Source organism: Pseudoalteromonas sp. NFXS39, assembly GCF_040148775.1.
GTDB lineage: Bacteria > Pseudomonadota > Gammaproteobacteria > Enterobacterales > Alteromonadaceae > Pseudoalteromonas > Pseudoalteromonas apostichopi.
Map to the genome: position 1 here is coordinate 115,343 of NZ_JAGDEC010000009.1, position 93,408 is coordinate 208,750.

74 protein-coding genes and 1 pseudogene (1 of these 75 running past the window's edge) are annotated in these 93,408 nt (G+C 41.8%); 35 read left to right on the forward strand and 40 right to left on the reverse strand.

Annotated features, from left to right (window positions below; translation table 11 throughout):
• Positions 1–897 carry the 3' portion of a zinc-dependent metalloprotease gene (locus tag J3455_RS16445; protein ID WP_349562050.1) on the forward strand. The gene continues 1,614 nt to the left of window position 1, outside the view, so the window shows 897 of its 2,511 coding nt (coding positions 1,615–2,511); the start codon falls outside the window, past its left edge; its stop codon occupies positions 895–897.
• 51 nt (positions 898–948) lie between these two features.
• Here the strand turns inward: J3455_RS16445 and J3455_RS16450 are convergent, their stop codons facing one another.
• The 3 genes from J3455_RS16450 to J3455_RS16460 all read right to left on the reverse strand — a co-directional run bounded on the left by J3455_RS16450 (position 949) and on the right by J3455_RS16460 (position 2,940).
• Positions 949–1,431, reverse strand: a complete 483-nt coding sequence (locus J3455_RS16450) for a pilin (protein WP_250661442.1) — start codon at positions 1,429–1,431, stop codon at positions 949–951.
• The gene (locus J3455_RS16455; protein ID WP_297330282.1) at positions 1,428–2,249 is read right to left on the reverse strand and encodes a hypothetical protein; all 822 of its coding nucleotides are present in this window, start codon (positions 2,247–2,249) and stop codon (positions 1,428–1,430) included. Before J3455_RS16455 ends, J3455_RS16450 begins: the two co-directional genes overlap by 4 nt.
• A 76-nt stretch (positions 2,250–2,325) precedes the next feature.
• A complete protein-coding gene (locus tag J3455_RS16460) occupies positions 2,326–2,940 on the reverse strand; it encodes a PQ-loop domain-containing transporter (RefSeq protein ID WP_130050202.1) in 615 nt (204 codons plus the stop codon).
• A gap of 271 nt (positions 2,941–3,211) precedes the next feature.
• Between J3455_RS16460 and J3455_RS16465 the strand changes: the two genes are divergently transcribed.
• Positions 3,212–4,348: a tetratricopeptide repeat protein gene (locus tag J3455_RS16465; protein WP_130050201.1), complete on the forward strand. Its 1,137-nt coding sequence runs from the start codon at positions 3,212–3,214 to the stop codon at positions 4,346–4,348.
• Position 4,349: 1 nt separating this feature from the next.
• Here J3455_RS16465 and J3455_RS16470 read toward each other — a convergent pair whose 3' ends face one another.
• The 5 genes from J3455_RS16470 to J3455_RS16490 all read right to left on the reverse strand — a co-directional run bounded on the left by J3455_RS16470 (position 4,350) and on the right by J3455_RS16490 (position 10,557).
• Positions 4,350–7,172 (reverse strand): TolB family protein, encoded by a 2,823-nt coding sequence (locus tag J3455_RS16470; protein WP_349562051.1) that lies wholly within the window; start codon positions 7,170–7,172, stop codon positions 4,350–4,352.
• 85 nt (positions 7,173–7,257) lie between these two features.
• On the reverse strand, positions 7,258–7,500 hold the full coding sequence (locus J3455_RS16475) for a hypothetical protein (protein WP_130050199.1): 243 nt from the start codon (positions 7,498–7,500) through the stop codon (positions 7,258–7,260).
• Between the two features lie 78 nt (positions 7,501–7,578).
• Positions 7,579–9,111 (reverse strand): PH domain-containing protein, encoded by a 1,533-nt coding sequence (locus J3455_RS16480; RefSeq protein WP_349562052.1) that lies wholly within the window; start codon positions 9,109–9,111, stop codon positions 7,579–7,581.
• Entirely contained in the window at positions 9,104–9,637 is a 534-nt protein-coding gene (locus tag J3455_RS16485; RefSeq protein ID WP_286260154.1) for a PH domain-containing protein, read from the reverse strand. The genes J3455_RS16480 and J3455_RS16485 overlap by 8 nt, the downstream gene beginning before the upstream one ends.
• A gap of 68 nt (positions 9,638–9,705) precedes the next feature.
• On the reverse strand, positions 9,706–10,557 hold the full coding sequence (locus tag J3455_RS16490) for a D-hexose-6-phosphate mutarotase (RefSeq protein WP_250661449.1): 852 nt from the start codon (positions 10,555–10,557) through the stop codon (positions 9,706–9,708).
• Between the two features lie 328 nt (positions 10,558–10,885).
• Between J3455_RS16490 and J3455_RS16495 the strand changes: the two genes are divergently transcribed.
• The 6 genes and pseudogenes from J3455_RS16495 to J3455_RS16520 all read left to right on the forward strand — a co-directional run bounded on the left by J3455_RS16495 (position 10,886) and on the right by J3455_RS16520 (position 15,878).
• Entirely contained in the window at positions 10,886–11,371 is a 486-nt protein-coding gene (locus J3455_RS16495; protein ID WP_130050195.1) for a MarR family winged helix-turn-helix transcriptional regulator, read from the forward strand.
• Positions 11,372–11,476: 105 nt separating this feature from the next.
• Positions 11,477–12,796: a porin gene (locus tag J3455_RS16500; protein WP_130050194.1), complete on the forward strand. Its 1,320-nt coding sequence runs from the start codon at positions 11,477–11,479 to the stop codon at positions 12,794–12,796.
• Between the two features lie 511 nt (positions 12,797–13,307).
• Positions 13,308–13,697: pseudogene (locus J3455_RS16505) on the forward strand (YbaN family protein); the annotation flags it as partial.
• 196 nt (positions 13,698–13,893) lie between these two features.
• Entirely contained in the window at positions 13,894–14,526 is a 633-nt protein-coding gene (locus J3455_RS16510) for a PepSY-associated TM helix domain-containing protein (protein ID WP_250661450.1), read from the forward strand.
• Positions 14,526–15,026, forward strand: coding sequence for a DUF2271 domain-containing protein (locus J3455_RS16515; protein WP_167658269.1), 501 nt, complete (start codon positions 14,526–14,528; stop codon positions 15,024–15,026). The genes J3455_RS16510 and J3455_RS16515 overlap by 1 nt, the downstream gene beginning before the upstream one ends.
• Positions 15,027–15,035: 9 nt before the next feature.
• The gene (locus J3455_RS16520) at positions 15,036–15,878 is read left to right on the forward strand and encodes a DUF4198 domain-containing protein (RefSeq protein ID WP_130050191.1); all 843 of its coding nucleotides are present in this window, start codon (positions 15,036–15,038) and stop codon (positions 15,876–15,878) included.
• Between the two features lie 26 nt (positions 15,879–15,904).
• Here the strand turns inward: J3455_RS16520 and J3455_RS16525 are convergent, their stop codons facing one another.
• Positions 15,905–16,441 carry a hypothetical protein gene (locus tag J3455_RS16525; RefSeq protein WP_349562053.1) on the reverse strand — a complete coding sequence of 179 codons (537 nt, stop codon included), beginning with the start codon at positions 16,439–16,441 and terminating at the stop codon, positions 15,905–15,907.
• Positions 16,442–16,569: 128 nt separating this feature from the next.
• Here J3455_RS16525 and J3455_RS16530 point away from each other — a divergent pair, with 128 nt between their 5' ends.
• Genes J3455_RS16530 through J3455_RS16540 form a run of 3 tightly spaced genes read left to right on the forward strand, consistent with a single transcriptional unit; the run spans position 16,570 to position 18,864 of the window.
• The gene (locus J3455_RS16530) at positions 16,570–16,995 is read left to right on the forward strand and encodes a DoxX family protein (protein ID WP_349562054.1); all 426 of its coding nucleotides are present in this window, start codon (positions 16,570–16,572) and stop codon (positions 16,993–16,995) included.
• A 60-nt stretch (positions 16,996–17,055) separates the two neighbouring features.
• Positions 17,056–17,922, forward strand: a complete 867-nt coding sequence (locus tag J3455_RS16535; RefSeq protein WP_130050189.1) for a pirin family protein — start codon at positions 17,056–17,058, stop codon at positions 17,920–17,922.
• Positions 17,923–17,976: 54 nt separating this feature from the next.
• Entirely contained in the window at positions 17,977–18,864 is an 888-nt protein-coding gene (locus tag J3455_RS16540) for a LysR family transcriptional regulator (RefSeq protein WP_349562055.1), read from the forward strand.
• Here the strand turns inward: J3455_RS16540 and J3455_RS16545 are convergent.
• The 4 genes from J3455_RS16545 to J3455_RS16560 all read right to left on the reverse strand — a co-directional run bounded on the left by J3455_RS16545 (position 18,859) and on the right by J3455_RS16560 (position 22,154).
• Positions 18,859–19,734 (reverse strand): SMP-30/gluconolactonase/LRE family protein, encoded by an 876-nt coding sequence (locus tag J3455_RS16545; RefSeq protein WP_239976684.1) that lies wholly within the window; start codon positions 19,732–19,734, stop codon positions 18,859–18,861. The genes J3455_RS16540 and J3455_RS16545 overlap by 6 nt on opposite strands.
• Before the next feature lie 36 nt (positions 19,735–19,770).
• Complete coding sequence (locus tag J3455_RS16550) at positions 19,771–20,478, reverse strand: sulfite exporter TauE/SafE family protein (RefSeq protein ID WP_130050187.1); 708 nt, start codon at positions 20,476–20,478, stop codon at positions 19,771–19,773.
• A 127-nt stretch (positions 20,479–20,605) separates the two neighbouring features.
• Positions 20,606–21,385, reverse strand: a complete 780-nt coding sequence (locus tag J3455_RS16555) for an SDR family NAD(P)-dependent oxidoreductase (protein ID WP_167658272.1) — start codon at positions 21,383–21,385, stop codon at positions 20,606–20,608.
• Positions 21,386–21,431: 46 nt separating this feature from the next.
• The gene (locus J3455_RS16560) at positions 21,432–22,154 is read right to left on the reverse strand and encodes a FadR/GntR family transcriptional regulator (RefSeq protein WP_054552285.1); all 723 of its coding nucleotides are present in this window, start codon (positions 22,152–22,154) and stop codon (positions 21,432–21,434) included.
• A 261-nt stretch (positions 22,155–22,415) separates the two neighbouring features.
• Here J3455_RS16560 and J3455_RS16565 point away from each other — a divergent pair, with 261 nt between their 5' ends.
• The gene (locus tag J3455_RS16565; RefSeq protein WP_349562056.1) at positions 22,416–24,044 is read left to right on the forward strand and encodes a sodium:solute symporter; all 1,629 of its coding nucleotides are present in this window, start codon (positions 22,416–22,418) and stop codon (positions 24,042–24,044) included.
• Positions 24,045–24,098: 54 nt separating this feature from the next.
• Here J3455_RS16565 and J3455_RS16570 read toward each other — a convergent pair whose 3' ends face one another.
• The gene (locus J3455_RS16570) at positions 24,099–25,127 is read right to left on the reverse strand and encodes a glycoside hydrolase family 43 protein (protein WP_349562057.1); all 1,029 of its coding nucleotides are present in this window, start codon (positions 25,125–25,127) and stop codon (positions 24,099–24,101) included.
• A gap of 103 nt (positions 25,128–25,230) precedes the next feature.
• On the opposite strand from J3455_RS16570, the gene J3455_RS16575 reads away from it, so the two are divergent.
• On the forward strand, positions 25,231–26,235 hold the full coding sequence (locus tag J3455_RS16575; protein WP_434784472.1) for an arabinan endo-1,5-alpha-L-arabinosidase: 1,005 nt from the start codon (positions 25,231–25,233) through the stop codon (positions 26,233–26,235).
• A gap of 82 nt (positions 26,236–26,317) precedes the next feature.
• Here the strand turns inward: J3455_RS16575 and J3455_RS16580 are convergent, their stop codons facing one another.
• The 4 genes from J3455_RS16580 to J3455_RS16595 form a co-directional block, all read right to left on the reverse strand.
• On the reverse strand, positions 26,318–26,743 hold the full coding sequence (locus tag J3455_RS16580) for an FKBP-type peptidyl-prolyl cis-trans isomerase (protein ID WP_349562058.1): 426 nt from the start codon (positions 26,741–26,743) through the stop codon (positions 26,318–26,320).
• A gap of 10 nt (positions 26,744–26,753) precedes the next feature.
• The gene (locus tag J3455_RS16585) at positions 26,754–29,198 is read right to left on the reverse strand and encodes a beta-L-arabinofuranosidase domain-containing protein (RefSeq protein ID WP_349562059.1); all 2,445 of its coding nucleotides are present in this window, start codon (positions 29,196–29,198) and stop codon (positions 26,754–26,756) included.
• A 77-nt stretch (positions 29,199–29,275) separates the two neighbouring features.
• Complete coding sequence (locus J3455_RS16590; protein ID WP_130050180.1) at positions 29,276–30,613, reverse strand: MFS transporter; 1,338 nt, start codon at positions 30,611–30,613, stop codon at positions 29,276–29,278.
• Between the two features lie 270 nt (positions 30,614–30,883).
• Positions 30,884–33,700 carry a TonB-dependent receptor gene (locus J3455_RS16595; protein WP_130050179.1) on the reverse strand — a complete coding sequence of 939 codons (2,817 nt, stop codon included), beginning with the start codon at positions 33,698–33,700 and terminating at the stop codon, positions 30,884–30,886.
• Between the two features lie 598 nt (positions 33,701–34,298).
• On the opposite strand from J3455_RS16595, the gene J3455_RS16600 reads away from it, so the two are divergent.
• From J3455_RS16600 to J3455_RS16620, 5 genes are all read left to right on the forward strand, one after another.
• Positions 34,299–35,261: a glycoside hydrolase family 43 protein gene (locus J3455_RS16600; protein ID WP_167658278.1), complete on the forward strand. Its 963-nt coding sequence runs from the start codon at positions 34,299–34,301 to the stop codon at positions 35,259–35,261.
• 354 nt (positions 35,262–35,615) lie between these two features.
• Positions 35,616–39,041: a LamG-like jellyroll fold domain-containing protein gene (locus J3455_RS16605; protein WP_349562060.1), complete on the forward strand. Its 3,426-nt coding sequence runs from the start codon at positions 35,616–35,618 to the stop codon at positions 39,039–39,041.
• 52 nt (positions 39,042–39,093) lie between these two features.
• The gene (locus tag J3455_RS16610) at positions 39,094–39,591 is read left to right on the forward strand and encodes a hypothetical protein (protein WP_233786772.1); all 498 of its coding nucleotides are present in this window, start codon (positions 39,094–39,096) and stop codon (positions 39,589–39,591) included.
• Between the two features lie 408 nt (positions 39,592–39,999).
• On the forward strand, positions 40,000–40,434 hold the full coding sequence (locus tag J3455_RS16615) for a DUF4019 domain-containing protein (RefSeq protein ID WP_130050177.1): 435 nt from the start codon (positions 40,000–40,002) through the stop codon (positions 40,432–40,434).
• Between the two features lie 173 nt (positions 40,435–40,607).
• The gene (locus J3455_RS16620; RefSeq protein WP_297330614.1) at positions 40,608–41,003 is read left to right on the forward strand and encodes a DUF4019 domain-containing protein; all 396 of its coding nucleotides are present in this window, start codon (positions 40,608–40,610) and stop codon (positions 41,001–41,003) included.
• A gap of 258 nt (positions 41,004–41,261) precedes the next feature.
• Here the strand turns inward: J3455_RS16620 and J3455_RS16625 are convergent, their stop codons facing one another.
• From J3455_RS16625 to J3455_RS16650, 6 genes are all read right to left on the reverse strand, one after another.
• Positions 41,262–43,208 carry a family 43 glycosylhydrolase gene (locus J3455_RS16625; protein WP_233786773.1) on the reverse strand — a complete coding sequence of 649 codons (1,947 nt, stop codon included), beginning with the start codon at positions 43,206–43,208 and terminating at the stop codon, positions 41,262–41,264.
• A 12-nt stretch (positions 43,209–43,220) separates the two neighbouring features.
• Positions 43,221–44,432 carry an aldose epimerase family protein gene (locus tag J3455_RS16630; protein WP_349562061.1) on the reverse strand — a complete coding sequence of 404 codons (1,212 nt, stop codon included), beginning with the start codon at positions 44,430–44,432 and terminating at the stop codon, positions 43,221–43,223.
• A 71-nt stretch (positions 44,433–44,503) separates the two neighbouring features.
• Positions 44,504–45,088, reverse strand: coding sequence for an HAD family hydrolase (locus tag J3455_RS16635; RefSeq protein ID WP_130050173.1), 585 nt, complete (start codon positions 45,086–45,088; stop codon positions 44,504–44,506).
• Positions 45,089–45,224: 136 nt separating this feature from the next.
• The gene (araA, locus tag J3455_RS16640; RefSeq protein WP_349562062.1) at positions 45,225–46,724 is read right to left on the reverse strand and encodes an L-arabinose isomerase; all 1,500 of its coding nucleotides are present in this window, start codon (positions 46,722–46,724) and stop codon (positions 45,225–45,227) included.
• A 23-nt stretch (positions 46,725–46,747) separates the two neighbouring features.
• Positions 46,748–47,443, reverse strand: a complete 696-nt coding sequence (locus J3455_RS16645) for an L-ribulose-5-phosphate 4-epimerase (protein WP_054552270.1) — start codon at positions 47,441–47,443, stop codon at positions 46,748–46,750.
• Positions 47,440–49,092 carry a ribulokinase gene (locus tag J3455_RS16650; protein ID WP_297330934.1) on the reverse strand — a complete coding sequence of 551 codons (1,653 nt, stop codon included), beginning with the start codon at positions 49,090–49,092 and terminating at the stop codon, positions 47,440–47,442. The genes J3455_RS16645 and J3455_RS16650 overlap by 4 nt, the downstream gene beginning before the upstream one ends.
• A gap of 231 nt (positions 49,093–49,323) precedes the next feature.
• Between J3455_RS16650 and tal the strand changes: the two genes are divergently transcribed.
• Positions 49,324–50,277: a transaldolase gene (tal, locus tag J3455_RS16655; protein WP_250661462.1), complete on the forward strand. Its 954-nt coding sequence runs from the start codon at positions 49,324–49,326 to the stop codon at positions 50,275–50,277.
• Positions 50,278–50,398: 121 nt separating this feature from the next.
• Here the strand turns inward: tal and tkt are convergent, their stop codons facing one another.
• From tkt to J3455_RS16670, 3 genes are all read right to left on the reverse strand, one after another.
• Positions 50,399–52,399, reverse strand: coding sequence for a transketolase (tkt, locus tag J3455_RS16660; protein WP_178926412.1), 2,001 nt, complete (start codon positions 52,397–52,399; stop codon positions 50,399–50,401).
• 118 nt (positions 52,400–52,517) lie between these two features.
• The gene (locus tag J3455_RS16665) at positions 52,518–53,663 is read right to left on the reverse strand and encodes an acetyltransferase domain-containing protein (protein WP_349562063.1); all 1,146 of its coding nucleotides are present in this window, start codon (positions 53,661–53,663) and stop codon (positions 52,518–52,520) included.
• On the reverse strand, positions 53,653–55,737 hold the full coding sequence (locus J3455_RS16670; RefSeq protein WP_256855073.1) for a TonB-dependent siderophore receptor: 2,085 nt from the start codon (positions 55,735–55,737) through the stop codon (positions 53,653–53,655). Before J3455_RS16670 ends, J3455_RS16665 begins: the two co-directional genes overlap by 11 nt.
• A gap of 181 nt (positions 55,738–55,918) precedes the next feature.
• On the opposite strand from J3455_RS16670, the gene J3455_RS16675 reads away from it, so the two are divergent.
• Both J3455_RS16675 and J3455_RS16680 read left to right on the forward strand, forming a co-directional pair.
• The gene (locus J3455_RS16675) at positions 55,919–56,383 is read left to right on the forward strand and encodes an energy transducer TonB family protein (RefSeq protein WP_130050166.1); all 465 of its coding nucleotides are present in this window, start codon (positions 55,919–55,921) and stop codon (positions 56,381–56,383) included.
• A gap of 85 nt (positions 56,384–56,468) precedes the next feature.
• The gene (locus tag J3455_RS16680; protein WP_175580416.1) at positions 56,469–56,714 is read left to right on the forward strand and encodes a DUF3297 family protein; all 246 of its coding nucleotides are present in this window, start codon (positions 56,469–56,471) and stop codon (positions 56,712–56,714) included.
• A 60-nt stretch (positions 56,715–56,774) separates the two neighbouring features.
• Here J3455_RS16680 and J3455_RS16685 read toward each other — a convergent pair whose 3' ends face one another.
• From J3455_RS16685 to J3455_RS16695, 3 genes are read right to left on the reverse strand one after another with little or no spacing between them, the layout of a single operon-like run.
• A complete protein-coding gene (locus J3455_RS16685; RefSeq protein ID WP_130050164.1) occupies positions 56,775–57,176 on the reverse strand; it encodes a MerC domain-containing protein in 402 nt (133 codons plus the stop codon).
• A gap of 45 nt (positions 57,177–57,221) precedes the next feature.
• Complete coding sequence (locus J3455_RS16690; RefSeq protein WP_130050163.1) at positions 57,222–57,689, reverse strand: Fur family transcriptional regulator; 468 nt, start codon at positions 57,687–57,689, stop codon at positions 57,222–57,224.
• A complete protein-coding gene (locus J3455_RS16695; protein WP_130050162.1) occupies positions 57,686–58,189 on the reverse strand; it encodes a ZrgA family zinc uptake protein in 504 nt (167 codons plus the stop codon). The genes J3455_RS16690 and J3455_RS16695 overlap by 4 nt, the downstream gene beginning before the upstream one ends.
• Before the next feature lie 139 nt (positions 58,190–58,328).
• On the opposite strand from J3455_RS16695, the gene J3455_RS16700 reads away from it, so the two are divergent.
• The 3 genes from J3455_RS16700 (at position 58,329) to J3455_RS16710 (ending at position 65,541) form a co-directional block, all read left to right on the forward strand.
• Entirely contained in the window at positions 58,329–60,749 is a 2,421-nt protein-coding gene (locus J3455_RS16700) for a TonB-dependent receptor (protein WP_349562064.1), read from the forward strand.
• A gap of 28 nt (positions 60,750–60,777) precedes the next feature.
• A complete protein-coding gene (locus J3455_RS16705; RefSeq protein WP_349562065.1) occupies positions 60,778–62,169 on the forward strand; it encodes a 5-methyltetrahydrofolate--homocysteine methyltransferase in 1,392 nt (463 codons plus the stop codon).
• A 156-nt stretch (positions 62,170–62,325) separates the two neighbouring features.
• Positions 62,326–65,541, forward strand: a complete 3,216-nt coding sequence (locus tag J3455_RS16710) for a S41 family peptidase (RefSeq protein ID WP_349562066.1) — start codon at positions 62,326–62,328, stop codon at positions 65,539–65,541.
• A 59-nt stretch (positions 65,542–65,600) separates the two neighbouring features.
• On the opposite strand, the gene J3455_RS16715 is transcribed toward J3455_RS16710, so the two are convergent.
• The 6 genes from J3455_RS16715 to J3455_RS16740 form a co-directional block, all read right to left on the reverse strand.
• The gene (locus J3455_RS16715; protein ID WP_349562067.1) at positions 65,601–66,902 is read right to left on the reverse strand and encodes a DEAD/DEAH box helicase; all 1,302 of its coding nucleotides are present in this window, start codon (positions 66,900–66,902) and stop codon (positions 65,601–65,603) included.
• A gap of 169 nt (positions 66,903–67,071) precedes the next feature.
• Positions 67,072–68,256, reverse strand: coding sequence for an alpha/beta hydrolase (locus tag J3455_RS16720; protein WP_349562068.1), 1,185 nt, complete (start codon positions 68,254–68,256; stop codon positions 67,072–67,074).
• A gap of 112 nt (positions 68,257–68,368) precedes the next feature.
• Entirely contained in the window at positions 68,369–69,955 is a 1,587-nt protein-coding gene (locus tag J3455_RS16725; protein ID WP_349562069.1) for an N-acyl-D-amino-acid deacylase family protein, read from the reverse strand.
• A 129-nt stretch (positions 69,956–70,084) separates the two neighbouring features.
• Complete coding sequence (gene glmS, locus J3455_RS16730; protein ID WP_349562070.1) at positions 70,085–71,905, reverse strand: glutamine--fructose-6-phosphate transaminase (isomerizing); 1,821 nt, start codon at positions 71,903–71,905, stop codon at positions 70,085–70,087.
• A gap of 95 nt (positions 71,906–72,000) precedes the next feature.
• Positions 72,001–72,771 (reverse strand): DeoR/GlpR family DNA-binding transcription regulator, encoded by a 771-nt coding sequence (locus J3455_RS16735; RefSeq protein ID WP_054552250.1) that lies wholly within the window; start codon positions 72,769–72,771, stop codon positions 72,001–72,003.
• 120 nt (positions 72,772–72,891) lie between these two features.
• Entirely contained in the window at positions 72,892–74,925 is a 2,034-nt protein-coding gene (locus J3455_RS16740) for a winged helix-turn-helix domain-containing protein (protein WP_349562071.1), read from the reverse strand.
• A 284-nt stretch (positions 74,926–75,209) separates the two neighbouring features.
• Here J3455_RS16740 and J3455_RS16745 point away from each other — a divergent pair, with 284 nt between their 5' ends.
• From J3455_RS16745 to J3455_RS16765, 5 genes are all read left to right on the forward strand, one after another.
• Positions 75,210–76,436, forward strand: a complete 1,227-nt coding sequence (locus J3455_RS16745) for an efflux RND transporter periplasmic adaptor subunit (protein WP_240701297.1) — start codon at positions 75,210–75,212, stop codon at positions 76,434–76,436.
• 4 nt (positions 76,437–76,440) lie between these two features.
• Positions 76,441–77,169, forward strand: coding sequence for an ABC transporter ATP-binding protein (locus tag J3455_RS16750; protein ID WP_130050151.1), 729 nt, complete (start codon positions 76,441–76,443; stop codon positions 77,167–77,169).
• Positions 77,163–79,553 carry an ABC transporter permease gene (locus tag J3455_RS16755; RefSeq protein ID WP_349562072.1) on the forward strand — a complete coding sequence of 797 codons (2,391 nt, stop codon included), beginning with the start codon at positions 77,163–77,165 and terminating at the stop codon, positions 79,551–79,553. The genes J3455_RS16750 and J3455_RS16755 overlap by 7 nt, the downstream gene beginning before the upstream one ends.
• Positions 79,554–79,571: 18 nt before the next feature.
• Positions 79,572–79,928 (forward strand): alpha/beta hydrolase family protein, encoded by a 357-nt coding sequence (locus tag J3455_RS16760; RefSeq protein WP_349562080.1) that lies wholly within the window; start codon positions 79,572–79,574, stop codon positions 79,926–79,928.
• A gap of 77 nt (positions 79,929–80,005) precedes the next feature.
• The gene (locus J3455_RS16765; protein WP_349562073.1) at positions 80,006–80,533 is read left to right on the forward strand and encodes a sugar O-acetyltransferase; all 528 of its coding nucleotides are present in this window, start codon (positions 80,006–80,008) and stop codon (positions 80,531–80,533) included.
• A gap of 82 nt (positions 80,534–80,615) precedes the next feature.
• Here the strand turns inward: J3455_RS16765 and J3455_RS16770 are convergent, their stop codons facing one another.
• Positions 80,616–81,896, reverse strand: coding sequence for an acyltransferase family protein (locus J3455_RS16770; protein ID WP_349562074.1), 1,281 nt, complete (start codon positions 81,894–81,896; stop codon positions 80,616–80,618).
• A gap of 181 nt (positions 81,897–82,077) precedes the next feature.
• Between J3455_RS16770 and J3455_RS16775 the strand changes: the two genes are divergently transcribed.
• Positions 82,078–82,941, forward strand: coding sequence for a LytR/AlgR family response regulator transcription factor (locus J3455_RS16775; protein ID WP_349562081.1), 864 nt, complete (start codon positions 82,078–82,080; stop codon positions 82,939–82,941).
• A 114-nt stretch (positions 82,942–83,055) separates the two neighbouring features.
• On the opposite strand, the gene J3455_RS16780 is transcribed toward J3455_RS16775, so the two are convergent.
• Genes J3455_RS16780 through J3455_RS16790 form a run of 3 tightly spaced genes read right to left on the reverse strand, consistent with a single transcriptional unit; the run spans position 83,056 to position 87,420 of the window.
• Positions 83,056–85,452: an ABC transporter permease gene (locus J3455_RS16780; protein WP_349562075.1), complete on the reverse strand. Its 2,397-nt coding sequence runs from the start codon at positions 85,450–85,452 to the stop codon at positions 83,056–83,058.
• Between the two features lies 1 nt (position 85,453).
• Positions 85,454–86,155 carry an ABC transporter ATP-binding protein gene (locus J3455_RS16785; RefSeq protein WP_062566384.1) on the reverse strand — a complete coding sequence of 234 codons (702 nt, stop codon included), beginning with the start codon at positions 86,153–86,155 and terminating at the stop codon, positions 85,454–85,456.
• An 11-nt stretch (positions 86,156–86,166) separates the two neighbouring features.
• A complete protein-coding gene (locus tag J3455_RS16790; protein WP_130050145.1) occupies positions 86,167–87,420 on the reverse strand; it encodes an efflux RND transporter periplasmic adaptor subunit in 1,254 nt (417 codons plus the stop codon).
• A 230-nt stretch (positions 87,421–87,650) separates the two neighbouring features.
• Here J3455_RS16790 and J3455_RS16795 point away from each other — a divergent pair, with 230 nt between their 5' ends.
• From J3455_RS16795 to J3455_RS16815, 5 genes are all read left to right on the forward strand, one after another.
• Positions 87,651–89,054 (forward strand): sigma-54-dependent transcriptional regulator, encoded by a 1,404-nt coding sequence (locus J3455_RS16795; protein ID WP_349562076.1) that lies wholly within the window; start codon positions 87,651–87,653, stop codon positions 89,052–89,054.
• Positions 89,055–89,057: 3 nt separating this feature from the next.
• Positions 89,058–90,362, forward strand: coding sequence for a sensor histidine kinase (locus tag J3455_RS16800; RefSeq protein ID WP_349562077.1), 1,305 nt, complete (start codon positions 89,058–89,060; stop codon positions 90,360–90,362).
• A gap of 85 nt (positions 90,363–90,447) precedes the next feature.
• Positions 90,448–90,987 (forward strand): hypothetical protein, encoded by a 540-nt coding sequence (locus J3455_RS16805; RefSeq protein ID WP_178926430.1) that lies wholly within the window; start codon positions 90,448–90,450, stop codon positions 90,985–90,987.
• 118 nt (positions 90,988–91,105) lie between these two features.
• On the forward strand, positions 91,106–92,383 hold the full coding sequence (locus J3455_RS16810; protein WP_349562078.1) for a LysM peptidoglycan-binding domain-containing protein: 1,278 nt from the start codon (positions 91,106–91,108) through the stop codon (positions 92,381–92,383).
• Between the two features lie 91 nt (positions 92,384–92,474).
• Complete coding sequence (locus J3455_RS16815; protein WP_178926431.1) at positions 92,475–93,191, forward strand: hypothetical protein; 717 nt, start codon at positions 92,475–92,477, stop codon at positions 93,189–93,191.
• Positions 93,192–93,408 lie beyond the last annotated feature (217 nt).

Genomic DNA, 93,408 nt, shown 5'->3' on the forward strand with positions numbered 1-93,408 from the left:
GAGCAGCAGCGTCTTGAAAAAATTCTCGCTCGCTCATCAGAGCATGCTTTAGCTTTTGGTAATGATGCTGATGATATGCGTGCCCCAGGCCGCCATATCGACCCACGTGTAATGATTGGTGATATGTCATCTAATCCTGCCGCTTATGCTGATGATCGCATGGAGCTTATCAATAAGTTATTTACTGAGCTTAAAGACAAAGCCACTGTTAATGGTGAGTCATACCAACAGCTTGTTACCTCCGCGAACATTTTATTTAGAAGCTACAGAACACAAGCCGGCGTAGTATCTCGTCAAATTGGTGGTGTTTATGTAGAACGTAATGTGGTGGGCGATGACAAAAATGGCGCACCATTTACGCCAGTGCCACTTGAGCGCCAGCAACATGCAATGCAAGTGTTAGCCGACAAAGTATTCTCGCCTAATGTACTTGCTAACATGCAACCGCTTTATAACTACCTGCTACAGCAACGTCGTGGTTTTAATCATTACGGTAAAAATGAAGACCCTAAACCACATGGCATGATTTTAGGCATGCAAAAGCTGGTACTGGCTCAGTTATTACACCCGGCTGTAATGCTGCGAATTTCAGACAGTGCAATGTATGGCAACGAGTACTCACTTAATCAATTTATGAATGACTTAACGACAAGCATTTTTGTAGATAGCAAAAAAGCAAATACTCTAAGTCACAATCTACAAGTTGAATATGTGAATCAGCTAATCGCGATTGCTGGTTTAGGTAAAGCGAGTAAGCACGACAACCTAGCCAAAGCTGCCGCGCTTTATCAGTTAAATCAAATTGCTGATATGAGCGTGCCATGGGGTGCAGACACCGCAGCAAAAGCGCATAAGCAATATATCGATCGCTTAATTAGTAAAGCCCTCGAAGCATAAGTAAAAAAACACAAAAAAGGCTGCCAATTGGCAGCCTTTTGTTTTTAAAAGTTAGCGCCGATCAATGCACGACGAAGGTAATATATCTTTTGGCACGGTCGTTTTATTCTCACCAACCGCTTGCATACCAGTTACAGGTTTATCGAATCCGCAAAGCCAAGCGATAGGGCTTGTAGGGCTTCCGACAACAACGGCAGGACGAAAAGTCAATACTGTATTTTGCAAAGGCATAGATACCTTATTGCCCAAGCTAATATGAATCGCTCCGCCTTCAACAGAGATCCCGGTAACCCGATTACCAATTAAAAACTTACTTGCAGGGACACCTGCTTGCTCATTGTTTTTTGGAAAGCGGCCGTGCTCCAAGTAAAAAGCTGTAACATCTTCTCGAATTGTTGAAGCCATTGCTAAGGGATCAACGAGTTCACTACGCTGAATATATTGACTGTATTGTGGTAATGCAACCGAAGCTAAAATACCAATGATGGCGACTACAATCATTAACTCAATCAACGTAAATCCTTTATTTTTCATACTATCTCTCCTATCAAGAATAGAGGCTCATATGCTCCCATTAAGAAATTGGCAATTAATATAACCAATAAAATACTAAATATAGTGATGAGTCTGTTAATGTGGGCTGTGATATCGCCTCGTAAGCTTTCAAGCTTATTGGTCACAAGGAGCTCTAGCTCTTCGGTAATATCCAAGCCATTACTTTGGCATGCTTTTAAATGAGATAACTCACGATTATCTTTCTGTAATGTTCCGTATAGTGGGAACTCAATTAGAGCGACTAAAGCATCATAATTTTGCCTAATTTTATTGGGGATTATTAACCCAAACTGGGCTGATGAAGCACTCAGTAAAGACAGGTTTGCAAACTGTCGAAGCCCATTTATAGTCAATAAAATGATCACCAAGAATAAGCCGAGCGCAATGCTTGCTATCAGCCAGAACCTGGCTAAATTAGCCATATGTTCTATTACTTGCACATCAAATTGACCAAATACATCAGAGAGTGAAGGAATAACGAATTGCTGGTAAATAAAGTTAACGAGGATAAAAACTGAGAAAAGTACACACAAATAAAGCAACTTGGTTTTATAGTCGAAAGTGTGCTCTTTGAGTGTTGATGATAACTTTACATAATTTAACGCTAACCTTTGCAGCTGTTCACCTTCTGCAGCTTTAAGTTCTTTTGCGATTTTAGTGGCTAATGGGCTGCTCTTTTGTCCGTCATTATAAATTTCTAAGTGCTGCGGTGCACTAAGCGCTTCTTGTTGTACTTTGTTTAAGCCACTTATTGGCGACATTAATCGACATAAATAGCCTAATTGAATCCAATTCATATCTTATCCTTTCAATAGCGATAAGATAATCGTGCCATAAAGCGAAGAGTTAATAAATAGTTCGTTTATTAATCAATCAAGCCATTGCTGGGCGCGATTTATAATACTGAATACAACCTAATTGAGCGGCATTAGTTAGTAAAATCATTACAAAGGTCAGTATGTGAGACACGCTCGGTGTGGCCATTGAAAGCTCGGCAGCGAGGCCGCAGCTACCTGCAACAAATTGCAGACTAAAATAACGAGCACTTAAATTACTAATATTACCGCTTTTGATGGTTTTATAAGTTTGCGGCATAACACGAATAGAGCTCATCACTAAACCCACATAGGTTAGCCAGTTCAGCACCGTTGCTGTTTCATAATGAGGGTTAAGCAACAAACTAAAAGGCACGACCGACATGGCTAATAACCCGGCTAGTTGCATACGTTGCTTTCGCGCAGCATTGTAACGAACAAAGTAATAAAGAATCACACCACTTAGCATGCCTGTTACAACAAACGGCATGGCCATGTAAAAACGCTGGAAATACAGGTTAAAGGTGATGAAATACAAGCTTTGCGCGACACCAAAGCTCATCATTAACAGCGAAACGCCCGACACACTGCGATTTTTACGGATCTTATTTAAAAGCGGATAAAAGCTAAACGCCAAAATAAAGCATGAAATAATCGGCAAAAAGTGCGCCAAAACAGACCTCTCTCGTTACAATTTAGTTAATAAGTTAGCAGTTTATAAATCGCCCATAAAATCAAGGTAAACATTTGTTTTTTAAGCAATTTAAAAGAGTGCGGCATTGTAATGAGAGAATATTAGAATGCAATTAAGAATAAAAAATAAACAACAGTCTATTGGCAAGATATCCATACAGGCTGTTTAGAACTGATGACACTAATTACTAACTTGAATAATCAAAGTTAACTGGGTAAATTGATTAAATAGCACTCAATAGGGTAAAGCCATGAAGTCAGTTTTATATGCACTTGTTTTGAGTGCCTTTTTAGTTGGATGTAAGAGTACGAAACAACCTACGCCACCGCCTAGTGTGGGCAGCTTACTCAACGCCGCACATTTTACTCAAGTTGAACTAAGCGACCCTGAGCTATTTACACTCCCTGCGGATGAGCAAAAACGTTTTCTTGATTATTTTACCAAACGTCAAGGTGGTGATTTTAGAGATGACCAAATCCTTTATCACTATTTAGAAAAGAAGCTCACCAATTTTAATTACTTTAGTGCCACACTCAATGCCCAGCAGACTCTTCAAGGTCATCAAGGTAACTGTATTAGCTTGGCAATTTTGACCCATGCATATGCTCAACTAGCAGGACTTCAAACGGGCTTTCAAGCGGTCTCAAGTGAGCCTGTTTATAGCAAACAAAATAACATAGTGTATGTGTCAGGGCACTTTCGCACCAAAGTCTACGCCCCTTTAAATGAGGACGATAATTACTTGGTGCCGCCAGGTACTGTCATTGATTACTTTCCTGCTCGCGGCAGTTTTTACTCTGGCCGAGCTGAGTTAAAAGACTTAATTAGCCGTTATTACAGCAACTTGGCTGCAAAAGCATTGGCCTTGCAACAATTCGATTTAAGCTACAGCTATATATTAAAAGCCAATGAATACACCCCAAATGCTGCATCACTTTATAATTTAGCTGCCGTATTACATCGCCAATCGGGTGATTTAGCTGGAGCAAAACATATTTATCAAACAGCAATGCAGTATGGCTTTAGCGATACGAATTTACTACATAATTACGCAGTTCTGGCCGAGCAACTTAATGATCAGGTTTTGGCAGAGCAACTCAATTCACAGTTAGCGATGCTTGAACAAGATCCATTCGAGTTACTGGCAACGGCAATTAACGCCCGTAACAATGGTAAGCTTTACAAGGCAAAACAACAGCTCGAAGACGCGATTGCATTAGCCCCTTATTTATCTGAACCCTATATAGAGTTAGCGATTATTAGTTATCAGCAAGGAAATGAACAAAGCAGTAAGGAATGGCTAGAAAAAGCCATTGAGATAGAAAATAAAGACGAAAAGCTAGCGCTATACCACGCCAAGCTTTTCGCCTTAAAAGACCAACACTAGGCTATAACGAGTAATAGAAGCTTAGCCAAGCCCGTAAATCATTTTCAAAGTCGTCGCCTTCTACCCGGGCGACGCCAAAATCAAGGTTTACATCGTTCAAACCTGCAGGCCCCATACCAAAGCTAAAGTCTCCTCGCCATTTTAGCCCGTAACTTTGTGCATAAACTCGGTTATCGACTTGATGCTGTTGGTAGTAAAGCCAAGGTAATGAATCTTTGTAACTAATACCCCCGCCATAGCCTTTATAGCGGTTACCTAATTGACTAATAAACGGCAGCTCAGGGGCAACAACAAAGCCGCTTTGCGTGTCTTTATTAATTAAGTTTGACTCATATCCTCCAAGCGTAAGGTTACTGTCATCGCGATATTGCTGAGCAAAATTAACATAAACAGGAATATCAAAGGCATAACCGCTCAATACTGTGGCAAAGTTATAGCCCTGCCAATTATTCGAGTCAGCATCACCGGATAGCCACTCGGCACTTACAGACTGAGCAAAACCATATCGTTGTCTGTCATGTTGCCATTTTTGTTCAAGTCCAAACTTTAACCATTGATCATCACCTTTACTAAAATCACTGTAGTTATAGCTCAAACTCGGTGTAATACTGAGCTGCTGAAACTGCAACGGGTAGCTCATGGCAAAATGTGCCCCTGTATTACTTATGTTCAGCGACGTTTGTGAATGGTACTGTTTTGCTGATTCGAGGTCGTAATCAAATAGCAGCGCTTTAAATTTTAAATCAAACGCAGAATACTTAGCGGCCGCGAACATCCCTTCTAGTGCTTTGTCATGTAAATCAGCACTATAGCCGGCTTGTAAATCGAGCTGTTTCAAGAAATCACTACTTTTCAGGCCAAGGGTAAGAAGCGATGATGAAGCCGAATAATACTGAGATGCCAACGAAAAGGTTGGTTTTTGCTGCCATATATCATAATTGATTGGCTCAGTTGGGCTTTGCGGGTAGATTTTCGCCTCAGGTAATACTTCGCTCGTTACCTGTCCTCGCGGTGGCGCTGCACTTTTAGCAAATTCAACAACCTCTAATCCTTGTGGTTGATCAGCAAAATGCTTGATATTCGGCCCTTGTGCAGTGATCGATAAATACAAAAGTTCACCATTATGCATTGCCATTGGGTGCGCAACAGCTTCTTGGCCTTGTGTTAATTGGCGTAGTGAATTGCTATTAAGATCATAATGATACAAATCGAGAGCTTTATTTTTACCCGCGACAAAATAAATCCCTTTGCCATCTGCTTGCCAATTAGGTTGTGACACATATTGATAGCCTGCGGGCATAGGCACAGCGAGTGATTGCTGAGAGCTCACATCTTGTATATACAACTGCCAATTGGCATTCAATGTCGCTTTTAAATAAGCAAGTTGAGTTTTATTAGGGCTTAGTAATGGGTAGTCATAAACCGTTTCTAGGCTTTTCTCAAATAAAGGCGTAGCGACACCCGTATTGAGGTCAAGGCGCACTAGCTCAGAGAAGCCATGCTTAGTTTGCTCAGCATAAACAGTTTGCCCGTTATCACTGATACTAAAGCGGCGAAGCCCTGCATGATGCGTTAATGCGCTCACTTTTCCTGTGTCGATATCATAGCGGTATAGATCAGAAATACCTTGAATGGAGCCTTTAGCAACGGTTGTTGTGGCTGTGAAAAACAGTGTATTTTCATCTAACCACTGCGGGTTTTTTATACCCTGCCTATTAATTTGGTGAAGCACGTGTTTTTGCTTACGCTTAAAAACACTGGGGGCTTGATCAGCAATATCGACGGGATCATCATCAAGTAACGCTTGTTGCTGCTTTGCAAAATCATCGGCAGCCTGTTGATTGTCACCAGTACTGTAAATAACTAAACGCGTTTCACCATCTTTGTTTCGCTCAACGATGGCAAGCTTACTGTTATCTAAACTTAAAACAGGGTTCGAAGCATATAATTCAAGCTCTAACCAAAGCTTGCTTGTAAGTGCTTGCTCACTTACTTCTTTAGCCATTGCTTTATAGGTATACTCGGCAATAAAACGACGATAGAGACGCTCAGGAGAATTACCAAATACACCGCTGAAGGCTTCATTAAAATCACGCGATTTAACTGCTTGCATACGCGTCCAAACTGCATCAAGGGTTTGCGGTGAATGATTCTCTTCAAGCCAAGCAAGAAAGCGAGAGCCTATTAAATAAGCCATTGAGCCAGCTAAAAAACCCCCTTCGGTACTATTTAACTGGCTATATCGGGGCAATGCACCCTGCTGTGTAAATTCAACTAGTATTGCCTCTGATAGATTATCGTATAAACGGCCTCGGCCTGTCATTTTCGACTCAAGTAAGGTTGCATATCCTTCTGCAGCCCAGCGCGGCATGTCACTTTCGATTAAATCATAAATATCCCAACTATCGCGAATAGCTTGGCGCAAATCGCTACGAGTCGGTTGAGCAAGGTGCACTAAATGAATATATTCGTGCAAAATCAATAACTGCTGCCAGCTATCGGTGTTAGAAATCACGGTGTCAGATTGCGGAGGCGTTGTAAACAAGGCCATTAAAGGCTTATTCGTCACCGGCAAAGCGAACCCATTAGAAGCATTAAACGGGTCGAAAACCAGCACATCGACCACTTCATCAAGGGCACGGTTTTGCTGCTTTAATACCTTATCGCGAACAATTTCAAGCTCTGTAGCAGCAGAGCGTGCCCATTGTTGATTCTCAGTACTAAAATGCACGTTAAAGTGTTCAGTATGAATAGTTTGCCAAGTCTCTTGGCTTGAGGCATGGCCAGCGGCAAGTAACGCCACTGATAACAGAGCTTTTTTCATCACAATCCTTGATTAGCAAGTTGCTTAATTTAAGAATTAGTATGCGATGCTTTTTTAAAAGGCTGAAGTTAAAAAGTGTAAGAAATTACTCGATTTTAATCGGGCGAACCAAGTCTAACAATTGATAAATAATAAAAATAGTCACGGCAAACATCAGGCTGCTTCTTAATGCACCGATCCCCGCGATGACTAAAGCTGCGGTTACAAGTAACGCTATTACTGTAACAGCGACACTCACACACAAGCCTTTACACTCTTGCTGAGAACGTGCATAACACAGTAAGGCAACAACACCTGAAATAGCTAAAATAGGTAGAAAATAAATCATTGAGCACCGTAGTTATTAACGTTGCGTTAGTATACCTCAATAACAATACGAATCAACGGTATTGATAATTATTTTCATTTAGAACCAATTACGCTCGACACCTTCGATTTCATATAGCGCAAAATCAGTAAACCGCTCAGCCAACTCAGCTTTTAAGTAAGGCATTGATACTGAACCAGAAGCCAGTTGTATATACAAGCTCTTAAGCTGCGATCTTCGCATTAAGTAAGTACTAGTTGTTGTGACGCTTTGCGCTTTGTAGATTTCAAAAACACGATATTGAACACCCAACATGCCCGTTTTAAATACAGCGAAGAAACGACCGTCGTGTTGATACATTGCCATACCGGCTTTTTGATAACTTAAAAACACACCGAGCATCAAAGTTAGTCCAACCGCAACACTCCAAAGCATCGTAGCAGCATCAAATAAGTTATTGAGAATTAGTGCTGAAAGTATGGTTGGCAACATAACATATAAAAGCGTATTTTTATAAAGTAAAGCCCGCTCAGGCTTAATAAAGTTAAGCGCCGTTAAATCAACAAACCAAGGAAATAACCAACGACACACAACTTGTATTTGCTCTTTAGTTAATACCGGCATTACTAAAGTTTGTTTACTTTTATGTGCGGCAACCCCTGCGGCCATACCGCCACTACTCACTTGCGGGCAAATTAAGGTAAAGCGATTAAGTAGCCGAGCAATAATATTTTGTTTAATTTGCACACTTTGAATTTTCGAAACACTTATCGAGAGTTGCTGACGCTCAAATAAACCCGCTACACGCTTAAATTTATCATCCTGAAAATAGAGCTGAAAATTAAAAAAGCGCACTAAAGCCATAACAACAGACAGTAAAATGGCACACAAAACAATTGTGATAACCATTATTAACACGGCTATTGCAGCAGCACTACCAACAAAGGCAGCTTGCTCATTCAGTATGGCCTCTAGGCGATTTATAATGGTTTTTTCGAGATACTCAAAAATCACATTCATAAATGGGGCAAGTGCAGCCAATGCTAAAATTGCCATGTTCGACATCAAACCAAATTTAGCAATTTCACCATTGCTGATCGTTAAGCTTTGCTGCTTGTCTGTTGCTTCACTCTGCTCAATAGGCTGCAGATCTTCTTGTTGTAACTGAGCTTTAAATGCCATGACTTGTTCGCGCACTTGCTCGGCATAGCTAAGCTTTACTCCCGGGATCACAGCTTCTTGAGCACTACTCCCAGCTGCATCAAAAATACAATTAACTAAATTAACCGGCTGAAAATAAAAAGGCTCAGCAATATTTACGTTTTGCACTCGAGCAAACTTTAAGGTTAATCGCTCTTTTTTAAACACCCCTTTATTTAGCAGTATTTCGTTGTCATCAGTAATTCGGTATTTAAAATTACGGTAATAAGCAAAGGCATACAGCACTAAAACTACAGAGGCTGCGGCAACTGCTATTTGCCCCCAAAACAGCTTTTGCTCAACTTGCGTGACAAATAACACTAAAATTGGCAGTAAGTTAAGTAAGCCATCTTTTATAAAGCGCAGTGCAAAATGAACAATAAAATACAGTAGTGCCCATGGCGACACGCGTTGCCATTGTTGATTATTCATCGGCAAGCTCATTATCTTGAGTTGTTGTATTATCACCATAACTTTGCACGAACTGTCGGACATCATTACATTGTTCGTCAGTTAAACCACTGATATGTAAATCAGCACTCATGCCACCAGCACTGTAGAGTCTAAGTGTTGCCAAGCCTAACTTTCGTTCAATTGGACCGCGATGAATTTCGGTGTGTTGCACGCGAGAAATAGGTAATAAGGTGATTTGTTGCCAAATTAAACCTCGCTTAAAAGCGATATCGTGCTCTCTTACTGCAACTCCTTTGGCGCGTATACTGTAGAGGTTGTAAACCATTGATAGGATTACCAGCAATGGCAAAGCCAGCAGCCAAGGTGTAGCAATAGCTTCGCTAACGGCTGGATTAAAATGCCTTACAGCTATAATCACAGCCATGAGAGGCACATAAAATAGCAACCAATTTAGTTGTACATGCCATATCGCATTATCTGCAAGTGGTTGGAATTGAATAGTTTGATGCTTTGGGAGGGTTTCTATTTGTTGATTACTAAACACGGTAATTCCTTGTAAAGGCCAGCGGTGCCGGCCTTACGTGCTAACACTGAGTTGTTATATGTTATAAATTATACCCAGCGTAGTTTTGTTGCAAGTGTGTGGCTTGCTCCAGGTGCAAGTTCAACACTGTCATCAAGGACATTAGCCGCTTCTAAACACAGCATTACGTGGTATTCGTCATCAGCAAAATTAGAAAGGCGTTTTGATTTATCAATCCAAGGATTCCAAAGCACACACGATGTTGAGTTTTCGCGTCCCACTTCAATAATGCCATCAGGCGTGATGATACGCTGAGTATCTTTCGCTTCGGTGTAAACCATGTCTGTTTCACGAGCGAACGACACTAATTCATTCTGCTCAAATGGACCTTCAGCAAATTCAATGTATTTCGCACCTTGCAAACCATCTACTTTTGTTTCTTCAATTGCAGGTGTTGGGAAATACGTGTGCAGTGCTTGAGTAAACTGTACAGTTTGATTATCTAAGTTAGTGGTTGTTAAACGCAGTTCTAAACTAGAGGTTAATATAAACTCAGCTAACAACTTAGTTTTGTAAGGCCAATACTTTTCATCAACTTGCGTCATCGGCAGCGACAAACTGATATAAATAGAATCGTCTTGCTCTTTCACTTCTTCTGCGCGCCACAAACTTGTGCGAGCAACACCATGAGCAGGCCACCCTTCATTTTGGCTTACTCCGAACCATGGCCAACAAATCGGAATACCACCTCGCACACCTTTGCCTTCTTGGTAATCTTCTAGTTCAGAGACCCATAATAATGGCTTTTTATCGGTTGGCGTGAACTCAGTGATCTGCGCACCTTGCAGAAAAATAGTTGCGCTACAAAACTCACTAGCAACTTTAATAAATTCAAGCCCGGTTTCACTTTGCTCAATCGTAACTGATGGCGATAACTTCATAATTCATCCCATTTAATGAAAGAAAAATCCACCATACCCAATGCAGTGGCTATTAGTAAATAATATTTAGTTATTTGTATGAATTGTTTTACTACAAAGTGATGATGTCACCTCGAGTAGCATTTTAAGTATTAACAACAATTACTCCATCTAATTTTTAAACTTTACCTTTTAATTTCTACTCTAATTAATCACCAAACACGATAATAAGCATTATCGCCGAAAATTATAAGCTACATAGTTATTATTTATTTGAACTCAATTTATTAGATGTGTAATATTTCGCGATTGCGGTTGCCTCATGCCGCCTTTTTTAAGAGACAGAAACATGCAAAAGTATGACGAGTTATTAGTGTCGCTGCGTAAAGTGATCAGAGCCATCGACCTTCATTCAAAACAGCTCAACAAAACCTCAGGCCTAACCGGCCCACAATTACTTATCATGAATGAGGTTGCACAAACCGATGGTATTACCGCCAGCCGCATCGCACAAAATGTAAACTTAAGCCCTGCTACGGTTACCAATATATTAGATCGTATAGAAAACCGTAATCTGATCACTCGTGTGCGTAGCCAATTAGACAAGCGTAGAGTTAGTTTGCATCTAACAGAAGCTGGAGAACAGCTACTAGAGCAAGCACCTCAGCCATTGCAAGAGCACTTCATCGAAAAGTTCTCAGCACTAGAAGAGTGGGAGCAAAGTTTACTACTATCATCAATGCAACGCATTGCTGCAATGATGGATGCGGATCAACTCGATGCTTCACCGCTGCTTGAGGTTGGCGCAATCACCAAGACATTAGAAGCACAGTAAAAATTAAAACTGATTGATTAATATTAATTTTCTGTGTCTAGGCTTGGGTTCAGCCTGAATATCAACTATTCTTAACAGTACCCATTCCAACACTAGCGAAAATTCATGCTTAAACTATCAAAGTTAGCCCTTGCTATAGCCTTGGGCACAACTTCAAGTCTTAGTCAGGCATCTGAAATTGATGACCTTCAAGAACAACTGCAATTACTGAAACAGCAAATGCAGCAACTGCAAAGCAAACTTGATGCTGCCGAAGCAAAATCGCAGCAACAAGCCGAGAAACAAGCGCAAATTGATGCACAAGTAGCAAAACAACAAAAGCAACTTGAGCAGCAAACAGCGGCCGTAGAAGCACCTAAAAAAGAATCTGGCATTAAAGTCGGTGGGGCTGTACGTACCAACTTCAGCCATACGTCGTATAACGATGGCAATAAAAACCGCGGTGGTGACTTCGATTTTGACATCTTCAGGCTAAATTTTGCAGGCGATGTCGGTGATGTGCAGCTTAACGCTGAGATCCGTTTTTTCGATTACATGACCGCAGTTAAGTATGCCTATGCAGCCTATGACTTTGCCGAAGACTGGCAGGTGCAGGCAGGTATTACCAAAGTGCCTTTTGGTAACTGGCCTTATAACTCACACAACTACTTCTTTGGCACCACTTATTATATTGGTCTTGAAGATGACCATGACCTGGGTGTGCTATTCAAACGCAAAATTGCTGACAACTGGCAAATTGACCTTGGCTTTTTCAAAAATGATGAACTAGGTGGCGTTGACGGCTATGTGGACGACAGAAGCGACCGTTACTCATACGACGTAGTGGGTTTCCGCTCTGCAGGTGAAGGTGTATACGCCGAACCAACCAATGCGATTGGTGAGTACAACACCTTCTCTGGTCGTTATGGTTATCACTTTGAGCATGATGGCGGCACCACCGAGCTAGGTGTTTCAGCCTTATCTGGCGGCTTACATGATGGTGAAGATAAAGCTGGCGACTACTACGCTTGGGCTGTGCACTTAAACAGCACAATTGGTCCATGGAATTTCCAACTTCAGCATGGTGAATATAACTACGATATCGACAACGTCGACCGTATGGCCGTGGGTGCTTATGCGTTTTACGATAGTATTGCCGCAGAAGCGACCATGACTAATGCTAATATCGCTTACAGCCTTCCTGTAGAATGGGGTCCGGTAACAAACCTACAGTTTTACAATGACTACGGCATTATTTATGACAAGTCAGACAACAGCGAAGATACATGGATGAATGTAACCGGTGTATCTGTTGCTGCAGGCGGCTTATTCACTTACTTTGATTTTGTACAAGCGAAAAACCAACCATTCGTTGGTGGTTCAATTGCTGGCGACAGCGATGAGACTGAAACCCGCTTCAATATCAATATAGGTTATTATTTCTAATAGTAATATACCCGCTTAATTTAGCGAGCTATTTAGAGGCAAGGAGATGTTCTCCTTGCCTTTCTTTACTTTACTCAAAAACTCACAATAATTTCACGATCTTCTTAGCTTGAGTAATAACTAGCTTAATTTATACCTTACTCCTTGATAGCCACTATGCTCATATTTCAGGTCCGTTCTGTACCTTTGCAAGCACGTTTTTCTGGCTATACAAATGTAAATCATTATTATATTTCGCCATTCTAAACATGGTTTATTGACAAAAGCTGTATGTAATTGAAGGATCGCAATTTTCTGCAGCTACATTAGGCAAAGAAGTTGAAGCTGAGCTAAAGTTAAATAATCAATGTGGTGCAAGCTACCTTGCTAAAGCCAGTGTGTACAAAAAGGGCTGTCAACTAAGTCATCTTATTGATAGCCTTGAGCTCTGTGAACAGCAACAAGCCACTTTGATAGAGGGTGCCGAGCAAGCACTGCAACGATTTAAGTTTTATCAGGCCCAACTTTATTGATGAATGTGAAAGCGGCGTTTACCGCCTATAAAAATGGCTGCTATCAATTACTCGGGTTATTGATGGTGGGTTTAGGTATCATAGGTATTGCATTACCTGTGATGCCTACAACTATCTTTTTTATACTAGCATTGGCGTGCTTTAGCCGCTCATCACCTAAGCTCTCTGCCTGGCTGCTACACCATCCAAAGTACGGCCAGCCTTTAAGGTTTTGGCAAGAATATAAGGTCGTTCCTACTCGCGCTAAGTTCTTAGCTGGTTTTGGTATGGCTATCGGGTATTTCTTTTTACTACAAAGTGCCGCGCCAATTTGGGTTATGTATTTGGTGGCGGTGATTGAATTAAGCGTTTTAGCCTATTTAATTAACCGCCCATCAGCGCCAAATAAACCAACCCTAATTCAAGTTAATATAACCACACACACCCGCTTAATGTTGCTTGCTTGTTTTCTCAGCTCGCAACTTGCGGTAATGGCTTATCTTGCTATTCATTTCTAACGCAAAGAAATGTAAAGAACGTAAACTTGCTTGTTATCACTAATGCAAATCATTATCATATGCGTATAACAAACAAATACACCTAATTATGTTTTCTTTAAATAAACGCAGCTTTTATAGTGTAAGCCGCGCCTTACATATATACCTTTCAACTGCCCTATTCTTTTTACTTATTATATTTTGTGTCAGCGGCATTATTCTGAATCACGTTAGTTGGCTCGAAAATGATAAACATAATGGTCAGAACCAACTACTTGTTTCTGCAAAGTTATTCGAAAAAGCACAAGCTAATCTCGACACGTTACCGAGCCTATACCCTGAAATAGAACAGTACATGCAGCAGCAATTTTCACTTAGTAATGTAAAAAGTATTGAGTGGGAAAAAGAAGATGCTTTGGTGATGCTCGACTATCCGCTGCCAGCAGGCTTTGCTTACGCCGAAATCGATTTTCAAACGGGCGAGCTCAATATTGATTATCAAACCGGCGGCTTTATGAGTCTGATTGGCGACCTACACAAAGGCCGCCATACAGGTAAAGCATGGAGCTGGGTCATTGATATCTCGGCTGTTTTGATGATTCTGTTTGCCATCACCGGATTAATTATTCTCTTTCAAAACCGTAAAAAACGGGCCGCAGGCCTTTGGTTAACGCTTCTTGGTGTTGCCACGCCTTTGGTCATTTATCTAGTTTGGGTGCCTCAACTTAAAGGAGTATCTTAATGAAACAAGCCCACTTAATCGCAGCTCTACTAATTGGCTGTTTATTCAGCCCACTGAGCTTTGCAAAAGATCCCAATCTAACCATTGAGTTCACTTTACCTGAGCTAGATGTTTCTCCATATCATCGCCCTTACGTGGCGCTATGGCTAGAAACACCTGAACGTAAACACGTTACCACTATTGCACTTTGGGTCGAAAAAGCTGAATGGTTTAAAGACTTACGTCAGTGGTGGCGAAAAGCAGGTCGTAGCAACGACAGCTTTGATGGTGTAACAGGTGCAACAAAACGCCCAGGCACTTACACCATTGAGTGGCAAGGTAAAGATTTAAAAGGTAATCCAGTTAAACCTGGTAGCTACCTGCTTAATGTTGAAGTTGTACGTGAGGAAGGTGGCCGAGATTACACCCGCGTTGAAATCGACTTAACGAAAGACGGCAAAGTCACAATTAAAGGCGAAAAAGAGTTCGCGACTAGCTTTGTTACCATTACCAGTAATTAAGGACAAACAATGAAATTAAAATTATTAAAAACGGCGCTGATTGGCGCAGTAACCTTCACAGCACTTGCCTCTGGCTATGCACAAGCACACGCCCGTTGGTTAATGCCATCTCACACTTCTTTATCTGGTGAGAAAACTCACTATGTGATGATCGATGCCAGTATTTCGAATGAGTTGTTTAGCCCAGATAAAGCATACCGCCCGAAAGAAAAAGGCGCAGAGTATGACGACAACTTATTAATTGCCCTTGCTCCAAATGGTAAGCCGGTTAAAGAAACGATCCGCGCATACTACTTAAAACGCAAAAACTCAGCGGCAGTGAGTTTATCTCAAGACGGTACTTACCATATTGCTATGCAGCAAAAACCAATGCTAATGACTTTCTATAAAGACAAAGATGGCAACCGTGGCCGTGTGTTCGCAGGTAAAAAAGAAGCAGACCTACCAGCAGGCGCAACCGATGTACGCACTGTAAAATCAATCGCAACGGTTGATACTTTTGTAAGCCGTAATGGTACTTCTAAGCCAACATTGCTTGGTCAAGGTTTAGAAATTTCAGGCCCAACTCACCCGAACGATCTATTTGCTGGTGAAGAAGCTAAGTTCCAATTATTAATGGATGGCAAACCAGCCGCTGACGTTGAGCTTGCTATTGTTCGTGGTAGTGCACGCTACCGTAATGAGCGTGACGAAGTGAAAGTAACAACCGATAAAAAAGGCTTCTTTACTGTGACATTCGCTCATGCCGATATGTATCTGATTGAAGCATCTGTTGATCAAAAACCAACAGAGGCCGATATCGATAATGTACGCTACTCATTATTCACAACGCTTGAAGTGGCGCCTGAGTAATTTGCTAATTAGGCCTTAAAATTGGCCTAATTCGACTTTCGAGGAAGGCGGTAGTCAACAGTGTGATCGCAGCTACCGTCTTTCTCGCAATCATTAACCCCATCACCATCGACATCCCAGCTTGGCTGCATGCCTTTTAATGTACTTTTTACGACGCTAATATCGGCAGTAAATTCACTTTGCTCATCACGGCGCGCGGCATTGCGCATCAAAAAGACCCGAATCACATAATCGCCATCATCAGAGATTTTAATCTCAGCATGATCACCTTTTACCGGGCCAACAAACAAAGCAGTTGGGTTGCCTTTTGGTAAAATATTAAAGTAGTTGCTTGAATTTGATGGAGCAAAATCAACCGTTAAGGTAGTGCCTTTATTAAGGTTAATTTGATATTCCAGCATCTCATAACCTTTAATTGTGTCTTTAACTTGCCAGCTTTGCTGCACCGCAATATCTGAAGCTAGCAACTCATAATGACGACTATTTGGTAAATATTGTTCAGCAAACACCAAGCTACTTGTAGCCACCGAAAAACAAAACCCTATCAATAACAACAACTTCATATTCAAGCTCTTTTTGGATTCTTTTTTAGAGAATGATAAATGCTGATTTTACAATTTTTAATTCTTTTAAAGTGAACTTATAGTTACTCCATCGCAGACACACTGCTTAACGAAACAGGATACCTACTATGAAACTTTTTACTTTAATCTCAGCTCAACCACACTTACAAAATATTAGCACTTTATTGGCACGTATTGGTTTATCGGCCATCTTTTTACTAACCGGCTTTAGCAAAATAGAGTTTTTCGATGCTACAGCGCAATATATGAGTAGTGTCGGTTTACCAGAGTTCTTACTGCCGTTTGTGATTGCCTTTGAAATTGTTGGCGGATTATTTATTTTACTAGGCTTTTTAACACAACTAACCGCTGTCGCTTTTGCTGGTTTCAGCCTAGTTAGTGCTTTGTTATTCCACTTTCAACTTGATGATAAAATGCAATTTTTAATGTTCTACAAAAACATTGCAATGGCAGGCGGCTTTTTAGCATTAGCCAGTGTTGGTGCAGGCAAAATCAGCCTAGATCAACTAGTGTTAAAACGTAGTCAGGCTTAACATTTATCCCAGCCAATAACCTAGGTTGTTGGCTGAATTTGTTTTTAAGAGGGCGCGAATATGGCAACGTTATTAACAGCAACCAGCCATGATATTGGTGGGCTCGATGTAAAACGCATCTTGCCTCATTTTGACAAAAAAATGGTTGGCCCATTTATCTTTTTTGACCACATGGGACCAAATCACTTTCCTCGCGGTGAGGGCATAAATGTGAAGCCTCACCCTCATATTGGCCTATCAACGCTCACTTATTTATTTACGGGCAGTATTTACCATCGCGATTCGCTAGGTAATAGCCTGCAAATAGAACCCGGCGATGTTAACTGGATGACCGCAGGTCGCGGGATAGTGCACTCAGAAAGAGAAAGCCTTGAAGTGCGGGCGAGCGAGCACGACATCAATGGTCTGCAATGCTGGGTTGCTTTACCTGAGAGTATAACCGAAATAGCACCGCGTTTTGAACATATCAAAAAACAGCAATTGCCTGAGAAAATCGAAAAAGGCGTGCTGATGAGACTCATTGTCGGTGATGCCTATGGCTTAAGCTCCCCTGTGAAAAGCTACTCACCGATGTTTTATGTCGATACGGTAGCAGAGCAAGGTAGCCATATAACTAAACCGCATCCTCATCATGAAACCGCAGTGTATGTTATTTATGGTGAAATTAGTGTGGGTGATACGCGCTATACCCAAGGCGACTTTGTACTACTTGATGACAGCGAACACGAAATAACGACTCTGGTGCACAGCCGCTTTATTTTACTCGGTGGCAGTAAATTCAATAAAGTCCCGTATTTACACTGGAATTTTGTTGCTTACAGCAAAGAGCGCATCGAGCAAGCAAAACAAGATTGGCAAGCACAGCGTTTTGCTAAAATCCCCGGTGATGAGCTTGAGTATATTGAGTTGCCCTCACCTAAAAAGTAAACTTTTTCAGTATTTACAGGTACTATTAGGTAGTTAAGTAAGCAAAGGAACATCATGCTAAGAATTACGTTAGAACAGTGGCGCATGTTTCGTGCTGTTGTCGAATTTGGGGGCTTTAACCAAGCCTCACAAGGCATTAATAAAAGCCAATCAAGTATTCATAATGCTGTTGGCAAAATTGAATCTGCACTCAATGTAAAATTATTCAGCATTCAAGGCCGTAAAACCGTACTCACTGAAGCTGGTGAAATGATGCTACGCCGTGCCAATTACTTACTTGATGAAGCCGCAAAAGTTGAGGCAATAGGCCAGACGTTAGGTGAAGGCATCGAAAGCAAATTACGAATTGCTGTTGATGCTATTTTCCCACAGCAATTGCTTTATAAAGTGCTTAACGATACCTCGTCACAATACCCGCAACTGCGTATTGAACTCCATGAGTCTGTGCTGATGGGGGGGAATGAACTGCTCGAAAACGATCAGGTTGATATTGCTATTACCGGCTTTCCAATTGCGGCAAACTTTCACGAAGAATTATGTGATATTGAGTTTATTGCCGTTGCACACCCAGATCACCCTTTGCATGCAATAGAACGTGAAATAACCCTCGAAGATTTAAAATCACACCGCCAAATTGTTGTCCGCGATTCAGCCAATAAACACAAGCAAGATGGTGGATGGTTAGGTGCCGATCAGCGCTGGACGGTAACTCATTTGCGCACTTCTATTGATATGATCAGTAATGGACTTGGCTTTGCGTGGTTGCCAAAAATAGCAATAGAAAAACACCTTGCGGCGAGGCAAATGAAAGCACTTAATTTAACCCATAACAGTAGTCGCAGCGCTAAGTTACACTTGCTCTTTAAAGATGGTGATAAGCTTGGTCCAGCAGCACGCGCTTTCCTTGGAGAATTGCGTTACCAAGTGATGGAGAACCTATAGTTTCAGGGGCGTTTCAGCAATGCCTTTAACGCCCGGCTCGAGAATAAACACGCCACCACTGTGCGGGTAATCAGCGAGAACTGAGTCCTCCAGACCCACTGCAGCGGTAGTCACAGCTAAATGCATTAGCTCCTCGCCAACAAATGCGACACTCGTAACACGCGGTGCGGGCAAGCGAATAAACTGCACCTGCTCGCCGCTTGGTGAAAAACGATAAACGCCATAGCCATTCCAAGCGGCAACCCATAAATGGTCTTCGTTATCAACGGTCATGCCATCTGGAAAGCCCATACTTTCACTAAAGCGAATAAACTCTTGTTTATCAGAAAGCTCGCCCTGCTTATTCAGAACAAAACGATAGATAGTTTGTTTATCTGAGTCAGTAGAATATAGAAAATAGCCATTTTTACTCACCGCAGGGCCATTGCTGATGGTGTAGTTATGATCAACAGAAATCGGAGCTTGCCCATGTCCAAAACGATATAACTTACCACTATTGGTTTGCTCTTGAGAGTCCATAGAGCCAAAAAAACCAAAGCCTTGGCGAGACGTTTTGCCATCGTTTAAACGATTTTTTGAGGGTTCATGGTCTATTGAATAAAGTAGTTCGCGGCTGAAATTTTCACTACAAAGTTTATAAATACCTTTGGCAAAGCCTGCAACTAGTTCACCCTGCTCGGTTTCCATAACCCAGCAAATAGGTTCTGGCATGGTAAACTGGCTAACTCGCATTGATTGGCAATCTAAGCGAAACAAGCGCTGCCCTAAAATATCTACCCAAAATAAGCAGTTATGTGCTTTTGCAAAATAGGCCCCTTCGCCTAATTGGCACTGGCTAGAAATAATCATTTTGATGGTGTCATCGAGCATTGGCTTCACTACACGAACAGCTGAACTATTCTCATTCTATCTATGTATGAAAATAAGTGCTAGGCCAGATAACCCCGCAACGAGTAAGATTATGCCGCGAATGGCCTTCTCGTTGAGGTTATTGTTAATCACAAACGACAAGCCCCAGCCAATTAAAATTGCTGGCAAACAAAAAAAGAATAGCTTTACATCAGTCATATCGGCGGAACCTGTAAGCATCAATACGATAATGCCAAACAGGTTTATAAACACGAAAAATGCACTCAAGTTAGCTTTAATTTTTTCTTTATCTTCAGCTTGGTAGAGTAGCCCCATTGGTGCACCTCCTGCAGAAGTTGTGGTACCCAAAAAGCCCGACGACATTGATGCTAGTAAACTAGTAATTGTTGAGATTTTCGGTTTCATACCTATGATAGACAAAGCCACCACCACCAAAATACTCACCCCTAGCAGAAGCTGATACTGCTTCGCATTGACATACCACATCACGACAGCAGCTAAAATGACACCTATAGCACCGCCAATAATAGATATACCAGTTTGCTTCATGTCTATCGCGCCACGGTGCTTAATCATTAATACCGACGTTAAAAACAGCGCATTCAAAATCATTGGCCCAGGCACCAGATCTGGCATTAGCCAGTAAAGCACAGGCACACATAACATTCCTAAACCAAAGCCAATAACACTTTGTAGGCAAGCACCAATAATCAGAATTAAATAAACAAGTACAAAGTCGGTCAAACTTTATTACCACCTTCCTAAGTATGAGCTCTGCTGAGCTTAAATCGTATATTTTATTATTATAGTATCATTTTAATTATGTAAAATTTTTATTTCACGCTAGTCATTTTGTTATCGTTTCGCAATATTATGTCCAACCCGCATCCACTATCAATGATTGTGCAGTCATCATACAGCTGTCATCTGCGGCCAAAAATAGCGCGGCATTCACTACATGGTCTGGTTGAATAGTTTCGTTAATACACTGACTTAAACGAACATCTTCAATCATTTCTGGGGTTAGCCAATGCGTAATCTGGCGCTCTGTCATCACCCAACCTGGTACCAGTGAGTTCACACGAATATTATCTTTACCATATGAAGCAGCTAATGAACGGGTTAAACCTTCAATACCCGCTTTTGCAGTTGTGTAGGCTGGCATGCCGGTCTGCTTAATACGCCAGCTTACCGACCCCATATTGATAATGCTACCACCGCCTAAACGCTGCATCTGCTCAACCACTGCTTGAGATGAAAAGAAACACGGGCGTAAGTTAACGGCAAACTTGTCTTCCCAATATTTCACATCCATATTCTCTGCAGCATGACGAGTGTCATCGGCTGCGTTATTAATTAACACACCAATATCACCTTGCTGCTGGCGAGTTTGCTCAATGGCCGCTTTTAAAGCTTCAACATCACGTATATCACAATGGATAAATTGTGGGTCAAATTCATATTTACCAGCTAATTTTGCGCACAACGCATCGCTTTGCTCAGTTGCAATATCAACAAAGGTGACTTTCGCGCCCTGCTCGCAGAACCGCCTTACCATTACTTCACCAATTCCCGATGCACCGCCAGTAATAAACACACTCTTACCAGCAAGGCTTGGGTAAACTGTTTTTAGCTCGTTTGAATTTGGCATGATAACCTTATGTTTTAAAAGTCATTACAACGTAAAGAAGCGATACTTATTGAGCCGCTTCTTTATCAGCGATTTCTTTTTCAATAAACGCCATTGCTTCATCAATCATGTACGTCATCATGTTTTTAGCACGCTCAGGATCGCCGCTCGCAATTGCGTTATACACTTTAAAGTGCTCCTCAGCGATGGCCTTTTTATTGCCTTTAGCTGGCGTAGTATGCTGAATACTCACGTGCAGCGCTGTGCGAATAAAATCACGTAATTGGTAGAAAAAACGGTTACCACTGGCATGTAAAATTGCCGTGTGAAATGCAAGATCAGGCTCATGCATCACGCCTTCAGGCTCTTCTGCCGCAGCTTGCATTTTATCTAGTGCCATTTTAATTTCTGCAATTGCCGCTTGGTCGCCTTTTCTTGCTGCAAGTGCTGCTGCTTGAGGTTCGATAGCCAAGCGCACTTGTAAGAATTCTTTAAGTACGTAAAGTGAAGGGCTGCTTTCTAGTAACCATTTTAATACGCTTGTGTCGTATAAGTTCCAGTTCTCCGCCGATTCAACACGAATACCTTGTCGTGGACGAGAAGAAATCAGTCCTTTTGCAGCAAGCATTTTCACTGCTTCACGGACAGCTGTGCGGCTAATACCATACACTTCACATAGTTGTGCTTCAGTTGGTAGCCCCGTTTCAGTGTTATAATCACCAACAATAATTGCTTTACCGAGCTCATTGGTAACTTGTTGTGATAAGTTTAAATTTTCTAAACGCGCCATGTGTGTTCCTCAAAAGATCTGAGTAATATGATACATCTATAAAGCTATTCCGTCATCCTGCAAATAATCTATTAAAATCAATAGCAAACAAAAAACAACCTAATACAAGTGTCTAAAATTCACACAGTATAGTCACCATTTAGAACACAGACTGTCACCTTATTTTAACAAATCTCTTTCACTCAGCCTATTTATAATATAATATTTTTATTCAACAATTATAAAGCTAAACTCTCTTTTCAAAATTAGGTGGAACACACGATGGTCGAACTAAGTACCTTAGACTGGGCAGTGCTAGCAGGATTTTTTGTCCTGTTACTTGGCGTTGTCGTGATGTCTATGCGACAAAAAGAAGAAGACACCGCTGATTACTTTTTAGCGGGTCGTAATGCAAGTTGGTTAGTGATAGGTGCCTCTATTTTCGCATCAAACATTGGCTCAGAACATTTAGTGGGTCTTTCAGGTTCAGGTGCACAATCGGGTATGGCACTAGCTCACTGGGAGATGCAATCGTGGATCATTCTACTACTCGGTTGGATTTTCGTGCCTTTCTATTGGAGTAGTAAAGTCTACACCATGCCTGAATTCTTAGAGCGCCGCTTTAACTCTAAATCACGTACTTTCTTATCTGTAATCTCATTGATTAGTTATGTATTAACCAAGGTCGCAGTAACGGTTTATGCCGGCGGTATCGCATTTAAAACAATCTTAGGTATTGAGAGTATTTGGGGTATCGATTTCTTCTGGATCTCAGCCATTGGCCTTGTAGTGATAACAGGTATTTATACGGTGCTTGGTGGTATGAAAGCCATTATGTGGACCTCTGTGTTGCAAACTCCGGTGCTCATTATTGGCTCCTTAGTCATACTCGTTGTTGGTCTAGATAAAGTAGGTGGCTGGGCAGAAGTTGAGCGTATCAACGATGCTAATATGCATCTTATTCGTAGTGCTTCAGATGCTGAGTTCCCTTGGCCTGGCATTGTATTTGGTTCATTCATTATTGGTTTTTGGTATTGGTGTACCGACCAATACATCGTACAACGTGTTTTATCTGCAAAAGGCATTAAAGAAGCACGTCGCGGTACCATGTTCGCCGGTTACTTAAAGCTACTTCCTGTATTTATCTTCTTAGTGCCGGGCATGATTGCATACGCATTGAATGTTAAAGGTATTATTAGCTATGACAGTGCTGACCAAGCATTCCCAACTCTCGTTGCTGAGCTATTACCAGCTGGTGTTAAGGGGATTGTAATTGGTGGTTTAGTAGCAGCCCTTATGAGTTCTTTAGCATCATTATTTAATTCGTCAGCGACCTTGTTCACGATTGATTTCTATAAAAAATTCAAACCTGAATCGAGTGAAAAGCATCTTCTTAAAGTAGGCCGTATTGCCACTATCGTTATTGTTATATTAGGCTTGCTGTGGATACCCGTCATGAGTTTAATAGCCGATGTGCTTTATGAATACTTGCAAAGTGTGCAGTCTCTTATTGCACCGGGAATTGCAGCAGTATTCTTACTAGGTTTATGCAGTAAACGCATCACTCCAACTGCTGGTTTTGTGGGTTTAGTATCAGGTTTTGCGCTTGGTATGATCCGCTTAGTGTTGCTGCCATTTAAAGATGATTTAACAGGTTCATCATTTGCGTGGATCACCACGATGAACTGGTTATATTACTGTATTCTGCTATTTGTCGTGGTCGTTGCGATTATGATTGTGGTGAGTATTTTCACCAAGCAAGCAGACGAAGAACAATTGAAAGGTCTTACTTTCTCAAGCCTAGATAAAGCAACGATGAAAGAAGTAGCTGCCGGCTTAGATAAGTGGGATTACATTCATACCGCGGGTATTATTGGTATTACTGCCTTTATTTACTACCGCTTCTGGTAATCGTTCGTTCCCAAAGTTGTAGGGCGCCAATTGGCGCCCTTTTTTTAAAAGTTGTTAATCGGCGAGTTCTGGTGAGAACACTGGAAAACCGTTTTTATCCCACGTAATAATGCGTGCTCGCGCATGGCGATTTGGATCTGTAAGCGGTGTGCCTTTCAGCTCTTTATAATCACGACTGTGATAAATCATTAAATCGGTTACACCATCTTCAGCTTTTACAAAACTGTTGTGCCCAGGGCCAAAACGACCAAGCTCAGCATTGGTGGTGAACACCGGCTCAGCCTTCTTATGCCAACTTGCAGGATCAAGTAAATCAGCATTCACATCTGCCCATAGCAAGCCCATCGCATATCGATGATCGGTGGCACTGGCTGAATAAGTAACAAATATTTTATCGCCATGGGTAATAACTGCGGCACCTTCGTTCACCTTATAGCCTTGCACTTCCCAATCAAGGGTTGGCTCTGTAATCGTGATAATAGGCTCTTTAATTGATGTTGGAGAGTCCATTTCAGCTAACCATAAAGCTGAGTTATAAGTTGCAGGCTGGTTCTGCTGCGCCCAAATCATATAACGCTTACCCTTGTGCGTGAAACTTGTGGCATCAAGCGAAAAACTATCAAGGTGGCTGGTTACTTGCCCCATTTCTTGCCACTCACCTTGCATCGGGTTAGCACTGTCGTTTTTAAGCGCATACATACGAATACTGAACGGCTTTTCGATATCACCTGCGGCGAAGTAGATATACCAACTGCCATCAATCTGATGTAGCTCAGGGGCCCAAATATTGACACTCATTGGGCCTTTATCGCGCTTTTGCCAAATAACTTTCGGCTCTGCTAATTTTAAATCGTTTAAACGACAAGCTTGGCGCAGCTCAATTTCATCAAATTTCGGCGAACTACCAATAAACGTGTAACAACCACTTTTATCATCACGAACTAACCATGGATCAGCACGTTTGAGTACAATGGGGTTATCAATTGGCGTTAAAGTCTTGCTACTATTAGCATCAGCAAAGGCTGACAATGACGAGGCGCTTAACGCACTAACAAGCGTTAGCCGAGATATTTTTTTGAGCATAATGTGTCCTGTATTTCGTCTCGATTTTATTGTTAATATTGTATTACATATTATATAGTAGCTGAATGAACACAAGAGTTAAAACAACAAAAGGTATTCAAGCATGAGACTCGTAAGTAACGTGACACAAGCGATGAAGTGGCTTTCAACAGGGCTACTTTTTTCTGCCGCAGCCGTATCTGCAAAGCAAGTTGAAGTACACGATCCGGTCATGGCCAAAGAAGGCGACACGTATTATGTATTTAGCACAGGCCCTGGCATTACCTATTATGAATCGAAAGATTTAACCAACTGGAAACTCACAGGTCGCGTTTTTAAAGATGAGCCAAGTTGGGCAAAGCGTGTTTCCCCTAATTTCGGGGGCCACTTATGGGCACCCGATGTGTACGAGAAAAATGGTAAATTTTACCTTTATTATTCAGTCTCTGCATTTGGCAAAAACACCTCTGCAATTGGTGTAACGGTTAACGAAACCCTTGACCCAGCCTCACCTGATTACAAGTGGATTGACTACGGTATTGTGGTTGAATCAGTACCAGAGCGTGACGATTGGAACGCTATCGACCCTGCGATTATCGTAGATGACAAGGGTACACCGTGGATGAGCTTCGGTTCGTTTTGGGGGGGCTTAAAGCTAGTACAACTTGATGATGACATGGTTCGCTTAGCAAAGCCTGAAAAATGGCACCACATTGCGAGTCGTCCAAACACGGAGCATGGTCCGATTGAAGCACCTTATATCTTTAAAAAGAACGGCTATTACTACCTATTTGTATCATTTGATAAGTGCTGCCAAGGTGTAAAAAGTACTTACAATGTTCGCGTAGGTCGCAGCAAAAATGTTGAAGGCCCATATTTAGATAAGCAAGGTCGCTCAATGATTGATGGTGGTGGTAGCTTAGTTATTGAAGGTAACAAAGATTGGGCAGCCCTTGGTCACAATGCTGCATATACCTTTGATGGTAAAGACTATTTAGTATTACACGCCTACGAAACAGCAGATAATGGCGTGCAAAAGCTACGTATTTTACCTATGAGTTGGAAAAACGATTGGCCTGTTGTTAACCCAGCCGACCTAAATAAGCTTACAACCAAGCTTAAAAAGTAATTATTCAAACGTAAAAAACCTGCAAAATTGCAGGTTTTTTATTTACTTAAGTGACCTAGTTTGAGGTTCCAAGAAGGTACTATTAATTAAAATCAAGCAAAGTAATATCAACTAGCATGGGGCTTTGACAGCCTTGCTGATGCTTCTTTTCAATAAACGAACTATACACATCACGTGCAAGGTGCGCAGGTATTAAAATCTCAAAGTGACTGCCTTTATTCATTAATTGCAGCGCCTCTTGTAAGCCCACTATCGCCTCTGCAATTTCGTACTCTACAGCAGCACCTTGCTTGCGAGTATCGAATAACACCCGACCATTTTTAAGTGTAACCCGTTGATGCACAACCACTGTGGCATCCCAACTAGGTTTATCCCCCTGACCTTGCTCAATTATTCGATAACCAAGCCCTGTGGGTGTGTGATAAAAACTGTGTTGCTCAGCGTTGTTATCTATAAGCGACGGTAAGATTTGCTCTTTAGCCGTCGCAAACACATTGTTGCTTAACATAGCCAACTCTTTATTGTGTGTTGATTAAACGAATACCATAGATACCACCAGCAACAGAGTCTTTGTCGGCAGCAAAACGTAAGGTAAGCGTTTTCGACTTTTTCATTGCCTCTGTTAATGGGTAATCAATGGTGTAGAACTCATCAGTTGGCTTGCCTACGGGCAAACTGACTGCAGCTAATTGCTCACCATTTAAATTAATAGAGAAATGACGGTCCACATCGCCAATAAAATAGCGAACACGCAAAGCAACCGCTTTTTGTTCTGGGTTACTAAGCTGATACTCAAACCAACCTGTCGCATCGCGCCAGTGATGACCATTATTGACACCTGCACGGGTTCCTTCACCTTTAAAGTCGTGTTCAACTTCAGGTTGTTGCTCACCCGGCGTAATTTGATCAACGGTTAATAAACGAAGTTGCTCTTTCGCTTGTTCAACAGCTTTTGCATTGGCAACAAATTGCGTGAACTGAGCTTTGCTTTGCTGCGGCCAATACACTTGATAACGACTATCGTGTAAGCGGAAGAACGGAATTAGCTCAGTACTTTTGGTGTTATCGATACCTTGTTTAGCAATCGCCACATTTTTATCGGCGATAAATGCAAGCTCTTGGCTCGGTTTACGAGTGAGATCGGCAATAAATTTTTCTGGCTCACTCAGCATGATTGGTAGAGCTTCTGGCGGACAAGTTGGCCCTGCAGCGATGTGGCCCATGCGGCTATTGTCAGCAACAAAGTTAAGCTTTTCATTTGCAAAAGCGTGTACTTTAGTAGCCATTACAACAGGTCCGTACATCACAGAATAATAATGTTGACCATCAGGTAGCTGCTCAGTATAAAGCTTAGGGCTAAGTTCAAAAGCAAGCTTATCACCGCTTTGCCATGCATGGCTGATACTGTAATAACCGTCATTTTCGGTTGCGCTTACAGCCTGTCCATTTAAAGTAAAGCTCAGCTCACCCTGTTGCCAAGACGGTTTACGAATATGAATTACCGACTCAGAGCTTTGCTCTTCAGACAAGCGATTCACAGTAAGTGAGACCTTGTTATCATCTGGGAATTGGCTGTCTTGCGTGATCTGTAAACCCTGCTGCTGCCAATTTAACGTGCTTGGAATAAACAAGTTTACCCATAACTCTTTACCGATATTGCTATAAATCAGCTCACCATATTTGCTGTGATTTTCAATACCTGAGCCTACGCAACACCACATAGAATCTTGCACTGACGAATACATGCGGTAATGCCCAGGGCGCATTGAGGTAAAGTAAACAAGACCACCATGCTCTGGGTGTTGTGACGATAAAATATGGTTATATGTGGCGCGCTCATAATAGTCTAAATAGCGCGTATCACCGGTTTTTAAGAACAATAATTTACTCAGTTTCATCATGTTGTAAGTGTTGCAGGTTTCTGGGCCTTCAACATCTTCAACCATGGGCGTGAAGTCAGTTTTATCATGAAAATGCTCACGTACCGAGTTACCGCCAATAGATACTGAGCGCTCTTGGCTTACTGTTTTCCAGAAAAAGTCAGCACCTTGCTGCCATGCTTTATCATCGCTGGCATTAGCCACTTTCAACATACCAATAATTTTTGGTATTTGTGTATTGGCATGCAGGCCAGTTAACTTATCTTCTTTATGTAACAACGGTTCAATAATGATGTTATGAGAGAACTGTCGGGCTAGTTTTAAGTAGCGCTCATCGTCACTGATAAAATACATATCAGCAAAAACATCATTTAAGCCACCATGCTCTGAATACAGCATTTGTTGAACTTGCTCATCAGTTAGCTTAGCAGTGGTCGCTAAGAACCATTCGCCTAACTTAAATAGCATTTGTTTGGCTTTATCACAGCCTGCCACGTCGTATGCATCACGCAAGCCATGGAAAATTTTATCGATGTTATAAAGTGGTACCCAGCGGTCGTTTAAGCTGAATAAGTCGGCTTTGATTTCACCTCTTTCAATCTGCTGCCACATTTCATCGCCATTTGGGATACCGCCTAAGTAACCACCTGTGGCTTGTTGAGCGCGATCCAGCTCACTCAGCATATAATCTAAACGCTGCTTTAATTCTTCATCACCTGTGGCAGCCCACGCAAGGCTCAAGGCAGAAAGATAATGACCGCCAATATGACCATCAAGGCCTGTACTTTCCCAGTTGCCATAGTTTGGCGCTTTTGGCTCAAGGCCTGCTTCACGCAGATAAGGAGCAAGCAGCTGATCAGGATGAAGTGCTAATAAATAACGCACATTAGTTTGTTGTGCATGTAAAAACGGGCTGGCACTTAAACTTATTTGCTTGAGGGCAAATAAATGTTGTTCGCTGGTATGTTCAGCATGCTCAACAGAAGCAGCTTGTTTACTGTCAGTTGGCATTTCACTGCAACCGCTCACAGTTAATATTGCAGCGCAAACGCTTGCCAAATAGCTAACTTTGAATGTGTTCATACTGTTGTCTCCCAGCGAATTGTTATTTTAAAGAGCAAAGCGCACACACTTTTTAAGTGTGTGCGTTTAAAGAGTAGTTATTTTGGTAGGCGTTTATGAATAACCATATCCGTATAGTACTCATCGGTAATTTTGTATTTTTTCAAGATCAGACCTAGCAAGGCGTGGAATACACCAGGAATGATAGTTAGCATCAGTGCTAAGCCCATTAGGGTAAATTCGGTTTGCTCAACGTTAGGCTTGTACTCAAAAAATGCCAGTAATAAACCACCCGCTAAGCCAGCTAAACCGCCCCCTGCTTTTTGGCAGAATGAAATACCACCAAACGATAGACCCGATGCACGGACGCCGTCTTTAATTTCACCGTAATCTACGGCTTCAGCAATAGCAGACCAGAACACAGGTGCATGTAAATCAACCACAAATGACAAGATGATATAAAGCACAAACGCCATCATTACATCGCCCGGTTGCACCACAAAGTACATTAGCAATGAGATGAATAGCACGGCAATTTGTGATTGACGGAATAGCTTCATTTTACAGTAACGCTGGGTGATCCACGTACTTGCCACCATTGAGACAATAGATGCTGCAATACCCGCACTCGTAAAGGCCCCCGCTAAATCTGGTACACCTAAATAATACGTTGCGTAATACATAGCAACACTGCCACGGATCGCATAGCCAAGCGTACCAAGCACACATGCTGCACACAGTAGTAACCATTGGTCATTTTTAATAAGTACTTTTAATTGCGTAAGTACACCTTCGGTTTGTGGCTCATGAGTAATACGTTCGCGAGTAGTAAAGAAGCAAAACAAAAATAGTGCTACGGCACATGCCGATACCAATGCCATTGCCAGTTTATAACCATACGACAAGCTGCCATCACCCCAATATGAGGCAAGTAGCGGCACTGAAAATACGATTATTACATTAGCAATTTTAGCGAAGAACATACGGTAGCCGTTGGCTGACAAACGTTCTTTAGGATCAGCGGTTAATACACCAATGTAAGAAATATAAGGAATGGCAACACCGGTAAACATCAAGGTTGCAAACAGGTAAGTGGCATAAGCCCAAGCCAACTTCATGTTGTAGTCGAAATCAGGCGTAGTAAATAACAGTACGACCGACAAACCATATGGCACAGATAAAAATAAGAACCAGTGACGGAACTGACCCCAACGAGTTTTCACTTTGTCGGTGATCACTCCCATTAATGGATCGGTAAAGGCATCAACAAAACGCGCCACTAAAAACAACACCCCCATATCAACCGGATCAAGCCCGTAGATATCGGTGTAAAAGAAAGACATAAAATAGAATAACGCTGCAACCATGACATTCACTGCCATGTCACCGGCACCAAAGCCGACCTTTTCTACAACGGATAACTTTTGAGATTCCATACAACAACACCCTAATTGGTCAATAATGAGTCGCAACTCACTATTTCAAGCAATGTCGAAAACCATCAACATTGCGCATCAAATAAATTTACAGCCTTAGATATTACACAGCTTGGCCATAGCGTTCGTTATTTTTGTAAATTTAATGCTAATCTAATTAATAGTATTATCATACTTATTAAATCACAACTCTTTTCGACCGATAGTTTGGTTTATAAAAACCAATAAAAAACCCCAGCAAAGCCGGGGTTTTGGGTCTATTTTAGAAATTTAGAAAGAATAACGTGCGCCAAGTGCAAACGTTCGTGAGTAGATACCATTACCAAAGTTAAATAGGTTGTCGTTACCTTCACCATAGTAGTTTTGATATACGTCATCTAGGATGTTCGTTGCATCAAAAGTAACCACTAAATCATCATTCACATTGTAGCTAAATTGGAAGTCTAAGCTTTGCTCAGGACGACTCCAAAACTGAATTGGATTAGCAAAGATTGCCGCTTCGTTACCTGTGTAGAACTCAGAACGCCACACATAAGATAAACGCATGTCGAATGAATCACGCTCGTAGATACCTACGATGCTGTACGATTCATCAGAAACACCGGCCATTTGCGAATCAACATAACCAGAGATTTCACCTAGCTCATTGAATTCAGGTGTATCCTGTTCTGAATCAAGCATCGTGTAGCTTGCTTGCACACCAAAACCGTTTAAGTAATCTGGTAAATTTTCAGGGAAGTAAACTAAACCAATTTCTAAACCAGACAACTCACCGTTTGAAGCATTCACTGGTGCGCTTAATACATATGGACGTGTTACGCCGTCATCACCTTCGCGCACAACTTGCTTACGACCCGCAACAACTAAGCCTTCAATTTCACGTTTAAAATAAGCAGCATAAAGTGAGCTTGTATCTGCGAAGTACCACTCAAGTGATACGTCATAGTTCTTTGATTCTGTAGGTTTAAGCTCTGGGTTACCACCATTACCTGTACCGTATGTTGCACCTTCTGTTAGAGGATCGTACCAGTATTGCAGCGCGTTTAAGTCAGCAAAGTTAGGCATACGTAATGTTTCTGTGTACGCAACACGACCCACTACATCATCTGTGATGTTCCAGTTAAGCACAAAGCTTGGTAGTAATGCGCTGCTATCAGCACTTGCTGAGCTTTCTTCAAAAACGTTTGAGTTCATTCCGCCAGATTCAGCGACAAAGTCCATATCTTGCTCGTAGCTTACATAACGTAAGCCAAATTCACCGCTAATATCTTCCGTTAAGAAGAAGTTAGTTGTTGCATAAAGCGCGTATGAATTTTCTTCGATATCAAATGTTTTGTATACGTCCTCAGCTTCAATGCCATAAACACTACGAACAGCATCGCCGTTATCTAGCATGTATCCACCATCAGCAGTTATAAAGCTGTTGAATACGTCAGCGCGGCCATCGAAATAATCATCAACCTGGAATACAACGCCTGTACCATCGCCGGATGCACCCGCAGCTGCTAGCTGTTCAATAAAACTTGCTAAAGAAGTGTTAGCAATGCCAGCATCTTGACCACGTGTGTATTCTTGCGCTGTACGTTTTTCGTAACGACCACCAAACTTCACTTTATCGAAGATAGCGCCGCCAATAAGATATTCTGCATCAAATGTGAAGGTTAGTGCATCACCGGCATTACCGCCGCCATTGTCATAAATAGTGCCGGCATTCCAGTTTTCGATAGCAGCCATATCTGCTTCGTTTACCGCTGTATTTGGGTTATCCCAAAACGCGATACCTGGTACACCGTCTTTATCGTTAAAGTCAACGTCTAAGCCATAAGCTCTACGGTCAAAGCGCATTGCAAAAAAATCTGTTTCGTACTCACTGTCTTGGTAAACAACTTCAGTGTTGATGGTGAGATAATCGCTTGCTTGCCACTCGGCTCCTAGAGCATATAAGTAGCTATCTGTTTTACCGTATGAAAAATCGCCACTTTGGAAGCCACCTGCTCCAATTGCTTGCTTTTCTTTAATTACGTTAGTGCCATCAAACACGGTTGGCGTTTCAATAAAGCCGTTGCCGTTTTCAAAAGTATTTGAGAACCACATCGCATTTTGCGATTCGTTTTCGTAACCTGTATAGAAACCTTCTGCTGTAATTTCGAGGGTTTCATCTGGTGCCCACTGTAAAGATACAGACGCCGCAGGACGTTTACGAAGACCTGTGTATGAAGCACCAAAAATTGCATCACGCGCTAGTAAATATTCAGTTGGCTCACCATTTACATCTAAAGTAGAACCTGATGCAGTAGGTAGGCCTAACTCAGTACCTTGAGTCCAAAATTCATTCGGTATACGTGAATACGGCGAATAATTAGCCTGCGGTTTATCAGTAAAGAATGGAAATGCAGCGCCCGCAGTCATAGAATCATCGCGGTAATGTGTTTCAGCGTATGAAATATTAACTAACGCACCAAACTCACCAGCACCGTCGATTTCCCAACGGTTAGAGAGTAATGCACTAATATTTGGATCAACTTCATCGGGTTGATCAGAGTAAATCGCACGTGCCGCTAAAACAACTTTTTCACCTTCGAAGTTGAAAGGACGGTGAGTTTTAATATCAATCGCACCTGCGATACCACGTTCGATTTGATCCGCCGAACGGGTTTTATAAACTGTTACGCCTGAAAGTAAACTTGCAGGAATGTCTTGCAGTGCCACATCACGACCCGCACCTGTAAAGATAGCACGACCATTAACTGTGGTATTAACATCAGTAAGACCACGGATTGAAACCGCGCTTACTTCACCAGCACCACGGCCCGTTGTTTGTACACCTGTTACACGTTGTAGTGCTTCAACTACGTTGTTATCAGGGAATTTGCCAATATCTTCAGCAACAATTGCATCCACGATTTGAACGCTTGCACGTTTTTCATCTAGCGCTTTGTTTAAACTGCCGCGAATACCTGATACTTGAATGACTTCCATCTCATCGACGTTATTATCAGGAGTTTTTGGTGTTTCCTCCTGCGCAAAAGCAAATTGACAGGTAAATGCCATAACTACAGCACTGGCTATGTGTGTTCTTTTAAACATAAGCGGTGTTCTCCAAATTATAGTTATATCGGTCCGCTGAACTTTCCCCATTCAGTTACCGAAGAGTGACCACTGCATTGTGCATCGTGTGTTGTCAAAACGGTGCGCGAGTGTGTCTATATTTTTTATGTTAATACATTGCTGCCTGAACTTTAATCATATTGTATGATTATTTAACAGTCAACTCAAAAAGCCAAATTAAAATAACTGTCATTATGTTTACAAAAAACGTTGCAATTATAACATGTTACAAACTCAAAGCGTGCTGCGTTTTTGTTTTGGGAATTTATTAAGGCCCATTATTATCAGTAGCTTAGCGTTTACTGGTTTGCTTATTTAATTTGTCTTTCACTCATCTAGAGCAACAAAAAAGGGCTAACAAGTTATTTACTCGGCGTATTTTGGTGCTACTATGATTAAAATACAATAATACAATATAGAGCTATTTTTTGCTGCACTTTTGCTGATTTGTTTTGATGTAAACAATCAGTTACTCAGTATAATCAGGCGTACACTGTGTATTATCTGGTCACTTAGAGCGAGCCTTAAGTACAAAAGCAGCAGTTCGAACAACAATTATTAATCACAGAGGACACTCATGAAGAAATTGAAAGCGTTAGCGCTGCCATTGCTTTTTTCGAGCAGCTTAACCGTTGCACAAAACCCATTATTCACCGATGTATTTACTGCAGATCCTGCAGCACTTGTTCATAACGACACCGTATACCTTTATACAGGTCATGATGAAGCACCTAATAATGACGTATTTTTTGAAATGCATGACTGGTTAGCCTTTTCATCAACAGATATGGTTAACTGGAAAAAACACGGTCCAATCATGAAAGCAACAGACTTTAAATGGGCAAAAGGTGAAGCATGGGCTTCACATATGATTGAGCGTGATGGCACTTTCTACTTCTTTACAACTGTTCGCCACAACGATACAAAACCAGGTTTTGCAATTGGTGTTGCTACTTCTAAATCACCAACGGGTCCATTTAAAGACGCGATTGGTCACGCGCTTGTTACTGATGACATGACCAAGCACACACCAAATGATTGGGACGACATTGACCCAGCTATTTTCACTGAAGAAAACGGTGATACTTACATGTTCTTTGGTAACTTAATGCCAAAATACGTAAAGCTAAGCGACGACTTACTGTCTCTAGATGGTGAAATTAAAACGCTAGACTTGCCTAACTTTACCGAAGCATTATGGGTTCATAAGAAAAACGACAACTACTATGTATCTTACGCATGTGAGTTCCCTGAGAAGATCTGTTATGCCATGAGTAAAAGCATTCATGGGCCATGGGAATATAAAGGTATCTTGAATGAGATCGCAGGTAACAGCGAAACCAACCACCAATCAATCATCGAATACAAAGGTAAAGACTACTTTATTTACCATACTGGCGCTGTACCACCGATTGATGGCAAACCAAGTGGCGGGCGTTTTCGCCGCTCAGTGGCGATTGAACCGCTATATTACAATGAAGATGGCACACTTAAACGTATTATCATGACCACTGAAGGTCTAAGTAAACAAGACAACTAATCTCAAAAAGGGCTCTTTAAGAGCCCTTTTTAGTGGTCAAATGTAATACAAATAAACATATTTATCTGAAACCCCTCACTTTAAGCTAAGCAAAAAACTTCTCCGAAAAGAGCAAAAACAGCGAAAAAACGCCAAAATTGACAGCTTGAAAAAATTAAAACCCCGCTGCACACATTGTAAACACTGACACTTCGTGTTTACATATCAATTACCTTTGCAAAAGTATTTGCACATTTTAAATCGTACTATAAAATTACAATACTACGTTCTTATTAGTTTGATATAGGCACGCGGCAATTTTATTGACAACAATCGAATAAAAAAATGAATCCCAGTTTCAAGAGGACACATAAAATGAAATTAAATAAATTAGCCATGGTCATAGCCTGCTCTTTGGCTGTTACAGGTTGTGGCAAAGAAGATGGTACTAAGTTTGACACAGCACCAGCGGTTGCCGACCCACAAAGTGCAAAACCGACAGTAAGCAGCAGTGTTGAATACACTGAATCAGGTAGCGTAATGGTTACCAATGTAAGCGTGCACGATCCTTCTGTCGTTAAAGTTGACGACACTTATTATATTTTTGGTTCACACCTTGCTGCCGCTAAATCAACTGATCTCTTGAACTGGGAAATGATTTCGAGTCTTTCAGCTAACGAAGCTGTTAATGAAAGTCCGCTATTTGATTACAACTACACAGCTGAAATTGCCGAAGGCATCGAATGGACAGACGGTTTCACTGGAAACTGGGCTGCTGATGTTATTCAGGCACCAAATGGCAAGTTTTGGTTCTACTATAACCACTGTGCACAAGACAACCCAGATACACCGGATGTTGTTGATGAAGTGTGCTGGAATCGCTCTTACCTTGGTTTAGCTGAAGCGGACAATATTGAAGGCCCGTATAAAAACAAAGGCATTTTCTTACGCAGCGGTTATCGCTCAGAAGCAGAATTTACAGCATACCCACTTGATAACGGCCAAACAACATGGAACGGTGACGTTGATCCTAATGCCATTGATCCTGCTGCCTTCTACGATGCTGACGGCAAACTTTGGATGGTTTACGGCTCTTACTCTGGCGGTATTTTCGTGCTAGCAATGGACGAAGAAACGGGTATGCCAGAAGCAGGCCAAGGGTATGGTAAAAAGCTAGTAGGCGGTGACTTCCGCGCAATGGAAGGGGCATTTGTAATGTACAGCCCAGAAAGTGAATACTACTACCTATTCTTCTCAGTTGCAGGGTTTGATCTTAACGGTGGTTACAACATCCGTGTTGCTCGCTCTAAAACACCTGATGGCCCTTACTTAGATAACGCAGGTAATGACATTGCAGCTATAGGCGGCCTTGAGGTCGGCGAAAAACTAATGGGCGGCTTTGAGTACACGCAAGAACTTGGCGAAACAGCACCAGCGTGGGGCTACCAATCACCAGGCCATAACTCTGCTTACTATGATGAAGCGACAGGTCGTCATATCTTAGTAACGCATACACGTTTCCCACAAACGTCTACTGAGTTCCCTGAAAATACTGCAGCGCACCAAGTTCGTGTACATGAAATGTTTATTAACTCATTAGGTTGGCCAATGGCTTCACCGCAACGTTATGTGCCGCTTGAAGGCGACAACATGGTTGTTGCTGATGAACTTTATGGTTACTACAAATTTATCAACCATGGTAACGATGTAAACACAGATGCTATTCGTTCAATGCATATTGCATTAAACGAAGATCACTCAGTAACCGGTGATGACCCAGGTATCTGGTACATGATTGATGACTCAAATATTAAACTTGAGTTAGATTCTGGTACTTACTTTGGCGTAGCTAAATGGCAATGGGATGATGCAACTAAAGCGATGGCGGTCACTGTATCGGCCACATCAAGCGAAGGTGCTACCATTTGGGCAAGTAAACGTGATGAAATCACAGATACTGCTAACGTACTGGGTACTGTTCAAGAAGCGCTTGATATTAAAACGGAATTATCAATTGCAGACGAAGGCTATTCATTACCAACAAAAGGTAAAGATGGTGCTGCAATTAACTGGGAAAGTAGTGATGAATACTACATCACCAGTGAAGGCTCTGTATTTATTCCAACACCAGACCGCGGCGATAAAGCGGTTACTTTAACGGCTAATATCTCTTTAAATGGCGAGAGCACAACCAAGACTTTTAATGTAAACCTTGAGGCGCGCCCTGAGTTTAAAAATGCGATTGCACACTATGCGTTTGAAGATTCGTTAAGTGATGGCTTAGGTAACCTTGATGATGCTGGTGTAACAGATAACAACCTGTTAAATGTGGGTGCTGGTACAGCTGCATACGCAGAAGGTCAAACAGGTAAAGCCTTTAACTTTGATGGTGCAACCGGCGTACGCTTACCTGATGAAATCATTAACTCTGACAGTTTTACCGTTTCTTTTTGGTCAAAACCAGACACACTCACTCCTTACACACCACTATTCTTTGCAGCAGAAAATGCCAATCGTTGGATTAGCTACATACCTGGTGGAGCTGCTCATTTTACCGAAAACCCATTAATTTGGAGTTTTTATCTTGGTGATAATGGTGAAGAGCTATGGAATCAAATAGTTCATACGCAAAAAGCAACTCAAAGCGAATGGACTCATGTGGCCATTAGCTATGATGAAGGGATTATGAACTATTACTCGGATGGGGTCTTAGTTGGCTCTATGCCTCGCCCAGATATGTTCAGCCATGAATCTAGTAACTTTGCTCTGGGTGTGAACTACGGCTGGGATTTACCTTTCCAAGGTCAAATTGATGAATTAATTGTATATGACTATGCCCTTAATAGTTTTAATATTAATGCTGCAGCAATGACAAACCAAACCAACCCAGATAACTTCCCTGCATTCATTAAGAGTGCACTTGATTTAGGTGACTTATCTGCAGTACGTGAAAGCTTTGAGTTACCACGTGTAGGTCCATTCGTGTCTGGTATTAGCTGGACGTCAAACAACGAAGAGTACTTAAAACCTGTTAATGGCACTGCTGTTGTGACACAACCTAGCGCGTCTGCTGGCGACCAAGTTGTGACATTAACTGCAACCATTAAGTACAAAGACTTTACTGATACGAAGTCATTCGATGTAACCTTAAAATCACTTGCGCCTGCTGAATACAGCTTTGAAGGTGACCTAAGTGCATTAAACGGCGCATACGCGGCAGGTAAATCAACCGGTGGTTTCATCAATAATACAGGCGGTAGCGTGAGCTATGTTGACGGTATTATTGGCCAAGCAGTATTCCTTGAAGGTTCAGGTGTTCGTCTACCGGATAACCTAATCACTACCAATGACTACTCTGTATCTATGTGGCTTAAACCTGAAAGCTTCACAGATTACACATCCGTATTTTTTGCCGGAGCAAGTGCTAACGCTTGGTTAAGTTATGTGCCATCTATGGCTGGTACAGGCCTAACTCGTTTATGGGCAAATAACGGGGCCTTCTTCGATAATGCAGAACTAGATAGCCGTATTCCTGCAAAAGAGTGGACTCACGTTGCATTCACTGTTGATGGTACCAACGGTGACGTGTTGAAGATGTATGTTAACGGTGAACTACAGCTAGAAACCGGTGGCTTCCCGCGCGTATTCACGGTTCCTGGTGAAACAAATGAGTTTGCACTCGGTGTTAACTACTGGGATACACCTTATAACGGTGCTATCGATGAACTGAAAATTTTCAACGGTGCGATTAGTGCTGAAGAAATAAAAGCACTCTACGATGCAGCTGCTGCACAAGAGTAACAAAGTGAGGTGAGCTGCCTCACCTCAACTATTTGTTGTCTGGAAAGGCCGGGTGAAAACCCGGCTTTTTTCTAAAGCTTTAGTACCCCTTGCCGATACGTACATATCATTCACTTTCATCGCTATCATTATGGCTATTAACTCATTAGCAAGTGCGTTAACTATCTCAAACGCAGATACAGCAAGCGGTAATACCAACCCAAAAGTAGGCTACAAACTCAGCAACCTAGAGATAAATAAACTCTCTGGTCGTGAAACAGAGCCCGCTCAAAAAGAAGAAATAACTAGCGAACTCCCTGCTCATATTCGCAAAATGGTTGAACAGCTAGAAAAGCTTAAAGAGCAACTTGAACTTGCCAAAGAGCAATTAGCCAAACTGCAAGCACTTAAAAACCAAGAAGATGAAGCTGTAAAAGTGCAAGTTGAAACGCAGACCAAAATGGTCATGGAAATTCAAACGCAAATAATGACTCTTAGCCAATCAATTAGCGACGCGCTAAAAGAAGCAGGTATTAGCGACCCAGGAGTGCTAATGAGTGTGTTGGTTTGATGGAAGCTGTAAGTTTTGAGCTATAAGCTTTACTCTTGTCGCTTTCCCCTCGCTTATTTCTCCCATAAAACCCAAAAAAAGGGTCAAAAACCCAGTAACTATGCGGGCTCTGAAATATCGAGCACGCAAATACGAAACTTCCTTAGCAGTAAAAATAAGAGTTATTTATGGTCATTGTCGTTACATTTAGCAGCTGTTAACACGACTTTTTTTGCTCAACAAATCAACAGTATAAACTTAATAATTTAATCTACATCGCCACTTTGAGGACTCAGTTGCAAAGATCGTTCAAATAAAAAACAACACTTAAATCTCACCAAAACACCTTTACTAACACTTTTTTAGTATAGAAATTAACCAACTCATTCGTATTATGAATTCACCCTATGAACGAAGTGAGGGCGTCTTATGCGTCAAATTTTATTACTTTCTGTAAATGGATTTACGCTACAAAAACTATTTTTACTGACATCATTATTGGTTTGTTTATTTGCCAATGCTGAAGAGGAAAACCCTATTGCAACTGCCAGAGCATGGTTAAACTTGGTTGATTCGGGTGAGTACCACGAGAGCTGGCAGCAAGCTGATCAGGTCTTTCAAAGCACCACGCCCAAAGCTCGCTGGCAAACGGCCTTAAATCAAATACGCGTTCCTTTAGGCCGAGTTATGTCTCGCACCTATTTTGGCACAGCAAAATATGACTCATTACCCGGTCTGCCAAATGGTGAGTATTTAGTGGTCAAGTTTCAAACCGAGTTCATGAATAAAGAAGCTGTGATTGAAACGCTAAGTCTTAGTAAAGCTGCTGACGGCTGGCATCCGCTGGGTTACTTGATCAATTAGTTTAAAACAGTACAAAGCACCTTGAGCTATGTGCTGTAAGATTTATCGGCAGTCAAAATGCTTATCTGCGGGAAAATAAACCGCACAATTGATGAATAGTATTTATTGTTCGTCGCCGTAACATAAAAACACTTCAAGACGAATTCAATAAACAACAAGTAAATGGAATTGCTATGAGAAAAACGCTCTTATTGATCACTTTTTTAAGCTGCTTTTGTGCAAACGCTGAAGAACTCGAGGTTATAAATCGCGCTAAAAGCTGGCTCGTATTAATTGATAATGGTCAGTATCAGCAAAGCTGGCAGCAAACAGACTCATTGTTTAAACAAGCAATGCCGCAAAGTAACTGGAGTAACGTGTTAAAACAAGTTCGTGTCCCACTTGGCAAAGTGATTTTACGTAAGAATTTAAGCCTGATGAAGTACGATTCTTTACCCGGAACACCTGATGGCGAATACGTGATCATTCAATTTCAAAGCCAGTTCATGAATAAAGAGCAAGCGGTTGAAACAATTAGCCTAAGTAAAAATAGTGGCCAGTGGCAACCTTTGGGTTATTTTATTAATTAAAAGATTTGCAGAGGCTTAGATGGGGTATGTTGGGTTTCGCTTCGCTCAAACCAACCTACCCGAAGAATGAGCAAGGCAAGTAGTGTGGTAGGCGTCACGCTTGCTTGGCGCGTCATGAAATCAACACCCATCAAGCAGACAAACATATCACCAACATACAACATCGCTCGGCTAAAACTGACAGCTGAAGGCTGACAGCCACAAAAAAGCCACTCATAAATGAAGTGGCTTTGGTTGAGTCGATTTTTTACTTATAACTTAATTTGGTTCACGCAGATGGAACACTTGGCACTTGTTACCTAAATCAGGTTGTTGTGCGAAGTTAGTGTTTTCAGCTAAACCACAGTTACTTAAACCAAGCGCTTGTTTTGTGTAGCGGTTGATTAGCATCACGCCACCGCCTTCTACCGGAGCAATACGCCACTGTGCTGTTTTCGCCGTACAAGAAGCCATTTCTACGTTGGCACCAGGTACTAAGGCGTTATCAGCTACCGCAGCACAGAACTCGCTGTCAGCGCTTTGTTTAAGGCTCACATAACCTGTATCTGTTGGTGTGAAGAACCATTGTTGTGCATCTTTATGCGTATAGGCTTGTTGCTCAACATTGGTACCCACTTTATCCGTACCGGCCACACTAAGTGCTTTACCGCTTTGTTGGCTTAATACTACAACACTACCCATAGGGCGTAATTGCCAGTCGCCACACGCTGTTGCGTCGCTTTGCTGTAAAACTGCTTGGTTTTGTGCAGCAGAACAGCCCGCAACCGCTAATGGCTTGCCTGTGTAACGGTTAGTAATAGATACATTACCATCTGTGCTTGGTGCTACTTTCCATTGCTGGCAGAAGTTATTGCGCCATGCTGCAGATTGCACTTTAGCGTTATCGGCATCATTACAGCTTTCAAGCTCTAAAAACTTGCTATCTTCACGGTTAGCTAAACGAACAAAACCATCTGTTGTTGCATCAATAACCCATTGACCATTGGTGCTCGCACACTGACGTTGCACAGCACGTGCATCTTGTGGATCAGCTGCAATATCTAAACATAAGCCGCTTGTTGCATTCACTAATTGGTAGCGCTGACCTTGCACTCGTGTTACCAGTGGACCGTATTCACCTGATGGCGGTGCTACTTCAACGCCTGGTGTTAATGGTTTACCAAAGCTTGGCGTGCCATCGTCATTCCAAGTAAATTTTTGTGCGCGTAATGAGCGAGTCGCACTACAACCGTGCTCTACCGAATCATTACCGTGATAAACTAACCAATCTTCTGTGCCGTCTGGCGATGTGAAAAAGCCGTTGTGGCCAGGGCCAAACACTTCTTCTGTACGCTCAAATACTGGCTTGTCGTATTTTTTCCAGCTGCTCGCTTTAAGCGGATCGTCACCAACAAGCTCAAGCATACCTAGTTTGTAATCTGGCGTATTACAGAAGCTTGCTGAGTACGTCATAAACGTACGGCCATTGTGCTGTAAAATTTCAGCGCCTTCAGTTACTTTACGACCACTGATTTCCCAATCTAGCTCAGGACGCGTGATCACCGTATGCGGTGAGTTCTCTTTCAGTGTCCATGGGTTTTCCATTTCAGCAATAATGTTTAATTGCTGATCGCCTTGCCATTGTGAGTAGATCACATATAGCTTGTCTTTATACGTTAGGTAGTTACCGTCGATGTTCCATACGTTAGGCATTAATGCGCCCTTGTATTCATATGGGCCCATAGGATCATCACCAGCACTTTCTAATACATTTAAGTGTTGGTTATCTAGAGTACCATCAGTACCAGCTGTGTACATCATGTACCAACGGTAACCGTTTGGCCCTTTTAGACGATGGAATTCAAACGCCCAGAAGTTACAACAACGCTCAGGGTTTGAATCAGACCAAACATTGACTGGGGTTGCATCAGCAAGGCCAGCTAGTGTTGGTGATTTACGCATCACTAACTCAGATGTCCATGTTGTTGTGGTCAGGTAATAGTTACCATCCCAGTACTCAAGCCATGGATCGGCGCCATTTGGAAAAAGTGGATTGGTAAAAATACCATTATCTTGGATTGGTGCTTTTGCTGCGGCTGCGACATCTGCTTTGGCTGTGTTGTCTTCAGCCGTAGTCTGACAGCCCGTCAGAGCACCAAACGACAAGGCAAATAGGCTAGCTAAACCAGCCTTTTGCATTGCGCTTTTAAGCTTTGTTGTTTTCACGATTGTGTTCCTTTATTTTGTACCAAATTCGTACACGATGCGTGTTGAATACACTTCACCCGGTAATAATTTTGTGCTTGGGAACGTTGGCTGATTTGGTGCATCAGGGAAATGCTGTGGTTCTAAACAAAAACCACTTCTAAAATTATGCACTAAGCCAGACGCTTGCACAGTACTACCGTCTAAGAAGTTACCTGAATAAAACTGTACTGCAGGCTCTTCTGTGTAAACTGTTAACGTACGGCCAGAGTTTGCTTCGTAAACCGTAGCAGCTTCAATAAGCTCATTGCTTGGCGTGTCTTTAAGCACAAAGTTATGGTCATAACCTTTACCAAGTTTCAGTTGTTCGTTGCTTGCTTTGATATCTTGACCGATTGCTTTAGCTGTACGGAAGTCAAACGGTGTGCCAGCCACATCCATCAACTCACCAGTTGGGATCAAGCCGCCATCCACAGGAGTAATTGCTTTTGCGTTAATTTGCATTTGGTGATCAAGAATGTCGCCTTTACCCGCTAGGTTAAAGTAGCTGTGTTGCGTCATATTGATGATGGTAGGCTTGCTTGTTGTAGCAATAAACTGCATATCTAACGTGTTGTTGTTCGTTAGCGTGTAAGTTACTTCAGTCGTCACTTCACCCGGGTAACCTTGGTCGCCATCAGGGCTCACTAAGCTTAAGGTAACACCAGCACTGTTTTGCGTCGTGAACGGTGTCATGTTCCACACTTTTTTATCGAAACCTTGCACACCACCGTGTAAGTGGTTGTCACCATCGTTGGTTGCTAATTGGTATTCAGTGCCATTTAACGTGAATTTACCGTTTGCGATACGGTTACCAAAACGACCGATGATTGCACCGTAGTAAGTTGTCGCTTTTGTGTACGCTTCTAGGTTATCTAAACCGAGAACAATATTACCCATTTCTCCTTTTGCATCAGGTGTTTCAATACGCGTGATAATGCCGCCGTAGTTGATTACATCAACACTAATACCATTGCTGTTAGTCAGCGTTACTTGATTAACTGGCGTTTGATCAGCGAGTACGCCATAGGCCGTCATTGATGCTGAAGGGGAAGTAGTCATATTGTCTCCTTGATGAGCACAAGCTGGTGTAAGGGCAATCCCACATGTCACCAACAATGCATAAAGCCCGCGCGACTTTTTCGTGTTCGAACTGGCTGTTTGATGAGTTGTTTTTAAACCTTGGAAAACACATTGCAATGACATATGAATAACCTTTTTGTAATTGTATTTATAGTTTTATAATACAAATAAGGGTACCATTGCAAATTTAATCGCTAAAGTTGGATTTTTCCGTCTTTCACCATGATGCAATCCATTCCCGCACTTTTGGCAGCTTGATAGCCAATTTGCGTGTCTTCAAACACCACACACAGGCTTGGCTCAACACCTAATTGCTCTGCCACTTTTAAGAATGTTTCAGGGTTTGGCTTGCCTTTACTTACATCACTGGCAGTCACTAACGCTCCAATTTTATTTATTAAATTGGTATCAGTTAAATGATCAATTGCATGTTCGCGGTCAGCACCTGTGCCCACACCCATCGGTAATACACCATGGTACTTTTCAAGTACTGCGACGGTTTCGTCAATCACTAGCGGTTGGTGCTGTAAATCAACCCAAAATTGGTGTTTATCTTTTGCCACAACTAGAGGGTCATGATCTAAGCCAAATTTTTCATTAAGCATTTCAATTGTTTTAACGGTCGGAATGCCACCTAAGCTGTACATGTAGTCGTAATCGAATGGATAGCCATAGGCTTCGCAAGCTTTCTGCCATGCCTGTAAGTGACTGCCCATTGAGTCAATTAAGGTGCCATCCATATCAAAAATAATGCCTTGGTAGGCGCTTAAATCGATCATATCTACTCCTAAAAAGTTTCGCTTCACAATAGCATAAGCCAGCGAAGAGCGTGGCTCATCACTGGCTTAATCGACAACAAAATTTGGGGTGAACGTGCTCACACACAGCACGTTCTAGTACATAAAGTACTAATTCTTACAGGCCACGTTTTAGCATGTAGTAAGCTGCGTTATGACGAAGCTCTGTTTTGAAACCACGGATCGTCGTATCGTTATCGATGATCATCGTTTCAACGCCAGCCATTTCAGCAAAATCGACAATCATATCGGTTGTTACTGCTTGGCTGTATGCAGTGTGGTGTGCACCACCGGCGTGGATCCATGCAGCTGATGCTACAGATAGATTTGGTTTTGGTTCCCAAAGCGCTGAAGCAACCGGTAAGTGAGGTAAATCAGCTGGCGGAGCCACTGTATCTACTTCGTTAATTAGAATACGGAAACGGTTACCCATATCAATTGGTGATACGTTAATTGCTGCACCCGGTTTTGCAGTAAACAATAAACGACCTACATCACATTTCACACCGATCGTGTGCTGGTGAACTTCAAGGCGTGGTTTTTGCGCTGCAATTGAAGGACACACTTCTAACATGTGCGCGCCAAGTACTTGGTCAGTCTCACCCATGTTGTAAGTGTAATCTTCCATGAATGAACAACCGCCGTCACGGCCTTCACCCATTACTTTCATGATGCGAACCATAGCAGCTGTTTTCCAGTCACCCTCACCACCGTAACCATAGCCTTTCGACATTAGGCGCTGTGTAGCAAGACCCGGAAGACCAGAAAGACCTGATAAGTCTTCAAAACAGTTTGTGAATGCTTTAAAGCCGCCTTTCTCTAAGAAGCGCTCCATACCAAGCTCTAAACGCGCTTCGTTGCGTAGCATTTTCACTGCGTAATCGTCTTGTAGCGTTTCGTCAGCAATTACGTAGTCTTGCTTATAAAGCTCTAACTGTGCATCAATTTCTTCTTCAGTGATGGTATCAACCACTTTTACAAGCTCAGCGACACCAAACGCGTGTACTTCATAACCAAATGTAATTTGTGCTGAAACTTTGTTACCTTCAGTCACCGCAACTTGACGCATGTTGTCGCCAAAACGCGCAACTTTAAGTGTTTGGCTTTCTGCCCAACCTTTCGCCGCACGACACCAGTCATCTAACTGCTGTTGTACATCAGCACGTTGCCAGTGACCCGCAACAACTTTACGCTCTTTACGCATGACAGTACCGATGAAACCGAACTCACGGTCACCGTGTGCACTTTGGTGCGTATTCATGTAATTCATGTTGATGTCAGACCAAGGAAGGGCTGCATTGAACTGAGTATGAAGGTGTAACCAAGGCTTACGTAATTCGCTTAGGCCAGCAATCCACATTTTCGCAGGTGAGAAAGTGTGCATCCATAATACTAAACCAACACAGTTAGGATCCGTATTTGCCGCCTGGCAAACAGCATGAATTTCTTCAGGTGACTTAACTGTAGGCTTACATACCAAGTTTACCGGTAGATTCGCTTCGCTGTTTAAGCCCGCTACAATTGCGTCGCTGTCTTTGGCAACCGTTTCTAACACCTTAGGACCATAAAGATGTTGTGAGCCGGTAACAAACCAGACTTCTTTCGTCATCGTCGTCATGTTAATAATCCTCTAAATTCTTGCTATTTGCTCTGACCGTAATACGCGTTTTTACCGTGCTTACGTAGATAATGTTTATCCATCACTGCTTTTTTAAGTTCAGCTGCGTGTGGATCTAAAGTGCGTGTTAAATACGCCATGCGTGCAATCTCTTCGAGTAGCGCTGCATGGTATACAGACTGAGCGGCATCTTTACCCCACGTGAAAGGCGCATGACCCGCAACAATCACCATAGGTGCAGCTTTCGGATCACGGTCTTGATACGCATCAGTAATTTGAATACCGGTTTCTAATTCATAATCGCCATTCACTTGCTCATCGGTTAGCTCACGAGTACAGGTGATGTCACCGTGTACATAGTCAGCGTGAGTTGTGCCAAGGCAAGGAATGCTTTGTTTTGCTTGCGCCCATGCAGTTGCATAGGTCGAATGGGTGTGTGTTACACCGCCAATTGCATCGAAGTGACGGTATAAATGAACATGCGTTTTAGTGTCAGAAGACGGACGCATAGAGCCTTCAACAATGTTGTTTTCAAGGTCGACGATCACCATGTCGTCGGCCTTCATTTGGTCGTACGATACACCACTTGGTTTAATCGCAATCACGCCTTTGTCTCGGTCGATTTGCGATACGTTACCAAAGGTATAAATTACTAAGCCACGACGTTGCAGCTCCATGTTCGCTTCATAGACTTCACGTTTTAGTTCAGTAAAACTCATGCCTTGTCTCCGTTTACATAGCTTGCAAGTGCTTGGTAGTTAGCATAAAGCTCGTCATACACAGCAACGCGCTCAGGGTTTGGTAAGTACTGATGACATACTGACGACGCCATCACTTTTTGAGCATCTGCCACTGTTGCGTGCTCACCCGCAGCAACCGCAGCCATAATTGCCGCACCTAATGCACAACTTTGCTCACTTTCTAAAACGTCGATTGGGCAGTTCCAAACATCAGCACACGTTTGCATTACGTAGTCTGATTTTTTAGAAATACCGCCGATAACAACTACTGACTCGATTGGCACGCCCTCGCTACGAAAGCGCTCAGTGATAGCACGTGCGCCAAAGGCTGTTGCTTCAACAAGCGCTTTGAAGAATTTAGGTGCATCAGTGCCCATTTTTAAGCCTGTTAATGCCATGGCAACGCTTTGGTCAGCATCTGGCGTACGACGACCATTTACCCAATCAAGCGCAGTTACGTCGCTGCTTGATACAGGCAGTGCTGCCGCCGCTTTTGATAAATCAACTAAGATTGAGTCTTCTAGCTTGTTAACTAACGCTTGCTCAGCGTCAGATAGATTTGTAAGTTGGCGAGTTGGCCAAAGTACTAAGTTCTTGAACCATGCGTATAAATCACCAAATGCAGATTGACCAGCTTCTAAGCCAATTAACCCTGGGATCACCGAGCCATCAACTTGACCACAAATACCCTTAACGCAAGTATCACCTAGCTGCTCTTGAGACGTTACTGTGATGTCACACGTTGAGGTACCCATTACTTTGGTTAGCACACCAGGGCGAACATTGGCTGCTACTGCCCCCATGTGACAATCAAATGCACCGTAACCAACAACGATACCTTGTGGTAAACCAAGCTTCTCGGCCCACTCAGCAGTTAAGTTGCCAGCAACTTGGTCGCTTGGCTCTGTAGTTGCATTTAACGTATCAACAACACCATCTAATAGTGGATCGATATTGCTGAAGAAACTGTTTGGTGGGAAACCGCCCCACTGCTCGTTCCACATTTGTTTGTGGCCCGTTGCACAACGACCTAACTTTAATGCTTCAGGGTGTGTTGTACCGCACATTAGCGCGGTCATCCAATCGCAGTGCTCAACCCATGAATAAGTGGCTGCTTTAACACTGCTATCAACGCGGAAAATATGTAATGCTTTGGCCCAGTACCACTCAGAAGAGTAGATACCGCCCATGTGTGAAAGGTAGTTCACATCGTTGTTAGTTGCAGCTGCTGTGATTTCATTTGCTTCTTTAATAGACGTATGGTCTTTCCACAAAATGAACATTGCATTTGGGTTTTCTGCAAATTCTTCAGTTAATGCCAGTGGTGTACCTTGGCTATTAATTGCTACAGGTGTTGAGCCAGTCGTATCAAAGCTCATACCCACTACTTTGTCTGCAGTACCTGCTGGAACTTGTGACCAAAGACCATTTACTACTTCTACAAGGCTATCGATATAGTCTTGTGGATGCTGACGAAACTGATCTTTACTTGGGTCACAATATAAACCTTGTGCCCAGCGCGGGTAGTTTACTAAATGGCTGGCAAGTTCTTCACCAGTCGCAACATCAACGAGTAATGCTCTTACCGAGTCCGACCCGTAGTCTAATCCCAACGTATAACGAGACATAATTACCTTTCACTAATTGCTTACTAACATTGTTAGTCATTATCTTTATTTGTATGATAATATCAACAATACCGGATTGTAAAGGTATTATAAAAATATTATTAACAGGATTATTTGCTGCTGGCGGGCGATTTATTGCGCAGTTCCTCTGGAAGATTAGATTGTTTTTTCAGCACAAATAATAGATTAAAGCCACTACATTAACTTTTGTATGATAAGAATGGGATAACTATGTCTAGTCAATTAGAACAACTTAAAGCAGTGACAACCGTTGTTGCTGACACGGGTGATTTTGAAGCAATCAACGAATATAAACCGCAAGATGCAACAACAAACCCATCACTCATCTTAAACGCGATTCAAATTGAGAAATATCGCCCACTCGCTGCAGAAGCCGTATCATGGGCAAAAGCACAAAGCAGTGACGCAGCTGAAGTTGTAACAAAAGCAGCTGACAAACTAGCGGTATTAATTGGCTCTAAATTAATGGAGCAAGTGCCAGGTTTAGTTTCAACAGAAGTTGATGCGCGTTTATCATTTGATACTCAGGCAACCATTGATAAAGCACTTGAGCTTGTTGCTCTTTATAAAGAGCAAGGCATCGACACATCGCGCGTGTTAATTAAAATTGCTTCAACATGGGAAGGTATTCAAGCGGCTAAAGTACTTGAAGCAAAAGGTATTCGTTGTAACCTAACGCTGGTATTTGCATTTGCTCAAGCACGTGCTTGTGCCGAGGTGGGCGCTTACCTAATTTCACCATTCGTTGGCCGTATTCTTGATTGGTACAAAGCACAAGATGCAAGCGCTGATTTCGACGGTGCTAACGATCCGGGCGTTAAGTCAGTAACGCATATCTACAACTACTTCAAAAAGCACGGCTACGACACGATTGTTATGGGCGCGAGCTTCCGTAACATCGGTGAAATCCAACAATTAGCAGGTTGTGACCGTTTAACTATCAGCCCTAAGCTACTTGCTGAACTAGCTGCAACTGACGCACCATTAACTCAAAAACTATTACCAGCAACAGAAAAAACAGAAGCGCCAGCAGCAATGACTGAGCAGGCTTTCCGCTGGGAAATGAATGAAGATGCCATGGCAACTGAAAAACTAAGCCAAGGTATTCGTCAGTTCGCAATTGACCAAGAGAAACTAGAGTCAATCTTAAGCGAATTAGTTTAAACAGACGATTTGAATAGAAAAAAGCCCGCAAACCTAGGTTTGCGGGCTTTTTTATTACCTGCACATCATTACAAATGCAGGCTTATCGTGTTGCGATTACGATAATTTTTCGCAAGCCCCATTATTCAGCAAGTAATGCGTTTGCTTTTGCAACTAGGTTTGCCACTGTGAAACCAAAGTGCTCAAGCAATACTGCACCAGGCGCTGACTCACCAAATGTATCCATGCCTAGTACATCACCATCTTGGCCAACATACTTAAACCAGAAGTCACGGTGCGCAGCTTCAACAGCAATCTTTGGTGTACCAGTTGGTAGCACGCTTTGACGGTATGCTTTGTCTTGGCTGTCAAACTGATTCGTTGATGGCATAGATACCACGCGAACTTGCTTGCCTTGTGCTGTTAATTCAGCAGCGGCATTCACAGCTAGTTCAACCTCAGAACCCGTTGCAATAAGAATAAGCTCTGCAGCTTGTTCGCTATCAACAAGTACATAACCCCCTTTTGCAATGTCAGCAACTTGCTGTGCATCACGAGCCATTGCTTTTGTACCCTGACGGCTGAAGATCAGTGAACTTGGACCGGTTTCTTTTAATAACGCTTGGCGCCAAGCTACCGCTGTTTCAGTTTCATCACATGGACGCCATGCAGTCATATTTGGTGTCATGCGAAGGTTAGCAATTTGCTCGATTGGTTGGTGAGTTGGACCATCTTCACCTTGACCGATTGAGTCATGGGTATACACAAAAATGCTCTGTGCTTTCATTAATGCTGCCATGCGTACTGCATTTCGTGCGTATTCCATAAACATTAAGAAGGTTGCGCCAAATGGGATAAAGCCACCATGTAATGCAATACCATTCATGATTGCGCTCATACCAAACTCACGTACGCCATAGAATACGTAGTTACCATCAGCTGCATCTTGTAAGCCTTTTGCTTCTGGCCATAAGGTCAAGTTAGAACCTGCAAGGTCAGCAGAGCCACCCATTAGTTCAGGAAGCTGGTTAGCAAAGAAAGTGATCGCATTTTGTGATGCTTTACGTGTCGCAATGTTTTGCATGTCAGCTTGGCATTTAGCAATGTACTCATCAGCTAATTCAGCAAAGTTAGCTGGTAATGCTTTTTCCAAGACACGACGAGTATATTCTTTTGCAAGTTCAGGATGTGCTTTGCTATAAGCTGCAAACTTTTGCTGCCATGCACCTTCAAGCTCTTGTCCTTTCGCTTGATTATTCCACTCGTTATAAACCTCTTGTGGAACTTCAAATGCTGGGTGTGGCCAGTTTAGCTGTTCACGTACTGCGGCAATTTCGTCGTGACCAAGTGGTGCGCCGTGACAGTCGTGGCTACCTGATTTATTTGGCGAGCCAAAACCTATCACTGTTTTACAACAGATTAGTGTTGGTTGCGTGGTGTTGCTTTGTGCCGCTTCGATTGCACCCGCAATCGCATGCATATCGTGGCCATCAACATCACGAATAACTTGCCAACCGTAAGATTCAAAACGTGCAGGTGTATCGTCAGTGAACCAACCTTCTACTTCACCATCGATAGAGATGCCATTGTCATCCCAGAATGCGATTAGCTTGCCAAGACCTAATGTACCTGCCAGCGAACATGCTTCGTGCGAGATACCTTCCATTAAACAACCATCACCCATAAAGCAGTAAGTGAAGTGATCAACAATATCAAACTGTGGCTTATTAAATTGCGCTGCTAAGGTTTTTTCAGCGATGGCCATACCAACCGCGTTAGCAATACCTGAACCTAATGGACCTGTAGTTGTTTCAACACCTGGTGTGTAACCATATTCTGGGTGACCCGGTGTTTTAGAATGAAGCTGACGGAATTGCTTAATATCTTCGATGCTTACGTCGTAACCGCTTAGGTGTAACAATGCATATTGAAGCATTGAACCATGGCCATTTGATAACACAAAACGGTCACGGTTAGACCAGTCTGGGTTTAATGGGTTATGGCGGTGAAAGTTTTGCCACAATACCGCTGCAATATCAGCCATACCCATAGGCGCACCTGGGTGGCCAGAGTTAGCTTGTTGAACGGCATCGACAGCAAGTATGCGAATAGCATTTGCAGATTGAGAACTAGGCAGAGTCATCTAATTAGCTTCCTGTTAATATTATAATATAATTAATATCGCAAAAACTCACCCAAATAGCAACTTAATAAACCGCCAGCCCCCGTACTAGGAGAGCTAGCTGTCTATTTATTGTTAGTTATAAATACTTTAACCAAGGCTTATTAGCCTTACGTTTATATTCACTAAACTTCTTGGTTGGCCAATAAAGCCCTATTGCCAACAGTAAAGTAATAAACCAAATACCGGATATATCACTTACTCCCAAATACTGTCCTTGATTTGCACCCCATATCAACATACCAATTTGATACATAATTAAAAGCACATAGAGGTGTAAAATATAAAAGAACATAGGCACAGATCCATATACACGTAGTGTATTGGTAAAGCGATTAAGCGGCCTTTCAAAGAACCATAAACCAACAAACATGCCTGCTAAAGTGATAAGCAAGAAGCTTAGTGATGGAGGGTACTTAGTCACGTTAAACACCGACATCATAGTTTCTGTTGTGGTGCTAAACGTTTGCCAAGGCAGGGTTTCACCATAAATATTAAAACCACGCAGCACAGCAAATAATCCCACACATAACAGCGCTAACATCAGCAATGCTCGTTTACGCGAATCCGCCGTTTGAGTGTGCGCATATAAAGGACCTGCACAGTAACCCAATAAAATAACGCCAATCCAAGGCAGCACTGGGTAGCTAATTTTTACGTCGATTAAACCACCTTGAGATAGATAGCCTCGGTCATGCAAAATCGTCCATAGCGAATATCCAAACTCATCAGGGGCAAAGCTGATTGGGGTCAGTAAGTTATGACCAAATACAATAACTAAGCCAAGTACCAGCAATAGATTACGTGGCAGCTTAATCAATAATGCTAACACCAGCATACAAAGGCCAATCGCCCACATCACTTGTAGCCAAATGGTGTGGTAGTAACCCATCCACGAAAAACAAATGAGGGTTACTTCTAGCGCGATTAAAAATAGCCCTCGCTTTATTAAAAAACTTCGTGCAGAGCGCGCTACACCACTTGCTGGGTGACTATAAAGCCACGCCGATAAACCGGTTAAAAAGATAAAGGTCGGCGCACAAAAGTGGGCAGCAAAGCGACTCCAAAAAAGCCCCGGCGATGTCGTATCAACCACCATAGGGTCAGCCACCTGCATGTGCAAGAAAAAGCGCTCTCGCACATGATCAAGTAACATCAGCAAAATAACGACACCACGCATGATGTCGATACTGTGAATACGGCTTTTAACGTGCTCAGAAGTCATAACTCACGCCAAGTTTAAATTGCGTAGGAGCGCCCGGGTAGGCCCACAATGCATTGTATGAGCTTGCGATGTACTCTTCATCAAACACATTATCAACATTTAATGATACCGTTGTACGTTCAGTCGCTCGCCATTTAGCAAATAAACCAACGGTTTGATAGCTCGGCAGACGAAAAGTCAAATCAGCAGGGTCGCCTAAACGGTCAGACACATATTGGTAATGACCACCAATCTTTATTTCTTGTGCAAATACACTTAAGTCATGGTTTAAACCAATTGAAAGGTTATTTTTTGGTACGTTAACAAGTGGGCTGCCTTTCGGAATTGGTACTAACCAGTCAACATTTAAACTGTCTGTTGCTGTCTCGGCATCTACATAGGCATAAGACAGGTTGTACTCGGTATTGTCACCCAATGAACCCGTTAAATCTAACTCAAAACCTGTACTATTTGCTTTACCTACTGGCGTTGAATAACCCACATTGACTGGGTCTGCCACCAGCATATTGCTCTTGCTTGCATCAAAGTAAGCAAGCGTGCCGCTGATATTGGCATAGCTAAATTTAACACCGACTTCAAACGAGTCGCTTTCTTCAAAACCGAATGGCTTACCTTCTGCGTCGGTGCCGCTAAGTGGTAAAAAGCCTTCTGAGTAGCTTGAGTAAAAGTTAATATCGTCATTAAGAGCGTAAACCACACCCAAACGTGGGCTAATGCGATTTTCTTTACTGTTAGAAGCAACACCTGACTTAGTTTCAAAGATGTCTTGCTCAATTTCATCAAAACGCAGACCTAGCATCACTTTTAGGTTATCGGTTAAATCAAGCTGGTCTTGCAAATAGATACCATAAGCATTTTGCTCTTCTTTATTCTCGTATTGCATGCCCATTTCAGGGCCTTTGCCAGTGCTGTAATCTGGCTCATAGATATCAATAGTGTAGGTACCATTACCACCACGATAGCGATATAACCCCGTGCGTAATTCATAATCATACGCATCAGCACCAACGAGTACATGGTTCGTAATACCTGCAAAATCAAAATGACCACTTAATTCAAAGCGTACAGAGGTATCTTCAGACTCATAATCACGGTAACGATGTTGACGAGTTAACGTTCTACCATCATCAAACAAAGATTGGCGAGATGGCGATAGTTCAGCATCAGATGATTCTCCTGTCAGGGTTGCTGAACGATAGTTAGCCCCTGCTAGTAATGACCACTGACTATTAAAATCATAATTATAATTAATCTGATGGCCTCTAGAGTGAACTTTAGTTGGCGCATCATTTGGGTTACCTAAAAAGCGTGACTCAGGAACGGTATCAAAATCATCATTAAGTACCACAATACCGCGATCATACATTTGCTGTTGGTCAACATATTCAAATTCATAAGTAAGCGATGACTTGTCGTTAATCTGGTAATAAAGAGAAGGCGTAATGACGAATTTGTCGTGATGTACATAGTCTCTAAAGCTGTCGCTATCTTGCCATGCACCGTTGATTCTAAATGCTAAATCATCGGTCAGACCATTGGTGTAATCACCTTGAATACGCTTGTGGTCATCACTGCCAAATTCGGCTTGAAGTTGGCCTTGCTGATAAAACTGCGGTTTTTTAGTGATGATGTTAATTGTACCACCCGGCTCTGAGCGACCATAGAGTGCTGAGCCAGGCCCTTTTAACACTTCAATATATTCAATGTTTGATACATCACGCGGACCTGCAAAACCGCGACCACCACTAAAGCCGTTAACTAAATAGCCAGATGGCATATTTTCGTTACCCGACAAGCCACGAATAGAGTAGCTGTCCCATAACGCACCGCCATTATTTTTACGACTAATACTGGCAGAAAAATCGAGTGCATCGCGAAACTTAGTGATACCGTTATCAGTCATCATGTCTTTACTTAATGTGGTGATCGATTGCGGTAAATCTTTTGTTGGAATATCACCACGAAACGCTTGTTTATGCTCGATAGTGATCGTTTCCATATCGCTGTTATCAGCTGCATGTGTATTTGCTGCAAATGCCGCAGCTAAGGCTAAACTAAGAGTTGAGTACTTCATAAGGTCTAATTGTAGAGATTAAGGGAAAACGTTTTGTTATAAAATAACACAAACAACCAAGCTGATATAGTATAACAAATCATTTAGTACCGAATTTTTACTATCTTTTTATTGTTTACATAATACAAGTTCATCATTAGTATTAATAAATGACCAAAAAACAAACAAGTTAAGGAAAACTATGTATAAATCACTTTTAGCATTAACGCTTACATGCGCATCAATCAGCTCATTCGCAAACCCTGACTTATCACGTAAATTTCCATTTGTTGATATTCAAGCCCAGGTACTCGATACCACTACGGATAAGCCTAGCTGGCAACGACTCCCACCAATGTCTCATGTACAATACCCGACAGGGCTGTTGAATCGACAAGGCAGTGGCTGCGCAATTGTCAACTTTCAGGTAACACCACAAGGCGATGTGAAAAATCTAAATATAGAAAATTCAGCACCTAAGCGCTTTAGTAAAGATGTTAGAAAGGCAGCAAGACAAATAGTGAGAGACTGGCATTGGCCAGAGCGTAAGGGCGAACAAGTGATTGAGTTAACCATGCGTTTTGACTACTGCTTAACACACGACTTCGACAAAAAGAGTGAAGCCGTTGCCATGTGCGTCGAACATTCAGAACAAGCCTGCGAGTAAACAATAAATTTGCCATGCAGATACTTGAGCCAATGCCAGCTATTGCCTACAATGGCGCACAATTTATTCAATGCAGATCGCAACTATGACTGATACACAAAAACCAGAATTACCAAACCAACTTTCTATCAACCCACGTAGTAAATTTTATGTGGAAGAAGTTTTCGAACATGAAATTGGTGTAAAACTTAACGGCAAAGAGCGTTTTGACGTTGAAGAATATAATATCAGCGAAGGCTGGATCAAAGTCGCTTCTCCAAAAGCGCTTGATCGCCGTGGCCAACCTTTACTATTAAAAGTAAAAGGCTCTGTAGAAGTCTTCTACAAGTAATTCAGTTATTACTGAATGAGCTTGTTGGCCAATCAATGCTTGGCCAACAAGTTTATATCTCTACGAACTAAGGCACTCATTCCCTCGTTTTTTTCCGCACAAGCGAAAGTTAAACCAATGCCCAATGACGACAAATAGCGAGCCCAATAAAGTAAGTATTTTTTCTCCCGCCTCACCAATAATATTTTCGCCAAGCAGCACTGCCGCAGACAACAACACCAGCCCTGCACCGCCTAGCATCAATAATCGGTAACGCTTATGTTTTTTACAGCCTAAAAACAGTGCTAATAAGCTACTTGGCAGTACCGCAACCAACATCCAAAAATGAAACTGTTCGTTACCTAAACCCAATGCTGCAGCACTTGGTAATAAAACCAATAACACAGGCACAGCTAAGCAGTGAATAGCACACATAGCTGATAACCCTATGGCAAATTTGTCCATCTTTTCTTGTAATTTCACTGAATAATTCCTATAAAATTGAACACATGAATTATTAAAAACGCATCAAGCAATTTTTGCTTGGCACTCATTGCATACACCCATCATTTCAAATTGCTTTGTTTGTGAGGTAAAACCTGCATCATCAAAATGAGGGAAAAGCTTTGCAACATCACTCTGTGAAACCGCTAAAGTCTCTACTTTTTGGCAATGACGGCAAATCAAAAACAAAGAAATCTCACGCTTAAAAACCTCACTGTCGGTACCGTAAGCGATATATTTGTTAGCACTATTAAGCCTGCGAACAAGGTTTACCGATTCTAAAAAGCTCAAGATTCGATAAACAGACATGACAGATACACTCGAGCTTGTGCGCAGCTTATAACAACTGGCCAACTCGTAGGCCGATAGCGGTACGTCTGTGGTTAGTAATATTTGCAGTATTTGCTTGCGCTGAATGGTGAATTTTCTGCCATGTTCAAGGCAAACCTGCTTTGCTTTATTAAGTGTGCTGGTTAATCGCTGTTTATTCATAGCGGCCACTCAATATAAGGTTTTGTTGCTGTAAGCTCGGCTATCCCTTGCGCTTGCTCTGTAATCCACTGCGCTTCAATAACAGATATCGCTTCAGCCCATGCAAACAAAGTAACAGTGACTTTAGAGACCGGTTTATCACAACTAAACGAGTATTCAACTTCAAGGTCTTGATGTGAATGATGAGAATGATGCTCAAATGGGTTTTCAAAATTTGCATGAATAAGCTTACATTCGCCGTTAAATGTCACTAACTGCTCTGAATTTGCTAACTGGGCTAATGTTTGTTTGATAATTTGCTTTTGCTCAGCGGTTTCAGGCTGATGCTCAAAGCCAAAAATATCTCCAGCCGGCAAAATTAACTTAACTTGCCACTTACCTTGGTCATGAACCACAAAAAGCACTCCCTCACCATGTGAATGATGATGGTGTTGATGCCCTTGAGCTGAAAAAATACATCCAACCATCAAGCATATCACTACCAATTTTGCTGCTTTCATAACCACAATCACTCCATTTACCTCTCTTTAAGCATACTGTTACAAAAAAGAATAAAACTCATTCGTCGATTCATACTTGATACATTATAACAATTAAAGCACAATTGATACATTATAACATACCAAAGAGTGATGCATAATGAATAACATCTCAAGAGTCGCTGTCGTCATAGCAGCATTATTACCAGCCAGTGTATTGGCGCAATCAATCAAAGGCGTTGTTTTAAATAACCAAGGTAAAGCAGTTGCTAATGCAACAGTTGACCTTGAAGGCTCAGATCAAAAAGTAACAACTAATGACAAAGGTGAGTTTGAAATCAGCGGCTTAAATAACGGCTTAAAAGAGCTGCATATTTCAGCCCCAGGTTACGCTCACTTGCACCGAGATATCACACTTGCCAATGACCAAGACCACACTACAACTTTTAATCTAAAACGTTCACCCATTGAAGTTATTGATATTGAAGCAACACCGATTCATATGTCGGCAATGGAATCTGCTTCACCAGTTAGTGTGTTATCTGGCGAGCAATTAAGGCGCCAACAAGCATCAACGCTTGGTGATAGCCTTGAAAAACTACCCGGCGTTAACACAAACTTCCATGCCAAGGTTGCCAGTACCCCTGTGATCCGTGGTTTAAGCGGCCCACGTGTTTTAATAACGCAAAATGGCCTAGATGTGAGTGATGTGTCACGTGTTGGTCCTGATCACTCAGTTGCATCTGAAGCATCAACGGCGCAGCAAATTGAAGTTTTACGTGGCCCAGCAACTCTTTTTTATGGCAGCGGCGCAATTGGTGGTGTCGTCAACGTGGTTGATAGCAGAGTGCCAACTGACAGCACTACACGTGGCGAGTGGAACCTAGAACATAACTCTGTAGATGAGCAAAAAATTGCTTCGTTTAATGCTACTACAGGAACAGAGTCGTTTGCCTTTTATGCTGATGCATTCTGGCGTGAATCAGACGATTACGAAGTACCTGTAGCTGCCGATATTGACGACACCGAGCGCAGCTCAAAGTACGTAGTAGAAAACAGTAATGAAGACTCAGATGGCTTTACTGTAGGCACTAGCTACTTATTTGAGCAAGGTTACGTTGGCGTTGCGGTTGAGCAGTTTAACCGCCAATACGGTATTCCTGGCCATACACATGGTGAAGAAGAGCATGAAGAACATGACCACGAAGAGGTGCACAGCGAAGAAGAAGCCGTTTTTGCAGACCTCGAGCAAACCAAAATCCAGCTACTTGGTGAATACAATATCGACAGTGAATGGCTAAGCAAAATTAACTTACGTGCTGGCCACACAGACTACGAACACGCTGAAATCGAACACGGTGCAGTAGGCACAACCTTCAAAAACGAAACCAATGAGCTTCGCGTTGACATTCTGCATAGCCAATTTGATGAGTGGAATGGTGGCGTTAGCTTTCATTACAAAAAAAGTGATGTTGAAGCACAAGGCTCTGAAGCCTTCACCCCCCCTTCTGTTACTGAAAGTATTGCCTTTGCAATTATGGAAGAAAAGCATTTTGGTGATTTTTTAGTGCAATTAGGTGGCCGTGTTGAGCGAGTCACTATTGATGCTAACAATGTGCTGTTACCAGAAATTGACGCCCATGCTCATGATGAAGAAGGCGATGAGCACGACCATGACCATGAACACGAAGAATCAAACTACACACGTGTATTTGATGTTGCCCAAGAGTTCACACCGGTGAGTTTATCAACAGGGGTGGTATGGGATTTTACTCCGGGTTATAACCTTGGTTTATCGGTATCGCGTTCTGAGCGAGCTCCGTCTGCTTCTGAGCTGTTATCTTTCGGCCCACACATAGGCACAGCAACCTATGAAGTCGGTGCGCTTTTCGATACTCATGACGGTCATTTTGAGCTTTCACAAGAAGCTCTTGATTTAGAAACTGCAAATAATATCGACCTTACATTTCGTAAAACCGAGGGTGATGTTGGTTTTATCTTCAATGCATTTTACAACCAAGTAGATAACTATTATTACCAGATCAACACAGGTTTTTACGCTGAAAGCGGTCATGACCACGACCATGGTGACGAACATAACCACGAAGATGAGCACGATCATTCATCTGAACTACCCGTTTATTTATTTAAAACAGACGATGTTGTTTTACATGGTTTTGAAGCGCAAGTTGCTTGGCAGCTAACCGACGAATTAAAAATCGATTTATTCTCAGATTATGTACGTGCTCGTCTAAAAGACGGTGGAGATTTACCGCGTACTCCACCACTGCGTTTTGGTACCGAGTTTAGCTATCAAACAGAGAATCTAACGGCAAATATTCACGTTACACGCTACCAAGAACAAGACCGCATAGCGCATGAAGAAACCACAACTGACGGCTACACCCTCGTTGATGCCAGCATCTCTTATGACTTATCGGTACTGAACCAAGACCTATCGCTGTATTTAAAAGGCACAAACTTAACGGACACAGAAGCTCGCGTTCATAGCTCATTCTTAAAAAATATTGCACCACGTCCTGGGCGCAGTTTTGCGCTTGGTGTTCGCGGCTACTTCTAAAACATAATTACAAATAAAGGAAACCTACATGACACACTTATTTAGATTAAAACTATTGGCACTGGCAATTAGTAGCACCCTGATCACCGCATGTGGTGACGCAGAAACAAATATTGTTGAGAAAGACCCTATCGAGGTTCCTGACGACAGTGGTGATGACCATGATCACGATCATGATGACGGTTATACCATTGACTCAATGGGTCGTTTAGCGGTTTTAGCAGCTGATAGCAACGAAGCGAATATCTTTGATTTAGATGACGACTCATTACTAGAAACGTTTTCGCTTATCCATGATTCAAGCTCACTAAATGTTTCACCAAACTACCGTTATGCCGTTATTGCTAACCGCAGCCAAGATTACTTAGGCTTTATTGATAGCGGTTTATGGCGCGAAAATCATGGCGACCATTTACATGACTATAAACAAGGCCCAGCATTTAGTAACTATGAGCTAACAACCGGCAGTCGCCCCACTCACATCGTTAAACATGATGGCCAAATGGCCGTGTTTTACGATGGTAATGCCGATACAGGTACCGTTGCCTCAGTAGAAGTATTAACCGATAACGACATTGCAAACGAAACAACAACACTTACTGGTATTCAGTACGAAATCAATATGCATGGTGTTGCAGAACCTCGAGGTGAGCACCTCGTTGCTACATTACGTCGCGCTGATAGCGAAAGCACTTCTAATGCGAAAATCCTGCCGGATCAAATTGGTGTTTTCCATCTACATGATGGTGAATATGAGCTTGAACAAACAATTGAAGTTACCTGCCCTGATTTACACGGTGCAGCGCAAAACCATGATTATGTAGCATTTGGTTGTGGCGACGGTGTTCTGGTAGCACACCAGCATGACGATGAATACCATGCAGAAAAAATCGCAAATATTGAAGCGGTTGGCGATTTAAGAATCGGTACTTTATATGGTCATGAATCAAGCAACAGCTTTATTGGTGTTGCATCTGGTCATGGTGGCGGAGCCGCAGTTTTTGTGAGCATCAATCCGAGCGAAGCTGAAATGGAAGCCCTAGAGTGGCAACTTGATGAAGGCGCAAGCGCTGTTTCTTACTCATTCTCAGGAAGCGGTGAGCACTTTTTGGTTCTTGATAGCTTAGGCTTTTTAAACGTGCTTGCAGCCCATGAGCACGACGGCCACATGCACTGGGAGCTTGCAGGTAAAGTAGATATTACTGAAGAAGACATAACAGCGATGCCAGAAGGCATGAACTTTAGCATGACTGTGTCACAAAATAGCGAGTTTGCTTACGTTGCTGACCCGATTGCTCAGCACGTACTAAAAGTACATATCGAAGACCTTGAAATTGAAGGTGATCTTGAACTGACTTTTGCACCAAGCGCCATCACTTGGTTAGGTATCGCAGAAGAAAGTGACGATCACGACCACTAAGAAGTTATGTTTTATGGTATGACATAGCTCGCAAAGGTTGGCATTTACTGCCAACCTTTTTTATTCATATTTTGTAACAGACTTTCATCGCATCAGCATCGCTATTTGAAACTGAATAGTTATGATGTAACAGTTCCCAAAATAGGATGTAATCCCATGAAAAAACTAACAACGTTGGCACTGGCCATGGCTGCGACACTGGCACCTTGGGCATCAGCTTACGAAACTAAAGACACGCGCTTACTGCGTTTTCCAGATATTCATAATCAAAATGTTACCTTTGTTTACGGTGGCGATATTTACATTGCTAATACGCAAACAGGCGAGAGCAAACGCTTAACTGACCATATTGGCTTTGAAACCTTCCCTAAGTTTTCACCTGACGGTAAACGCATTGCCTTTGCGGCTGAGTACAATGGCAGCCGCCAAATTTATGTCATTAACAGCGATGGCTCAGGCTTAAAACAACTGACTTACTACAACGATGTTGGCCCAATGCCACCACGCGGCGGTTTTGATTATCGTGTTCTCGATTGGACACCAGATGGCAAAAATGTGGTATTTCGTGCTAATCGCACACCGTGGGGTAAGCGTATGGGTCGTCCATACATGGTGCCTGCTGACGGTGGCCTTGAACAACCTCTAGCTATTCCAGAAACGGGCGGTGGTATGCTTTCGCCAGATGGGAGTAAATATGTTTACACGCCAATTGACCGTGAATTTCGTACTTGGAAGCGCACCCGTGGCGGTCGTGCACAAGATGTCTGGGTTTACGATTTAAAAAGCAATACCTCAGAGCAGCTAACCAGTAACCGCGCTACCGATCAGCAACCAACCTGGGTTGGCGATAACATTTACTTTGTATCTGATCGTGATTACACCCTTAACCTATATCAATACCAAAAAGGCGCTGAGCCGAAAAAACTAACCAACCATAAAGACTTTGACGTACTGTGGCCATCAGCTGGCCCTAATGCTGTTGTCTATGAAAATGGTGGCTACCTTTATCGCTTTGACCCACAAACTCAAAAAAGCACTAAGCTGAGCATTAACATTGCTGGTGTGCGTCAATATGCCATGCCGTACACAAAAAATATCAGCGACTTTATCGACTCAATGTCGATTTCTCATGACGGTAAACGTGCGCTCTTTACTGCCCGCGGTGAGCTATTTAGCGTACCAGTTAAACAGGGCCCAACGCGTAACTTATCTTACACAGCAAAAGGCCGCGAAATTGACGCAAGTTGGTCGCCAAATGGTCGTTATATTGCTTATATGAGCGATGAAAGTGGCGAATACGAAATTTACTTAAAAGATCGCAGTAAAAATAATGCCACCAAGCAGCTAACCAGCAATGGAACTATTTGGCGCTTTACGCCAATTTGGTCACCAGATAGCTCAAAGCTGTTATTTGCAGATAAGAACCACACACTCTGGTGGATAGACGCAAAATCGGGTAAACAACACAAAATTGATACCAGCATCTACGATGAAGAAGGCATTCGCCAATATACTTGGTCGCCAAATAGCGAAGACATTGTGTTTGTGAAAAACAATGAAAACCGCTATGCCTCACTGTGGCACTACAATATTGATAAAAAGAAAGTGACTCGCTTAACGGATGAAATGACCAATGAGCAAAACCCAACTTTCTCTCCTGATGGCCAATACCTCTACTTTAGCTCTGAGCGCGACTTTAACTTAGCCTTCAGCAGCTATGAGTTTGACTACATGTTTAATCGTGCAACGCGTATTTATGCCGCTGCCGTAAATGACAGTATCAAACCGCTTATCGCGCTACAAAGTGACGAAACAGCGATCGTCAGCGATAAACAAAAAAATGAAGACAAGAAAGCGAAAAATACCCTGCAAAGCAGCGATTTTATGCAACGTGTAACCGCTTTAAATGCACCAGCAGGGGATTATCGCAGTTTAACGGCAGTCAAAGATGGCGTGCTAACACTGGCTAATGGCGGCCTACAATTAATAGGCACAGCTCACGACAGCGAGCTTGAAACTGTGGCTAAAGGGGTAAGCAGCTACACTATTTCAAGCAACGGTGAACACCTGCTTGTGCATGCGGGTAACGATTACAGCTTAATTGAGCCAAAAGCAAAACAAGACCTAGCAGCGAATAAGCTTGATCTTAGTAACATGACCTTAAAAATTGAGCCACAGATTGAATGGCAACAAATGTATGTTGAAGGCTGGCGTACATTACGTGATTGGTTCTACGATGAAAACCATCACGGCCAAGATTGGGACGCAATTTTAGCTAAGTATCAACCTATGGCTGATGCTATCTCACATCGTAGTGACCTAGATTACATTCTCAGTGAAATCGCAGGTGAAATTAACTCAGGCCACATTTATGTGCAGTCGGGTGATATGCCAAAAGCAGAGCGTAAAAAGCATGGTTTATTAGGTGCAAAACTTGCCAGCGATCCATCTGGATACGTAAAAATTGAGCAAATCTTCCAAGGTGAAAACTGGCATGAAGACTTCCGCTCACCACTTGGTACAACAGGGGTAAAAGCACATAACGGCGACTACATCATTGCCGTAAATGGCCGCTCAGTAAAAGACGTAGCTAACTTCTACGAATTACTAGAGAACACTCAAGGTGAGCAAGTTGAGCTAGTCCTTAACAGTAAACCGCGCAGCAAAGGTGCATGGCAAGTTACCGTTAAGCCTGTAGCTAGCGAGCAAGGCTTGCGCTATTTAGACTGGGTTAACTCTCGTGCAGCCTACGTTGATAAGCTATCAAATGGTCGTATTGGATATGTTCACTTACCAAATACAGCCTACGAAGGTAACCGCGCCATGTTCAAAAACTACATGCCGCAAACCACCAAAGACGCCATGATTATTGATGACCGATACAATGGCGGCGGCTTTATTCCTGAACACATGATCACTTGGCTTGCCCGTAAACCGCTTAACTATTGGAAACGCCGTGGAGTTGAGCCAACTAAAACCCCACAATTTGCTCATGATGGTCCAAAAGCCATGCTGATCAATGGTTACTCAAGTTCTGGCGGTGATGCTATTCCTTACTACTTCCGTCAAGCTGGGTTAGGTAAGCTCATTGGTACCCGTACTTGGGGTGGTTTAATTGGTATTTCGGGTAACCCAAGTCTTGTCGACGGCGGCCAAGTTATCGCGGCAACATTCCGCATTTTAGATAACGATGGCAACTGGATCATCGAAAACGAAGGTGTCACCCCTGATATCAAGGTAGTTGACCGCCCAGAGCTAATCTACCAAGGTAAAGATCCATCGATTGAACGTGCCGTAGAAGAGCTTTTAAAAGAGCTAAAAGACAATCCGAAAAAGCCTCTCACCGTGCCACCAGCACCGACTGACTTTTAATTCTTAACTGGTTGTTAAAAAGTAAAAACCCCGCAAAGATGCGGGGTTTTTTAGGGTTTTTAATGTTTCTTCCAGCCACTCCAAACATCGTCTTCTTGGTTGGCTTTGTTTTTTTTCTTTTTCTTACCTGTTCCCGCAGGTTTTGCTACGGGCTTATCATTTTTAAGTGCTTTAGCGGCATCGAGGTTTGCTTGGTTTACGGTAAAACCTGCCACTTCTTCACGCTCTAAACGTAATTTATTTTTCTTTTCGATAATTTTAAAATGATGAAAGTCTTCGTAATCAATCAGTGATAACGCTAAGCCTATTTCTCCGGCGCGACCACTTCTGCCAATACGGTGCATGTAATCGGCAGGGCTACGGGGTAAATTGAAATTAATCACTACAGGCAATTTAGCAATATCTAAACCACGAGCAGCAATATCAGTGGCAATTAACACCTCAATTTCGCCATTTTTAAACTTTTCGATTACGCGAGTACGCTCACTTTGGCCTTTATCACCATGAAATACTTGTGCATTGATGCCACGCTTTTCAAGCTTACTCGCCAAGTGCCCACAATCTTTCTTTGCATTCACAAAAATCAATACTTGGCGCCATTTATGGTTTTTTATTAAGTGCGCTAAAACAGTGGTCTTCTCACCTTTATTAACGGTAAATACACGCTGTACTAGAGTGCTCTCCTGTTTGCTTTGAACTTGTATTTCAACAGGGTCATTTAACAGCTTTTGGGTTAATAGCTTAACTTGATCTGGGAACGTCGCTGAAAACAGCATTGTTTGTTTTTTAGCGGGCATAAGTGCTAATAGCTCAGCAAGTTCTTCGGTAAAACCAAGACTCAACATGCGATCTGCTTCATCAAGCACTAAGGTGTTTACGTTATCAAGCTTAATAGCATTGCTTGAAATCAAATCAAGTAAACGCCCTGGGGTTGCCACAATAATATCGGCACCGCCTCGCAATGCTTGCATTTGCGCATTCACCGACACACCACCGAATACCGCGACAGTTTTAATCGCACCATTAAAATTTGCAGAGTACGATTTAACGCTATCGGCCACTTGCACCGCGAGTTCTCGGGTTGGCACTAAAATAAGCCCTGATGCAAAGTTACCTTTGCCTTGTGCTTTTTTAAGTCCCTTATCTAAAAAGCACTTTTGCAGCATAGGCAGAGCAAATGTCGCTGTTTTACCTGAACCGGTATTCGCTCCTGCAATTAAGTCACTACCCGCTAAAATGCTTGGAATTGCTTTTGCCTGAATAGGTGTAGGCTGGGTATATTCAAGATCAGCCAATCGAGCAAGTAGCTCTGGAATAAGGCCAAGTTCGTTGAAATTGCTAGAGTTTGCGGTTGAGGTCATAAAAGGTGTAGGCTCATTACTAAAATAGCCTGCGATTTTAGCGTATTTATTGGCCGTTAAGTAGGGATTAGTGATTTTAAATACCTTTTAAATAACAGCAACTGGTTTATGATAATTGCTCAATATTAAAATGAGTGCTTTAAAGCCAACATTTAAGTTGGCCATATTTTTAACTCTTGCTCAACTGTGCTTGCAACCTCGTTTTTGTCTCTTTTAAGTAATCAGGGTAAGGATAAGAGTCATCTGCAACGGCTATTGCAGCCTCGATTTGAACTAATGCTTGGCGAATATTACCTTGCATTTCATAGCCGTATGACAAAGCTGACAGTGCATACGCTGATTTAGGGTAGTTTTTTATATTGTACTTAAACACCTCAATAGCCCGCTCAAATTGCTGGTTATCCGTTAAGCTGTAACCCAGTAGCCTAACAGCGCGGTCTGGTGGCGCTATTTGTTCACCCCATTGCTGAGATAAACGTTGATAATAAGCATCAATTGATGAAACATCATCGCCCAATGCACTCAAAGGCATATGTTTAGATAAAAATAAGCCATGGTACGCATTAAATGCCCCAGCAGCTGAGGTTAGGTTATGCGAAACGCCTGCAAAGGCATCGCTCTTAAAGCGCAAATGTTGCACCGTACTATTTTGCATTGTTTGCTGCATATCATCGTATCTTTCGCGCATAATGCCAGCTTCTTCGCCGATATTCATATATACATAGCTGTTAATAGTTTTGGCTTTAGTAACAAAGGTTTTTAGGCTCTTAGCCGGGGCGCCATAGTTCCACCATACCGCAGGGCTATAAGCAATATGCGCTTGAAATAGCTCAGGGTCAGCCTGCATTGCGTAAAGAGCAAATACACCCGCAGCTGAGGCCCCTGCGATAACTCTATAATCATGAGTACGATACTGTTTATTAACCAAAGGCATCAGTTCTTGCTCTACGAAAGCTAAAAACTTTGCTGCCCCACCGCCTTCACCAACAGGCCCTTGTGGTTCTTTGTTCACTGTGGGATAAAAATCTCTAAGTCGATTAGTGCTTTCAATCGCAACTACAATCACCTCTGGCGCTTGATCATTTTGTTGTAAGCGTTCAAGCACAGCATTAATCAATGGTAAATTACCGGCCCCATCTAAACGGTAAATAACGGGATATCTTTTGTTTGGATCTGTTTGGTAGCTTTTTGGTAATTGCACAACGACTGTGCGCTGCTCACTAAGATTACTTGATTCGATAGTATGCGTATGTTGGCTGTAATGTGTAACCGCCTCATCAGCGGCTGGTTGAGCCATAACATGGCTAGTACAGAATAAAAAACCACTAATATAGAGTAACTTAAATAGTCGCACGACTTATCCTTAAGAAATATTGGTAATTTTTTAAGCTAACAGAATTGCAGGTACAAACAAAGATAACTTATGAACTTTTTCGTAAAAAAGTATATGTAAGTCATTATTTTAACTAAAGCGTATGACGCAATATTTGCCCAGCACTTTTACCTGTCATGCCATCTGGTGATTTAATGACTTGGCCATTAATAATGACGTATTCAATTCCTTCTGCGTACTGATGAGGTGCGCTAAACGTTGATTTATCAGCAACCGTCGCAGGGTCGAGTATGACAATATCAGCAGCATAGCCTTGTGCTATCACTCCTCGGTCAGTTAGGCCCATTCTTGCTGCGGGTAAACTGGTCATTTTACGTATTGCATCAGGTAATGAAATCACCCCTTGTTCACGCACATAATGACCTAGTACTCTAGGAAAGGTGCCGTATCCTCTTGGATGCGGGTTGCCTTTACCAAGTTCTGAACCACCCGCATCGGTGGCGATTGCGGTAATTGGGTAAGCCATAATGTACTTAACATCATCTTCATTAATAGCGTGGAAGATCCCCTGAGCACCGCCATTTGCTTGAATTTCAATGGCAAGTTCAGCGGCTTCATCAATACTTTGCGCTCGCCCTTCACGCTTTAATACTTCAGCAAAGGTTAGCCCATCCCATGTAGGGTTTGCCGCATAATGCGCTATTTGCAGCCTTGCGGGGTCACCACCGCCTCTATCTTCACGGATATTTTTGATCAAACCTTGTTTTATTTTTTGCCTTAGTTCTGGATCTTGTAGACGCTTTTCAACTTCAGCTTGGCCACCAGCCAATGACCACGCCGGAAATAAAATAGCAAACCGCGTAGAAGAAGCCGTGTAAGGATACTGATCGAGAGTGACATCGAAACCCGCTTTGCGAGCATCACGGATCATTTGAATAGTTTGCTTACTCTCACCCCAATTTGGATGACCAATCAGCTTATGATGAGAGATATGCACAGGAATACCGGTCTCTTTTGCAACATCGAGCACTTCATTCATCGCCGTGACAATCTCTGCGCCTTCATCGCGCATATGAGATGCAAAAAATCCATGCTGAGCATGAGCGGTTTCGGCAAGCACCTTTACTTCAGCAAAGTTTGAGTACACACCAGGAACATATTTAAGCCCAGTCGATAAACCAAACGCCCCCTGCTGCATCGCTTTATCTACCAGCACTTGCATTGCTTTTAGCTCATCAGCGCTGGCAAGCCGCTGCTCTTCACCCATTACAGCTTTACGAACATCATTATGGCCAATTAATAAGGCTAAGTTAGTCCCTAGAGGTGAACGCTCGGTTTGCGCAAAAAATTGCTTAAAGTCGACAGGAGAAAAACCACAGTTACCGCCCAAAATAGTGGTAATACCCTGCTGTACTAAGTTATCGAGCCGAGGCAGCTCTGCAATTGAGCGCTCAGCATGGGAATGTAAATCAATAAAGCCAGGGGCAACAATCTTGCCTTTGGCATCTATAACTTGTTGAGCCTTGTCAGCCGTCATGTCACCAATTTTAGTGATCTTGCCGCTTTCAATGCCAACATCTGCGTGAACCGCTTTGCCACCAAGACCATCGAGCAACATAGCGTTTTTGATGATGAGATCAAAAGATTGCCCATAAGAAATCCCCGAGCTGAGCACTAATACGAACAATCCTATTGAGGTTAAAACACTGCGCTTTTTCATTGTTATGATCCTTAGCCTGAGTGTTTAACCATCCTAATCAATTGCAACACAAATTGCATCAGTGAACAGTAATTAAGCAAATTACAGACACAAAAAAGCCGGCTAATTAGCCGGCCTCGATGCTTTAACTTACTCAACCGTTACCGATTTTGCTAGGTTTCGAGGTTGGTCTACGTCGGTGCCTTTAATAACCGCAACATAGTATGAAAGCAGCTGTAGTGGAGTTGTATATACAACTGGGGCAATCACGTCATCGACATGATTTACGTTGATTACACGCATCGTTTCGTCAGAATTGAACGCTGAGTCTTTGTCTGCGAATACATAAATAATACCGCCACGGGCACGTACTTCTTCTACGTTTGATTTAAGCTTTTCAAGTAGTTCGTTGTTTGGTGCTACAACAATGATTGGCATGTCGGCATCAATCAACGCAAGAGGACCATGCTTAAGCTCACCCGCTGCGTATGCTTCGGCGTGAATGTATGAAATCTCTTTCAGCTTAAGCGCACCTTCCATCGCGATTGGGTATTGTGAGCCACGACCTAAGAACAATGAATGGTGCTTGTCAGCAAATTCTTCAGCTAAATCTTCAATCCCTTCAGCAAGTAGTAATGCTTCTTCTAACTTGTTAGGAAGTGTTTTAATTGCATTCACAATCGCACTTTGATCTAGGCCTTTTTCTTGGGCAATAGATGCCGTTAGCATTAATAAGCCAACAAGTTGTGTGGTGAAAGCTTTAGTTGATGCAACACCAATTTCAGCACCTGCTTTAGTCATAAAGGCTAAATCAGATTCACGTACTAACGATGAACCCGGTACGTTACAAATGGTCATTGACGCCATGTAGCCTTGCTGTTTTGCAAGACGAAGTGCAGCAAGCGTATCGGCTGTTTCACCAGACTGTGAAATTGTCACAAGTAAGCTGTTTTCATGTACAAATGATTCACGGTAACGGAACTCAGAAGCAATCTCGACATTACAGCTTACGCCTGCAAACTGCTCAAGCCAGTAACGAGCAACCATGCCTGAGTGATATGATGTACCACAGGCAATAATTTGTACGTGTTTTACGTCTTTAAAGATTTGCTGAGCACTATCGCCAAAGGCATCAATCGCTACAGTATCATTAACTAGGCGGCCATCAAGCGTGTTACGTACAGCAAGTGGCTGCTCGTAAATTTCTTTCAGCATGTAGTGACGATATTCGCCTTTACCTGATGCATCTTGCGTAATGTTTGATTCAATCACTTCGCGCTCTACTGCATCGCCGTTTGCATCAAAAATTTCAACACTGTCGCGAGTAATACGAGCAACATCGCCTTCTTCAAGGTAAATAAAGCTACGTGTAACAGGTAATAGAGCAAGTTGATCAGAGGCAATAAAGTTTTCGCCAAGACCCAAACCAATCACCAATGGGCTACCAGAGCGCGCTACGATGATTTCGTTGTCGTTCGCTTTATCAAAAACAACGGTACCAAATGCACCTTCAAACTGCTTAACTGCAGCTTGTACTGCTGCTAAAAGCGTATCGTGCTGCTGGCGAAGTTGGTGAATAAGGTGCACCATTACTTCAGTGTCAGTTTCTGATAAAAACTCATAACCGTCGCCTTTAAGCGCATCACGTAGACTGGCATGGTTTTCGATAATACCGTTATGAACTAGGGCAATTTCGCTGTTCGAAACATGTGGGTGAGCATTCGCTTCAGTTACGCCACCATGAGTTGCCCAGCGTGTATGTGCGATACCTGTAGTACCATTTACTGCTGCATCATTCAGTGCCGCTTCAAGATTAGCAACCTTACCCACTGACTTTACAGTGTTTAGCTCAGTACCTTTAAGTAAAGCCACACCAGCCGAATCATAGCCACGGTATTCAAGACGCTTTAGGCCTTCAACAAGTATTTTGTTTACTGGGCGTTCTGCAACAGCCCCAACGATTCCACACATAATTTCTCCTTTTGCACATGCCAAAGCGTTTTACTTTGGGCGGTATGTGTTGTCATAAATTTAATGTAATAAGGTGTTGTCGGTCTTATTACGGGTTATTCAATTTCTGCACAGATCAGCTGTACTCCACATGCTGTTATCGCCTCACGCTTATCTGCGCTTAGATTGTTGTCTGTGATAACAGTGGTAACACGCTGCCAAGGCAGTTCTAAATTAGGTATTCTTCGGCCAATTTTTTCTGACTCTACCAGCACCACTACCTCTCGGGCAGCTTCAGCCATCACTTGGCTAAGCCCCACTAATTCATTGAAGGTTGTGGTACCTCTATCAATATCAATGCCATCGGCACCAATAAAGAGTTGGTCAAAGTCGTAAGAGCGTAGAACATTCTCCGCAACTTGGCCTTGAAACGATTCTGAATGCGGATCCCAGGTTCCCCCAGTCATCAATAATGTTGGCTCATTTTCTAATGAAAGTAGTCGGTTAGCGACATTAATAGCATTGGTCATCACCACTAAACCGCGTTTACTCGCAAGCTCTGGGATCATCGCCGCGGTAGTGCGACCGCTATCAATGATGATGCGGTTATGATCTTTAATCAGCTTTGCAGCGGCCTGTGCGATTGCCATTTTGCGAAGCGAGTCGCTTTTCTCATTGCTATTTGCAACGATTTCTTGCGGCAGTGCAATAGCACCACCGTACCGGCGCAGTAATAAGCCACTTTTTTCAAGTGCTGTCAGATCTTTACGAATGGTCACTTCAGAAGTTTGAAACTGCTCAGCTAACGCTTCAACAGCAACTTCACCAAGTTCATTCACTTGGCTTAAGATAGTATGGCGACGTTGTTGAGTGTTTCGTTTTGTCATTTATATGATCACATAAGTTTCGTTTCGAAAGTTTTTGGATTTTAAACGAAACAATATAAATGGCAAGTCAATGTTTTGAGAACACACCTTATTAAGATATGTGGCCTATAGAGCCATTGATTAAATGCTTAAAGAAACTATTTCTGTAGATTGCTTTCCTAACCTTTTAATAATAATTAAATTATTTATCTTATCCACATAGAAATAAGGCCAAACTTCATTAAATGGAAACTCCTGTGTTAACAGAGTGCTGCCATCAACATCATTTATATTCATTTCATAGAAAGTTGTATTGCCAATAAGGTTATAATTACTCCATAACACTCTATCTTCAACAATAGCCCAGTTTACAATTGCATCGTTAGGCAGCGTTATCGGTAAGGCCGTAAAGCTATTATTATAAGCATCAAATCGAGATAAATTCCCCCACTCGTCACCCACTATGTACCCTCCTTCAAATTCGCGAATATAACGATAACCTTTAAAAAGGAGCGTATTCGTTCTATCTGCCATAGTCTGTTCAAAAATCTGCCACTCCCCATCTGTTTTGATAGAATAGAGGATAGAGTCTTCATTATCGGAAAAGCTGACATCCCCGATCAATTCATCTGTTTTCGATACGTAATTCAATGTATTCGTTATGACATTGAATATAGCGGTTCGGTTATGATGCTTGAGTAATACATATTGTCCAGATTTTGAAGGACTGATCAATTTAAGTGGCTGCTCGGTTTGAAATAATTCAACTTTACTTGCAGAGTTATGCTTTTCATGTAGGGTTAAATAATTAACTTTATTGCGTTTTTCTATCACCCACACTTTATTGCCTAAAGAGTGATAGGTGGTAATACGCCCCTGTTCAGTGTTATTACTTTGTGTCACTTCTGTGGTTTTAAATACCTCCATAGGAAGCTTTTTTTCAATAAAAGTATTAAGTCTTTCGCGAGTTTTAATCGCCAATAAAGTATGTGGGTCAAGTACGTTTAGAGCTGTAACAGTGGTATTCATAACCACTTCTGTATTGCCTGTTTTAATATTTAACTTTATCAGTTGTTTCTTATCAGCAAAAACAAGGTGCTCATCATTAAGCCATTGCAAGCTGTAAATCACATCATGATGATCATAATTAAAAAGCGTGTTGCCGGTTTCAGGATCAAGAATACGTATGTTATTACGTTTACTGTCTAAAAATACTCTAAGCACAGCAACTTTACTCATATCAGGTGAAATATCAGCATATGAGTCATACACCCCTTTTTGAGCCACAGATGTCACTTCTTCTATAAGGCCGCCTACTCTATTTAACTTATAAAGAAGCATGCTACCGTGAGGTTGCTTTTGCCCTGTAAAAAATAGGCTATTATCATTTTTATTAAAAAATACACTGGTAATAAAATGAAAATCGGAAACTAACACCTCTACGTTATTCGCTGGGTTTATTAGAGATACCCTCTTAATTTTTGCAGAGCCAACATCATTATCCGAAAAGTATAAATATCGATCATTATTTGAAAATGCTAATCCAATAGGCAAGGTTGCAGTGTCTGTGAGAGGTTTAATTGACTGATTATCTAGATTTTTCAAGTAAATTTGATAATTACTCTCGTGACTTAATCGATTGCTAAAAGCGATGTACTTACCATTATTCGATACGCCAAGTGATCGCTTTTCAGAAGTAATAGTGTCAATAACTGTCAGGGGATCGTCATGGTTTTTTTTAGGTAGAAAATATACAAACAGAGCGCAAATAAATGCTATCGAAAAGGTTGCTAATATAAGGTTATATTTTTTTCTTTGACTAGTTGGGATGTGTGTATTCGAAGGTTGCTCTGTTTCTATAGAGGACACTTCTTCAATAGTGCAAATAAGCTTATAGCCCCGTTTCGGAAGAGACTGAAGAAAAGTAGGTTCTTTGTGATCATCACCTAATACACTACGGATTTTACTAATAACTCGTCTAACAGCAGCATCAGAAACACAACGATCTTGCCATAGGTTTTGGTGTAAATCAGCCATTGAAATGTAACGGTCGTTATGCTCAATAAAATACATTAAAACAGCAAATACCTTTGGCTCTAATATAATTGACTGTTCATCAACCAGAAGAGACATCTCTTCTGTATTTAAATAGCACTTTCCAATCCGAATAAGCATACAACTGAGTCACTCATCTACCTTAATGATCCCTCTACAAAATATTGTACTTTACTATTAACTAGGTTACTACAAACAATATAAACACTTGATAAATAAAAAAGTTACAGTTTAGTCACAGTAAAATCAGAGGAAGATTATTGGTTTCATGATTACCTTTACGTATTTTACCTTCTCGACTTCAAGCCTTTTGCCACAGCATTAGTAAGTTAAAAATATTTATATTGATAAAACGTGCATTGATAGCAGAGAAATGATCACATGAGTTAGGAAGGAAAAAAATAATGAAACTCACATCTAAACTTATTTATCAGGGGTTAATTGGTTTGTCAGCCATTATGCTTTTATCTGGTTGGCGGTTAGGGTTTGCAGATAATGCAGAAGTGCTCTCTCTTGAATCTGTAACGATGGCAAAAGTAGAGCGAGGTGACTTTTCTATTAAAGTTGAAGGTTATGGTTCTCTTCAATCAATTAATAAAAGACTGCTCACAGCCACCAGCAATGCTGTTGTCGACGAAATAAAGCTAAAAGCAGGGGCCGTTGTAGAGCCTGATACAGTTATCCTGACATTAAACAACCCTGAGCTTGAGAGTAAGCTTCGTCTAGCTTTAGCAAAGCTCAAAAATGCAAAGACACAGAAACGTCAAACTTTGTTAGTGCAACAACGGGAGCTGTTAAACAATGAATCAAGTATCTCTGAGTTAAAAGCACAAGCAGAAATTGCCATGCTCCAAGTAGAAGCCGAACGCTCTTTAGCTAAGTCGGGAATAGTCTCTGGGATTAGTGCTAAAAAAAATGAATTGGAAGCGAAGCAGTTACTTAAACGCATCAGCCTCGAAGAATCAAAATTAGACAAGCTCACTGAAATGCAAAAAGAAGCACTTTCAATTCAAGATGATCTTATTTCTCAAGCAGAAGATGAGTTCAACGTCGCAAAACTTATGGTCGAGCAATTATCTGTAAAAGCAGGAATGAAAGGGGTCATCCAGCGCCTTCCTCTCAGTTTAGGGCAAAGTGTAACAGCAGGCTCTGAGCTTGCACTCATTGGCAGCCTATCGCCATTAGTTGGGGAAATAAAAGTTCCGCAAATTCAAGCGCACTTAATTCAAATGGGCATGAAAGCCGACATTACAACACTCAATGAGCAGGTGCATGGACGAGTCGTTCGTGTTGACCCTGTTATCAATGATGGTGCTGTACAGGTTGATATTGAACTTGAAGCAATTGAGCATGGCAGCATGAAACCAATGCAACAGGTTGATGCAACCATCTACGCTGACGTACAAAAAGATATGAATTACATAAAACAACCCAGTGATGCTAAAGAGGGAGCCTATGGTTCACTATTCAAGCTAACGAGTGATAACAGGGCTGTTAGAGTTGATGTGCAATATGGCAAAACATCAGGACAGCTAATTCAAGTGTTATCAGGCTTAGAGCCTGGCGAGCAAGTTATTATTTCCACCTTAGATATTCCTGCTGAAACAAAAATGATAAAAATAGAGAGCTAGAAGTATGAACACTGAAATTTTAAGGGTTAATAACTTAACTAAGTCCTTTACCAATGGCGATCAAGTTAGTCAAATTTTAAAAGGAATTAGCTTCACTGTTTATGATGGCGAATTTATTTCTATTTCAGGCCCATCAGGGTGCGGAAAATCAACTCTGCTGAATATTATGGGATTACTCGACACCCCACAAAGCGGTGAATATTACATCGACGGCTTACTGGTTTCTGATATGGACTCAACGCAGCGCTCTAAAGTTCGTGGAAACAGAATCGGCTTTGTATTTCAATCTTTTAATCTAATAGATGAAATGACCATCTTAGAAAATGTAGCACTGCCTTTAAAATACAGAGGGGATTCGCTTTCAACGCGCCATGCACGAGCTTTAGATTGCTTAGAAAAAGTAGGCCTTGCAGATAAAACTGATTTATACCCTAACCAAATATCAGGGGGTCAACAGCAACGCGTTTCCATTGCTCGCGCTTTAGCTGGTGATTCAGGAATTATGCTTGTCGATGAACCAACAGGTAACTTAGATTCTAAAAACGGTGATGCCATCATGGCATTGATCAAAGACCTTAATCAGCAAGGCACAACTATCGTTTTAGTGACCCATGACCCGCGTTATGCCAACATGGCATCTCGTAATATTCAATTAAAAGATGGCTCTGTAATAGCTGAAAATGATGATATCAATACGCCAATAGAGGCAAATCGAGTTGCTCAGCCATGTTAAAAGTAGCCTACAATACCTTCAAACGTGCTAAACAGTACTATTTAACTACCGTATTTACATTAGCGCTCACTCTTTGCATGGTACTAAGTGCATTTAGCTTAGTGGATTTAGTCTTTTTCTCCCCCTTACCTTATCAACAAAGTGATAATTTATATTTACTGGAAGGCACCGTAAACTCAAAAAGCTATTCAGGCCCTGCTAGTAATTCAAAAGTAATGAGTTATATAGAGAATGAAAATACTCTCTTTACTGACATGGCTACCTACCATAAGTGGACCAGTTATAAATTATTAGACAGGCCAACTAGACCCGCTGTAGACGTTATTCTTGCATCTAATAACTTGTTTGACCTGCTTGGTGTAAAACCTGAACTTGGCAGATTATTTAATAACACCGAGGCGCTCGGCAGTAAACACATGTCTGTCGTTTTAGGCTATAGGGCATGGCAAGAACTTTTCCAGGGGCGAGGTGATATCATTGGTCAAAAAATACAGTTAAATCAACGCCGATTTACTATTGTTGGTGTAGCTCCAGATAATCTTGTTCTGCCCCACTACAAAAATATAAACGATGCAATATGGTTACCTATTGATGTCGATGAGGTATTTGATCCCAAAACAGCAAATGGGTTTATGGGTGCATACAAAAGTGTGGTTAGATTAAAAAGTACAGTATCAGAATCTGCAATCACACAACAGTTATCAGATCTATCACTGAAAGGCGCTCAGCTCTATGCTCCTAATATTCTGAAAGACTTTACTGTTAACGCACGTATCAAGACATTTAGTGAAGCATTAAAAGGTGATAGCGGAAAAATAGTACTTATGTTGCTTTTAGGCGTTTGTTTATTATTAATCATTGCACTGATCAACCTGTCTAGTATGCAACTTGCAAAAGCAATTACCCGTATAAAACCTATTGCTATTAGCTTTGCATTTGGGGCAAGTACAAAACAACTCATTGTTGAAACACTAAAACATAACCTATTACTCATTAGCATTGCTGTCATACTAGCATTAACACTCACCCAAATAGGGTTTATGGTTATTCAAAGCTTAGCCGCAAACGCCATACAACGATTAGATACGCTTTCGCTAAGCATTAATACGCTTCTCTTTTCAACATTTTTGATTGTTACTATTGCTGCACTGTATTCATTTATAGAATTGAGTGTCGTAAAAGAGAAAAACTTAATTAGTAGCTTGCAAAGCAGCGGTAAAGGAACCGGAAAACAAATGAGTTCAGCGACAAGCCACTTGTTAGTTGGCTTACAGATCTTATTCTCCTTTTTAGTATTAACTGCCGCAAGTCACGTTGTTTTGGTTACACTCTCTGAAGCACTGAGAGATAATGGCATAAACACTAAAGGTAAATACTCACTTACAATAAATTACAGTAATATCGACAAATCTAATGAGCGAATCAATATTCATAAAGCGGTTATCCAGCAGTTATTAAACCTCAATAATGTGAGCAGTTTGGCAACTTCATCAGAACAGCGCTTACCCGATACGGTTAACGTCAATCAAATATATGATGAAGCTGGTCAATATATTGCGCAAGCGCGTAATAGCTTAGTTTCCAACAATTATTTTGCAGAATTAGATCTTAAATTAACAGGCAAGGGCTTTAACAAAGGTGATGAAAAACTCAAAAATCCGCCAATTGTAGTCAATCAACGCCTTGCGGATATGTTGGATAAAAACAAACAAAATGTACTAAATAGTAAAGTCAGCTTTGACAGCAAAACGTTTTATTCTATCGTAGGTGTAGTCAGTAATACCTACGTACCAGGAAGACCTGAAAGTGAAAACTTTGAAGTGTTCACACCCAACGATTATCCAGGTTGGAGTCAATATACCTACCTTCTAACAATGAAAGATTCCGCATCAATATCGCAAATTCAGCAACTGATCTACGGGATTGATAAACGCTTAGATATACATTCATTAGCGTCATTAACAACTCAATTTGATGAGCAACGACAACGCCATTTAAACGCTGCCTGGCTTGCTATTGTCCTTGCATCAACGTCATTGCTTATGGTGTGTATTGGCATAAACGGCATTGTTAACTACCTAATTAAAGTACGCAAATATAGTTTAGGCGTTAAGCTTGCTATGGGCGCTGATAACCTAAGATTGTTAAAAGAAAGTTTACTAGAGCTTATGCAACCCATAACGATGAGCTTGGTACTCGCCTTTTCATTAGCATTTTTAATCATTGGTTATTGCTTTTCACTACCAAATGTAACCCTGACTATAAACTGGTGGCTGACACTATCCATCTGGCTTGGCCTTTTAACTATGGCTGTCATCACGAGCTTTTTTCCAATCAATAAAACACTTAGACAAGATCCAATAAAGGCATTACGCAATGAATAGATTTCTTATATTTATAGTATTGCACGCAGTGGCACTTACAACAGAACATTAACTCCTTTTGGCTTTCAGGGTGAAAAGCGTACGTTATGGCAAGCAAAAGAGACATATATAGACTTATCACCAATCATGTTCGCAGATAAAATAGATGCGCCATTACTGCTTATTCATGGCGAAAATGATCAAAACTCCGGTACTTACCCCATGCAATCCATGAGAATGTATCAAGCATTGGTTGCGAATAAAAAGACAACTCAGCTAATTATGCTCCCTTATGAAGGCCACTCTTATAGAGCGAAAGAGAATTTAACATACTTACTTAAAGAGCAGTCTGCTTGGCTCAATAAATGGTTAAGACCTCCCAATGCAAGGTTATGACGTAATATCACATGCTCTTTTGCAATCGGTAAAGGACAACGTAAAATGTGACTACTCTACGCATTACATAATGAATTATGAAAGCATTTAATAGTTTAGAAGAGTCATTTATAAAACAACGAAAAAATGCCCATGAAATTTGCCGTTTATTTGCCAAAAGCCCAAGTAAAGGCAATTTAAAACGACTAAAAGGCATGTTTGCTCACTGTGGCGAACAGGTTGTTATTGAAGCTGGTTTTCATTGTGATTATGGCAGTGGTATTAAAATAGGTGATCGCACCTTCATAAATATTAACTGTACAATGCTTGATGCGCCGCTATCTGATGCGCAAATTACAATAGGCGATGACTGCTTAATAGGCCCTAATGTGCAAATACTCGCGGTATCGCATGCAGTAAACCCTACCGAGCGTTTAGCAAAAGCTAATTTTGCAGCGCCGATTAGCATTGGCAAGAATGTATGGATTGGTGCAGGTGCCATTATACTTGCAGGTATTACAGTTGCTGATAATGCCGTGATTGGCGCAGGGGCAATAGTTACCAAAGATGTCGCGGCAAACACCCTAGTAGCAGGTAACCCCGCGGTGAAGATAAAAGATATTTAAGTACACACTTAAGTCACATCGTTCGCTAAAGCACATACTACACGAGCCCGCTACGTATATTTTATACCAATGGTATAGTTGTTTAGATTAACCTGATAATCAATGGGCTTACTAGGATTAGTCCACAACCAAAACCAACTTTTACTTGCCATGCTTTATATTTACCTGTGACTTTAATCCCTAAAAATGGACTTAATAAATCGACGCGACGCACACCTATAAACACTAGCCAACAAAGAATAAAAGTAAGACTTAGTATAAGTAGTGACTCCATGAAACCACCTAATTGCAGCTTCGATAAATAAAAGGCAAGGCCAATAATCACACTTTGATGTAAGAGATAAAAAGGAAATACCGCTGAGTTCAATAAAGCCAATTTAGGGTGATCGTGATTTAAAAAACGTTGTGCTAGTGCCAGCATCATTAACACACCAACTAATCGTTGCGCGGTATACAACATATCCATGCCCGTAATTTGCCACTGACTGGCAGCTGAGTTTTGCCAAATCATGTTATAGCCCGCCACTACAATCAGGTAACCTACAATAAATACCACGCATAATGCCCTCCAATGAAGAAGTAGCCGACTATAAAATACTGAGTGCCACGCAAGTAAGTAACCATAAAGTAAAAATAAAGCACCCATGGGGTATCGAAATGTATCGCTCGGCCAGCTCAACTTTAAAATACAAAGCGGCAATAGCAATATGATAAAAATAATTAATAACGACTGTTCACATAGACGTGTAATCACTGTTTGAACATAATGGTGATGAAGCAGTGGCAGAGCAAACACGAGCAATAAGGTAAATTGCCATAACGAGCGTAAGTACCAAAGATGGTTTACATCAACATGAGGCCAAATACCTGCTTGATAATATTCAAATAGAAGGTTTGTCAAATCAAAAAACTGCAAGTAAAACTGCCAGTAACTTATCGCTAAACCGGTCTCTTGGCTCATTTGCGCATATAGCTGAACTGGCACAATAAACCAAACTCCAATTAATAATGGCAGTAATATTCTGACACTGCGTGATATTAAAAAACCACCTAAGCTAGCGCGCGCAATTATGAACCTCAGTGCAGCACCTGAGATAAACCAGATTAACCCCATCCGCCAAGGCGACAATAAGAGCATGATGTTTTCTATATTGCTGGATAAATACTGACTTTTAAAGTGAAAGCCCCAATTTTGAGTGTATAACATACCTGTGTGGTAAAAAATTAATAAGCCAAAGGCAAGTACTCTTAGCCAATCTAAATCATAACGACGCGGTGGTAACTCAACGGCTTGATTAAACGCATTTTGCCATGGCTGTAATAACGTGCGTGTTGTGTTTTTAATTATTATTTTAAGTTTCATGATTGATTATGGTTATGACAAGTTAATAACAACTATGAACAACACATAACGTTAAGCTATCAGAAAAGGTCGATAAAACAATCAGTAGGGATAAACGGTGGATATCAGGGATAGTATGTTTGGTGATTTATCACTATCTTGTTAGTCTAATTACGGTCTTCAAAGAGTAACAATAATAATGATCACCTTAATGCATTTTCAGCGTAACCGAACTTGGTATGCGACATTATTTTTATTTAGTTATATTTTTATAAATAACACTATTAATGCCAGCTCAGATATCATGGAAGCCCAACGCGATGGTGAACTGTCATTTTTGCTTTGGGAGCCCTTTGTCTGGGAATATTCAAGCGCTATCGGCACCTTATTGTTATTTCCTGCTTTAGTTTGGTTATTGCAAACCCAACCCTTTAATTGGCAAAAGATCACTCGCTCATTGCTCACTTATTTATTCGCAAGCATTATTTTTTCCTTATTACACGTAGGGATCATGGTCGCTATCCGTGAGTTCATTTACACAATTCAAGACATGCAGTATGACTTCGGGTTGCTGTGGTTTGAGTTACTTTATGAATACCGTAAAGACTTATGGGGGTTTTTATCTTTAATTGTGATTATTAAAACGTATCAATACATTGTTAGCCAATTAACCGGCGAAGCCAAGCCAATCAATCATGAAGAAAACGCCCAACAGGATTTGAATTTCGACCGATTACTGGTTAAAAAACTAGGCAAAGAGTTCATCATCTGTACAGATCAAATTGACTGGCTTGAATCTAGCGGCAATTACGTAAACCTACATATTGGCTCACGTATTTATCCGCTACGTACAACCATGACCCATTTTATATCTCGGTTAGAACCGCAAGGTTTTTGCCGTATTCACCGTTCTCATGCTATTAGACTCGATGTGATTGAATCAATCACGCCATTGCCAAGTGGTGATAGTGAAGTGAAACTTACAACGGGAAAAATACTTAACTTATCACGTCGTTACAAAGAGCAGTTTAAAAAACAGGTTAATTCGTCTGCCGCTCATTTTTAGCTAACTGTATATGACGTTTTTCTGCATAAAGAATTTGCTGGACTTGGTGGCCATTTAAAGGTGTAAAAAAGCCCAGCTGTATTGCTAGGCTTGGAATGGATCATGAGTTGTGTGTTACTCATAACGAAGGATTAATGATGGACGGGTGCTGGCCGCTTTAAATGCTAGGCTTGCCACCGTTGCCCACGTGATAACCGCAACGACCACAGCCGCAGCGCCATACACCCACACGGCTTGTTCAATGCGGTCGTTAAAGTTTGCTAACCAATCTCCTACTAATAAGTAAGTAACCGGGTAAGCAATAGCAATACTCACGCCCACCAGCACTAAGAACTCTTTAGCAATGATATTGACGATACTGATGCGTGATGCGCCGAGAACTTTTCGAACTGCTACTTCTTTTTGACGACGTACAGTTGCAAACGAAGCCAAACCAAAGGTACCTAAGCAGGTTAAGAACACTGCAAGACCGGTAAAGATTAAGACAACATTCGAAATACGCTCATCGCCTTTTAACAACGTTTTGTAGTTGTCTGCGAGTAAATTAATTTTCGGCTCATAGATATTGGCTGTGCTTGCTAATACTTCAGCGATCTCAGCTTTAATATAAGGCAAGTTTTGCTGATCAATGGTTAAGATTAACTCTGATACTGGTGATAAGAAGTTAAAGCCACATAAGAACATAATATTTGAGTTGGCATCTTTAGCATTACCTACTTTTACATCTTCAACCACACCCACAACACGCATATCTACGCCGCGACCTGAGTCTTTAATTACCTTACCGATAATGTCACTCATGTTAGTGTAACCTGCTTGCCTTGCGACAGATTCAGTCACAATGGTACCCGTACTTGTTACCCCATTTTCACGGCTTGCCCAATCACCAGCAAATTCACGACTAAAGTCACGACCAGCAACCAGTTTTAATCCTAGTGTTTTTACAACATCGTAGCTTGCGCCAACAACAGGCGTTAAGCTGCCAGACGCTTCACCATTTGGCCACGTTGGCATAAGTGTATTATTGATTGAAACAGTTAAACGAGTATCAATCACTGTTGTTTGCTGTACGCCTTGAATCGCACTAATACGGTTAACTAAGGCATTTTTTTCTTTTGTGAATACTTCGCCTACAGGAAGCTCCGAAATAACCAATCTTTGTGTTGTTTCATAGCCTAAAGGTAAGCTTTGTAAGTAAGTTAATTGCTTTAACAAGGTAATAGAGGCAATGATTAAACCTATTGCTAGTGAAGCCTGTAAGGTTAGTAAGCTCTTACGAACCCATATTGCAGTATTACCACGCTGTAAGTCACCACTTAAAACGCGTTTTGCACTGAATGACGAAATAAAGAATGCAGGATAAAGCCCAGCTAATATGCCCACAGCAATTGCGACCAAAATAATGGCAATGCCAAATTCAGAGGCATAATTCACGACCAATTCGCGGTCTACTAGTTGATTAAAATTTGGTAAAAATAGCTCCACTAAAGCACATGCAATCACCATTGAAAGCATTGATACCAACACAGATTCAGATAAAAACTGCGTTACTAACTGGCCTTTACTTGCGCCAAGCGCTTTACGCACACCCACTTCTTTTGCACGTTTAGTCGATTGAGCGACGGTCATATTAATGAAGTTAAAACCTGCAATAAGAATAAGTAACACACTTAAACCAACACAGATCATGACCACTTGTTTAGCGCCACCCGCTTTCATCTCAAATGGTGATTTAGCCGTTAGGTGCAAATCAAGTAATGGATGCAGCTCTAAACTAACTTGTTCCAGCATCGAACCGCTAAAAAAGCGCTCTGTTAAGGTTTTAGCTAAAGCGTCTGTATCGGTACCCTCAGCTAAACGCATGTAAACATAACTACTATTGATGTCTATTTTGCTTGGATCATGCTTAACATAAACAAGGTTTTTAAAGGCAAAGTGAGTGTTATCTGTTAAGTCTGCAAACACGGCACGCACTGTGTACTGTCCTTGTTCATGTGTTAATGTTTCACCAATCACATCGGTGCGACCAAAAATGCGCAGTGCTTCTGATTCACTTAAAGCAAGGCTGTCTGGTGTACTCATTGCTGTTGTTAAGTCACCTGCAAGCGTTTCTAGAGCAATAAAGTTTTCAATATTTGCTGAAGCACCATATAAAGCATTTAACTTATAGCCTTGGTTGCGATAACTCACATCAACCATAGCTTCACGGGTCAGCTCGACCATAGTTAATCCGAACACTTCTTCAACTTGGCTGTAATCTTCGGCCTGCTTTGACTGCACAAAATTAAAAATAGGCACCACAGCTAAACCAAGTTTTGAGAAGTCCTGGCCAACGCGATAAACACGCTCAGCATGAGGCTGTTGGCTATCGTACGAAAGCTCATTTTTTGCAAACAAAGCAACTAGAATTGCCGCAGCTAAGCCCACACTCAAACCCAGAACATTTAAAATAAAGTGCTGTTTTTGGTTTTTGAACGCGCGCAGCGCGGTGATCAAATAACTTAAAATCATGTTATGCCACCTCTGCTGTTTGTTGAACACGGTTAGCTTTATCTACCATCACTTGGCCATCAAGTAAGCGCACTAAACGGTCAGCATAATTGCCTTCTTTTTCTGAGTGAGTAACCACAATTACCGTGGTACCTTCGCGATTTAGCTCACGCAGCATCGCCATGACTTCATCACCATTTTTTGAATCAAGGTTACCCGTTGGCTCATCCGCTAAGATGAGTTTTGGATTAATCACAAGAGCTCGGGCTACCGCTACACGTTGCTGCTGACCACCCGATAACTGCTGCGGTAAGTGATCTGCTCTATGGTCGATTGCAACACGTTTTAAGATTGCGTCTACTCGCTGTTTACGTTCACTTTTTGAGATGTTTTGATATTGTAGTGGCAGCTCAACGTTTTCAAATACTGTTAATTCATCAATCAAGTTAAAGCTTTGAAAAACAAAACCAATCGACGCTTTTCTAAGTGCCGCTAATTGTTTTTCACCAAACCCTGCGATGTCTTCGCCTAAAAATTCAAAACTGCCTGCCGATGGCGAATCCAACATACCTAAAATAGAAAGTAATGTTGATTTACCACAACCAGATGGCCCCATAATGGCAAGAAACTCGCCTTCGTTTACATGTAAGTTAATATTGTTAAGCGCTGTTGTTTCAACATCTTGAGTACGGAATACGCGTGATAAGTTAGTTAATTTAATCATTGTTTTTATCCTTAAAATTGTAGTTGTTGTGCTTTATCAAAGTTGCTATAGCTAGAGGTGATCACGCGATCTCCGGCGCTTAGGCCACTTAACACTTCATAATAGTTTTGATTCTTTTTGCCAAGACGAATGTCTTTTCGTACTGCACGATTGCCATCTTTATCCATGACATAAACCCAGTTACCTCCTGAGCTGGTAAAAAATGCGCCGCGTTCAAGTAATAAAGCAGTGCCTTTGCTATCACCTAGCATCAGCTGTACATCAAGGCTTTGCCCACGTTTTATGTTACTCGTGCCATTAGGTAAATCGACTTCAACCTGAAACTGTGATTGCTGAACACGGCTATCAATTTTGCTAACCGTCGCCGCAATTTCGCCTTGCTCGTGTTCAATAAGCACTTGCATACCTGTTTGAACTTGGCTTAGGTAAAACTCATCTAGTCGCACAACTAGCTTGTATTCATTAGGAATATCAATCTGTCCTAGGCGAGCACCACGGCCTTTTGATTCACCAATTTCAACATCAAGTTCACTTAAATAGCCATCGGCAGGTGCTGTTACGAGTAGGTTTTCAAGGTTCTTACGCGCAAACTGAAGGTTTTTCTCTAGCATGTCGGCACTGTCTTTTAACTGAGCTACCTGAACTTCACGAATGCTGTTTTCTTGCTTTTGACGCTCGAGGGTTAGTTCTTTACGCGCTTTGTAATACGCTAAGTCTTCTTGAATTTCAGATAATTGTTCTTGTGCTAACACACCCGTTTTCACTAGCGGCTGAGTCTGTTTTAAGCGACGCGATAAATGTGTGATTTTAAGATCGATTTCAAGCAAATCACGGCGTAAGTTTAAACGGCTGGTTTCCATATTCATTTGCGTGTTACGTAAAAAATTAAGCTGCTCAGTCACCTGTGCTTCACGGCTCATTACATCAAGCTGCAAGTTAGTATTGCTTAAACGCACAAGTGGTTGACCTTTTTTAACAAACTCCCCCTGCTCAACAAGTCGCTCTTCAACTTGGCCTCCGGCAATGGTGTCGAGATAAATGGTAGTGCGAGGCATAACCTGACCACGAAGACTTAAAGCATCAACAAATTCACCTTGTTGTACTGTGCTAATCGTTAAGCTTGTCGCGCTTACTTGCTGGCTTCGACCTGTTTGCTCAGTTTGCGTGAAACCATAAGCTGCAGCCGCAACAGCTAAGCACGCAGCTGCAATTACTGATTTCTTAAAAAATGCTTTGTTATTTGAGCGTGTAATTTTCTTATCCATGTTGACGCCTTTAAGTTATCTAGGTGCTAATTACCTATAGATAAAACAACTCTTGTGCCAACTTTTATTTTTATTAAATTACAACAACTTACATTAAAACCAATAAAGATACATATAATCAAGTGTCCGCTTATAGAACACTTCAAAACCCATATATCGTCCATAAATGGACACTTTTACTATTTTCAATTAGTCTTAGTGTTCCCATAAAGGAATAATAATAAATAGCTATGAAACAAGCAGGATCAATTCTTATCGTCGATGATAACCCCGACGTACTCATCGCCGCACGATTACTTTTAAAGCAGCATTATCAGGTTGTAAAAACCACAGATAACCCCTTTGATATCGAAGGTATCATTAACGCACAGCATGATGCGGATCAGGCTATAGATGTTGTGTTACTCGATATGAACTTCACGCAAGACTCAATTAGTGGCAAAGAAGGATTCTACTGGCTAAAAAAGATCATGAGCCAAGACGCTAACATTGCGGTACTGCTTATGACGGCCTACAGCGATATTCAACTAGCTGTCGAAGCAATTAAAGCTGGTGCCTCTGACTTTATTGCCAAGCCTTGGCAAAATGAGCAATTACTCGGTGCTGTAGCGGCGGCATTTTCACACGCTAAAGACAAACAGCAAGTTAGTAAGCTCACAAAACAAAAGCAGGCCTTGCAGCAGTCAATCGGCAATCAACCATTTGAGTTTTTAGGCCAAAGTGATGCCATGCAGCAGGTTTTTTCGGTTATCGACAAAGCAGCCAACACAGATGCCAACATATTGATTAGTGGCGAAAGTGGCACAGGTAAAGAACTCACCGCACATGCAATCCACAATGCAAGCCAGCGCCAAAGCCAACCCTTCATAAGCCTAGACATGGGCTCACTAGCCGAAAGCCTGTTTGAAAGCGAACTATTTGGCCATAAAAAAGGTGCGTTTACTGGCGCGAAAGAAGATCGCATTGGCCGATTTGAGCTGGCCCATGGTGGTAGTTTATTTTTAGACGAGCTAGGTAATCTACCGCTTAACCAACAAGTTAAGCTACTTGCGGCACTACAAAACAGGCAAATAATACCGGTTGGTGGTTCTAAAGTCATCGATATTGATATTCGTTTGATCTGTGCAACGAATGAAAACCTCGAACAAGCAGTGACTGAAGGTAAATTTAGGCAAGACTTACTGTACCGTGTTAATACCGTAGAGATCCGTTTGCCAGCTCTGCGTGAGCGCAGTGAAGACATTCCATTACTGTGTAACTACTACTTGCAACACTTTGCACATAAATACAAACGAGAGTTATCAATTACGGCATCTGATATGACACGTTTAAGTCAGTATCATTGGCCAGGCAATGTCCGTGAACTTGCCCATGCAATTGAGCGTGCAGTCATCCTCTCAGAAGGTTCAGAGCTCGATATAAGCTCAGTGATAAGCTCACCAAGTACCAGTGTAAGCACAAATGAACTCTCTACAAACGCTGCTGACTACGACACTTTTGATCTTGAAATCATCGAACAGAGAACCGTTCGTGCAGCTTTAAAGCATTTTCAAGGCAACGTTAGTCACGCAGCTAAAGCACTCGGCCTGACACGCGGAGCCATGTATCGTCGTTTAGAAAAATATGGACTTTAATCTATGCGAAATTTCATTAGCTTAGCTGGCCTATTAGCTGCACTAATTGGTTTCTCAATTGCTTTGTTTTGGCAAGTACAGCAAAGCGGGTTTTCTGCAATTTCGGCACTTTTAGTTATTTTAAATTTGGTATGTGCCGCGCAAATTTTTAATTTATTTAAACGCCAAACAAGGCGTGCAGATATGGTTTTTCGCGCTTTAGCGAATGGAGACAGCACATTAGGCTTTGGTGACCAACACCCTATGCAGCAACAATTTGAGCAGGTTAAACAACAAATTCAGGCTGCACGTTTTAATGCAGAGCAACAAGCCCAGTTCTTACAAGCGCTATTAATTCATATCGATTTAGCAGTATTAGTATGTGACGAACAAGGCACTATTATTGAAAGCAATCCGGCGGTTAGTCGTTTGCTTGGGCAAGCTGTAAAGCACATCGATGATTTAGGTGTAATAGCCAACCTAGTCCAAGACGCTAAACAAAATAGCCGTAATACCGTGCCATGGCAAAATGGTGAGCAGCACGATACGTTATCTGTGCAGATCAGTATTGCCGAGATCCAAGGTAAAGTTCGTAAAGTGATCAGTTTGCAATCTATTCATGATCAGCTGCAATTAAAAGAGCAACAAGCTTATAAGCGCCTCACCAAAGTACTGACTCATGAAATTGCTAATTCGATTACGCCACTCTCTTCGTTAGCACAAACTTGTTCGGCACTGCTGCCAAATGAGCTTAGTTTTGATGATCAGGAAGATAAACAAGACTTGCAACTCGCCCTAACAACACTCGCATCACGAACCGAGCATTTAGGCGAGTTTATAGCGCAATTTAAAAAGGTTAGTAGCTTACCCGCCCCACACTTACAGCCACATATTCTGGCAGATCTTGCCAAGCAAGTTGTCGCTCTGCACTCACAACAAGCTAAGCAACTTAATATTACTTTGAATTTATCGGTGCAAAGCCAACAGTTAGTAATGATAGATAGAGGCCAAGTTGAGCAAGTGATAATAAACCTGCTTAAAAATGCCCTTGATGTACTTAAACAATTAAATAATCCAGAGACAACTAAATGCATAGAGGTAAATATTGCACAAAATGCTAATCAGCAACTGTATTTAGAGGTCAGCGACAATGGTACAGGTATCAGCGATCATGTGATTGAGATGATTTTCGTGCCATTTTTTACTACCAAGCAACAAGGCTCAGGAATAGGCTTAAGTTTATCGCGCCAGATCATGCTCAATCATGGCGGCGATCTGGTATATATCAAACGCCAGCAAGGAGCCTGCTTTCGTTGCGTGTTCGGTTAGCTTACATAGTTAGAACACTTACTTACAATTTGCTAAGGCGCTGTTTGGTATCATGTACCCATTAACGTTTAATGGATTAACCAATATGAAGTACCTCGCCTTAGCACTGCTCTCATCACTTGCCTTTATTCCTACAAAAAGCTTTGCTGGTATTTATGACAGCCCTAATATGAACCTGTTTGTTAAGTCAGAGCATAATAGTACTGATTCAATCACCTCAGCCGGCATCGAATTTATGGCTAAAAATAACTACAGCAATTTCGGCGCAGCATTTACAACGGCACTAGGCTCAGCAGAAGTATTTACTAAAAAAGGTGATCGGGAGACATTTCTAACCTTAGATAGCGGCATCAAATTTGGTTATTTCAGCGACTTTTTTGTCTATGGCGAAGTGGGCTTAGATTTAATTGAACTTGCTGTATACGACGACCGCGATGACCACGACTACAGCGACCGCTATGATGACGATCACAATAATATTGATGGCTATGTTGGTGTGGGTATGGGCGTGGACTCAAAGCCATTCAGAATAGAGGTCTATGCCAGAGCCAGAGAAATAGACAGCCGCTATTGGGAAGCACAAAACCATGGTTATGCTGGGTTACAAGTTAGTATTTCGTTTTAATTTCAATTGGGTGAGTAAGTTAGTGAGCTGTTAATCTAATGGTCATTTTTAGCTCACCCTATGTTAAGCTTAGGCGCTTTAGTTTACCCGCACCTAAGTTAACGGAGTATTTTAATACGTGTTTTTAAATCGATTTTTAGGCCTTGTTGTTGTTTCTCTCATTGTAACAGGCTGTCAGACTGCCCCTGAGTCTCTTCCCGAAAAGAAGTCCACCATCAAAGCCAATCCTGGTACTGTGGTTGCAGAAGCTAAAACAAAACAAGTAGACGCGGTGACACCGCTCAAACCAAGTGAGCTTGATGACGTATGGCAACGTATTCGCATTCAACTGCAGTTTAGCGATTCAAGTCACCCAGATGTACAAAAGCGCATTGCTTGGTACCTTACTCATCCAAATTACATGGAAGAAATAAGCCGCCGTGCAGCGCCGTATTTGTATCATATCGTCACAGAAGTAGAAAACCGTGACTTACCAATAGAACTCGCTCTAATGCCGCTTATAGAGAGCGATTTTGATGCCAGTGCCTATTCACACAAACATGCATCGGGTTTATGGCAACTCACCCCCTCAATCGCCAAATACTTCAAAGTAAAAATTACCCCTTGGTATGATGGTCGCCAAGATGTGGTCGACAGCACCCGTGCAGCTTTGGATTTTATGGAATACCTTTATAAACGCTTTGATGGCGATTGGTATCACGCTATTGCTGCCTACAATATTGGTGAAGGGCGAGTATTACAGGCAATTGCTCGTAATAAAAAACAAGGTAAGTCGACGGACTTCTTTAGTTTAAAACTACCATCACAAACCAAACAGTACGTACCTAAGTTACTGGCCGCAGCACAATTATTAAAACACCAAAGAATGGTATTCCCTGCGATTAAGAATGAGCAAGCTATTGCAACCTTACCAGTGACTGGTGCAGTGATCTTAGCGGATAAAGCGAAGTGGCAAGAGCTTGAAGAGCTAAACCATGGTGTTATCCGATACCCAGCGGTGATTGATGCGCCACATATTGTGGTCCCCAAAGATCAGCAAGCAAGTTATCAAACTCTATTAGCTAATCAAAAGAGCAATGATTATAGCCAGTGGCAACATTACACAGTTAAACGCGGTGATAGTTTAAGTGTGATTGCAAAGAACTATAAAGTAACAGTTAGCCAACTGAAAACCTTCAATAACCTAAAAACAAGCACCATTCGTATTGGTCAAAAGCTGATATTGCCGCAATTAGCGGATCAGCAAATCGAGTATAAGGTGAAATCTGGCGATAGCCTTTGGAAGATAGCAAAGCAATACAAAGTCAGTATCACTAAGCTTAAACAATGGAATAACCTTTCAAGAGATAATTTAAGAGTAGGTGAAAAGCTCACGGTGTTTATCTCAAATAGTTAATACCAAATCAGGGAGTTTTACTCCCTGTCTCTTTTATCTATCCAATTAAAGTTGTATCTTTATTAGTCTATAAAAACAACAATCAATAATTATGGATAATCAGCAACAGGACGTAAGCTGTTCAACAGTGAAAACAGAGCAAGACTCTAACGTTGAAGAGCAAACAAAGACCACCCAGCAAAAAACTCAACCTGCTAGCAATCAGCATAAGGCATGGTTTACCAACGAGCGACTAAACCTATTTCTCGCACTCTGTGCCATTATTATCTCCGCAGCCTCCTTTTATGCCACTTACTTGCAAGCCAACGCTGCAGAACGACAAGTAAAAGCCGCCACATGGCCTTGGCTTGAAGTGATAACGGGGAATTTTGATGAAGAAAAAAACCTACCTGAAATCACCTTTGAACTCACTAATTCAGGATCAGGACCTGCGATAGTAAAGTACGTGAAGTATCACTATAACGACCAATCATATTTAGATATCTATAAAGTAATTTCTGCATGCTGTTTTGATACACAAGCATATGAAACACAGCTACAAACTCTGCAAGAAGATTCTCCCGACATAAATATTTTCGAAGCATTTGGCTGGATTATGACGAGTGCCAGTGATAACCGGTTGCTGGCATCTGGCAGCGAACTTAAACTTTTTCGTTTCAAGCGAACGGGATTTAATGAAACTCAATGGGACAAAGTAAACAAGCAGCGTAATAGCATTAAAACCGAGATCTGCTACTGCTCGTTGCTAGAACAATGCTACCTAAGCGATGGCCGCGGCGATGTGAGAGAAATACAGCAGTGTGAGTGACACCGAGCTATCAGCTTTCAGCGATCAGCCGCTCGATGGAGCTGTTTGGTGCTGCGTCTCCCTCTGCCGGAGGTTCTAGGCTCTAGGCAAAGTGTCGTTGTAGGAATGACTTTAGCCATGAATGTGTTTGTTAAGGTCTAGATACGGCACTGACGTGCCTCCTACAAAGTTTTGTTGCTGAGGGAGTCTCCGCACTATACAACCCCACATTTCAGCT

Bases quoted from the DNA above. Each gene is read 5' to 3' on its own strand.
- J3455_RS16795 (WP_349562076.1), top strand. From the start codon at position 87,651: ATGAAACAAGCAGGATCAATTCTTATCGTCGATGATAACCCCGACGTA.
- J3455_RS16605 (WP_349562060.1), top strand. From the start codon at position 35,616: ATGAAATTAAATAAATTAGCCATGGTCATAGCCTGCTCTTTGGCTGTT.
- J3455_RS16645 (WP_054552270.1), bottom strand. From the start codon at position 47,443: ATGAGTTTTACTGAACTAAAACGTGAAGTCTATGAAGCGAACATGGAG.
- J3455_RS16530 (WP_349562054.1), top strand. From the start codon at position 16,570: ATGAAACTTTTTACTTTAATCTCAGCTCAACCACACTTACAAAATATT.
- J3455_RS16570 (WP_349562057.1), bottom strand. From the start codon at position 25,127: ATGCTCAAAAAAATATCTCGGCTAACGCTTGTTAGTGCGTTAAGCGCC.
- J3455_RS16690 (WP_130050163.1), bottom strand. From the start codon at position 57,689: ATGAATAAACAGCGATTAACCAGCACACTTAATAAAGCAAAGCAGGTT.
- J3455_RS16525 (WP_349562053.1), bottom strand. From the start codon at position 16,441: ATGAAGTTGTTGTTATTGATAGGGTTTTGTTTTTCGGTGGCTACAAGT.
- J3455_RS16750 (WP_130050151.1), top strand. From the start codon at position 76,441: ATGAACACTGAAATTTTAAGGGTTAATAACTTAACTAAGTCCTTTACC.
- J3455_RS16650 (WP_297330934.1), bottom strand. From the start codon at position 49,092: ATGTCTCGTTATACGTTGGGATTAGACTACGGGTCGGACTCGGTAAGA.
- J3455_RS16815 (WP_178926431.1), top strand. From the start codon at position 92,475: ATGGATAATCAGCAACAGGACGTAAGCTGTTCAACAGTGAAAACAGAG.
- J3455_RS16475 (WP_130050199.1), bottom strand. From the start codon at position 7,500: ATGATTTATTTTCTACCTATTTTAGCTATTTCAGGTGTTGTTGCCTTA.
- J3455_RS16770 (WP_349562074.1), bottom strand. From the start codon at position 81,896: ATGAAACTTAAAATAATAATTAAAAACACAACACGCACGTTATTACAG.
- J3455_RS16715 (WP_349562067.1), bottom strand. From the start codon at position 66,902: ATGACCTCAACCGCAAACTCTAGCAATTTCAACGAACTTGGCCTTATT.
- J3455_RS16740 (WP_349562071.1), bottom strand. From the start codon at position 74,925: ATGCTTATTCGGATTGGAAAGTGCTATTTAAATACAGAAGAGATGTCT.
- J3455_RS16635 (WP_130050173.1), bottom strand. From the start codon at position 45,088: ATGATCGATTTAAGCGCCTACCAAGGCATTATTTTTGATATGGATGGC.
- J3455_RS16670 (WP_256855073.1), bottom strand. From the start codon at position 55,737: ATGAAGTACTCAACTCTTAGTTTAGCCTTAGCTGCGGCATTTGCAGCA.
- tal (WP_250661462.1), top strand. From the start codon at position 49,324: ATGTCTAGTCAATTAGAACAACTTAAAGCAGTGACAACCGTTGTTGCT.
- glmS (WP_349562070.1), bottom strand. From the start codon at position 71,905: ATGTGTGGAATCGTTGGGGCTGTTGCAGAACGCCCAGTAAACAAAATA.
- J3455_RS16725 (WP_349562069.1), bottom strand. From the start codon at position 69,955: ATGAAAAAGCGCAGTGTTTTAACCTCAATAGGATTGTTCGTATTAGTG.
- J3455_RS16580 (WP_349562058.1), bottom strand. From the start codon at position 26,743: ATGTTAAGCAACAATGTGTTTGCGACGGCTAAAGAGCAAATCTTACCG.
- J3455_RS16590 (WP_130050180.1), bottom strand. From the start codon at position 30,613: ATGGAATCTCAAAAGTTATCCGTTGTAGAAAAGGTCGGCTTTGGTGCC.
- J3455_RS16545 (WP_239976684.1), bottom strand. From the start codon at position 19,734: ATGCTCGATGACACCATCAAAATGATTATTTCTAGCCAGTGCCAATTA.
- J3455_RS16465 (WP_130050201.1), top strand. From the start codon at position 3,212: ATGAAGTCAGTTTTATATGCACTTGTTTTGAGTGCCTTTTTAGTTGGA.
- J3455_RS16490 (WP_250661449.1), bottom strand. From the start codon at position 10,557: ATGAAGTTATCGCCATCAGTTACGATTGAGCAAAGTGAAACCGGGCTT.
- J3455_RS16675 (WP_130050166.1), top strand. From the start codon at position 55,919: ATGTATAAATCACTTTTAGCATTAACGCTTACATGCGCATCAATCAGC.
- J3455_RS16785 (WP_062566384.1), bottom strand. From the start codon at position 86,155: ATGATTAAATTAACTAACTTATCACGCGTATTCCGTACTCAAGATGTT.
- J3455_RS16700 (WP_349562064.1), top strand. From the start codon at position 58,329: ATGAATAACATCTCAAGAGTCGCTGTCGTCATAGCAGCATTATTACCA.
- J3455_RS16790 (WP_130050145.1), bottom strand. From the start codon at position 87,420: ATGGATAAGAAAATTACACGCTCAAATAACAAAGCATTTTTTAAGAAA.
- J3455_RS16630 (WP_349562061.1), bottom strand. From the start codon at position 44,432: ATGTCATTGCAATGTGTTTTCCAAGGTTTAAAAACAACTCATCAAACA.
- J3455_RS16510 (WP_250661450.1), top strand. From the start codon at position 13,894: ATGTTTTCTTTAAATAAACGCAGCTTTTATAGTGTAAGCCGCGCCTTA.
- J3455_RS16595 (WP_130050179.1), bottom strand. From the start codon at position 33,700: ATGTTTAAAAGAACACACATAGCCAGTGCTGTAGTTATGGCATTTACC.
- J3455_RS16515 (WP_167658269.1), top strand. From the start codon at position 14,526: ATGAAACAAGCCCACTTAATCGCAGCTCTACTAATTGGCTGTTTATTC.
- J3455_RS16745 (WP_240701297.1), top strand. From the start codon at position 75,210: ATGAAACTCACATCTAAACTTATTTATCAGGGGTTAATTGGTTTGTCA.
- J3455_RS16540 (WP_349562055.1), top strand. From the start codon at position 17,977: ATGCTAAGAATTACGTTAGAACAGTGGCGCATGTTTCGTGCTGTTGTC.
- J3455_RS16695 (WP_130050162.1), bottom strand. From the start codon at position 58,189: ATGAAAGCAGCAAAATTGGTAGTGATATGCTTGATGGTTGGATGTATT.
- J3455_RS16480 (WP_349562052.1), bottom strand. From the start codon at position 9,111: ATGAATAATCAACAATGGCAACGCGTGTCGCCATGGGCACTACTGTAT.
- J3455_RS16555 (WP_167658272.1), bottom strand. From the start codon at position 21,385: ATGCCAAATTCAAACGAGCTAAAAACAGTTTACCCAAGCCTTGCTGGT.
- J3455_RS16805 (WP_178926430.1), top strand. From the start codon at position 90,448: ATGAAGTACCTCGCCTTAGCACTGCTCTCATCACTTGCCTTTATTCCT.
- J3455_RS16755 (WP_349562072.1), top strand. From the start codon at position 77,163: ATGTTAAAAGTAGCCTACAATACCTTCAAACGTGCTAAACAGTACTAT.
- J3455_RS16575 (WP_434784472.1), top strand. From the start codon at position 25,231: ATGAGACTCGTAAGTAACGTGACACAAGCGATGAAGTGGCTTTCAACA.
- J3455_RS16450 (WP_250661442.1), bottom strand. From the start codon at position 1,431: ATGAAAAATAAAGGATTTACGTTGATTGAGTTAATGATTGTAGTCGCC.
- J3455_RS16800 (WP_349562077.1), top strand. From the start codon at position 89,058: ATGCGAAATTTCATTAGCTTAGCTGGCCTATTAGCTGCACTAATTGGT.
- J3455_RS16500 (WP_130050194.1), top strand. From the start codon at position 11,477: ATGCTTAAACTATCAAAGTTAGCCCTTGCTATAGCCTTGGGCACAACT.
- J3455_RS16455 (WP_297330282.1), bottom strand. From the start codon at position 2,249: ATGAATTGGATTCAATTAGGCTATTTATGTCGATTAATGTCGCCAATA.
- araA (WP_349562062.1), bottom strand. From the start codon at position 46,724: ATGACGACGATGACGAAAGAAGTCTGGTTTGTTACCGGCTCACAACAT.
- J3455_RS16735 (WP_054552250.1), bottom strand. From the start codon at position 72,771: ATGACAAAACGAAACACTCAACAACGTCGCCATACTATCTTAAGCCAA.
- J3455_RS16560 (WP_054552285.1), bottom strand. From the start codon at position 22,154: ATGGCGCGTTTAGAAAATTTAAACTTATCACAACAAGTTACCAATGAG.
- J3455_RS16585 (WP_349562059.1), bottom strand. From the start codon at position 29,198: ATGAACACATTCAAAGTTAGCTATTTGGCAAGCGTTTGCGCTGCAATA.
- tkt (WP_178926412.1), bottom strand. From the start codon at position 52,399: ATGACTCTGCCTAGTTCTCAATCTGCAAATGCTATTCGCATACTTGCT.
- J3455_RS16620 (WP_297330614.1), top strand. From the start codon at position 40,608: ATGAGAAAAACGCTCTTATTGATCACTTTTTTAAGCTGCTTTTGTGCA.
- J3455_RS16765 (WP_349562073.1), top strand. From the start codon at position 80,006: ATGAAAGCATTTAATAGTTTAGAAGAGTCATTTATAAAACAACGAAAA.
- J3455_RS16780 (WP_349562075.1), bottom strand. From the start codon at position 85,452: ATGATTTTAAGTTATTTGATCACCGCGCTGCGCGCGTTCAAAAACCAA.
- J3455_RS16710 (WP_349562066.1), top strand. From the start codon at position 62,326: ATGAAAAAACTAACAACGTTGGCACTGGCCATGGCTGCGACACTGGCA.
- J3455_RS16665 (WP_349562063.1), bottom strand. From the start codon at position 53,663: ATGACTTCTGAGCACGTTAAAAGCCGTATTCACAGTATCGACATCATG.
- J3455_RS16705 (WP_349562065.1), top strand. From the start codon at position 60,778: ATGACACACTTATTTAGATTAAAACTATTGGCACTGGCAATTAGTAGC.
- J3455_RS16470 (WP_349562051.1), bottom strand. From the start codon at position 7,172: ATGAAAAAAGCTCTGTTATCAGTGGCGTTACTTGCCGCTGGCCATGCC.
- J3455_RS16615 (WP_130050177.1), top strand. From the start codon at position 40,000: ATGCGTCAAATTTTATTACTTTCTGTAAATGGATTTACGCTACAAAAA.
- J3455_RS16600 (WP_167658278.1), top strand. From the start codon at position 34,299: ATGAAGAAATTGAAAGCGTTAGCGCTGCCATTGCTTTTTTCGAGCAGC.
- J3455_RS16535 (WP_130050189.1), top strand. From the start codon at position 17,056: ATGGCAACGTTATTAACAGCAACCAGCCATGATATTGGTGGGCTCGAT.
- J3455_RS16565 (WP_349562056.1), top strand. From the start codon at position 22,416: ATGGTCGAACTAAGTACCTTAGACTGGGCAGTGCTAGCAGGATTTTTT.
- J3455_RS16520 (WP_130050191.1), top strand. From the start codon at position 15,036: ATGAAATTAAAATTATTAAAAACGGCGCTGATTGGCGCAGTAACCTTC.
- J3455_RS16495 (WP_130050195.1), top strand. From the start codon at position 10,886: ATGCAAAAGTATGACGAGTTATTAGTGTCGCTGCGTAAAGTGATCAGA.
- J3455_RS16680 (WP_175580416.1), top strand. From the start codon at position 56,469: ATGACTGATACACAAAAACCAGAATTACCAAACCAACTTTCTATCAAC.